Here is a 102696-nt window from a genome sequence, read left to right on the forward strand (position 1 = left end):
ACAGGACCAGCGAGGGAGAAGCTGTCCTTACTGGACACTCAAAGTGTAACCCATGTCCCTGGACAAAAGTGTTACCGATGTCCCTGACTCGTACAGTAAAATTAGAAGATGATGGTACACAGGTAGCCACACTTCGTGTTGCATCTAAAGATGGGGGGGGTTTATTGTAATGGCTAAAACTGTAAGCGCTGATGGGCCAATTCTACGCCCGGGTCAGCTTGTAGGTTGGCAAGCGATCAAGTATATGAAAGAACTTGGCGAGCAAACTGACGACGACCGATTTGGCTGGGTTGGTCTAATTATTGGTACATTAAAGCCCGATTATGAAAATGGTAGTTGGGCAGGGGACAAACGATTCCAGCCCTAATAATTAGGTTTAAATTCGCTCCCTACATTCGCTTAGGCCTCGGGGTCGCTGCGCGCCCCTCGGCCATTTAACCAAAACGTTATGTGTTCAAGGAATAGTAAGAGCAATGGATAACCCATTTTGGTTTAACCTGGTTAAGCAGTGGAAAGAGAAAGGAATGGGTCACTATGGCGTCTGTTTTCCATTTCTGGCTGGTGCGGTATGTCGGGAAAGCGGTGAGGAGGTCACTAAAGAATTCGTGGAGGCTATATTCCGAGAAATCCTTAACAAGCCTGTACAGGGTTACTACTGCGAGGTTCGTTGGTGCGGAAACATTGATGAGCCAGTGGTGTCAATCGAGAAGAACAGCGACATAAAGAATAAGGCGATTCAAGAGAAATACGAAACCCAGGAAAATCAACCCTCGCTAGCATTCACTTCTGATGTGATGAGCATGCTTACCCTTGACTGCTCTACTAAAGAGGAATGTCTGGAGAAGTTGGTATTAATGACATTGGAAAAGGCGCGGAAGGGTATGTTTTCGAAAAACAACGGCGTATTCGGCGACTTTACCGATAATGAAATCGAATTTATCGAAGATGTTGCGGCAAACACAAGCAACACATAACAAGACGCTCGTTCGGACACAAACTACGCTGCACTTCGTTTGCGCCGCACGGCTTGGTCGTTGATGAATGGCCGCTTGTGGCCGTTATGTGACCCAGGTAGAAATTGAGTGATATATAAATGAAAGAGTTTTTAATATATTGTTTAATGAAGCAGTGGTGGAATATTGGTTTTTCATTATTCTTGATTTTTATGGGAATTGTTATTGCTAAAAGGCCTGTTCTGTGGAACATAATATTGCAAGAATATCAAGGTTACTTGGTAGGAGGGACAATTTCTATTACGGGCATTATTTACCTTGTTACTACTTTAGCTTATTCCCGGAGTGTTATTAAAGAGAATAAAAACTATCACACATAACAAGCAGTTCAATGTCGCTCCCTACGGTTGCCGGACCTATCAATAAGCGTCGGTCCCTTATCCTTATTGTTGAATGGCCGCTCCTGGCCGAAAGCGGTAACTGACAGGGTGGAATTCCATGAACAGTATACTTATTTCCCGGTTATCTGCTTTTTATATATTTCCAGAGCCGCTTCCCGAGTGGCCTTGAGATCAATAATCGGTTCCGGATAGTCCTTCCCGATAATGCACTCCGCCTGTTGTTGAACCTCCTCCGGTGCCTTCCACGGCTCATGGATGTATTTGTTCGGCAGTTTGGCCAGTTCCGGCACCCACCGGCGGATATACAGTCCATTTTTATCAAACTTCTGGCTCTGGGTGACGGGGTTGAAGATGCGAAAGTACGGTGCGGCGTCAACGCCGCAGCCGGCGACCCACTGCCAGTTCATGCTATTGGCGGCGAGATCGGCATCCACCAGGGTGTCCCAGAACCATTCGGCGCCTTTTTTCCAGTGAACCATCCCGTTCTTTGTTAAAAACGAGGCGACGATCATGCGTACCCGGTTGTGCATATAACCGGTCTGCCACAGCTCGCGCATACCGGCGTCGACCAGGGGATAGCCGGTGCGGCCCTGTTGCCAGGCCTGTAGCAGTTTCTTCGATGTTTTCCATTTGACGTGGTTGAACCGTTGATCGAACGGTTTGTCGGTGGTGTGCGGAAAGTGGAACAACACGGAATAGGCGAAGTCCCGCCAGATCAGCTCGCGAATGAAACTTGTGCCCTGGCGGCGCCGATCCTGGCGATCCAGTTCCCCCAGGATGGCGCGCACGCTGATCTCGCCGAAGTGCAGATGGGGTGACAGGCGGGAGGTGCCTTGCTGCGAGGGCACATCCCGTGCCTGGTGATAATCCGCCAGATCGTTGCGCAGAAATCGGCTCAGCCGCTTCCAGGCCCCGGCCTCGCCAGGCTGCCAATGGTCGTTAAAGCCGCTGTCCCAGCCGATGGTGGGTAACAGATCCAGATCGGCAATCTTCTTGGATTTGATCCGGGTGGCGACGCCGGGTAACTGTTTTGGCGCAGGGTAGACATGATTGTCCCACCCTTCGCGCAGATAGCATTTGTAAAACGGGGTGAAGACCTTGTAGGGCTGCCCGCTCAGGTTGCGCACGGTGTCCGGTTCGCGCAGCAGGTTGCCCTGGTAGACGCTGAAGGTGATGCCGTTCTCGTTTAACTGCCGGCGCAGTTGTTTGTCCCGTTTGAGCCCGGCCGGTTCATAGACCCGGTTACAATACACGGTATCGGCGCCGGTTTCGTTAATAAGCTGTTGCAGTACCTCGGTGCTTTGTCCATCTCGGATGATCAAACGGCTGCCAAGCTGCTTGAGTTTGTCCGCCAGGGCGGTGAGGCTGTGGTGCAACCACCAGCGGCTGGCGGCACCGGCGACCCAGGCGGTCGTGTCATCGTGTATATATATAGGAATGATCCGACTGGCATCGGTCAGCGCCGCCTGCAGGGCCGGGTTGTCGTGCAGGCGCAGATCCTGCCGGAACCAGAGGATCAGGGGACGGGACACTCGGTGCGGGCCGGGTTCAGCGTTTGAGCGCGAGGGTCAGCCCATCCCCGATCGGCAACAGGCTGATGTCCACCCGCGAGTCGCTGTGCAGGGCGTCGTTGACGTCGCGGATCGCCACGGTATCCTCGTCGTTGACGTCGGGATCGGCGACATGGCCACTCCACAGGGTATTGTCGATGGCAATGATCCCGCCCTTGCGGATCAGCTTGAGACACTGCTCGTAATAGGTCAGATAATGGGTTTTGTCGGCGTCGATGAAGGCAAAGTCAAAACTGTTGGCGTTGCCGTGGTCGATCAGTTTCTGCAGGGTCTTGTCGGCCGGGGCCAGCAGCAGTTCGATCTTCTGGTTAACCCCGGCCTCCCGCCAGTAGCGTTGCGCCATGTCGGTCCATTCCCGGTTGATGTCACAGGCGACCAGGCGACCGTCCGCGGGGAGCGCGTCGGCGATACACAGTGCGCTGTAGCCGGTGAAGACGCCGACCTCGATCGCCTGTCGGGCGCCCAGCAGCTTGATCAGCAGGTTCAGGAACTGTCCCTGCTCCGGCGAGATCTGCATGCGCGCCATCTCCAGGGTGGCGGTCTCCTCGCGCAGCTGTTTTAACAGTGCGCTCTCGCGCAGGGAGTGTGCCAGCAGATAATCGTAAACCGTGTCATTCAGGTTCAGGGTGCGGTTGGACATGTGCTGCCTCGTCATTGGCCACAAAGATGCCGTCGCAAGCCGACGGGGTTTACCGTTATGGTAAACTAGCCGTCGGCAAATGCAATTCATCCGGCAAAGGCGGCATACCGCAGTTATGGCCATTCTCTGGGAAAAGACCTGGCAGGGCTCGAAATATCAGGTGCGTGCCGCGGGGCGGACCCGCCGTCTGTATACCGACGGGGTGTTTCACAGCCAGTATCATCCGCAACGGACCCTCTCGGGCGGCATCTGGGATCTGTTGTGGCTACCGGCGTTCTTTCGCCAACCGCCTGCATTTCGACGGGTACTGATGCTCGGCGTCGGCGGGGGGACGGTGTTTCATCAGTTACAGCGTTATGCCGATGTGACCGGGATGGTCGGCGTGGAACTCAATCCGATCCATGTGCAGGTTGCACAGGACTATTTCGAGATAGCACGTTGTGGCGCGCAACTGCACCAGGCTGAGGCGGGGCAGTGGTTGCGTGATTACCGGGGGCCGAAATTCGACCTGATTATCGAGGACCTGTTCAGCGAACAGGCGGGCGAGCCGGTCAGGGCGATCAAGGCGGATCAAAAATGGTTTGATCTGCTCAATCGTAATCTCTCCCGTGACGGGATTCTGGTGATGAATTTTGTCTCGCGCAAAAGCCTGCGCGACTCTGCCTGGTATCATCAGCCGAAGCTGCGCAAGGCGTTGCCACAGGGCTACCAGTTTACGCTTCCCGCCTTCGAAAATTATATTGCCTGTTTTTTACGTCAGCCCTCATCCAGCCAGTTGTTGCGTGACCAGCTGAACGGGATACCGGAGCTGGCCCAGGAGATCAGCCGGGGAAACTTCAATTTCACTGTACGGCGGTTACTGGCTGGCCGATAATCGGGCAGATGATCAATTTCTGAGAATTATTTGGACTATGGCAGCGAAAAAGAAAGTCAGCAAAAAGAAGAGCGCGGCAAAGAAGAAGACCAAAAAGAAAGCCGTGCGCAAGAAAAAAACCGGCAAGCTGGCACCGCGCAAGGAACAACGCGGCCTGAAGGCCGAGCAGGTCGTTCTGCCGCTGGACGACAACGCCGTGGCGCCGCTGATCGACGAGATTCAGGCCGTCGGCGGGGCCGCCATCGGCGCCTACCGCGAGCCGCTGTCCGGCCGGCCGGTGGTGATGGCGGTGCTCCCTTTCAAGGCGGTACAGCCGACGCCGTTTCAGCGGGATCTCTCCCCGACCCACGTCAAGCGCCTGGCCGAGAAGATCGAGGAGAGCGGCTCGTTTCTGGATCCGCTGATCGTGGTTCGGGGGGATGACGGCAGCCTCTGGACCCCCAACGGTCGGCATCGGCTGGCAGCGGCCAAGATGCTGGGGCTGCGCCAGATCACGGCACTGGTCTCGCCGGACGAAGAGCTGGCCTTTCGGATCCTGGCCCTGAATACCGAGAAGGCGCATAACCTCAAGGATCGCAGCCTGGAAGTGATCCGCATGGCCCACAGCCTGGCCGAGAGCAAGCCGCGCGCCAAGGAAGTGGATTACAGCGCCGAGTTCGAGGCGCCAGAGCTGCTGACCCTGGGGATGATCTATTCGCAAAACAAACGTTTCGCCGGCGGCGCCTACAGCCCGATGCTGAAAAAACTGGATCGCTTCAGCGAGCGAACCCTGCGCGTCAGCCTGCGCGAGCGTGAGGCCCAGGCGGCCCGCTTGCAGGAGATCGATGTGCAGGTGAAAAAGATCATCGAGAAGTTAAAGGCGCGCGGCTTCAAGTCGCCCTACCTGCGCAACTACGTGGTGGCGCGGATCAATCCGGTGCGCTTTCATCGTGCCAAAAAAGGCGATACCACGCCGCCGATGAGTGTGTCGGCGGCGCTGACGCGTATGGCCTCTGCAGCGAAAAAATTCAATCTCGATTCGGTCAAGCCCGGCGAGCTGGCGCTGGTGGCTGCCATGTCGGGGGGAGAAGGGTCGTGACAACGATCGCTCAGTTGAAACAATCCGACCGCATGGCGTGCCGCGCCGGTTGTGGCGCCTGTTGTATTGCACCGTCTATCTCCTCGCCGATCCCCGGCATGCCGCAGGGCAAACCGGCAGGCGTGCGTTGTGTTCAGCTCGATGAGGCCAATCGATGCCGCCTGTTCGGTCAGCCCGAGCGTCCGGCGGTGTGTGAGCAGTTCAGCGCGACGCCGTCGATCTGTGGCGATGATACTGCGCAGGCGCTGGATAATCTGCACTGGCTCGAACGGCAGACAGGCTGAGCGGCATGTCGAGCTGGTTACTTTATTGCCGCGCCGGGTTTGAAAACGAATGCGCCGCCGAAATCCAGGGGGAGGCACTGCAGCGGGGCATCAGCGGGTACTGCAAGGCCCGGGCGGACAGCGGCTATGTCACCTTCACCAGCCATGATCCCGGTGCTGATCTGTTCGCCGTGCTGGCACTGGAAGATCTGATCTTTACCCGCCAGTGGTTTGCCATCTATGCGCTGCTCAATGATCTGCCGCTGGCCGATCGGCTGACGCCGATCCTGAGATTATTGCAGCAACAGCCTCACCAGTATGCCGAATTTTTTATCGAAACCCCGGATACCAATACCGGCAAGGAGCTGCAGAAACTCTGCCGGGCCCTGGCTCGCCCGCTGGAATCGCAACTGGATGCCGGCGGGCTTTACCAGGCAAAGGCGGACGATCGACTGCATCTCTGCTTTCTCTCCACTCACGCCGCCTATGTCGGTTATGCGCCGCTGGCCAACAGCTCGATCTGGCTGATGGGTATTCCGCGTCTGCGTGCCCCGCGCCAGGCGCCGAGCCGGTCGGCCCTCAAACTCGAAGAGGGCATACTGCGATTGATGTTCGAGGACGAGCGCGAACAGTTTCTGCGCCCGGGTATGAAGGCAGTGGATCTGGGTGCTGCGCCCGGCGGCTGGAGCTGGCAACTGATCCAGCGGCATCTGTTTGTGATCGCGGTGGATAACGGTCCCATGCAGGAGGAATTGCTGGAATCGGGACAGCTCGAACAGATCCGCGAAGACGGCTTCCGTTATCAGCCGTCAAAGAACGTTGACTGGATGGTGTGCGACATCGTCGACAAGCCGAAAAAAGTGACCGCCCTGATGGCGCGCTGGCTGGTCAACGGCTGGTGCCGGCATACGATCTTCAATCTCAAACTGCCGATGAAAAAACGCTACCAGGAAGTGCAGCAGTGCCTGACCATGCTACATGATGAGCTGATCGCGGCCGGCATCGATGCGACGATTCGCTGCAAACAGCTCTACCACGATCGCGAAGAAGTTACCGTCTGTGTCCTTACTGCGGACGCCGCTGGAAAATAACGTTTATGCCCGTTGTATGGGTGCAGAGGTCGCGGAGGCGCAGAGAAAATAAAATAATTCTATATAGGTGTGAAGTTCTGTTTTCGTGTAAAGAGTTTTCTTCCTGCCTGGTGTTTGGAAAACCGTATTCCCATTCTAACAAGAATACTATCAATGACTTTTTATAGTCTCCGCGGCTCCGCGACCTCCGCGTTAATCAGGAAGCTTTTCGGTAAGGGGCGGTTTATTTGTCTTCTTCGTCGGACGGGACCGGCAGGGGCTTCTGGCCGGGGTAGGCGAAGTACTGGCGCGGGGCGTTGTCGGACTGGCCGGTGTTGATGTTGAATTTTCCGCGTTTGGGCTTCATCAGAATGATGTCGCTTTTGCGGGTGATGTCGATATCGTGTTCGAGCAATACCCGGCGATGGCGCTCGCAGACCTCTTCGGATTCACGGCGCAACAGGGCCTGGACATCCCGGCCGCGCAGCCAGTTATAGGCGGTGCGCCGGTACGGATAGGGGATCTCCATGATCTCGTTGATCAGGGTTTCAAGCTCGTCTGGTGAGGCGTTGCGATCTTTTTCGCTGCAGAATTGAATAATGTACTGATAGGGACCCTGCTCGTCCAGCTGCTCGATGTGCCGGGCGGCCAGGTCGGCATCCTCAAAACGCAGGGCCGCCTTGATCGGCACCAGCTGGTTGTCGGCCCCGAGAAAGATATCGCGTTTGGCCAGCCGGGACTGTTCGGCACTGATCTGGCGCTCGATGCGAATCACGAAATATTCGTCGATGCGGCTGTCGGGTTGATTCGGGTTCATACGCTGAGAATAGCACGGATGCCGTCACAGCTGCAGGAGACTTGCCGGTTGTGGGGCTATCACATACAGTTAGTGGCAGAAACCAGGACCTTACGGCGATAGCAGTGTTAAATCTGAAGTCCCGCTTTATTCTGCCCGGACAACTGACCTGGCCCGGCTCGCTCAAGAGCAGCGTGCTTGTCCTACTGTTCGGCTTTACCTACTTTCTGCTGGGGGAAGTGGGGCTGGGCATCGACACGGGTTATGCCGGGGTCACCCCGTTCTGGCCGCCTTCCGGACTGGCGCTGCTGGTATTCATCCTGTACGGCCCCCGTTACTGGCCCGGGATCTTTATCGGCATCGGCTTGCTGGCCTACAGTCAGGCGATGCCGCTGGCTGTGGCCTTTCTGGCCGCCTGCGGTCATGTCCTGGAGGCCCTGGCCGGGTGGTATCTGTTGAACCGGTTTTGGGTCAAGCTGGATTTTCGTCGGGTTACGGATGTGCTTCATTTTGCCGCGATCGCCTTCAGTGCGCCGCTGATCTCGAGTCTGTTCGGCAGTACCGCCATGATGGTTTCCAATCTGGTCAGCTGGACGGATTTCATACTTGTATGGAGCATGTGGTGGCTGGGTGATGCGACCGGTATTTTATTACTGGTCCCGTTTGTTCTGATCTGGCGAAACCTGCTCTACTATTGCCGTGACGGTGCGGATGACAGTTTGTTGGGAGCGGAGATTGGCGAAGATTGCCAGTATATTCTCAAGTCCAACAGAATCGGCCAGCTCTCAATCTATGTCGTGTTATTGACGCTGGCCGCGCTATACGGTTTCTCCGGCGCCGAGGTGAATACCACCGGCCGACTGGGACTGTTCTATCTGGTTCTGCCGCTGACGGTGTTTATCGCTATCAGTTTCGAGCAGTTTGGTGCCACGCTGGCATCAATTCTGGTCAGTATTATCCTGCTGTTTTCCTATCACCCCGGTTGGGGGCCCTATCCGGGCTCCAGTGATATTCTCAATCTTCTGATTGTGGTGATCTTTATCTGTATTACCGTGATAACGGCCATGGTCGTGGCCGCCCTGTTCACCGAACGACGACAGTCCGAGAAAGCGTTACGTAAATCACACAAGCGGCTCCAGGAGAGTGAATTACGTTTGCGCCAGTTATCCGAGAATATTCACGAGGTTTTCTGGCTGGTTGATGCAAATGACTCCCATGTGATCTATATCAGCCCTTCCTGCCGGGATACATGGGGACGGGAACCCGGGGCGTTCTACGAGAATCCGGGCGAATGGGGCGCTTCATTGCATCCGGAAGACAGGGAACGGGTTTTTGCTGAGTTCGAGAATTTCAAACACAATGGCAGGTTTGAAATGCAATACCGGATCGTTCGACCGGATGGTGATGTGCGCTGGATACGTGATAAGGGTTTTCCGGTCTATAATGAGGCCGGGTATATTTATCGCCTGGCCGGTATTGCCGAGGATATTACCGAACAGAAGCTGGCTGAAGAACAGAAACTTCAGCAGGAAGAGGAGCGTTCCAGGTTGTCGCGCTATATTTCTGTCGGCGAATTGGGGAACAGCCTGGCACATGAAATTAATCAGCCGCTTACCTCGATCATGTGTTATGCCCAGGGCGGTTTGAACCGTTCAAAAGAGGGCAGGCTCAGCGAGAAAGACATCCAGGATATATTCGGGCGTCTGAGCGGCGAGGCGGAACGCGCCGGACGCATTATTAACAAGTTGCGTGACTTTGTGAAGCGCAAGGATATCAGGTTTTCCCCGGTGGATATCAATGCGCTTCTGCAGGACTCATTACAACTGGTGGACAACAAAATAAAAACCGGTGATGTACGGGTAACTTATGTGCTGGGCGATTCCCTGCCCCTGATTATGACCGACCCGGTACTGACCCAACAGGTGATTTTGAATCTGGTGATTAATGCGGTTGAATCCATGCAGGAGGTCGAGTCTGAACGTGTTCTGACGATTGTCACGGAGCAGGGAGGTGATTATGTCACGATCTCGTTTCGCGATACCGGCATCGGCATACCGCAGGAGCTTCAAAAAGAAATTTTTGCGCCGCTGTTCACCACAAAACAGCAGGGGGTCGGGCTCGGACTGTCGATCGCCAGCAGTATTATAGAAAGCATGGGTGGTGAGCTGCGTGCCTGGCCGGGGGACGGGTCGGGGTATGTGTTTGCGTTCTCCCTGCCCATCCGGCACAAACATGACAGGAGTAGCGATGCGTTATCGAACTGGTAGTGATCCGCAACAGGCGCAGGAACAGGTGGACGGGATGATTGTCGGCTCCGCCATCTTCGGGCTGTTCACCGGCGTGGTCTTTGTGGTTGCCGGTCTCCGGGCGCGTCAGTTGTGGCTGGCTTTCTGGGGTGCCGGGCTGGTTCTGGCCAGCGGCGCCTACCTGATCTACACCTTCTTCAAATAGTCTTATGTCTGACGTCGTTGTTCTGATTCACGGTATCTGGATGACCACGCTGGAGCTGCGGCCGCTCGCCTGGCAGCTGCGACGTTGCGGCTATACCTGTCGTTATTTCTATTATCCCAGTCTGCGCCGATGCCCCGCGGACAATGCCCGCCGCCTGGCGACTTACCTGCAGCAGCTCGATGCCCCGCGAGTGCATCTGGTCGCGCACAGTATGGGGGGGATTGTTCTGTCGCATCTGTTCGAGCAGGGCGAACCGGCCCGGATCGGCCGCGTGGTGATGCTGGGGACACCCCTGCAGGGCAGCGTGGTGGCCCGGCAGCTGTATGCGCGACGGATCTCGCGATTGTTGCTCGGGCGCGCCACCGAGGCGGGATTGCTGGGCGATGCACCTGCCTGGCGAAGCAAGGTTGAATCGGGCATGATCGCCGGAACCCGCTCTTTGGGCATTGGCCAGCTTCTGGCGCCGGGAAAACTCGTCCCGCCGCACGACGGGACCGTGGCCGTGAGTGAAACCCGTTCCCCGGGACTGCATCATCACCAGACGGTTCACAGCAGCCACCTGAGCATGCTGGTCTCCCGTGAAGTGGCCGATCTGGTCTGCCGTTTTCTGCAACAGGGTCGCTTTACATAAACCTCGCCCGGGGTGTTCGTGGCAATTGAACGCTTGGTATACTGGCTACTGTACCGGGATTCGACGACTGCCGGGTCGTCCTTCTCAAGGCAATCAATTCAATCAGGATCCGTCAATCATGTCATTACCCAGAATCAAGCTAATCAGTTTCGCACTCTGTCCCTTTGTTCAGCGCTCGATCATTACATTGCTGGAAAAAGAGGTTCCCTACGAGATCGAATATATCAATCTCGATAATCCGCCGGCCTGGTTTCATGAGGTTTCACCACTGGAGAAAGTGCCGGTCCTGCTGGTAGATGATGAGCCGTTGTTTGAATCCATGGCGATTTGTGAATTTCTGGATGAGATCACGCCCGGCAGCCTGTATCCCGAGGACCCGTTTGCCCGCGCTAAAAATCGTGCCTGGATCGAGTTTGGTAACGAACTTCTTGGCGCGGTCTATAGTTATGCGACCACCGGTGAGGAGACGGGTTATAAACAGAACCTGATGACGGTCAAGGACCGGCTTGAAACCCTGGATGAATTCTTCGCAGGCGGACCCTATTTCAACGGCGAGGAGTTTTCACTGGTCGATGCTGTCTATGCACCGATCTTTCGCATGCTGCGTTGTCTGGAAGGCTTGCAAGAGCAGAATGTCTATGAAGATGCGCCGAAGATCGCGCGCTGGGCAGATACCCTGTTGCAGCGCCCGTCCGTCATCAATGCCGTACCGGCGAGTTATAATGACGATTATTGCGCGCGTATCCAGAGCAGCGGCTCGGTATTTGCGCAAAAAGCCGGTGTTTAGTCCGGTTTAGATCCCCGATGCACACGGTGCCGCTGGAAGTTGCACTCGATTGGGCCAGTCCTCATGCCCGCCATCGCGATCGCTATTACTTTGACCGGGTCGATCTGGCGCGGGATGGTCTTCCGGCCGATCTGGGGGAACAGTTGCAAGAGCTACCTGTCGGAAAGAGCGCACAGGTCGATATTCTGTTCGACAACTGGCAGGAGCCATACCGGCAAAGCCGGATCCGATCCCTGCCCCGGGAACAGTTCCGACGCCGGAGCAAGCACCCGCTGCCTCCGGTGATTCCCCGGACCGGCCGGTTTTATCCGCGTCGCTTTGTCAGCGACGCGATCGGGGCGGATAACGGCGCTAATTGGCCGCTGCGTTGTCTCCAGGCGGGCGAGCAGGCGCTGCGTATCGATCTCAACCATCCACTGGCCGGCCGGCATTTGGCTATGCAGGTGACCCTGCTGGGGGAGCTGCTGCCCGGCAGCGATCAGGACGACACCCCCGGCGATATCCTGGCGACCTGTACCACAAACGGGCCGGGTATGCAGGCCAGTCTCCCGGAGGTCGATACCGACTTTTTTACCGAAGAGGCCTTTCGACGGATCGATGAGGCCGTGGACGGTGAATTCTATGCGAGTCCCCGGCTGGTCCAGCATCTGGATGCCACCTGCCGTGGATACATTCAGGATCTCTACGCTCGCTTTATGCAACCGGGGATGCGGGTACTGGATCTGATGTCGAGCTGGGTCTCCCATCTGCCGGCGCAGCCCGATGATCTTGTGGTCCACGGTCTGGGGATGAACGCGGGGGAACTGCAGGCCAATACGCGCCTGCATGACACTACCGTGCAGGATCTGAATCAGGATGGTCGCCTGCCATTTGATGAGGCGACCTTCGATGCAGTGATCTGTACCGCCTCGATCGAATACCTGATCCGGCCCCGGGAGGTCATTCGGGACGTTGCGCGAATACTGAAACCCGGTGCTCCGCTGGTAATTACCTTCTCCGATCGCTGGTTTCCGACCAAGGCGATCCAGTTGTGGAGCGAGCTGTATGATTTTGAACGTCTGCAACTGGTTACCGATTATCTGCGCCACAGCGATCAGTTTGCAGAGCTGGCGTCCGAATCCCTGCGCGGCTATCCCCGTCCGGTCGATGATCCCTATGTCAGGCAGCTCGATTATTCGGACCCGGTGTTTGCGGTATGGGGTTATCGCATCTGAAGCCGGCGCATGGATAAGCGAACCATGACGAGCGACTCATTTAAACCGACACTGATCCGGGATCGGGAACAGCCGGAGTGGCAAGTCGACGGGCGGGCGCTGTTTATCCGTCCGGCGACGCACATGCCCTGGCAGGCGGACGTCCGGGTAGTGGAGCAGGACAGCTGGTTGGTTCTCGGTGAGTCCTCCGGTCTGCGTGAGGATGAACGACCGGCCTGGGTGCAGGCCAATCAGCTGGAATCCGCCCCTTCCTATCGCCCCGGTAGTGTCATTGCCCGGGCCGGACAGCCACCGCAATTGATGATGATTCTCTATGACCTGGACCAGCAGCCGATCTGTCAACCGCATTGGGTGAAGCAGGCCCTGTCCGCGGTACTGGATCACGCGCATGACCACGATCTGTCGCGGCTGCAAATTCCCTTGCCGGGTTACCAGTACGGCGGCCTGACGGCGGAGGCGGCGTTCACGCTGCTTCTGGGGGAGCTTCGGGCGCATCGCCAGAAAAAGCCTGCCACCATCCTGCTGGCGCTGCCCGATGAGCGCTTGCGCCAGCAGCTGTTATCGCTGCTGTCGGAGATAGAGGGCTGTTAGTCGGGTAAGGAAAGTTGGCAGTCGCAAATCGTAAGTCGTAAGTCGTAAGTCGTTAAGAGGATAGTTGACCGCGAGCGATCCAGATTTAAAATTTCTGCCAACTGCCAACTGCCAACTGCCAACTGCCAACTGCCAACTGCCAACTGCCAACTGCCACATACAGTGCTAGAATAACCTGATACACATCAGGTCTGATCCATGATCAGATTACCGAAAGGCGGGGAGCACAACATGCGTATCGATCTTGATCCCGACAGCGACGTGGTACAGGAACAGTTTGCCGTGGTCTATTGTCCGCGGCGCAAGCGGGATCGCTTTCCCGAAGGCAGTGTCGAGGTGGTGGCCAGCGCCGAGGCGGCACGGGCCGGGGCCAATGCGACGAAAAACCGCTATGCCGCGATGGTGATGGGACCCTCCCGCTCCTCCGAGGGGGCCCGGCTCTATTATCTGATCGAGTGGCTCGATCAGGATGCACCATGAGCCGGGATCCGGACCACAATTTCGATCATTTCCATCAACGTTTCAAACAGAATATCTATGCCTCGCTAAAGGGACGCCTGCGACTGGCGATCCTGTGGCGGGATGTTCAGCAACATATTCCGCCGCTGACGGCGGGGATACCGCTGCGTATCCTGGATGCCGGCTCCGGGATGGGAAACTTCAGTCAACAGCTGCTCGAGCAGGGCCATCAGCTGTTGCTGTGTGATATTTCCGGCAAACAACTGGAAGCAGCCCGGCTGAACTTCTCTGCTGCGCAGGATTCCGGCCGCGTCCGTTTTGTTCAGCAACCGTTTCAGAAACTGGCCGATAACGCTGACGAGCAGTTTGATCTGGTCATGTCCCATGCGGTACTGGAGTGGCTGACGGATCCGCAACAGGGTATTGGCGCACTGCAGCAGTTGATCCGGCCCGGCGGCTGGTTGTCCCTGCTGTTTTTCAACCGCCACAGCCTGATTTACCGGCATCTGCTGAACGGCAACTTCAAACGCGTCCGTAGCGGGGATCTGGCGGGTGAAGGCAAATACCTGACCCCGGATAACCCGCTGATACCGGAGCAGGTCTATGACTGGCTCGACGACAACGGCTTGCAGACAGTGGCCTGTTCCGGCGTACGTACGTTCACGGACTTTATGGATCCCGGCATGCGCGACAAGTTGCCCTTTGAAGAGTTACTGGAGATGGAGTTACGCTACCGTTCTCAGGAGCCGTTTCGATCCCTGGCGCGCTATATTCACGTGATCTGCCATAAACCCTGACAGGATAACACTGATGCAAACGATTCATATCCGGGTCCTGCGCCATTCCGCTTTTTACAGTCCCTTGCTGGCCACCATGAGTGCCGGATTCCTGGAAGCGGAGGGACTGCAGGCCGACTACACGGTGGTCGACGCCGATCATCCGCTGGAGGCGGGGATTCGCGATGGCACGGTACAGGTGGCGCAGGCGGCACCGGCGGTCAGCTTCGCCTATCTGGAGCGAGGCGAGTCGCCGCCGTATCGCCATTTCGCCCCGATCAACGAGCGCGATGGCTTCTTTCTGGCCGCCCGCCACAGCGAGCCCGATTTTAACTGGTCACGGTTGCCGGGCAAGCAGGTCCTGGTGGATCACCTGTTTCAACCTCTTGCCATGTTCCGTTATGCGCTGCACCGGCAGGGGATCGATCCGGCCGGGGTCGGAATCATTGATGCCGGGGATGTGGCGGCGATGGATAACGCCTTTCGCAACGGGGAGGGTGATTATATTCATCAACAGGGGCCGGCCCCCCAGCAACTGGAGCACGAGGGGCTGGCTCACGTGGTCGCCTCGGTCGGCGAGGTGATCGGCCCGGTGGCCTTCAGCAGCCTGTGTGCCAGTGAAACGTGGTTGCAAAGCGATATGGCGCGAGCCTTCATGCGGGCCTATTGCCGTGCCCAGCGCCATGTCATCGACACACCCGCGGCGCAACTGGCCAAAGAGGAACAACACTTCTTTCCCGGTATCGACCCGCAAGTGCTGACCCAAACCATCGCCGCCTACCAGAAGCTGGGCTGCTGGCAGGATTCGCCGCACATTTCCCCGGCCAGCTATGAGACCCTGCTGGATGTGTTCGAAGCCGACGGGCAGATCAGTCGGCGGCATGCCTACGAGACCGTGATCTCGTCACCGCCGGCGTAAGAAAGTTGGCAGTCGCAGTTTGCAGTCGTAAATCGTAAATCGTTAAGAGGATAGTTGACCGCGAGCGATCCAGATTTAAAATTTCTGCCAACTGCCAACTGCCAACTGCCAACTGCCAACTGCCAACTGCCAACTGCCAACTGCCAACTGCCAACTGCCAACTGCCAACTGCCAACTGCCAACTGCCAACTGCCAACTGCCAACTGCCAACTGCCAACTGCCAACTGCCAACTGCCAACTGCCAACTGCCAACTGCCAACTGCCAACTGCCAACTGCCAACTGCCAACTCAGAACCCGTGTAGGCCAGGTTGCGCGCAGCGCTACCTGGCATTTCCCCTATCGACCGGGTGTCACGCAGGCTATCGCCAGCGTGACCTACGCCACTCAGAACTAAGAACTTAGTACTCAGTACTGATCTCTTTCCAGGCTGGGTGGCGTTTAATCGCCTGCAGGGCCTTGTTGAGCAGGGTAATGCCCGGTTCGGTGCGATGCCAGGTGGAGGCACCGGAGGGGTGGGGCAGGGGGATGATGTCTCGCACTTTCCCTTCCACCTCAACCCGGTGACGTTGGCCGATTACCTCGTTCAGTTTGTTGACCGGCATGAACTGGCCGATCGCCAGTTTGCCGACCGGAATCAACAGCTGCGGTTGGATTAGCTCGACTTCCTGTTGCCACCAGCTTTTGCAGTTCGCAATTTCCTTCCTGGCCGGGACCCGGTCACCGCCTTTGGCAAGTTTACCGGGAAAGCAACGACACACCGCGGCCATGTAAACCCGTTGGCGAAAGCTCTCTTCCGCCAGGCCGATACGCTCGAACCAGCCGAACAGGGTTTTACCGGCGGTCCAGGCGAAGGGGCGATGCAGTTCGATCTCGCGATTGCCCGGTGCCTGACCGATTAACATCACCGGCGAGGCGACCGGCTCGCCGGTCACCGGCGGGCCGTGCATCTGGGGACAACGCCGGCAGCGATGCAGACGGCGCTGATGTTGTTGCAAGGTCTCGAAATCGGTCATGGAAATCTCATCAGAATGTCACAAGCCGGACATATTGCCACTCTACAGTTTTGCCGTCATTTCACAACATCGGTAAGGAGAATGCTATGTCCCGGTATACAGTGGTTTCGATTCAAAAAAGTCCGGCGCCGCACGGCCAAAGTGGTGACAACTGGTATCGCTATGAGATTTCCGGTGGTGCCACAACGATTATCGGATACCGGCGGGGAACGCTAGGTGAAGCGCGGGTGTTGGCACGGGAATGTGTCATACACCTGAACACTCAGCTGACGGGTATGCCCGCCGGTGAATTTGTTCGCCGTACTGTCAATCCGGTAGCGGATGTGGATCCGCTGGTAACCGCCTGATCGAGCCTGATCAGACGCCGGTCTGCAGGACGATCTTGCCCCGGGTATGGCCCTGCTCGATGAGCTGATGCGCCTGCGCGGCTTCGGCCAGCGGCAAGGTCTTGCTGACGTGCAGTTTTAACTGTTCGCTGTGCAGATAGCCGGCACAGCGATCCAGAATCTCGCCCTGGTGGGCACGGGCCTGCGGCAGATCCGTCAGCATCGGTGTGAGCATCAATTCAAGACTGATACTGAGGTTACGCTGGCGTGCCACGCTCCAGTCGACTTCCTTGCCGGGATCGAGCAGGGTCACCAGCTGGCCGTAGTGGGTAATGACCGACAGGGTCTGGTTGAATACCGCGGGACCGACTGTATCGAAGGCGACATCGACGCCGTAGCCTTTGCTGAGTTCCATGACCGCCTCGACCAGATTCTCTTTTTGATAGTTAATGACCTTGTCGGCGCCCAGCTGGCGAACAAACTCGGCCTTGTCGTCATCACTGACCGTGGTGATGACCCGGGCGCCGGCCAGTTTGGCGAGCTGGATCGCCACATGTCCGACCCCGCCGGCGCCGGCGTGGATCAACACGCTCTGGCCTTTGTGTAGCCGGGCCCGGTCGTAGAGAGCCTCCCAGGCGGTGATCAACACCAGTGGCCCGGCGGCGGCCGTGGTGAAGTCGATGGCATCGGGCAGCGGTCGGGCGACCGCCTCGGGCAACACGGTGTATTCAGCGTAGTTGCCCGGCTCCCGGCCGAGCCCGCCATGGCAGAACCAGACCCGATCGCCGACCTTGAGGCGCGTGGTTTGCTCGCCGGTTTCGACCACCGTCCCGGTACCGTCACAACCGAGTATCGCCGGCAGCGCATCCTCGAAAAACACGCCCCGCTGACGCAGCTTGGTGTCGACGGGATTGATCCCGGCGGCATGCAATTGCACCTTGATATCGGTGGGCTGCTGCAGCTGCGGCTCACCCTGCTCCACTACCTGCAAAACGGACGGATCTCCCGTCCCGGTCATGACTACAGCCTTCATGCTTGTGGCTCCCGGTCGTCGTTTGAATGAATTACTGGAATGAAGCGTGGCGCTGGTTCGCCGGGCAAATAGTGTCAGTTGCGGTTGTGATGATCAAGTGAAGATGCCCATAATAACCCCGTTGCCGGTTCAGGGTTATCTCGTGGGGCAGGGGGAATAACCACCACAGACACTGAATACGTCGAAAACACCGAAACCGGTACCAAAGAAGAATAAAGCAGGGGATGGGGTTGTCTGAATCAACGATTACCGCGCTGGTCTTTGTCGTTTATTTGTTAATCATGCTCTGGCTGGGCGCACTGGCCTATCGGCAGACCGCAAACCTGTCCGATTATATTCTTGGAGGCCGGCGCCTGGGCCATTGGGTCAGTGCGTTGAGTGCCGGGGCCTCGGATATGAGCGGCTGGTTGTTGCTGGGCTTGCCCGGTTACGCCTATCTGGCCGGTTACGAGGCGGGCTGGATTGCCCTGGGGTTGTTGATCGGCACCTACCTGAACTGGCGCATCATGGCCGTTCGCCTGCGCTGTTATTCCCAGCTGGCCGATAACAGTCTGACCCTGCCCGACTATCTGGAAAAACGCTTTGCCGATCCCTCCCACCTGTTACGTCTGTTGTCGGCGTTTTTCATTCTGCTGTTTTTTTTGTTTTATACCGCTGCCGGACTGGTGGCCGGGGCCAAGTTGTTCACCAGTGTGTTCGGCATCGATTATCACGCCGCATTGGTGCTGGGGGTCGGCGCGATACTGATCTACACCTTTATCGGCGGTTTTCTCGCGGTCTCCTGGACCGATGTGATTCAGGGGTTATTGATGGTGGTGGCGCTGGTGGCCGTTCCGCTGATGGCGATTCTCTCCCTCGGTGGCTGGGAGGCGATGCAGACGGGGATGCAAGCACAGAATCCGGCCCGTCTGTCGGCCTGGAGCGACCGGCAGGGGGAACCGCTGGGCGTGCTGGCAATCCTCTCGCTGCTCGGCTGGGGACTGGGCTATTTCGGCCAGCCGCATATCCTGGCGCGCTTTGCCGCCATGCGCACCCCGGCGGTCGCTGACAAGGCGCGGCGTATTGCCACCGGCTGGAGCGCGCTGGGGCTAATCGGCGCGTTGCTGGTCGGCTTTGCCGGAGCCGGTTATCTGCCCGGGCCGCTGGAAGGTGGTGACTCGGAAAAGGCGTTTATTAATATGGTGCAACAGATGCTGCCGACGGCATTGGCGGCGATCTGTCTGGCGGCGATCCTCGCCGCGATCATGAGTACCGCCGACTCCCAGTTGCTGGTCTCCGCCTCGGTGCTGATCCAGGATTTTTATCAGGGGCTGTGGCGTAAAGACGCCAGTCAGGCGGAACTGGTCTGGGCCGGACGCGGCGCCGTGGTGGCGATCACGCTGATCGCCGCCTGGCTGGCGTGGGAGCCGGGACGCAGTGTGCTCAATCTGGTGGCCTACGCCTGGGCCGGCTTCGGGGCGGCCTTCGGGCCGGTGTTGCTCTTCTCGTTATACTGGCGGCGCATGACCCGCTGGGCGGCGCTGGGCGGTTTGCTGGGTGGCGGCATCACCGTGGTCTGGTGGAAATCCCTGCAAGGCGGTATGTTTGACCTGTATGAAATCGTCCCCGGCGTGCTGGTCGCCTCACTCCTGATTGGGGTGATCACCCTGTTCGGGCGCCCGCCGACGCGGGTCGGTGAGCTGTTCGATCAGATGCGGGCCGAAGTGCGCGCCTATCGCCAGACAATCGATTAAAGAATAGATGCTTACGACTTGGCGATTGGTCCTGCGCTGCTAGACTGAACTGAGACGCCAGGTGATAGCCATGATCCACAACAATAAACAACACGGGCCTTCGCCCGCCTCAGCCAACCAGGAGTTCGCGGATGAATCTTGAGAAAGTCATTTTCGCCTTTTTTATTGTGCTTGCCCTGACCATCAACTTCGGTTTTTTTATCGGCGATATCGACAACCCCGACCATCATAATGTCTACGAGCTGTACGCGGCACTGGTGATCAGCCTGATCGCCACCGTCCTCAAGTTCGGGGATCGTACCCATATCGGTGCGGTACTGCTGGCCACCAGTCTGGTGGCGGATGTGCAGTTGATCATCGCTGCGGTTATCTGGGGGGTGGTTGAGCATGTTACTCAAACCGGGATGACCCCCCACGTCATGGCCGCCATTGTCTCCCTGTCCGGCGGGGCGCTGCTGGCCAACATTACCTCGGTGGTGCTGTTTGTGATCGAGACGTCGATGATGCGCCGCTGACAGGCCGGGTTGATGAATAATATCCTGTTCGTTTTTCTGCGTCGTCTGCACGTTCCACTGATCGTGCTGATCACCGTTTACGCGATTTCCGTTCTCGGCTTTGTGCTGATCCCCGGCGTGGATGATCAGGGCAACCCCTGGCGGATGGATTTTTTCCATGCATTCTATTTTGTCAGCTACATGGGCAGTACTATCGGTTTTGGCGAGATACCTTATGAGTTTACCGGTGCGCAGCGCATGTGGACCACGTTTACTATCTATGCCACGGTTATCAGCTGGCTGTATGCCATCGGCTATATGCTGACTATTGTTCAGGATCCGGCGCTGCGAAACTTGCTGACCGAGCATCGTTTTCGCCGCGGGGTACGCCGCATTAGCGAACCGTTTTACCTGATCTGCGGTTACGGCGATACCGGCAACTTTCTGGTACGGGCGTTGAATGAAGCCGGCATACGCGCGGTGGTGGTCGAGATCGATCAGGACCGGATCAATCAGCTCGAACTGGAGGGCTATAACACCTATGTGCCGGGCCTGTGTGCCGATGCGTCGGTGCCCGACAATCTGATCAAGGCGGGACTGCAGAACCTTGATTGCGCCGGTGTGGTGGCCCTGACCAACCAGGACGCAGTTAATCTCAAGGTCGCCATTACCAGCAAGTTACTCAATCCGGGTCTGCGCACTATTGCCCGGGCCGAAACTCACGATGTGGAAAAAAACATCGCCTCCTTTGGCACGGATCATATTATCAACCCGTTCGATACCTTTGCCGGACGTCTCGCCCTGGCGCTGCATTCACCGGGTATGTATCTGTTGTATGAGTGGATGACCAGCGTGCCGCACGAATCATTGCGCGAGCCGGTGTTTCCACCAAGTGGCCGCTGGATCCTCTGCGGTTACGGCCGGTTCGGCAAGGCTGTCCATGAGCGGCTCAAGGCCGAAGGGGTCTCCTCCACGGTCATCGAAGCCACGCCGGAGATAACCGGTACACCGAGCGACGGGGTGGTCGTGGGACGGGGTACCGAAGCGGAAACGTTGCATGAAGCGGATATTCAGCATGCCGTGGGGCTGGTGGCCGGTACCGATGATGACGCCAACAATTTGTCCATCGTGATGACCGCCAGGAGTCTGAATCCCGATCTGTTTACCGTCTTGCGCCAGAACGGTCGGGCCAATGATGTGATCTTCAATGCCGTGCAAAGCGATCTGATCATGCAGCGCGGCAATATCATCGCACGCAAGATATTTGCCACGATTACAAACCCGGTGCTGACCGACTTTCTGCGTCTGGCCCGACGGCATGATGACGACTGGGCCAACCAGCTGATTAGCCGGATCGGCGGCATCATCGGCAATGAGGCGCCGCATGTCTGGATGTTGACCCTGGATGAAGAAAATGCCCCGGCGGTCAATACCGCGTTGGAATCCGGCGAGACGTTGACAGTACAGAATATTATTACCGACCCGCACGATTTCTCCCGCACTCTGCCGTTGATTGTCTTGCTGATAAAACGCCCCGGTGATGAGGCCGAGCAGGAGATTATCCTGCCCGCGGGACAGGAGCCGTTACAGCCTGGCGATCAGTTGTTGCTGTGCGGCCGTTTTGGTAGTCAGTCGTCTGTGGAATGGCTGGTGGCCAATCTCAATGTCCTTGAATATGTCCTGTACGGTGAAGACCGTCCTGCCGGGACGATCTGGCGTCGCTGGGTGCGACGCAACCACGCCGCCAGGGAACTTCAATGAAAGGAATCAATTCACACCGGCATTGCGCGGATCAGTAATGTTTTAATGAATCGATAAACAGCCGGTTTTGCGGTAAGCGATGCTGGACAAGACGTTCGGTCAGGGCGGCATAGCGATCCGCTGGCCCGTTCATGTACACGTCGTACTCTTCCAGAACGGGATAGTCCATGACTATCTGTTCGGCCAGCTTTTCCACGGTCTCGTCGAAGCCAGGCGGCTCGCTGCTCATATCTTCCTGAAATATCGGGGTATAGACAAAGTTGTCCAGGGCATCCTCCAGGGAGCGGACATAGTTGGCCAGATAATACTCGTCGCGGTTTTTCACCAGCCAGTACAGATGCATCGGTTGCGAGCTTTCCAGTGCGATGCAATGTTCGATCAGGCTTTTCATCGGCGCGATGCCGGTATCGTTGGCGATAAAGATCATGGGTCGCCGGGAATTCTCATCAAGGGTAAAGCTGCCATGCGGGCCGGCGATACGCATCGAAGAACGCGGCGTGATGTTATTGAAAATGTACCGGGCGAAGGGGTCCTCTTGCGAATATCGAACATGAAACTGCAGATACATGCCGTTGCACGGACAACTGGCGACAGACTTGCTGCGTGGCGCCAGGCCGTCAATGTGCAGGGTCACATACTGGCCGGCCAGAAAGCGCAGGGTCTGACTGCGTGGCGTGCGTAGCTGCAAAACCCGCACATTGTCCGCCACCTCATCCACTTTGTAGACTTTGGCGTCGATCTCCTGATGCGGAACATCTTCGGCACTGCCGATGGTACGGCTTTCGATGACCATGTCGGAGCCGGGGGTGGCGGAGCACATCAAAAACAGCCCCTGATCTTTTTCATGTTGCCGGAAGGCATAATCGTGAGGCAAATGTTTTCCAATCTCGCCGCTGATCAGGCGCGCGGCACATTGTCCGCAACTGCCGTTGTTGCAGTTATAGGGTACATTCATGCCGGCGCGCAGGGCAGCTTCCAGCACGGTTTCCCCGCTGGCGGCTTCAAATGTTCGCCCGGAAGGCTCGATACAGATACTGGACACGATTCACCCGCTTCATCATTGTGTTTCAATCGTTACAGCATACTATGTTCTGGCTACTGATCTAAATGGTGGTCGTGTCAGTTAAAACAAGGTGACGTGTGAATCATGGATAACCCCATGGTTTGCAGGCTTGCGTTGTTCTCTGTCGGGTAGCAGACTTTATCCTGTCATCAGGAGGAAGTGCCATGTTTGCCGCCATGAAAAACACCGCCATGCCCAATCCCACGGAAGCCCTGCCGGGACGCGAGGAACCGATGCCGGTTCCCGAGGCACACTTTGTCAACGGTAATCCCCTGTTGCCCCCGTATCCGGAAGGGTTGCAACTGGCATTGTTCGGTATGGGCTGTTTCTGGGGAGTGGAGCGGATTTTCTGGCAACTGCCGGGTGTTTATACCACGGCGGTCGGCTATGCCGGCGGGTATACCCCCAATCCTACTTATCAGGAAGTGTGCAGCGGCATGACCGGGCACAATGAAGTGGTACGTGTGGTATTTGATCCGCGGCGGATCGGTTACGGGGAACTGCTGCAGGCGTTCTGGGAAGGGCACGATCCTACCCAGGGAATGCGCCAGGGTAATGATGTCGGCACCCAGTATCGCTCCGGTATTTACACTTACAACACGGAACAACGTGAGTTGGCCGAAGAGAGCCGGCGTTGTTATCAGGCGTGTTTGCAGGAGGCGGGCCGCCCGGTCATTACGACCGAGATCCGCGAGGCACCGGAATTTTATTACGCCGAGCATTATCACCAGCAATATCTGGCCAAGAATCCCGGCGGTTATTGCGGACTGGGCGGGACGGGGGTGCGCTGTCCGGCGTTGACGTCTGTCTGAAGGCCGTTGCGATGCGGCCTGTGTTAAAAGCCGGTGGCCCGCCGGACGTTATTGCAGTTTTCGATATGCCGGGAGAGAGCCTGCTCGGCCATCTGCCGGGTACTGAACGGGCCGCGATCTATCCCTTCCCGGCAGGCGAAATACCACTGACTGCCGATATTGAAAAAACGTCCGCTGCGAAAGGGGACTGGTCGGGTTTCCCCGTGGCGTGGTTTCGGGGTTTCGCTCATACCTGTCTCCTCCTCGAATGGCGCGTGATGCAATCTGTATAGACACCTATAGCCAACTGTTGATGAAAAATCAAACAAGGGGGAATCGGGCCGGATGGATGGTGGTATTCCGGTTACCAACGGTTAAATACCCGGTTTTTGTCACAGTATGGATACCGGCCTGGCCTCAACCCTGGACCGTCACCGTAATGCGCCGTTGATGCGCGGCGGTGCGGTGTTCCCACAAATAGATTCCCTGCCAGGTGCCAAGCGCACAACGCCCGCCGCTGACCGGCAGGCTGAGATCGGTCTGGGTCAGGATGGTGCGCACATGGGCGGGCATATCATCGGGTCCCTCGTCGCTGTGCTCGAACATCGGATCGCCGTCCGGCACCACATGGGCCATGAAGGTCTCCAGATCCCGGCGCACCGCCGGGTCCGCGTTCTCGCACAGAATGAGCGAGGCGCTGGTGTGGTGCACAAACACGTGGCACAGTCCGGTCTCGATGCCGGTACGCTCGACCACTTTGCGCACACTGGCGGTAATGTCATAAGTCCCGCGGCCACGGGTGGAAACCGAAAACTGCTCCTGTGCCAGCATGAGGTTGTTTATCCGTATGAATGTCGGGCCATTATAAGCGAGCCGGGTGGCGGATTGAACCGGCCCGGCCGGTGAGAGAGCCCCTTTGTCAGGGCCTGATTTTTTGTTTCCCGGCGGCTTGTGGTGTGGCGATCGATTGCCTATACCTTATAAGTAAGAGATGTAGTTAATCGACATTGTCAGGAGAGTGGTATGCGCACCATCCAGATCCATTTTGACGACACATTGGACGATCAACGGCGGGAACAGCTTCGCAGTGAACTGATGGCGCTGCCCCATGTCAGCAACGTCGAAGTCGAGGCGAGCAAGGAGCATGACATGCTGATCGAATTCGAGGAGCGGCACAACATGCCCATGAGCATCATGGATGTGTTGCACAATCAGGGGCTACACCCGGATATTACCGCCTGTTGAATTCAACCCCGCGTCGTGGTCAGAAACGCGCCATCCGGCGCGTTTTTCATTTCGGGGCTGTTTGAAAGGGGACGTCCGGTTTTCTGCGCAGCAAATTCATGCTAAAAAATTGCGAGGGAAACAGGAGCAAGGCAATGAGAACAACGACTTTCCGGCAGGTTTACCATGTCCGATAACCTGATTGTCTATACCGGTGAACAACTGGCCCGTTATCATTTCGGCGCCGATCATCCCTTTGGCCCGAAACGTCATGACGCCTTTGTCGAACGATTCAAACAGAAACAGCTGGATCGCCGAGTGAGTCATGGCGCGCCGGTCGGCGCCAGCGAAGAAGCGATCGAACGGTTCCATCTTCGTGAATACGTGGAGGAGGTCAAGGCCGCCTCCGAAAGCGGCGGCGGGATGCTCGACCCGGACACCCCGGCGGTCAAGGGCATTTATGAGGCCGCCGCTACCGTGGTAGGTACCGGCCTGGCGGCGCTCGAACAACTGATGCAGGGCCACTACAAACGGGCCTTCATCCCTATCGGCGGATTGCACCATGCGTATCGGGATCGCGCCGCCGGCTTTTGCGTGTTCAACGACTGCGGTGTGATTATCGAGACCTTGCGCGAGATCTACGGGATAAAACGGATCGCCTACGTGGATATCGATGCTCATCACGGCGACGGCGTCTTCTACAGCTTTGAATACGATCCGCAACTGTTCATCGTCGATGTGCATGAGGATGGCCGCCATCTTTATCCCGGCAGCGGCGCCTCGGAAGAGACCGGCAAGGGCGAGGCCGCCGGGACCAAGCTTAACATTCCCATGCCCATGCAGGCCGATGACGAGCAGTTTCTGGACATCTGGCCCGAGGCGGAAAACTTCCTGGCGCAGAAAAAGCCCGAGGTGATTCTGCTGCAATGCGGTGCCGACAGCCTCAAGGGCGATCCCATTACTCACCTGCACTACAGCGAGGCCACTCATGCCCATGTGACCCGGCGCCTGTGTGAACTGGCCGATCAGCACAGCCAGGGTCGCCTGCTGGCCCTGGGCGGGGGCGGGTATAACCTGGATAATCTGGCCACAGCCTGGACCACGGTAGTGGAGCAGATGATCACGTATCCAGAGGCGTAATATGCCACAGCTGCAACACTGGAACGAAGCCGAAGACGGTCCGCTCAGCGAAGCGGCCCTGACCGACAAACTCGAACGCCAGGGCTACAGCGTCAATCGTTACGTCTATCCCCCGGGCACCGTCTTCCCGCCCCACACCCACGCGGTGGACAAGATTGACGCCGTGCTCAGCGGCCGCTTCCAGCTCGAAATGGAAGGCGAACGCGTCATCCTCGAACCCGGCGACAGCCTCGCCGTCCCCCGCGGCGTCGTGCATAGCGCTGAAGTGGTCGGCGACGAACCGGTCGTCAGCCTCGATGCCGTGCGAGTATAAAACCCAACGCAGAGGCGTTTATGCCCGTTGTATGGGTGCAAAGACGCAAAGAACGCAGAGGAAATTTTTCAAACAGGTTAAATAAAACACTCCAGGGATACCAATATCCAAAGGGTTGCAAAGTTTTCCTCGCCCCTCGTAACTCGCCCCTCGGCCCTGCGCCTTTCAGGCGCGCATGGTATAATTCACAATCCAACATTCAAAATTCAACATTGCCCTGAGAATTATGGCTGATCTGTTCAGTATTACCGCGCCGCTGATGATTCGTACGCCCGATGGCGAGGAGAAGGTTATCGCCCACCATTTCCCGCATCCCAGGGGATTGCTGTATTTTGACCTCTACTGGCACGAGGGCCAGCCCTGGGAACAGACACACGTCATCGAAGGTGAGATACAAGGTGACGGCCCCTGGAAAATAGGTGACCATGTCATCAATCTGGTGGGTTGCCATGGCACCAATCCCGAGCTGGCTATGCAATTTGAACAGTGGCAGACCTATTTGCAGCGCGCCGATGTGGATTATCCCCCCGAACCCTTAATCACCGCGATAGCCAGAAAAATGGGCGCCAACCTCGAGTAGTATTATTCCCTCACCTGCAAGGGGAGGGTAAGGGCGGGGTGATACAAATTAGCCCCTGCAAACCCACCTCGTCCCTGCCCGAAGGGCCCGGGCAGGGGCCTTGGTCCGGTGACAAACGCGAACCATTTGCATTATCATCAGTCACTGCCTCTTATCATTGAGTAATCACACCGCCATGACCACAAAACTTGTACAAAAACACCTTTTTAAAGGCACCCGGGAATTCGAAATAGTCAATGACGTTATTAATGTGCGCATGAAAACGCCATTTAAAGAGGAGAAAATCACGGTGGGGTTGACAGTCCTGGATCCTGAGCCTGTTATTAATAAACCCTATCTTGAGTTTAATGGTCGTGCCGAGTCCGAGCCTATGCTGTCCCTGTTTCTGGATAAACCAAACACTGAAGAATTTAACGCTTTTGTTGTGGCGTTGCAGAAACAAATACTGGCCGCAGGTAATGCTGTTTCCGGGCTTGATGCGGACTCTTACCCTGCAGGGATCGCTGGAAACGTTTATGAGGAGCCGCCGGAATTCGAGGAGTCTGATCAGAAACGATTTAAATACAACAATAAATCGATTGATGCGGCGAAACTCGAGAGCGCGATTCAGATGCTGGAGAGGTATGTCGAAGACGAAGAAATCAAGCCGTTGCTCTTTGCCATGAACGCCCTGAAAGACGATCCGAAAAATGAATCCTGTATGGAGCAGGTGGTGAATGCATTCAATGAGCTGGGAATTGTGCAGGGTGCGGTATTAACGTACGCACCCTACATCAGTGTATTGCTTATGGATGATCCCTATGGCGATAATTAACCGTTTTGCGACAGGAAGTTGTGTTAGAAACTGAAAGCAGTTTCTTTGCCAGGTGGGTCAGAGCTGGCTTAGAAGGTTTCTCCACCCCCGGCTCTCGTTTTCAGGTGTGAATAACGGTTGTTTGGCAATACAGGCCTGTTCGAGTTTTTCGTGGAAGCTGTTGTCGGTTTCCGCCTTCAGCATAAGATCAGCCAGGGCCTGCTCATTTTCCACCGGATAATAGCCAGGGTAGTCTTCGCCAAGCAGCCCGAGGGATCCTTCAATGTCCGAGGCGATTACCGGGATCCCGGCTACAACGGCTTCGGAAATGACATTGGCTCCGCCCTCCATGCGCGAGGGTAACACCAGCAGATTGGTCCGCTGGTATATCTGTCTGATTCGGTGATGGGCAATTTCATCATGCCAGGTGTAGCGGGGATTGGCCTCCATCTCCATGCGTGCCAGCTTTGCCCACTCGTCGCTGTGCGCTTTGCCGTACTGATGTACCTTGATACGGCTGCTGTCTGGCAGGTGGCGGGCAGCGAGTGCCGGCCGCAGGGGGTCCTTTTCCTCACGCAAATGTCCCATTACCGAGATATGGAAATAACGCTTGTATGGCTGGCGTTTGGCAATGGGCCTGGCCGACTGGTAAATGACGTGCATCTTGTGCCGCGCATCCGGCGGCAGTGTATTGCTGATGAGATCGTGCAAACCGACCAGATGACTGGCCAATCGGATCGATTGCAGGGTGATATCGGGATGAGTATGTATAAAGCGGTAGGCATCGGTACCTGTGATGGCAACAATAAGGGGGCGCCGGGGAAATGCCTCGGCGAATTGCTGAATGGAGCTGGCGCTGCGCCAGGCATGTAACGCGATCATAAGATCCGCGTTCTGCCCGCTGAACCCGGTGGTGATCTCCACCCGATGACCGAACGAGGTCAGGATCGCGGCCCAGCGAGCGGCGGTGGCCCGGTTGCCGGCCCGTGATTTCGGTGGTGCAGGTGTGACCAGAATGATGCGCATAATCGATTAGGTTAATCCGGTAAAAAAATTATTGTTTTCAGAATCACATGTTGTTTCTGAAAGGGCGTTGCGGGTCCGGCTCCACAACTTTATACTGATTCTATCGCACAAGAATCCTGTCATTCATTGATTTGCTTGTTGGGCAGAATACAATAATCCGAGTAACTCAGGCATGTATAAACTTAATCCGGATCAAATTGCAAAGCAAATCGAGGATGCGCACCAGCGCAGCATGGCGCTTGTTGACGGTCTGTCTTCGGAACAATTAATGGGTCCCAGGTTGGCCATCGTCAATCCGTTACGCTGGGAGATCGGCCACGCGGCCTATTTTTACGAGTACTGGGTGTTGCGCCAGCATCTGCACAGGCCTCCGATCCGTGAGGATGCCGATCAGCTGTACGACTCGATTTCGATCGCCCATGATGAACGCTGGGACCTGCCGTTGCCGACGATGCGGCAGACACTGGAATATATCCAGACGGTCAAAGAACGGGTAAAAGCCTGTCTGGCAAACGGCGAGGATGCGCAACGGGATTACCTCGCGCAATACGCGGTCTTTCATCACGACATGCACAACGAGGCCTATACCTATACCCGCCAGACACTGGACTATCCCGCCCCCGATATTGGCAAGCCGGGATACCGTATACTGGATGCCGGCGGACTGGAAGGGGATGTAAAAATACCCGGTGGCGAGTTTATGCTGGGAGCCAGGCCAACAGATGGTTTTGTCTTCGATAACGAAAAATGGGCACATCCTGTCGAACTCGAATCGTTTGATATTGCTAGAGCGGCGGTGAGTAACGGTGATTATCTGCGTTTCGTCGAAGCCGATGGTTATAACAAGCGTGAATACTGGGATGAAGAAGGCTGGGAATGGCGTAACAAGGCCCGGCTCGAACATCCCGTATACTGGCGTCTTGATGCGGATGGCTGGAAGATAAAGCAGTTCGATCAGTGGCAGCCGATGCCTGTGAATGCGGCGTTGATCCACGTCTGCTGGCATGAAGCCCAGGCCTATTGTCGCTGGGCCGGCAGACGCCTGCCGACGGAAGCCGAGTGGGAAGCCGCGGCAGCGGCTGAACCCTCGGCAGATGGCCGTACCTTATCACCGGTCAAACGCCGTTTTCCCTGGGGAGATAATCCGCCACGACCGGATCAGGCCAATCTGGATGGCTACGCGCTGGGCGTAGTGGATGTCGGGGCGCATGCTGCGGGCGACAGTGCTTTTGGTTGCCGGCAAATGATGGGTAACGTCTGGGAATGGACCCAGGACACGTTTATGCCCTTCCCCGGTTTTGAGCCCGATATGTATCAGGACTATTCGCAGCCATTGTTCGGGATAACCCGGGTTCTGCGCGGCGGTGCCTGGCCCACCCGCGGGCGGCTGATTCGCAATACCTGGCGGACCTACTATGGTCCTGAGCGAAATGATGTTTTCGCCGGATTTCGTACCTGCGCCGAACGTTGAGTTGACAGACCGGTTGAGTTGTTATGCATAAGATGGACGTCCCTGTTGTCAAAGATCTGGTCCTCATCGGCGGGGGGCATTCCCACGTTTCGGTTTTAAGGCGACTCGGCATGCGACCGGTCCCGGGGTTGCGGGTTACTGTGGTGACCCGGGATATTCACACGCCGTATTCCGGTATGCTGCCCGGTTTTATCGCCGGTCATTATGACTATGACGAGTGTCATATCGACCTGGGACCGCTGGCCCGCTTTGCGGGCGCACGTCTTTATCATGCCGAAGTCGAATCCTTGGATCTGGACAATAAAATCGTGCATGCCGCCGGGCGCCCACCAATCGGGTATGACATTTTGTCTGTCAACACCGGTTCACGGCCGTCCAGTGTCGATATCCCCGGTGTGGATGACTTCGCATTGTCCGTCAAGCCCATCGACGTTTTCCTGAATAAATGGGATCAACTGATCGAGCAGGTTCGTGCAGGCAAGAGACCTTTTCGCATTGTCGTCGTTGGCGGTGGAGCCGGTGGCGTGGAGCTGGCGTTAGCGACGCAGCTGCGGTTGCAAACAATCCTTAAAGCGGCTGGCAAGGATCCCGAAAACGTGGTTTACACGATTATCAGTGCCAGCGACGACATCATGCACATGCATAACGCCGGAGTGCAGAAACGTTTCGAGCGAATACTGGCGCAACGTAATATCACGGTCAAAACCGCAACACAAGTCACGCAAGTCAAAGCGGACAAGGTGCTTACCGCCGACGGCAAGGCGTATGCGGCGGATGCCGTACTCTGGGTTACCACGGCGTCGGCGCCGGAGTGGCCGGCCAAAGCCGGTCTGGCGGTGGATGAAGCGGGTTTTATCCAGGTGGATGAACACCTGCAATCCCTGTCACACAAAGATGTATTTGCAGCGGGAGATATCGCCTCCTTGACCGATTCCCGTCCCAAGTCCGGCGTCTTTGCTGTTCGACAGGGACCGGTGCTCGCGCACAACCTTCCGGCTGCTGCCACTGGCAGGCGTATGCGTCGCTACCGGCCACAGAAGAACTTCCTGGGGCTGATCAGCACGGGCGATAAATACGCGGTGGCGTCACGCGGTAACTGGTCTTATGAATCGGCCCGGTTGTGGAGTATCAAGGACTGGATCGATCGTCGCTTCATGCAAAAGTATAACGAGCTGCCCGAGATGGATGAGGAAGGCAGTCCCGAGCTGGCTGCCGGGATCGCCGATGCGGCGGCGATAAAGGAACTATCCACCCTGGCGATGCGTTGTGGTGGTTGCGGTGCGAAGGTTGGCGCCACGGTACTGTCCCGCGTTATGCAACGCCTGCCTAACACACAACGTGACGATGTCTTGATCGGCCGGGATTCTCCCGATGACTGCGCCATGTTGACCGTGCCGAAAGACAAGGTCATGGTGCAGAGTGTTGATTATTTTCGTGCTTTCATCGAAGACAGCTATACATTTGGCGCCATTGCCGCCAACCATGCGCTGGGCGATGTGTTTGCCATGGGGGCCGAGCCGCAATCGGCATTGGCCATTGCCACAGTCCCCTACGGTCGTGAACGTATTGTGGAAGAAACGCTGTATGACGTGCTGGCCGGTGCCATGCACATTCTCGAACCTTCCGGCGCCGTGCTGGCCGGAGGCCATTCCAGCGAAGGCGCGGAGCTGGCTTTTGGCCTGACCGTCAACGGCCTGATTGATCCCGATAAAGCCTGGCGCAAGGAGGGTTTGCAGCCGGGCGATGCCCTGGTGCTGACCAAACCCATCGGCACGGGAACGCTGTTTGCGGCAGAGATGCGTGGCAAAGCCCGGGGGCGCTGGGTCGACGCGGCCATCCAGTCGATGCTGGTCTCCAGTCAACAGGCCGCACACTGTTTACAGCGCTACGGGGCTACCTCATGTACCGATCTGACCGGCTTCGGACTGGTGGGTCATTTGATTGAGATGACCCGGGCCTCGGAAGTTGATGCCACCCTGTATATGGATGCCTTGCCGTTACTGGATGGCGCCCTGCAAACCGTTGAGGCAGGTATTCTGTCTTCCCTGCAGCCGCAAAACCTGCGGCTGCGGCGTGCCATCGACGATATCGAACGCGTGTCACGTCATCCGGCATATCCTTTGTTATTCGATCCGCAAACCGCCGGCGGCCTGCTCGCCGGCGTTCCCCGGGATCGGGTGAGTGCCTGTATTGAAGAGCTGCATCAAATGGGCTATCCGGCGGCGGTAACGATCGGCCAGATCGAGCCACGTTCGGACCGGGAAGCGCCCATTCGCATCCAGTAACGCACGAATTGTACGATCCTTCGTAACAGCGCCATGATCTCGCCACGCGCTTGACTTGCACCAGGGACATATTGCAAGACGACCGTTCCGTATAGATTATACGGGGTTTTCAAAAGGCAATAGCGCGATGCGCTTCTTTGGCTTCTATTGAGAATGATCAATTTGCTGTTGTCCCGCATAGATGACGTGGTCTTTCAGGGTTTAAAGTGCCTGTATCGGGCTCCATGTCCTTTTGCAAGATAGAAACTGCAGACTGTTCTGAAGGAGGGCATATGTTTCTGGAAAAAATCAAATCACCCGGATTGGCTCATCTGTCGTATGTGATTGGCGCAGGCGGCCAGGCGGCGGTGATCGATCCGCGTCGCGACATTGAAGTTTATGAGGAAATCGCTGCGGCGAATAACGCACGTATTAGCTGTATATTTGAAACCCACCGCAACGAGGATCTGGTCTCCGGCGCCGGCCTGCTGGCCGAGCGTACCGGGGCGACGGTCTATCACGGTCCCAACGCGGCCGGCGAGGTGCGCTATGCCGAAACCGCGCGCGATGGCCAGGAAGTGCAACTGGGCGATCTGCGTCTGAAGGTCCTGGAGACGCCCGGTCATACGGACGACAGTATTTCCATCGCGGTCTATGACAATGCCAGTGGCAAGGAGGCGGTTGCCGTGTTTACCGGCGATGCCCTGTTCATCGGTGATGTCGGTCGGACCGACTTTTATCCGGAGCGGGCCGAGGAGGTGGCCGGACTGCTGTACGACAGCCTGCAACGGATTCTCGCCCTGGGTGATCAGGCGATCATGCTGCCGGCTCACGGCGCCGGCTCGGTCTGCGGCAGCGGCATGGCGGATCGCGAGTTCTCGACGCTGGGGCACGAACGGCTCAACAATCCCCGCCTGCAGATCACCGGGCGCGACGAATTTATCAAGGTGAAGGTGGCCGAACATCACTATCAGCCGCCGTACTTCCGGCTCATGGAGGCGCTTAACCTCAGTGGCACCGATCCCATGGACCCCAACCCGGCCGCGCTGGGCGTCGAAGATATCAAGAGCCTCGGTGAGCAGGTGCTCCGGGTCGACGTCCGCAGCGCCGAAGCCTATGCCTCGGCGCATCTGCCGGATTCGCTGTGCGTGCCTGAAGAGATGATCCCGGCATTCGCCGGCTGGTTGATCAAACCGGAGCAGCGACTGGTGCTGATCGCCGAGAATGCCGAACATGCCTGGCAGGCTGCCCGTCATCTCGGCCGCATCGGCTTTGATCGGGTCGAGGGTTATCTCGCCGGCATCATGGACTGGGTGACCGCCGGAGAGCCATTTGCCAGCGTCGATTTCGTCGATACGGCTACCGTCGAGCAACGGTTGAACAAACCGTCCGTCGACTGGCAGTTACTGGATGTCCGCGGACTTGAAGAAGTCGAGACGCAGCGCATGCCAGAGGCCATACATGTCTATGTCGGCGAATTGCCTGATAAACTCAAAGAGCTGGACAGCAACAAGGCCTGGACCGTTATGTGCGGCAGCGGCCAGCGTGCCGCCATCGCGGCCAGTGTGCTGGAGCGCGGCGGATATAACAACGTGGATGTGTACCTGGGCTCCATGACAGCCTGGCAACAACAGAAACACGCGGCATGAAATCGTTGCATTGATGATTGAAGCCATTGGGCTGGCCAGATGGATTAATTTTTCAATCTGGCACAGCCCTTTTCCTGCTCACCTTCCTGAACGCGACCACCACGCAGCCAGTACCGATCCCGACAGATTATGCCAGATACTGAACAGTGCGCCCGGCAGCGCCGTTAGTGCGCCGATGGCCGGGAAATATTTCAGTGCCAGGGCCACGGCGAGCCCCGAATTCTGCATGCCGACTTCGATAGCAAGGGTTCGGGCGGTTACGGTGTTGTAACGAAACAGCCGGGCAAACAGATAGCCGCCAGCCAGGCCCAGGGCGTTGTGCAGAATCACGGCAATCAACAACAGTGGACCAATCTGCCAGAGACGTTCGGTATTCAATGCGACGATGATGGCGATGATCAACACAATGGCCACCACCGACAGCCACGGGAAGAGTCCCTGTACCTTGCGAACATACGACCCTGCCAGCGTATTGATGGCCGCGCCAAGTAATACCGGGGCGGCGATGATCTGCAAGACATTCAATAACATATCGAGCACCGGCACGGGCACCTGTTGCCCGACATAGAGCCAGGTCAACAGTGGCGTGAGCAGGACGGCCAACAGGGTCGAACTGAGCGTCAGGCTGATGGATAGCGCGACATTGCCGCGGGCCAGATAGCAGATCACGTTCGAGGCGGTCCCACCAGGGCTGGCCCCGACCAGCACCAGGCCGATGATCAGCGCGCTCTCCAGTTGCAGGCCGTGACCGATCAACCAGGCAGCCAGTGGCATGATAATAAATTGCAATGCCAGGCCCAGCCCGATTACTCCGGGTTGCTGCCAGACTCGCGCGAAGTCACGCAGGGTCAGCGTCATCCCCATGCCGAACATGACGAGCATTAACAGGGGAATGATCCCGCCTTTCAGCGGAGTGAACAAAGTCGGTTGCCACAGGGACAGCGCACTGAGCAGCAGGGCCCAGAGGGGAAACAGGCGAATCACAAAAGCAGGCATGGCGTTGTTGTTTTGGTCAGGCTTCGGTGCGATTGTATACCATTGTCACCGTCATCCTCGAACAGGAGTTACCATGCAGTACTATCGTGTGGGCAAACCGGTGCGCGATCGCCTGCTTGATCTGTCGGTAGAGAGCAATGAATGGGTGGTGGTCGGTGCCGATCATGACACGATGCTGGCGCAGGGTTTTCAGTCGCTGGATGTCAGTGCCGGACTGTACCGTGATCCACAAACGGATGAGCCCTATCAACTGGCCCGGCGCGAAGTGCGAGAGTACAACAGCGGAAGCACGATCCTTGAAATCAGCGCTCGGGCCGATCTGGACTCGGAACTGGCAATCCGCGATCTGACCATTCATGCCATGGCACTGGACGACCAGGATCACCTGATCGATCCCTTCGATGGTGAAGAGGATTTACAAAACGGCCTGTTACGCCATGTTACGCCCCATTTCGCCCGCCATCCCGACTATCTGTTGAATATTGGCGTGGAAGCGGCCTGCCTGGTGAAATGGGGCTTTCATATCGCGCATGGCACCTACGGCTTGCTCAAGCGCATGGTGGCAGAGGGGAGGGTGGAACAGTTACCCCCGGCGTCCTGGGCCGAGGCAATCCGTGCCACGCTTGTCGAGGGGGCCACGCCTTCAGAATGTTTCCGGGTCTGGCAACGCTGCGGCGCGCTGGCAACGATCAGCCCATCGCTCGATCAGTTATATGATAAAGAACAGGCCCATGAGTCAGAACAGCGCTCCCCCGGGGCGTTGGCCTGGCTAGATGAGGCGGTTCGCGCAGGGCGTGGCAGGGAACAGATCCTTGGCGACTGGCACGCGCGACTTGGCAAGGATGCGGAAGTCATTTATCACCAACTGGGAATTTGATTCTCTGGAGTCCTGTTACGCAAGGCCCTTCTGGCAGGGGCAGGTTCCCGATTCTGGTATCCGGCTGTGTAAACCCATCAGGTTGTTCGCGGAAAGCCTCAACCGGCTAACCGGCGGTTTGTAATCCAGGCTGGCATGAGGGTGGTGCCAGTTGTACTCATGCAGCCAGACCGGAAGCTGCCGGGCGTTTTGCGCCGAATTGAGGACGCCCGGGCGCAGGCCACTCGTGCAGCTCGGTTTGAATAAATCGCTCGGCCTTGCCATTGGTTCGAAGGCTGTACGGTTGGTCAGCCGATGCGTCAAACCCAGGCGTCGGCACAGTCGTTGAAAAGGGGCCGCGGGTGTTGTCGGATTGGCGATATTTAAAATAGGGATAACAGCCGACCATCATGGACTGCCGGCGTTGTACGATACGGGGCTTGACAGCTGATCGGCATCGGTGAACACTGCTGAAAGCAGTTGATAATTACGCGAATCAAGCCGGAAAGGGAATGGCGGTTGATCGGAAGTTCGGAATGCCTGGAGCGCTGTTTGGCATTTCTGTGTAGCGAAGCAAATCTCCCTACCCCTCTCCCCTGATTGGTGAATCTCCGGCTATCCAGGTCTGGTTAAACCAGCCAATCACATGATCGAACAGGAGGTCGTACATGTGAGAGCACAGAGCGTTTTATGGATGCTTGGTGAGCAGCTCGGTACCGAGGGTCGTCCGGTCGTGACCCGTATTGAGCCGTTGAAACTTCTGAACCGGCGGTTATCGTTTATCATGTACTGCCGGATAATTACCGATGACGGGCGCGACCGGCTGGCCTGGGCCAAGATTCTCAATCCTTCGGTTAATCCTGAAATCAAACAGCGGCGTGTTGCCCGGGATTTCGATCTCAATAATCATCTCTATGGTGCTATCGACACGACCGGACAATTCCGGGTACCAGAACCTGTTTATCATTCACCTGAACATCGCCTGGTAGTTACAGGGCACATCGCAGGGACCGTTTTACAGACAAAGATCGAGTCTCATGCCCTTGGCTTCACATCCGCCCGGGATATCCGGGGATTGGAGTATGACTGCAGACTGGCGGGCGGGTGGCTGAGATCATTTCAGGCGCTTACCGAGGGATATTGCCCGGGCCAGGAGTCTGGCATCGAACTCATGAAAGTGAAGGGCGCTGGCCGTATCGTTGAGCAAACAATCGACCGCCTGCGTCAACTGGTTGATGAGGATCCCCGGTTGCTGGAACCTGCACTGGTGAGTGAAATAACGTATTTTTTGAATACTAACCTTGCGGATCACCGATCTGGTGAGGAAGCCGTTTGCAGTATTCATGGCGACTTCTTTGCCGGAAATCTGATGGTCGATGGTGAGACAATCGCAGGCCTCGATTTTGAAAGTACTACCTGGGGCTCGCCCCTGTTTGATCCCGGCTATTTTGTTTTTCAGTTGGAAACGCTCCAGGAAAAACTGCGCTACAAAAATTCGATCGTTAGTCACCTTGTTGATGCCTTTCTGAATGGCTATGGCATTGATACGGATCACAAACAGTTCTGGGATTATCGGCCTGAACTCAGAATTATTTTCCTGTCCCTCGCGATATCAAGGTTGCTTTCTCTGTCGGCTAACAGGCGATGGACGTCTGCACGGGGCATATATCGGCATATGATTGCTCGTAATTTAATAAAAAGGTTGAAGTCTCATATTAGATTTCATCAGGGTCCATGACTGATATGGTTGATTCCCTGGGATACCTGTTTTGAAAATTGGTGCCTGACCATGCTGCGAGATAGCCCGGATCAGGACGATGATGAATCCTGGCAGGTTGAGCTGAAGGAACTGACCAATCTGGTCGAGGTACATGCGGACTCGCTCAGGGAGGCTTCCAGGCGAGGCAAGTTTGAACTCGACAGGTTTCAGTTCCGGTTCATCAAACGGGACAAGAATACCGTCTACTATGTGACCGGGGATCATGCCTGGTACCTTAAACTGCCTGTCAGTATCAGAGAGCGTATGATGCAGCGGGAATCCCTTGGTGTCCGGGTGACTTCGGAGAGTCTACCATATGTCCAGGGCTATTATGCCGCCAGAGCCGCCACGGTATCGCTGCTGAAAGGCTATATTCTTGTTGCCGAGGTTCGAGGTCTGCCACTCAACCGGTTTCTCTATATGAGTGCTTTTCGTATGCCGGGTTTTGATCAGTCAGGCCTGTGCCGTGTGTATGAAAATCTGGGCAGGACACTTGGTCAGTTGCATAATCTTCCTGTCCAGGAGGATCTTATTGAAAGCGATCGGAGTGTTCGGAAAACGGCTTCCCGCTGGTCTCCCGAAGACTGCTCAGATCAGAAGCTACGACAAGTTATGGAGTTGGCCCTGAAAAAGGTGCCAAATGCTGCGACAAACTGCCTGGTACATGGTAATCCCCGCATGGATAATATTCTCGTAAAGAATGAGAGTGTCTCCCTGATCGATTTCGAGAACACAGGCATTGGATCGCCTTACGATGATCTGTCCATTGTCTGTAGTCAACTGGAGGTGCTACGCGCGCTGTTGTGGTTTCCTGAAACAGCTCCAGGGAAAGCCCGGAGAACATTCCTGGATGCGTATCGGAACGAACATGATATCGATGAAGCTATACTCCGGGATTGTGTCGCGATCAGGCTTGTGGAATTTTACAGGGAATATGCGCGAAAGGGCGGCAGGATAGCAGGTATCCCTATTATCAGTCGGAAGCTTCATTCACTGGTTATTGAAATGCTTGCGTGAGGAAAAAACGGGCATGGAATGTTGAGAGGGATGGGTATTGTCTTGTTACCGTCGAGTGAGAATACTGCCATTACCTGTTGGCCGCTACCTCTTTCCTGATTGCGTCGCCATATCCTGGATTATGTGGTCCACATCCAGGAACTTTATCAATTCATGTTTCTTGTCCATGGTGTCCTGATAGCCCAGGTCGATCAGCCTGCGGGTATAGGCGCGTTCGAATAGCAGGTAGCTGACCAGGTCGGAGCCATCGGAACGATAGGCACCGATGCCGCGCAGCAGCAGACGCATGCTGCGCGGAAGCTGATCGATGTATTCCTCGGCCAGATCGCCGATATCCTGGCTGGGCGAGATGACCAGGGTGTCGATATGGCGCAGGGGAAAACCGTGCTTGTCACGCTGTTTTTGAGGAATCAAATCCACGGTGTCGTTAATCCGTTCCAGTCGTTCGATATCGGCATCCAGCGAATCGAGAAAGATGCTGTCCAGCACATGTCCGGCGATCTGGCCAATGGTGGGGGGGCGGCTTTCGTGCGTGTGTTGATGTTGGGGGGCCGCGCGTTCCATGTGGTTGCCGATGATCATGACCTTGTCGGCACCCAGATGCAGGGCCGGACTGATCGGCGCCATCTGGCGCATGGAGCCGTCGCCGAAATATTCCCGGTTGATTTTCTGCGGTGGGAATACGAACGGGATTGCCGAGGAAGCCATCAGGTGGTCGACGTTGATTTCGGTGCGGACCCCAATACGCCGGAATCGGTTCCACGGTTCGAGTTCGGGCTGACCATGGAAGAACGATACCGACTGGTGTGAGCTATAGCCGGAGGCGTTGATGCTCAGGGCGTGTAAAAAACCCTTGTCGATGGAGTGCTGGATATCTTCGGTACGGATGTATTGTTCGAGCAGGTTCTGCAGGGGGGTGCGATCCAGCAGGGAAAGTGCACGACTGTGGTGACTCATGCCCAGCGACATCAGTGCCATGAACCAGTTGAAACTGGTACGCAGGATGCCGAGTGCGTCGGTGCGAAACACCTGTTCGGCGTGAAAGTTGGACCAGATGATCGCGATGCGCTGCACTGACTTGCGAAAGTTGTAGGCGTGGGTCGCCAGCGCGCTGGCGTTAATGGCTCCGGCCGAGGTGCCGCAAAGAATCTGGAACGGGCTGCTGGCCCGGCGGGGCAAGATGTCGGCTACCGCCTTGAGTACGCCGACCTGATAGGCGGCACGGGCGCCGCCGCCGGTCATGATCAGGCCGGTTTTCGGTTTATCGGACTGCATGGGTGCTGCCTGTCGGGTTATCGCTGTTATACAATCAGGCTCTCCTGCTCACACTTAATAGCATAGTCAGAGATTGTCATGCAGCCAACTCGTTCGTCTGTTTCTTTGTCAATTATCACGTTTTGGCCGGATTTTTGCGCCGGTGTACTATGAACAGCATGCTGTATCGTCAAAGTCTGGTGCTCGGCAGTCTGTTTATTATTCTGTCTGAATTTATGTTCGCCTCAATGGGCGCGGCGGTCAAGGCCGTCTCCGCCGAGATGCCCAACGAAATGATCGTCTTCATGCGCAACCTGTTTGGCGCGCTGGTGCTGTTGCCGTTGTTGTGGCGATACGGCTGGCGGCATCTGCAAACCCGCATCTGGTATCTGCATGTCATGCGCGGTGGCTTCGGCGTGGCGGCCATGTACTGTTTTTTCTATGCCCTGGCCAATATGCCGCTGGCCAGCGGTATGCTGCTGAAAATGACCTCGCCCCTGTTTATTCCGCTGGTAGCCATTGCCTGGCTGGGCGAAGGGATCACCCGTCGCGCCCTGCTGGCCGTGGTGGTCGGTTTCATTGGGGTGATTCTGGTGCTGCAACCGCAGGGCGGGTTCGAGGCCGTGGCGGTGATCGGGCTGCTGGGTGGCGCGCTGGCGGCGGTGGCCAAGGTGACCGTACGCCGACTCGGTCGCAGCGAACCCACCACCCGTATCGTGTTCTATTTTGCCCTGGTGGCGACCCTGGTCTCGGCCGTGCCGCTGAGCTGGAGCTGGCAAACACCCGATACCGACAGCTGGTTATTACTGCTGTTGATTGGCATAGTGGGCACACTGGGCCAGTTGCTGCTGACCCGCGGCTACAGCATCGCACCGCCGTCGCAGGTGGGGGCCTTTACCTATACCTCGGTGGTGTTCGCGGCGCTGTTCGGCTATCTGTTCTGGGACGAGATGGTCGACTACCTGTTTGTGATCGGGGCGCTGATCATTGCCGTGGCGGGCATGCTGGTCTTGCAGGAGCGCCAGAACGTGAGCCTCAACAGGGCCCGTTTTGATAACGAACCGTTGTGATTTACTATACTGAACAACCTGCAGGAGCAACAACACGATGACGGACAAACAACTGTGGCTGTTACGCCATGCCAGGGCGGATGCCGGTGACAAGGGCATGGACGATACTGATCGTCCGCTAAGCCACGACGGACGAGATCAGGCGACGCGATTGGGCCAGTGGCTGGCGCAGCAGGATTTGCGTCCCGGCCTGATTGTCAGTTCACCGGCCGTTCGTGCCCGGCAGACTACTGAGCTGATCTGCCGGGCCCTGGGCGTTGATCTCAACCATATCCGTTATGATCCCGGTCTGTATCTGGCTTCGCGCAACGAACTGCTGGGGATCATTGAAGGCATGACGCTGCCCAACAGCTCGGTCATGCTGGTCGGGCACAACCCCGGACTGGAGGAATTACTGGGCTGGCTGTGTCCCGAACCGTTGCCCCGCACACAGGAAGGCCAGTTGCTGACTACCGCCAATCTGGCCCGGATCAGGATCGCGGATAACGCTACCCCCGCCGAGGGCAGCGGCCAGTTAATTGATCTGATTCGGGCCGACGAACTGGCATGAGGTGGGACAACAGATGCAAGTCTGCGAATTGTGCAGGCGGCCAGAAAGCGGTCTGACCAAACATCATTTGATCCCACGTACCCGCCATCGCAACAAGCGGGTGAAAAAACTGTTCAGCCGTGAAGAGATGAGCGGCCGGGTATTGTGGCTGTGTCGTCCCTGCCATCACCACATTCACCGGGTTCTGGATGAAAAACAGCTGGCCCTGGAATACAACACCCGTGACAAGCTACTCGCCCATCCCGAGATCGTACAGTTCGTCGACTGGCTGGCCAACAAACCGGCCGGCTTCAAACCGCGCTCATCCCGTTAGTTTTGGCTATGGCACTGAATGTATCAGGACAATCGTTATTCTGCGGGGAGAGGGGACAGCAGTGCCACTGAAAACACCGACTTCACCGAAACCACCGAAACGATACACGCATTATTTTTTTCAGGTGTTATTCGGTGTGTTCACTGTTTTGGTGGTTAGCTTTTACGTGGCATCACCCCTGCCGAGTCGACTAATGGCCTGTTTGGGCTGGGGTCATGGCGGTGGTATTTCGGAGGGGACCTGCTAAAACTCATTCAAGGGCCTGCCGTTACAGACAGGGAAGCATCAACGATGCAGAATATACCCGCAGGGTTTGCGGGGTGACAAAACGGGCGGCGGTTGCGTATGAGCGGGAGGGGTGATGGATTCTACCGGGTTGATTTGCAGGCCAGGTCTGGAGCCGGCCGAACCGCTGTATACCCGGGTGCCGATCCGGGATGAAAGCGGACAATACCTTACAGATTTCATGATGATTATTCCCGGTCTGCGCCAGCGATCCGCGCAGCTACGTCAGGAGGTGCTTGGCCGGATTGATCATGTCCTGCAACTGTACAGGCGCACGGTCGTCTTTGCCGATTTTAATATGAAAACCAGCGTATTGTGGGTCTCGGTCAAACCGGTGCCGGGGATCTGCCTGGAATTGCCGGCAGTCATCAAGTTTCACGTCCCCGAGGCCCTGCTGGTCAGCCATCGTGCACCCGGCTGAGGTGTTAACAATGTGTTGAATGAATAACTCCGCATTTGTCAGGGCAGGGGGCGGGCCTTCATAATAGCTGCCAAATTGATAATCAACGGAGAAGGTCATGGCAGAAGCCCTGAATGCGGAGGCACTCGACACCCTGTTTCGCAAGGCACGCAGTCATAACGGCTGGCAGGATCGGCCCGTCAGTGATGAACTGCTGCAACAGCTTTATGATCTGATGAAATGGGGGCCCACCGGCGCCAACTCCTGTCCCGCCCGTATCGTGTTCGTTAAATCCGACGACGCCAAGGCGCGGATGAAACCGGCGCTGGCTGAAGGCAATGTGGAAAAATCGATGACCGCGCCGGTGGTGGCGATTGTCGGCATGGATCTGGAGTTTTACGAAAAACTGCCCAAGCTGTTTCCGCACACCGATGCCAAATCCTGGTTCGAGGGCAAGTCACAGAAAATTCAGGACAGTGCGCATCGGGATGCTTCCCTGCAGGGGGCCTATATGATGCTGGCGGCACGCAGTCTGGGACTGGATTGCGGCCCGATGTCCGGGTTCGACAATGCCAAGATGGACGAGGCGTTCTTCCCCGACGGTACGATCAAATCCATCTTTCTTTGCGCCATGGGTTATGGGGATGAGTCGAAGCTCTATCCGCGTGGACCGCGGCTCGACTTCGAGGAAGCCTGCCGTATCGAATAGCCCGGGACACGAGCAGACAACAGAGCGGCCACCTTCGGGTGGCCGTTGTGTTTATGCCGTTGAGAAAATTGTAATGCGGGAGGTGGATGCCTGTTTGTCGATGTGACTTTTGCGCAGGGTGCTTCAGGGTTATTCCCTCGTGTGTTCCGTATCCCGTGACGTGTCCCGGCGCGCCCCGGTGACATGTTCGGCCACAAACTTCTCGGCATCCTGCTTATCAATAAACGGCCCCCGGATGCCCTCGCGGGTGAGGGCATACCAGCCTTGATTCATGACATGAAAATAGCGATCGTCGTTGATGCGATCATGCCGTCCGGAGCGAGGAGTACTTCCTCCTAAAGTTCGCACATGATCCATTTTGCTACTCCTCTTCTCTCACCAGAAACGTGCTACAGAGTAAGGGGTCGGGTGTGAACCGTCTGTCAGTTAATGCGGACTTTCAGTGTCAGTTTTATCTGAATGTTATGTAGGAACTGGCTGACAGATTCTGTAGGAAAAGTCTGACAGCCTCTCCCCGGCTCGAGGGTGGGAATGAGGGTGTGATTGCGGGGACCTGCAGGGGGACTGAGCGGGCCACGGCCAAGGCCAAGGCTATTTGCCCTGGATGTACCGTGCGTCGTCAAAGGTCTCGATCCACTCGGGCCGCATGGCGACCAGAATGGTGGTGAACATGCCGGTGATGAAGGCCTCGGGGAACATCATCAGCGGCATATAAGGGAAGTAGTCGTAGGCAAGCTGGTCGGGACTGTAGGCGCCGGCGATCAGCAGCAGGAACGCGGCAAGGCTGGCGGCACCGGCCATGGCCAGGGCCGCGCCGAAAAAGCCGTTGATAAAAATATAGATGAAGACATGGTGGGGCAGTCTGGATTCGGCCAGACGCAGGATCCCGGTGCTGATCAGGATCGGGGTCAGGCCCATCACCAGCACATTGAGCGGATAGGTCTGCCAGTCGCTGCTGCCATTGTAGATAAGGCCAAGCAACACCAGACTGATGACGATCAGCGCCCGCTGCCAGCCGAACATCAGGGTCATCAGGGTGGCGCCCAGATAATGGTATTCCAATCCCGGCAGGCGGGTGGTGGTGATCTGCCACAGCAGGATCAGCGCGACGCTGCTGCCGAGAAAAACGTGGGCCCTGTGCGGTTGTTCCAGGTACTGCTGCCAGGCGATCTGCCGGATGGCAAGCAGCAGAGCCACGGCATAGAGAACTCCGGCGATCCATAGCCAGCTTTGCGGCACCATGTCGGCGGGGTAGTTCACCAGTCAAACTCCACGATCTGAGCGTTGGCAAAATGCAGTTGCGTCATCTGCTGATCGTCCAGGTCGTTTAATAGCGCACTCAGCGCGCGCAGGGTTTCCTCATGGACTACCAACAGAATAGACCGTTCGGGCTGCTGGCGCAGCCAGTCGACAAAGCGCGCGATGCGCTGTTTGTGCTCCAGCAGCGATTCACCACCGGGCGGCCGGGTGTGCAGGGGATCGGCGCCGATGGCGGCAAAGTAGTCGGCGACCGGCCGGCCGTCAAAGCCCGAGCGGATATCGTTGAGGTCGGGGTGTGCGCTGACCGGCACCTGGTGATGGCGATTGACGATATCGGCGCTCTGTCGGGTGCGGGGCAATTCGGAGGTGATAATCCGCTGCAGGGGTTTATCGCGCAGCTCTTCGGCGGCGGCCTCGATCTGGGCAATGCCGGTGTCCGTCAGGTGGACGTCGCGTCCCGGGTCATCGTTGCACAGGCCCTGATCATTGAAATTGGTGCGGCCGTGACGCATGGCGTAAAGTGGCATGAGCTTCACCGTGGCATATCAATCACCGTTTATAATATCATGGCAACACGGCCTTACGGCAGTGATACCCCGATGCTGACAGAGAAGGAGCGCAATTGAGCCAGCCCAATATTCTAACCATTCGCCCCGATGGACCGTTGCAATTCGAAGGCGATCTCACCTTGCAGGATGCCGACGGCAATGTTCTGTTGCAGGGTAACGAAGCCTGGCTCTGCCGTTGCGGCCGGTCACGGGACAAGCCCTATTGCGATGGCGCGCACAAGCATTGCGGGTTTACCGATCCGGCAGTGTTTGAGGATACCCGCGGTGAATCCCTGCAGAGCGATAGTGGCCACCTGACGCTGATCGTCAAACAGAACGCCATGTTGCTCGTAAAGGGTCCGTTGACGCTGGTGAGTCGGGATGGCCAGTCAGGTTCCACCCGCAACCGTACTGCCCTGTGCCGTTGCGGTGAGTCAAAAAACAAGCCATTTTGCGACGCCAGCCATAATGCCTGTGGTTTTCGCGGTTAAAGCATGGCAAACAGCCAGACCCGGCAACTAACCCCGACAGCCAAATCCGGCAACCAAACCGGAGAAAACCTATGGTCACATCGATTATTCTCATCAACGTCGAGCGCACGAAAATCAATGACGTGGCCGAGAAACTGGCTGCGATGGACGAGTTTTCCGAGGTCTACTCGGTCAGCGGCAATTATGATCTGGTGGCGATAGCCCGGGTACCGAATAATGACGCGTTGTCGCAACTGGTGACAGGAAAACTTGTGCAGATTGATTCAATACAACATACCGAGACCATGCTCGCATTCCAGGCCTTCTCCCGGCACGACCTCGAAGCTCTATTCGCTATCGGTTCCTGAGTCCGGCCAGGGGCGGGCATGTACTCCCCGAATGGCCTGCAAGGCGTCCGGTAAATGCTGGAAGGCATGATCACCGCCATCAAACAGTCGGATATCGGCGCAGTTGTCATAGCGCTTGGCGGCCAGTCGATAATCGAGCAGTTCATCGCCCTTATCCAGCAGCAACAGCGTCGGCGGTGAGGCGATACAGGGGTGCGGCACATCCAGCGCCCGCAATGCATCCAGATGGCGGGCGGTCAGCGTATAACGCTCGCCCGTATAGTAATTGACGTTTTCACCCAGACAGGTTTCCAGCGTGGCCAGCGGCATCAGCGCCGGATTGATTAACACCCGTTTGAGGGCGTAACGTTGCCCGAGATACTGGGCGTAATAGCCTCCCAGAGACGCCCCGGCCAGCAACAGATTGGTGTCCAGCCGCAATGATTCCTCGATCAGGTGTTGCAGCATGACGATGGCCCGCGCCGGTTCATAATGGTAAGTTGGTGTCAGCACCGGTATGTCGTCCAGTTGCTCGCGCAGGAACTGGCCCTTGGCCGAGGCGCCGCTGCTGTTGAAACCGTGTAGATAAATAATCATCAGCTGTCGCGATGTTAATGTTTTTATTTGTTGAATCAGGCTTTGCCGGGATATTACGCTACATTAAATAGAGACACCACCTCGGGAATGTCGCACTTCATATGAAAACACCGCAAGAACGCTATCGGTCGGATCTCGAACGCAACGGATTTGTCTATGACCCGCAGCAGGCCGCGGCGGTGGAACAGACCCAGCGACTGTACGAGGAACTGCTCGCGATGGATGAGTGGCGGCCGGGTCTGCTGGCACGGCTGTTCGAACGTCAGCCTGAACCGGTACGGGGAATGTATATCTGGGGTGGCACCGGACGGGGCAAAACCTATCTGATGGACTGTTTTTACGACTGCCTCCCGTTTCGAAACAAGCATCGCGTGCACTATCACCGTTTTATGATCGATATCCATGCACGGCTTCGTGATCTGCCCCGTTCTCCCGATCCGCTGGTGGTCATTGCCAATGAAATTGCCGATCAACTCAAGGTGCTCTGCCTGGACGAATTCCATGTGCACGATATTGCCGATGCCATGTTGCTGGGCGGACTGCTCAGGGCGTTATTCGACAAGGGCGTGACACTGGTGGCAACCTCCAATATACCGATTGACGATCTGTATAAAAACGGCTTACAGCGCGAACGTTTTATGTTTGCCATCGAGTTACTTAAACACTATACCCATGAAGTGGATTTGCGACAGGGAACCGATTACCGGTTTCGGCTTCTGGAAGCCAGCCAGAAATTTTATGTTGCCGGGCCCAAAGAGGGTGACAGGCTGATTGCCGCCGCGATCGAGAAAATGGCACCGGATACCCTCAAACATGATCGTCAGTTAACCGTGAATAAACGGCAAATTGCTTATCGGGCCCTGGCTGACGATGTGATCTGGTTTGATTTCAACGCGCTGTGCAATACGCCGCGTTCGGCCAATGACTATATCCAGATTGCCCAGCAATTTCACACAATCTATATAAGTAATATATTTCGCATGAGTGAAGCGCACGACAGTGTTGCCAAGCGTTTTGTACACTTGATCGACGCGCTGTATGATCATAATGTCAAACTGGTTGCGGCGGCTGAAGTACCTCCCGCTGAACTGTATGCGGGCGGGCGCCTCGCGTTTGCTTTTGAACGGGCAGTCAGCCGGATTGCCGAGATGGGCAGCGCGAATTATCTCGCCTTGCCGCATCGACTGCGGAGCAATCGTCTTAACTGAGGGAGAATCACATGTGGTACCGTATTGGTCTGTTTCTGGTAGTCGGAACGTTAGCCGTGGCCGGTTGCCAGTCGATGTCGCAACCGGAGCACCCGCCGTTTGCCGATATTCACCTGCATTACAACTGGGATCAGGATGAAATCTATACCCCGGAACAGGCGATCAAGGAGCTTGAGGAACACAACGTGGTACTGGCAGTGGTTTCCAGCGTCCCGTCTGATATGGCGCTCGAACTGGCCGATCTGGGCAAGGACTGGATCGTGCCGTTTTACAGCCCGTATTATGATGCCGGCAATCGACTGAACTGGTTTTACGACGAAAAAGTTGTCGACAAGGCTCGCGAGGCCCTGGCCAGTGGGAAATTTTACGGGCTGGGCGAAATGCATCTGGTGGCCGGTGCCGGACCGCGGCGTGACAACCCGGTTTTTCTCGGGCTGCTGGAACTGGCCAAAGAGTATGACGTACCCGTGAATATCCACACCGATTCCTCTCGCTACGAGTACATGTTATCGATTTGTGAACAGCATCCCGAGGTAGTTTTTCAATGGTCCCATGTTGGCGGCATTCTGCAACCGGAGTCGATTACGCCGGTGATGGAGGCCTGCCCCAACGTCTGGGCGGATATGTCGGCCCGCGATCCCTGGCATTATGGTGATTTCGTTAAAACTACCGGGCCGATCCCCGATGAATGGCGTGAATGGCTTATTCGTTTTCAGGACCGGATTATGGTCGGTACCGATCCGGTCTCGGGCGGGCACGAGGTGTATACCTGGTACGAGGCGGATAACGGCTGGGATCATTATGCCCGCCTGTATAACTACCATCGCCACTGGCTGGATCAGTTGCCACCCGAAGTGGAAGAGAAAATCCGGCTGACCAATGCCCAACGGTTTTTTGACTACGCGTTGCAAAAGATGAATCAGTGAATTATTCGTTTACGCCGATCGGCATTGTCCACTCCTGTTTCCCCGACAAGTTCGGTGTACCGCGCCAGCCGCAACTGGCGCCGGCGGCGACCGGCCGTATAGAACTGTTGCCACCCTATAACCGGGAGGAAGCGGTACGGGAACTGAACGGCTTTTCCCATATCTGGGTGGTGTTTGTGTTCCACGAGGCCAAACGGGAAGTCTGGAAGCCGACCGTGCGCCCTCCACGGCTGGGGGGGAATCGGCGAGTCGGGGTTTTCGCCAGCCGTTCCCCGGAACGGCCCAACCCGATCGGCCTCTCCCTGCTGACACTCGATGGTATGCAAACCGGTGAAGGTGGGGTGATACTGCAGGTGAGTAACCTGGATCTGATCGACGGCACGCCGGTACTGGATATCAAACCCTATGTCCCCTATGCCGACAGCGTTCCCGACGCGCGTGCCGGATTTGCCCCGCAGGCGCCGGACAAACGATTGCCGGTTAATTTCTCGGAGACTGCCCGACAGCAACTTCAGGCATTAAGCGCTAACTACCCCGACCTGCCTACCCTGGTCGAACAGGTGTTGCAACAGGATCCGCGTCCGGCCTATCAGGAGAAGGCCGTCGACAGCGAACGGGTGTTTGGTATGTGTTTGTACGATCTGGAGATCAAATGGCAGGTGCAAAACGACGTGGTGCAGGTGATAGAGGTGAGAGCTCAATAGGCGTTTTGAGTAACCGTCCATTTTACTGAGTAGCCTGGAACAAGGAGCAATGCGACGGATCCAGGGGTTTGCCCGTTTATTGATTTACCTGACCAGATCAATCTCTCGCAGAGACGTTTATGCCCGTTGTTTGGGTGCCAAGGCGCAAAGAACCATTATTTTCTACTTTGCGTCTTGGCATCTCTGCGAGAGAAATTGAGTCTGGTATATCCGTCTGCACTGCTCTACAGTGCGGCCGGATATGGGTCAGTGTACAACCGGGGCGGGCTCTTTCTCCTGCGAGAGATCCCGGGGCATGGGCGAGGCGTGGTGCAGGATCATCTTCCAGCCGGCGGGGGTCTGTTCATAGACATTGGTGACGACAAACTGAAACACCTTCTCGGTCTCGTCCTGAACATGAATATTCTCGATCAGGGTATGGATCGCGGTCTGCCGGCCCTGATGGATCGCGATGTCTGACAGCTCGATGATAACGTCGCCGGTGTTTTTCAGGATGGTTTCCCAGCTTTTGATGATCGCCGGGGTGCCGAGCAGGCGATCGCCCATCGGGTGCACACAACTGGTATGCGAGGCGTCCAGCCAGATGCCACGCATGGCCGCCAGATCCCCCCGGCTGAAGGCGGTATAAAAGGCGTTTTCGGCCTCGGTAGAGGTTACAAAATCGGTTGATGACATGGTGTTCCTGCAGGTTTCAATTTCCTGGCGAGTTTAGCGAATATTGCCCGTCGGTGCCTGGATGCACCTGGTGGTGATTGTTGGTCAGTATCCTGTAGCAGGTCAATGGAATATTTTTACTGTGTACTCTGTCTGAATAGTATGGAGGCGGTTTATTTCCCTGTTGATCGCGGGGTCGTTATGGAGCCTGAGAGCGCGGCCTGCTGGAACCCGGTATCGGTTGTTCTGTCGAATATAATAGAATGCGGATGTTGCGTGGCTGTCATTATTAAATTCCAAGGATTATAGCGTTATGTTGTTACGTGTTACTGATTTGTGGCGCCTGCTTGTGTTGTGCCTGGCGTTTGTTCCGGCCCTGGTCGTGGCCGAGAGTCCGTTCAAGGACATGTCCGGTGAGACTCGAACGGTTGAGGAATTCACCGGCGAGGGTAAGTGGACGGTGGTCATGATCTGGGCATCCGATTGTCATGTCTGTAATCGTGAAATCCATAATTATGTGGACTTTCATTTTGTCCATGCGGATAAGGATGCACGGGTGCTCGGGATCTCGATCGACGGCTGGGCGGGGAAAGATGACGCGGCGGATTTCATTGAGCGTCACAAGGTTGATTTTCCCAACCTGATAGGCAATGTCGATGCGGTAGCCGACTGGTTTATGCGACAAAGCGGGGCACGTTGGGCCGGCACGCCGACTTTCCTGCTGTATAACCCCGAGGGTGAGCTCAAGGCCCAGCAGGTGGGCGCCGTACCGGTGGACCTGATTGAAGAGTTTATCAGCGACCCCGCCCGGTCGGCCGCGGCCGCCGACTGACACGGAGGCCGTTGATTCGCTGACCATCCCTCTTCACCGCCCCGATGCCAAGGTGGTGGTGCATTCCGCGGGACGCGGCTATCCCGCCGCTCTGGTCGAAATACCCCGCTGGCCTGGCTGCATGGTGAACAGCCGTACCGTCGGGGGCTGGTCCTGTCATCCGCCCGGCTTTAGAATAGTTGTTTGTTAACCCGAGGGAGTCGAGCATGAGTGACAAGGTCGCCGTGATGGTCAATGGCCAGGCAGAGGTTGAATTTGACCGGAACAAGCCGCTGACCGATCTGCAAAAAACCTATCTGGATAAAATGGATCAGGAAATGGACAAGGGCATTCATCTGTCCGGCGAAGCAATCGCCCAGCCGGATCAGATCCAGCGGGCCAAATTCGTGGCCAATGCCCTGCTGGAGTCGATTCAGAGTGAGGATGAGCCGCGCATTGCCGCGACCTGTTCCTGGCTGGCGGTCCGTTTGCCGGAGCTTAAACAGGTTCGTGCCGATCTCAAGGACGAGAGTTTCAGCATTGATCTGGTCTTTGATCAGGAACACAAGAATCAGGTCCAGGTCGCTTTCGACCCTTCCGCCAGCAAGAGCAGTTTCCACTGAAGGGGAAATCAAGCCGACTCCGGCCTTGCGCGGCGGAAGCCCGGTGGGTGAGGGCGTGCCGGTTTCCCGTTTCGGCTTCAAAGCCGTTTAAGATCGGTAGTCTGCGGGTCGGATGTTTGCCATAGAAGAGCGGGAACAGTTGACCGATCCCCAATTGCCGGTTAATTTCTGGAAACGGATGTCAGCCGTCGATGACGGGCTGGCGCAGCGACAAAACAGAACAATCGGGTCAATCAGAATAATAAAACCGGGCAATATACCATGAAGCAGTTTTTAATCGATCTCAAACCTCTGCGGATAGCACTGATCATCTGCGCTCTGTTGACCATTGTTTTGCAACCGGAACCCGGAACCTCTCCGGTCTATCATGGCCGGGAGATGGTCTCGACCCTGCTGGTGCCGGTTCTGGCGCCGCTGTTTTTTATGCTGATGATGCTGGACTCTCTGATAGCCACGCTCTGGCACAGTCAGACAGCCGGTGAAGAACAGCAACGTTATCGGCGCATTCGTAACACGGATCTTATAATTGGCGGTTTGCTGTTGTTATCCTGGCTGCCTTACTTCATTGCCCTGGTCAACTAAGAGAGATAATAAATGGCGCTTTTGCTACAGAAGACCGATGACGGTGCCGGCATAAAACTGCCAATTGACAAGCAACGAATCACCATCGGCCGGCACAGCAGTAATGATATCAGCCTGGAAGATGAGCTGGTCAGCAAGGAGCATGCGGTCGTCGAGGTGATGCAGGCGCCGGATGAAAGTGGCCGGATCGAATTTATGATCCAGGATATGGAATCCACCAACCGGACCTATGTGAACGATCATGCCATCTCGCTGCATAAACTGCGACATGGTGACATTATCCGTATCGGCATCAACCAGTTTATGTTTGTTGACGAGGCTGACGGCGAGATGGACGAAACCGCCCAGCTCTACAAGACCTGGATCCCGGGCGTGTTCTACACCGGCAAAAAGAAAAAAGCCAAGAAAAAAGCGGCCAAGAAAAAAACGTCAAAAAAGAAACGCTGATCTTCGATATCCAGTTAACCTGCCAGAGAAAAGATCTCAACGCAGAGGCGCTGAGGCGCAAAGGAGCGCAGAGAATAAAATAATGTTGGGTTTTGAATGATGATTAATAATCGTAAGTCGTAAGTCGTAAATCAGAACTCAGCACTCAGCACTCAGCACTCAGAACTCAGAACTCTCCCTTCGCGCCTCTGCGTTGGATTTTGAACTCTAGAATCCGGCGTGTTGTTCGATGAAGTCCCGGATATAGCCGGCGGTTTGCGCACCGCTGAACCGGGCCTGCTCCTCGCCATGACGAAACAGGATGATAGTGGGAAAGCCCCGGACCTGGTAGCGGCCGGCCAGTTTCATGTTCTCGCCGTCATCCACCTCGATCTTGCCCAGCTGTACCCGCCCGGCGTACTCGGCAATGACCTGTTCCAGTACCGGGGCGATGCTGATGCAGGGTGGACACCATTCGGCCCACAGATCGACCAGTACCGGCCGGGCGTGGGAGGCAGCCAGGACTTTTTGATCGAAGTTGTCCAGATCGACGGTAAAGATATCGGGTGGCATGTCAGCTATCTATGAGTTGTGAGAGGTGGCAAAAGGCTGACGATTATAATGAGCCGGGCGGCGCAAGTCACGGGTTGCCCCTCTACCAGGGGCGACGACGGATGTGCAGACGATACAGCCCGCGCGACATCAGCACATTAATCAGCATGAACAACGGCGGGACGAGCAGGATTTCCTGCCAGCCGAGCCCAAGGGGTTGGTAGAGGACCAACAGCGGAAGCAGCGCCTCGGGGAGTTGATCCAGACCAGGTGCCGCCGCACCCGGCGTTAGCTGCCGTCGGCGTTTAATGAAGCTGGCCAGCAGATCCCCGAGCATACTCAGTGCGCCGAACAGGGCACCCAGCCATAACGGCAGATTCAGCAGCCAACCGGCCGCGGCGGTCAACAGCACGGCGGCGATCAGTCCGCGCCAGGTCTTGTGATCCCCGAACAGCTGCCGACCGTCGGCCAGATGGTGATCGGCATCCAGGGGGCGGTGCCAATGGCGTATCCCGGGCAGCCAGCGCACCAGAATCGGCGCGCCATTGGCTACCAGGAGTAAAAACAGGCACAGTAGAATCGTCATAGCAGGCATGTTAGCGGGCAATGCCCTTTCCCACCAGTGGGTTCAATGGATTGCCGGGGCCATTACAAATGACGCGAAACTGACTACGATTACCAGTGAGAGAAATAGTTGCGAGCGTCTCCCCGACGAAAGTTGCCGGGAGAAGGGTCGTGTTGCAAGGGAGGTATTGATTATGTCGGAAAACCGTTGCGCCTTCAGCGCGCCCCAGATCGCCGAGCAATATGTCTGCCGTCTCGGCCAGCAGGTCGTACGTCGTGGCGGAACCGAGGTAGCCTGTTCCGACAACGGGGCCTGTTCCCGTTGCGAAGCGGTACTCGAGTGGCTCAAGCAGGTCAGCTTGCCGGTGTTCGGCGTGGAGGACGATCTGACCAGCATGCCGCACAGTGTGCTGCAGAAGATCCAGTTCGGGAGCTTGTCCGGTTTGCAGGAACTGCTGGATAGCGAACCTGATGAACGTGTGGATATTGATGCCCTGCTGACCCGGGCGGCGGAGCAGTATGGTGGTATAGACAGCTTGCCCTATACCGATTTAGTTGAGACCATCACCCATTACAAACTCAAACGACGACAGCACCGCCGTTGAAGGTGCACGCGCCAGGAGCAAATTGATGTCTTTACCGCAGGAATTACAAGTGATTGATCAAAAAATCGGCGATGGCGAGGAAGCCGTCAAGGGCAAGCTGGCTGCCGTTCATTATCAGGGCTGGTTATATGATGACGAAGCGGAAGAGAACAAGGGCTTTGAGTTTGACAGCTCCCGCACACGCGAACCGCTGACGATTCCGCTGGGTGCCGGGGTCGTGGTCAAAGGGATGGAAGAGGGTGTGATCGGCATGAAGACCGGCGGTCTGCGTACTATCATCATCCCGTCGGAGCTGGCCTATGGCGACAAGGGCGCCGGCAACGTCATTCCGCCCGATGCGGCGTTGATCTTCGAAGTCGAACTGATGGACGTGCGGGGGTAGGGAAGAAAGAGATAATTTTGAATGTTGAGTTCTGAATTTTGAATTGCGGTTCACGATGAATTCAAAATTCATCATTCAGAATTCAACATTATTTCCCGCCCTCTGCGTTAATGCTCTTTATGCAGAAAAAAGGGGAACCCGTGGGCCCCCCTTTTTGTCTGGTGTCACGACAGACGGTCAATCGTCGCTTTTGCGTTCGTTGGCGACGTTGACTTTCAGCTCACGGCCGTAGAATTCCGTGCCATCCAGTGCCCTGATGGCATTCTTGGCATCCTTGCGTTTCATTTCGACAAAGCCGAAGCCGCGCGGGCGGCGGGTGGCCCGGTCGGTCATCAGACGGACGGCGTGGACATCGCCATACTCTTCAAACAGCTTGCGCAGGGCATTGGGCGAGGCCTTGAAGGCCAGATTGCCAACAAATATGGACTCGACCCGGGTGCTGGAAGCCGGGTATATCCGGGTGCTGATCAACAGCATGCCGAGCAGGGCGCCGGCGAGGATGCCGTAGGTGAACAGTCGTTGAGCGGGGACCTGTTCAAGCGCGAACAGCGGAAATGCAAAATAGGCGACCACGGCCAGTATCAGACTGATCAGGATGATTTGTATTATCGTTTTGAGTGTCGGGAATTCGAACTTCATATCACTCCATCGCATGTTGCAGATTGTTAACGGGACTCCGCCGTTGCAGGAGATAGTCACGGTGAGGCGGAGCACGGATCGGCTTTCCCGAGGGAAGCGGAGGGCATTTTACACTTTCCTGGCGTGCGCGTCTCGGAGGATGTCCGCGGGACAGGGGGCGTATTTTCGGGCTATGCTTTGCACAGCCGGTGTTGACTAAAGAGCGGACGGCAATTTCTTTTGCCGCGGGCTTTCGGGGTCGCGCTATAGCGTGGTTGATTGATAACCAAACAGGATAATTCATGTCACAAGGCGATCTGGTCGCTCACCGCGGTTATCCCTTTCGTTATCCCGAGAATAGTGTGGCCGGTGTGCAGGCGGCGCTGGCAGCCGGAGCACGTTATGTCGAAGTGGACGTGCAACTGAGTCGCGATGGTATCCCGCTGCTGTTTCACGATCGCGATCTGCGTCGTCTGTGCCGCCAGCCCGGTGCCGTCCATGATTACGACTGGAATCAGCTGCAGACGTTTACTCTGTATGGGGAGACCGATCAGCCGCTGCAGGTTGCCCGGGCGCCGCTGGCGGCGCTGAGCGATCTGGTGGCGGTGATTAAAACGGCACCGGCAGCGTGTTTTTTTATCGAGCTCAAACGGGTGGCGGTGGAGCAGTTCGGGGCGACGGCGGTGGTGGACGCGGTGCTGCCGATCCTGCAGCCGGTGGCCGGGCAGTGTTGCGTCATCTCCTACAATCTGCCGGCCCTGCAGCAGGTGCGACAGCGTGGTGAGCTGCCGATTGGCGTGGTGGTCGATGAGTGGGCAACACGCCATGATCCGGCCATCGTCGAACTGCAGCCCGAGTTTCTGTTCTGCAATCTCGCTTCATTGCCCGCCGATGAGCCGGTGCAGCTGCCCGGCGCCCGGCTGGTGGTGTTTGAAACCGTGGATCCACAGCAGGCCCGTCAACTCATGGCCCAGGGCGTGGATCTGGTGGAAACCTTCGCCATCGGCGAGATGCGTCAGCAACCGGGACTGGCGGGCGAGTGAGCGCGATGGATTACGATGTGCTGATCGTCGGCGGCGGCATCCAGGGAGTTGGCGTGGCCCAGGCCGCGGCGGCCTGCGGTTACCGGACGCTGCTGCTGGAGCAGTCGGCGCTGGCGGCGGGCACCTCCCGCCGTTCCAGCAAACTCATCCATGGCGGGCTGCGCTATCTGGCGTCGGGGCAATTCGCCCTGGTGCGCAAGTCCCTGCGCGAACGGCGTATTCTGCTGAGCGTCGCCCCGTCGCTGGTGCAGCTGACGCCCTTTTATATTCCCGTCTATCGCCAGAGCCGGCACGGTCCCTGGGCCCTGCGCGCGGGCCTTACCCTCTATGCCCTGCTCGGCGGCCTGGATCGCCAGGCCCGCTTTTCCCGGGTGCCTCGCGCGCAGTGGCCGCAACTGGACGGCCTGCAACAGCAGGATCTGCGCGCGGTTTTTTGCTATCAGGATGCCCAGACCGACGACGCGGCCCTGACCCGCGCGGTGATGGCTTCGGCACAAGCCCTCGGTGCGCAGCTGCAGTGTCCGGCACAGTTTGTAAGCGCTAACATTGATGGCGAGGGGGCGACGCTCCGTTATCGACAGGCCGGGCAGGAACACACCGTGCGCGGCCGGGTGATGGTCAACGCAGCCGGCCCCTGGGTGGCGCATGTCCTGGCCGACGTACAGCCGACGCCTCGCCGCCAGGCGTTTGATCTGGTGCAGGGAACCCACATCGTGGTGGCCGATCCGCCGCCGACAGGGGTGTTCTATGTGCCGGCGCCGCAGGACGGGCGCGCGGTGTTTGTCATGCCCTGGCACGGCCAAACCCTCATCGGCACCACCGAAACCGCCTATGAGGGTGATCCGGCGCAGGTGGTGCCGCTGGATTCGGAGATCGCCTATCTGCAGCAGGTGTATCGTCACCATTTCCCCGCCGCGCAGGCCCGGGTGGTGGAGAGCTTCGCCGGCTTGCGGGTACTGCCGCAGGGTGACTCGAACCTGTTCGACCGCCCACGGGATGTCCTCATCGATACCTCCCTGCCGCGTCTGCTGACCCTCTACGGCGGCAAGCTGACCGGTTACCGGGCCACGGCCCAGGAAGTCATGCGCACGCTGCGACCCTGGCTGCCACCATCGAAGCAATGTCGTGATACGGCAACGTTGCCTCTGGATACTGAGTGCTGAGTCCTGAGTCCCGAGTCCCGAGTCCCGAGTCCCGAGTCCCGAGTCCCGAGGGACAGCGGGGAAATGCCCGATACCGCTTTGCTATATTGGGCCTACCTGATCAGGTTCTAGCTCCTGGCTCCCAGGGGTAGGCCGGACAGAGCAAAGCGGTGTCCGGCAATCCGGGGAAATACCCGATACCGCTTCGCTATATCGGGCCTATGATCAGGTTCTAGCTCCTGGCTCCCAGGGGTAGGCCGGACAGAGCAAAGCGGTGTCCGGCAATCCGGGGAAATGCCCGATACCGCTTTGCTATATCGGGCCTATGATCAGGTTCTAGCTCCTGGCTCCCAGGCGTAGGCCGGACAGAGCAAAGCGGTGTCCGGCAATCCGGGGAAATACCCGATACCGCTTTGCTATATCGGGCCTATGATCAGGTTCTAGCTCCTGGCTCCCAGGGGTAGGCCGGACAGAGCAAAGCGGTGTCCGGCAATCCGGGGAAATGCCCGATGCCGCTTTGCTATATCGGGCCTACCTGATCAGGTCTAGCTCCTAGCCCCTAGCCCCCTCTGCCCAGGGCTTTTTCCATCGCTTCTTGCCAGCTGGTATAGCGTTGCTGCAGGGCCGGGTTCTCTTGCGGTTCGAATTCGCGCCCTGGGCCCGGTTCGGGCCAGTCGGCCGGTTGCCCGGCGAGCAGGAAGGCGCTGCCGCGGGCAGTGGCTTCGCACTCGGCGGGCCGGTAGACCGGGATCCGGCTGAGATCGGCCAGCCGCTGGCAGAGGCCGTCGAGGTTGGCCAGGCCGCCGGTCAGTTGCAGCCGGCGCGCCGGGGCCAGTTGCCGGTGCATGCGCGCCAGATTGATCTGCAGCAAAAACAGGATACTCTCCAGCACCGCAAGCGCCTGTTGATCCGGCTCGCCCTCGCCGATGAAACGGGAGGCAAAATCGGCCCGCCAGTAGGGTGCCCCCAGTCCCGAGACCCCGTTGAGAAACAGCGGCAAGCTTGCCTGCGGTGTGTTCAGCCAGGCGGCCAGTTGCTCCGGCGGGAAGGGATCCCGATCCTGCTGGCGGGCCAGCCAGTCGAGCGCGCTGCCGGCGCCGTTGACCGTCCCTTCGAGCACATACTCGCAGTGTTCGGCCTCCTGCAGAACCAGGCTGCTCAGCAGGCCGGCATCGGGAAGTGGCTGCGCGCCGGTGGCGCGCGAGACGAAGGCGCCGGTGCCCAGGTTGATATAGGCGGTGTCGCGACGCAGCGGCCCATAGGCGTAGAGGGCCGCGGCCTGATCGCCGTTGACCAGCTTCAGCGGCAGGGCCACATCGGCCCCGGCCAGCTGGCCGTATCCGGTGAGATTCGGCACGCAAGGGGGGAGCAGCGGGCGGGGAATCCCGAACAGCGCCAGCAGATCCGGATCCCAGTCGCGCGCCTGCAAAGACCACAGCTGGGTGCGCGAGGCGTTGACCGGATCGGCGCGGGCCTCGGCCTCGCGGGTCAGTTGCCGGGCCAGCCAGGCGGCCATGGGGCCGAGCATCAGGTGTCCGTCGCGTTGTGCCTGCTGGACGGCGGGCAGATTGTCCAGGCACCAGCGCAGTTTGCTGGCGCCGTAGTGGGGCGACAGCGCCAGGCCCGTGCGCTGGTGAATCCAGTCGGCCCGATCCGCGAACTGTTCCAGCCACCGGGCATGGCGGCGATCCTGCCAGCTGATGACGGGACTCAACGGGGTCCCGTCGGCCCGGTTCCAGCAGGCGACATTGGAACGCTGGGTGGCCAGCGCCGCCGCGGCCAGCCGGCGGCGCGCCGTCCCGAGCTGTTGCAGGGCATCCTGCAGACAACGCTGCAGGGAGTCGACCAGTGCGGCGGCGGGGTATTCGGCCCGCGTGTCATCACAGCGGCTCGCAGTCAGGGGCTGGCGGGCCGTCGCGATCTGCCGGCCCTGTCGATCAAACACCAGCGCGCGACTCGAGTGCCCCCCCTGATCCAGACAGAGATAAAGCGGCTCGGCGGTGGGGGTCGTCGCCATCGGTTTTGATCCTCCGGGCTCAGGCGGTTCAGGGGCGCGTCTCCCGCGCGCGTGCTCCGACGGGCCGGGAGGATATGCTAGGCTAGCGGTTTTCAAGAGGGTTGCACAGCGTGGCAAAGAGGGGAACAGAAGACGCAGGTCTGCGCCGGGGCGCTCTGCTGGTTGGCGGCCTCTTGCTGGTCGCCTGTACCCGTACCCCGACACCCCCGGCCGACACTCCGGCCGCGGAGTCAGAGCCGGATTCGGGGCTGGCTGAAGCGGCGCTCATCACGGCCGATCCGCAACTGGGTTTTGCCACCCGCCTGGCCGAAGAGACTTTGAGCCGGATTAGCCGGCAACATGTGACCCCGGTACGGCTCGAGAGCCTCTCCGCACAATTTGTCGAGCAACTCGCCGACGAGCTGGGCGCGGGGCCGTGGCGCGAAGCCCGCCCGACACTGCAGGAGACCACGCTGGCCGGAATCGTGAAAACCCTGCACCAGCATCATCCCGGGCGCCCGATCCTGCCGGCAGTGGAACAGGCCCTGGCCGGGGTGGTGCGACAACTCGACAGCGACAGCATCTACTTTGACCGCCACCAGTTTGCGCTGTTGCGACGTCCCCCGCAGCAGAGCGCCGGTATCGGCGTGTTAACCGCCAGCCGCGATGGCCGGGTGGTGATTGGCGAAGTGATCCGGGGCGGCCCGGCGGAGCAGGCGGGCCTCAAGTCCGGGGATCTCCTGCTCGCCATCGACGGGCAGAGTGTGGCCGGCCAGCCGCAGGATGTGATCCGGACCCGCCTGCACGGGCCGGCCGGTTCCACCGTGGCGTTGCGGGTACGTTTCGATCGGGGCGACATTCGCACTCTCCATCTGCAACGCCAGGCGCTCGAACTGCCCCGGGTCGAAGGCCGCTGGCTGGATCGCGGTATCGCCTATGTGCGCCTGCGGACCCTGTCGCAGACCACGCTGGAGGAGTTCAACGAGATCTTTTTGGGATTGATCCACCGGCAGCAGGCGCCGCGCGGACTGGTGCTGGATTTGCGCAACAATCGCGGTGGGATACTCGACAGCGCGGTCCAGCTTACGGACATGTTTCTGGCCGGGGGGACCATTTTGACAGTGCGGGGGCGTAAGGAATCGGATTCAACCCGTTATGTGGCCCGTCCCCGTTCCGAGATCCTGGAGCAGCGGCTGCCGCTGGCGCTGCTGATCAATGGCGAGACCGCCGCCGGAGCCGAGAGTCTCGCCGCCGCCCTGCAGGATCATCGCCGGGCGGTGATCCTCGGCCAGCGCAGCCGCGGTGAGGGGCGGCTCTATCCGGTCTTTCAGCTGCCGGGCGAGCGGGGACTCAAACTGGCCACCGGACAGCTCTATCGTCCCGCCGAACGGCCGATTGCCGGGCACGGGGTGGTGCCGGATATCTGTTTTGATGACACCCGGGCCCGGCTGATTCCGGATGCGGATGACGCGGCGGCCACCGGCCAATGCGACCGCACGCCGGGGGCGCGGGACGGGGAGGGAGATCCGGTACTCGAGTGGGCGGGCGATCTGCTGGCGGACAAGCGCCTTTACCGGGAACTGCGCGAGGGCCGTCTGGCGACCTTGCCCTCGCCCTGAGCCGAAACCTCAGAGCTGGTGGTTATAGCGCGCCAGCAGTGCCTGGCTGTAATCGCCGGCTGGCAACGCGATACGGACCTGGTAGCCGCCGCCGGGGGCCTCCTGCATCGGTTCGCCCTGGAGGTTCTCCATGTGCTGCAGGGTGAGGGTGCGGTTCCCGTCGGGCGCGATGATCTCCAGCTGCTCGCCGCAGGCAAACTTGTTTTTTACATCCACACTGGCCAGCCCCCGTTCACTGTCGAAGCCGGTGATCTCGCCGACGAAACGCTGCTGCTCGCTGGTCGAATAGCCCGACAGGTAATTCTGATAGGCCTGATCCGGATGGCGCACATAGAAGCCGTCGGTATAACCGCGGTTGGCCAGCCCCTCGAGCTTGCCGTAGAGACTCGGATCGAAGGGGCGCCCGGCAATGGCGTCGTCGATGGCCTGGCGATAGAGCTGGGCGGTGCGCGCCACGTAGTAGTGGGACTTGGTGCGCCCCTCCACCTTGAACGAATCGATGCCGATCTGCGTCAGCCGTTCGATGTGCTGGATGGCGCGCAGATCTTTTGAATTCATGATGTAGGTGCCGTGATCATCCTCGAGGATCGGCATCAGCTCGCCGGGGCGGTTGCCCTCCTCGATCAGATAGGCGCGATCGGCCAGCGGATGGCGCTCGACTTTCTCCTCGGGGAACAGCTCGGGATCGTTGATCGCCGCCATGGCATCGAACTCGATCTTCTGGATATCGCCGCTGACATCCTCCTCGGCATTGTGCATGCCGTAGCTCCAGCGACAGGAGTTGGTGCAGGTGCCCTGGTTGGGATCGCGGTGGTTGAAATAACCGGAGAGCAGGCAGCGCCCGGAATAGGCGATGCACAGCGCGCCGTGGACGAACACTTCCAGCTCCATGTCCGGGCACTGCTGACGGATCTCCTCGATCTCGTTGATCGACAGCTCGCGCGAGAGGATGATGCGCGACAGGCCCAGCGACTGCCAGAACTTCACCGCGGCGTAGTTGACCGTGTTGGCCTGTACAGACAGATGCACCGGCACCTCGGGCCAGCGCTCGCGGACCATCATGATCAGCCCCGGATCGGCCATGATCAGCGCATCGGGTCCCAGCTCGATGACCGGCTCCATGTCCTTGAGATAGGTTTTGATCTTGCTGTTGTGCGGCATCAGGTTGCTGGCCACGAAGAATTTCTTGCCCCGGGCGTGGGCCTCGCCGATGCCGGTGGCCAGGTTCTGCAGGGTGAAGTCGTTGTTGCGCACCCGCAGGCTGTAGCGCGGCTGGCCGGCATAGACGGCATCGGCGCCGTAGGCAAAGGCGTAGCGCATGTTGCGCAGGGTGCCCGCGGGCAGTAACAGTTCCGGATGCGACATAATTGATGGACCAGTCAAGTTGATTAACCGTGTATGGGACTCAATTATAACGGATTTCATCGGGTACAATGACGCGAATATCATGGGGTTGAAGCAGACGCAGCACAATGAATGACGTATCGACATCGACCGCTTTAGATTACCGGGTGCGGATCAACCGGCGTGCCCGGCGGGCGCGGATCACGGTCAACCACACCGGCGAGGTGGTGGTGGTGGTGCCCCGGCCGCTGGCCGAGCGGGCGATCCGCGAGCTGGTGGCGGAACACCACGCCTGGATCGCCGCGCGACAGGCGGAACTGGCCGAACGGCTGGCCGGGTTGCCCCCGCAACAGGGATTGACGCCGCCACAGATCGATCTGCGCGCGCTCGACGAACAGTGGTCCGTGGCGTATGCCGTGGATCTGGGACGTCGACGCTGGCGGGCGTGTCAGTCGTCGAGGCAGCTGCAACTGCGCACGGCGCCCGGGGATCCACAGAGCCGCGCGGGGCTGCAGGCGTGGTTACAGGATCGGGCCCGCACCATCTTGCCGCCCTGGCTTGAGCAGATCAGTGACCGACTGGGTCTGATCTGTACCGGGGTGAGTATCCGTGCCCAGAAAACCCGCTGGGGCAGCTGCTCCTCCAACGGACGGATTAATCTCAATCGCAATCTATTGTTTCTGCCGGCGGAGCTGGTGGAGTACCTGCTGGTCCACGAGCTGTGCCATCTGCGCGAACCCAACCATTCACCGCGTTACTGGCAACAGGTGGAAAACGTCCTGCCCGATTACCGGCAGCGGGATCGGGCATTGCGTGATGCCGTGGTACAGGTGCCGCTATGGGCGCGGCCCGGCGGCTGATTCGTCGGTTCGCCACTTGAACCGGCCGGATGCACAGGGCATATTAGATAACCTGGTATGTCCGGATGAGGGGGAACAGTGAGCGTCGAGCGACTCGAAGAACGCCGACAAACGGTACGCAACAAGTTCCATACCTTGCTGGAGACCCGTACCGAGACCCTGGCCCTGTTCAGCGCCCTGGTGGGGATGCGGCCCTTTAAACCGGAGACCGAAGTCCAGCTGGTGTTGCAGGAATTTTGCGAATCGCTGGTCGACTACTCCGCCAGCGCCCATTTCCAGCTTTACTCCTATATCGAATCCGACAGTGAGCAACGTGTGACGGTGCGCGAGCTGAGCGAACAGGATTATCCCCGTATTGCCGAGATCACCCGACTGATCCTCCGGTTCAGCGAAAAATACGACTGTGAATCGGGTTGCGACGACCTGTCGGAACTGGATCCGGATCTCGCCGAGCTGGGCGAGGCACTGGCGGAGCGCATCCAGTTCGAGGACAAGATCATCCAGGCCATGTCCACCCGCTGACGGAACCCCGGTGGGATCAAAAAAGGCCGCGCAGCATCGCTGCGCGGCCTTTTGCATATTAGGCTGGGACATCCCTGTCCCAAGGGGTAAAAATGTCAGTCGGGCTTCAGGCCACCAGTTCCATGAAGCGTTCCGAGGCCCGGGTATAGACGGTTTGTTCTTTTTCCTGTTCCGACGCCAGCGCCAGAAGGGCTTCTTCCAGACTCAGCTCCTCGACGTCGTATAGCGGGATCGTTTCGTCCTGCATGGCCTTTCCTCCTGAAAGATATCATAGAGATAGTATATATACTTAATGTAAATTATCAAGTATAAATTATAACTAATTGATATTAATGGTGGTTGGACTCGTTGCAGGCTCGCCGACAAGGCCCACACGGTTTGCGTCGTGCGCCTTCCCCGGCGGCTGATTAACGGTATACCTTTGTTGAGAAAAAATATCAAGAGTTTGCTATAACTTTATGAATTAATTGGGTTATTCTTGTGTTGTGTTGTGCAGTAAAAGCGCAGGGCCGCGCCGGGTCAATCAGGCAGGGGGGCAAAGGCGGGTCCGGGGAGCCGGGCAAGGGCGCCGGGAGGCAGGCAGTCCGCCCCTTCGGGGTTGCCGACCGGGGGTCGCCCGGCCCCGATAGCCGCGTTATCTCGAACCGGGTTTTCCTGCCCTTTGGGGAGCCGTCGGCGCCGACGCCGGGGCCTTGAGCCGTAAAATCGAGTGGTTCCCGCTTCCGGCGTATTGAAGGTGAATCAGGAATCGCGATCGGGCGGGGCCGATTCCAGCAGCGTGACATTGGGGTTGAGCGAGACCGGCGGCATGCGTTCGAGCATCGGGGCCGGCTGGCGCCCCAGGCGCTGTTCGTAAATGACGGTGTAAGTGAGTACCCGCTGAAGATAGTTGCGGGTCTCGTTAAAGGGGACGGTTTCGATCCAGACGTCGGCCGGCAACGCCTTGTCCTGCGGCAGCCAGCGGCGCACATTGCTGCCCCCGGCATTGTAGGCGGCGGTGGCCAGCACCGGGTTGCCGTGGAAGCGGTCCTTGACCCGGCGCAGATAGCGCACGCCCAGCTTGATGTTGTTGTCGACATCGAGAATATCCTGCTGACCGTGCATCGACAGGCTGAGCGAGCGGGCAACATGGTGTGCGGTGCGGGGTAATAGCTGCATCAGCCCCAGCGCGCCGGCGTGGGAACGGGCGTCGGTGGTGAAGGCGCTCTCCTGGCGAATGACCGCAAAGGCCCAGGCCGGATCGATCTGCTGATTCCGGGCCTGATTGAGCACGGTCTGTTGATGGGCGAGCGGAAAACGCATCTCCAGATCGTCCCAGTGGCGGGCCCGGGCCAGGGTCATGATGACCCGGTCGTGCCAGCCCCATTCGTCGGCCAGTTTGGCGGCCCGCAGCAGCTGATCCTCGTTCATCCGGGCCAGAGCGTGATTCCATTCGCGCCGGGCATCGGCCACCCGGCCGAGGGTATACAGTTCGGCGGCCCGTTGCAGGGCCGGGATCTGATGGATGCTTTTCAGCGCGTCGTTCTCCAGCAGCAATGGGCGGTGGGCGAAATGGTAGGCGTCGCCGGCTCGATCGGCGGCCAGATAACTGTAATAGCTGCGATCACTGGCGGTCAGTTGATAGAGCGAACGGGCCTCGCTGTCGCGGCCAAGCTGGTCCAGCACCCGGGCGCGCCAGTAGCGCCAGCGCTGGCTGTGGGCGATCTCGGGCGGTAACTGATCCAGCCACGCCAGGGCGGTCTGCCAGTCCCGATCCTCGAGTGCGGAGAGAATGTATTCGGTCTTGAGCTCGGTGCGTTCGTTACCCAGATCCAGCCGCGCCAGCCAGGCTTTGGCCTCGGGCTGTTCGGCGCGGACCAGCGCCAGTGACAGGCGCCGCTCGACCCGCTCCGTTTCCCGGGGGCTGAATTGATACACCGGGTTGAGATTGGCCCAGTAACGGGCGGCCTGGACCGGTTCACGATCCGCGAGTCGGGTCAGCCCATAGACGGTAATCCAGCGCAGTACCGGATGGTCGACATTATCCTGGAAGTGACTCGTCACTTCGCGCAGATAGGTCGGATCGCGGCGGATCTTGGACCAGATATTGACCCAGTAGCGTTCCGATTCGGGCAGGTAGTCGGCCAGGAACAGGGCCAGGCGAATGCGCCCGGCGCGGATCACCAGCTCGATGCGTTGCCAGACCAGTTCGTCGCTCATGCGGCCGGCATCGCGCCAGGCGGCGATGGCCGGATCGCAGCTGTCCGGCAGGGAACGGCCGGTCAGCCACAGATCTTTCATCAGGGTATGTGCCCGGTCCGGTTGCTTGACCTGGTAGAGGGCGTTGGCGTAGTGACATTGCAGGTTTTTGTCACTGGTCATGCGGTAATGGTTCACCAGCGCTTGCCAGCGACCCTGGCGGGCCAGGGTGTGGAGCCAGCGCTGATGCAGCAGGCCGGCGATCGGGGTATCGCCATGGCGTTCCATGAAGTCCCGGATTTCGTCGGCTGGAGCGCGCTCCAGCCGGCGACGCAGATCCCCGTATTCAAGATAGGGATAGAGCGGATAGTCGTGCAGTTTGTCGGCCAGCTTGTGGTAACGCTCCCGGTTGCCCGCCTTGATCGCCTGCAGGGCTTCCTGGAACTGGTATCGTTGCGGGAGCCAGTCGTCATCGGGCAGGGCCATCGCCGGGGCGAGCAGGCCGATGCCCAGGATCAGGCCGGTGGTGATTCGCCAGATTGCCAGCTTGTGGCTCATTAGTGAGTTGTTCCCTGATCGTTAAACCGGTTTGGAAGCTTTTCAAACTAAGTATCTGTAAACCCAGTTTATGGTACTGACGCGGTTTTGGCTATGCCGGGTTGCGTCAGACAAGGATATCGACCCCGGCGCCGCCGGGTTGATGTTTTTTTGTCGGATTTGTGTCCCCGTGCTCACCGATTCGGCGCGGCCGGGCGGATTGTTTTATACTGCGGGCCCCCGGACGTCACTGCGGTCGCGGGAGAGCCACTTGCGGACACACGTTGAGGAGCGCATTGCATGTCAAAGAAGTTGAATAAATACAGTTCCCGTATCACCCAGCCCAAATCCCAGGGGGCGTCCCAGGCCATGCTCTACGGCACCGGGCTGACGCCGGAGGATATGAACAAGGCCGAGGTGGGCATCTCCAGTGTCTGGTGGGAAGGGAATACCTGCAACATGCATCTCAACGATCTGGCTGCCAAGGTCAAAGAAGGGGTCCAGGCCGCCGGCCTGGTTGGCATGCGCTTTAATACGATCGGGGTCAGTGACGGGATATCCATGGGCACCGACGGCATGAGTTATTCGCTGCAATCGCGCGACATCATTGCCGATTCGATCGAAACCGTGATGAGCGCGCAATGGTATGACGCCAATATCTCCCTGCCGGGTTGCGACAAGAACATGCCCGGCGTGCTGATCGCCATGGGGCGCGTCAACCGCCCGTCACTGATGATTTACGGCGGCACCATCAAGCCGGGCCACTCGCATGACAAGACCCTGGATATTGTCTCGGCGTTTCAAAGTTACGGCGAGTTCATCAGCGGCCGTATCAACGAAGCAGAACGCGAAGACGTGGTCGAGCACGCCTGCCCCGGTCCCGGCGCCTGCGGCGGGATGTATACCGCCAACACCATGGCCTCGGCCATCGAAGCGCTGGGTATGAGTCTGCCCTACAGCTCGTCGATTCCCGCGGTGGATCCGGGCAAGCTGGATGAATGCCTGCAGGCCGGCCACGCAATCCGCCACCTGCTGGAAAATGACATCAAGCCGCGGGACATCATGACCCGCGAGGCGTTCGAAAATGCGATCGTGATGGTGATGGCGCTGGGCGGCTCGACCAACGCGGTGCTGCATCTGCTCGCCATGGCGCGTGCGGTGGAGGTGCCGTTGACCATCGACGATTTTCAGACCCTCAGCGATAAGGTACCGTTCCTCGCCGATCTCAAACCCAGCGGCAAATACGTGATGGAAGATCTGCATAACGTCGGCGGCACGCCGGCGGTGATGAAATACCTGCTCGAACAGGATCTGCTCAACGGGGATTGTCTGACCGTGACCGGCAAGACGATGGCCGAGAACCTGGCCGAACTGCCCGGCCTGAAAGCGGAGCAGGACGTTTTCATGCCGGTGGACAAACCGATCAAGGCCAGCGGACATATTCAGATCCTCAAGGGCAATCTGGCGCCGGGCGGCTCGGTGGCCAAGATCACCGGCAAGGAGGGGCTGCGCTTCTCCGGACCGGCCCGGGTCTATGATCGCGAGGAAGCCATGCTCGCCGGGCTGGAGAACAACGAGATCCAGAAGGGCGACGTGGTGGTGATTCGTTACGAAGGCCCCAAGGGCGGACCGGGCATGCCGGAGATGCTGACCCCGACCTCGGCGATCATGGGTGCCGGGCTGGGTGGTGATGTGGCGTTGATTACCGACGGTCGCTTCTCCGGGGGCTCGCACGGCTTTATCATCGGTCACGTGGTGCCCGAGGCGCAGGAAGGCGGCCCGCTGGGACTGATACAAAACGGCGATGTGATTACCATCGACGCCGAAACCCGCCGGCTGGATGTGGACGTCAGCGACGCGGAGATGGAACAACGGCGTCAGGCGTGGGTGATGCCGCCCTATATCGCGCAGCGCGGTACGCTGTTCAAGTATGTCAAGACCGTCAAGGACGCCTCCCACGGTTGCGTCACCGACGAATAGGTATACCCTCTCGGAATAGGGTACTCAACAGCAGACTGAAGCGGCAGCCCGCAGGGATTATCGCGGGGCCGTCAACGAATGGTCACAAGGGGAGAGGCTAATGGCTATTGCCGAAGATCCGGTCGTGGGGAACTGGTACACCAATCGCAACGGCGAGTTGCTCAGACTCCGGCTGGCGGTTTATCGCCATGACTATCTGTCAGCCTTGCTGCTCGAGTATCTGGATGGTCAGCGTGAGATTATCAGTGTCACTGAATGGTACGCGCTCGAGTTACATCGCGATATGATCTCGATCAGCCAGCGTCATGTCTCGACCTGACTGTCGGGTTTGACGTCGTCCCGCGGCGCAACAAACCGCCGCACATACAATCTATCTGGGAACCTGCCATCAATGAGTGATACCGATACCAGCCTGCAGGCGTTGAAGCAACAACTCAAAACCTTTGCCGAAGAGCGCGACTGGGAGCAGTTTCATTCGCCCAAGAATCTGGCCATGGCGCTGATCGTCGAAGCCGCCGAACTGGTGGAGCACTTTCAGTGGCTAAAGCAGAGTGAAAGTGAAAACCTGTCCCCGGAAAAACACCGGGAAGTGGCCTATGAGATGGCCGACATCCTGGTCTATTTGTTACGCCTGGCCGAACGACTGGATATCGATCTGCTGGACGTGGTGCAACAGAAAATGCAAATCAATGCCGACAAGTATCCCGCCGACCAGGTTCGCGGCAGCTACAAAAAATATACCGAATACAAAACCAAATAGTTTCTGTTGAGTGTACTTGCAGGTCTCTCGCAGAGGCGCCAAGACGCAAAGGATAAAATGTTCCTTTGCGTCTTGGCACCCAAACAACGGGCATAAACGCCTCTGCGAGAGTAAAATGAGATTAACTTTTCTTGCCGATCAATTCGATCGGGTAGCCGTCCGGATCTTCGACGAAGGCGATGATGGTGGTGCCGGCGTTCATCGGCCCGGCATCGCGCAGGATGTTGCCGCCGCGCTGGCGAATCTCGTCGGTGGCCTGGTAGACATCATCCACTTCCAGCGCAATGTGACCGTAGCCGTCACCCAGATTATACTTGTCGGTGTCCCAGTTATAGGTCAACTCGATCACCGCGCCGTCCTCTTCCGGTTGATAGCCGACAAAGGCGAGAGTGAATTCCCCCTCGGGATACTCTTTCTGGCGTAGCAGTTTCATCCCCAGCACATTGGTGTAAAAATCGATCGAACGCTGTAAATCGCCGACGCGTAGCATGGTGTGCAGTATGCGCATAAAACTTCTCCGGTACAGGCTTGGGCTATAAAGTGGATTTCAGACAGTGTTGAAAGTATAACATGACCGCCGTCGGGCTATGCCAGAATGGAGCAGGCCGGTCTGCCCGGGAGCGGGACAACAACGGGCCGGTTGGTTGTTGGGGGATGAAATGAAGACGGATCAGCGGGGCAGGTAAAGCGTGGTAGATACCCTTTTTTCAATGATGATTATCATCCTCTGTGGGGCCATCTGGCGCTATCTGTCACCCGGCGGTGTCGATAGCGAAAAGGCGCGCCAGGTGATCACCGGGCTGGTCTACAACCTGCTGTTGCCGGCCTTGATCCTGGCCATACTGTGGCAGGCCCCGCTGGGGATCTCCTCGCTCAAGATCAGTGGCCTGGCCGCGCTGGGTATACTGGTCGGCCTGTTGCTCGGCTGGCTGGCCTGTCGCAGCTGCCGGATGCCCCGGGCGGTGACCGGGGCGGTGATTCTGGCGGCGGCGTTTCCCAATGCCAATTATCTGGGCCTGCCGGTGCTGGTGTCGGTCTTTGGCGAGTGGGCCGCCAGTGTGGCCATTCAATATGATCTGTTCGCCTCCACGCCGCTGCTGTTTACCCTGGGTATTCTGCTGGCCCAGCAGTTTGGTCAGAGCGAGGTGCGCGAGTCGATCGGTCATCGGTTAATGCGCATCCCGCCCTTGTGGGCCGCGCTGCTGGCCGTGGCGTTGAACCTTGGCAATGTCCCCGCACCGGCACTGTTACAAAACACCCTGTCAATGCTGGGTGAGAGTGTGATTCCGCTGATGTTGCTGGTACTGGGCATGAGCCTGCGCTGGGAGGTGTTGCGCTGGGACCGCTTGCCGTCGGTTGCCGTGGTGGTGGTGATCCAGCTGTTATTGATGCCGCTGGTGGTCTGGGGCGGGGCCCTGATGCTGGATCTCGAGCCGCGTCTGCTGGCGCCGGTGGTGCTGGAGGCGGCCATGCCCAGCATGGTGATCGGGGTGGTGATTTGCGATCGCTACGGTCTGGATACCACGGTCTATGCCGCCGCCGTGACCGTGAGCACGCTGCTCAGTCTGATTTCGCTGCCCCTGTGGTATGGCTGGTTGCCGGTTTGATCGGGGTATCGTTGGCGGGACGGATCCCGCGCCAGGCCAGCAGGCTCTGTACATAGATGCCCGGTGCCGTGGGAAGCGGCAGGGCGGTCGCGTTGATCTGCAACAGCTAATAGAACGCCAATCCCTGAACCAGCCAGGCCAGTGCGCCGGGTAACAGCCCCGGATAGAGCCGACGCAGTAACAGCAGGTGACGCAGCTGCTGCAGCAGGTTGGCAGAGGCGTCATCAGTGCGGCCAAACGGGTATCGGCAAAGCGTTGCGCCGGGTGCTGGAATCTCCCGGGGTTTGTTGTGGTACCCTAGGCGCTGTTATTTAGCAGACGAAAGACGAGGGCATACCCATGTCGGCAGAAATCGACGAACTGACGGTGGACTACCATGAAGACGGTAACCTGGTTTCCAAACAGCTGGACAAGGTTATTCTGACCAAGGGCGCCTGGTCGACCATTATTTTCCGTTACCAGGATATGGACCGCAAAACCGGTGAGTTCGGGCCGGACAAGTTTACTATTCGGCGTTATCAAAAGCGTAATGGCCAGTACCAGCAAAAATCCAAATTCAATATCTCCAGCCGCGATCAGGCGCAGAAAATTATCGACGCTCTGGAAAAATGGCTGAAAGAGTCAGAGTGACCCGCTGTCGCTGTAGCCGTTATTCATTCCGAATGATACTCGGTAAACAGTCTCTTCTTTGGCAAACCGCGTGAAGTGAAAGCGTCACGCGCGGTTTGTGCCATCTGTTCCGGCCCACAGAAATAGACCACATAGTCGGACAGGTCCGGGTATTCGTTGCCGATCTGTTTTAATTGCGCCTGCCACTGTTGTTCGCCTGTGCTATCAGGTAGCGATAACGGGGTGTAATGAAAGTGGTCGAAGGCGTCCATCCAGGCACGGCAAAGATTATGCTGATAATGGGTCCGGTGCCCGGTGGCAATCCAGAAAAGATGAACATGATCCGCCAGCTCCAGAGTCAGGGCGTGTTCGATCAGGCTCTTTACCGGTGCAAATCCGGTATCAACGGCGATAAACAGCGTTGGTTTGTCGATATTCCGTTGCAGGATAAAATGGCCCTGCGGGCCGGTTATCTCGATCGGGTCGTTGGTCTTGACCTGGTTGAAGATATACTCACTGAATGGTTCGTTGTCCCGAACAATATGAAATTGCAGACTTCGATCGTCGCAGGGACAACTGGCGATATAGTACGAGCTGTGGTCACCGCTTTCATTGCTGAGCAAAACCTTTTGGCCCGACAGAAAACGCAGACGGTGACTGCGTACGGTGTTCAATGAAACAATAGCCAGCGCATCGGATAGATAGGTCACTTTTTTGACATAGGCCGGGACGTCCTGCTCTTCAATGTCCTCTTCATCGAGCGCTTCTTCCGCTTCCAGCACGACATCGGTGACCGCCGTGTTCGAACAGGCCAGTAAATAACCCTGGTTCTGTTCCGCTTCGCCGAGGGTGTATTCGTGATCCCGAATTTTGCGCACTTCACCGGAAATCAGCCGTGCCTTGCATTTGCCGCAATTGCCGTTACTGCAGCCGTAATTCAGCGCCACGCCGGCACTCAGCGCTGCGTCCAGAATGGAGTTGTTTCCTTCGACAAAAAATTCATGCCCGCTGGGCATGATATGGACCTGGGCGAGAATCACCCGCAGCAGGGTATCCCGGGTCAGCAGCTGATCGGGGCTGGGTGGTTCCCCGGCCTGTTTGAGCGCGGTGTCCAGCCAGCCGGTAAGTTGCTGCAGCTCCTCGCGGGGATCGGTTTGTTCCTGTAACTCGCCCAGGCGCTGGCGGGTCTCGTCGAGAAGCTGTTGCAGATAGTCGGAGGTATAACGGGCCGCGGCCAGCTCCTTGCTGAGTTGAGAGACCCGGGTCGCCAGGGTTCCCAGATCGGGGGTGATCAGTTTGCGCAGTTTGTCGCCCCGGGCGCGCTGCAGGGCATTATCGATAATATGCTCGATCTTCTCGAGCATGCTGTTGTCTTCGACCTCGACGTTCGGATAAGCCTGGTTCAGGTCGTCGAGCCGGACCATGCCCTCGAAGCTGGGCAGCTCCCCGTCCTGAATCTGTTTTTGCAGGGTCCCGCGAGAAACCCCAACCAGTCGCGCCGCGCGAGAAACTGTCAGCAGTCGATCCATCGTCAATTCGCCTGTTGCGCTAGCCGGAGAAACTCACCGGCTGGCCGAATTCATGCCGACCAAACCGGAGTCTTTTGTAATTATGGATCATGATAAGGGTTTTGAGTATTGTCGGCTCGTCAAATAGTGGCACATTTAATGCGACCGTAATCGGAAGCAGTTTACCCTGTGCGGCATGGATATGGATATATTGACGCAATGTTTCGGGTGCCGGTGTCTGCTGCAACAGGGACTGTTCGTATTCGTGGCGCAGGGTGTGCAACCGGGCATCCCAGGTCACCGCGTTGCCTTCGAAGTCTCCCGCAAAGCGGATATGCACCTGTGGCTGATTAATCGGCGAAAGCGCCTCATAGCGCTGTTGCGATGCCTGTCGGCCGGATGAGGTGTGCGAATCAGTCATACTAAAAAGACCTGCCATACTCTAAAAAGGTTCGCGTAAACATTCGGGGTCAGTTGCCCTCCGGCTTTGGTGACTCCCGAACCTATTGCAGTGACACACCCAATGCCACTTTGAATCCTGGCAGCGTGTTTCCTCTGCGCTCTTTTAACCGTATCATCTTTCCGGGATTTGGTTTATCCCCAATGAGCGCGTGGAGAAAATTCATCGCCTGACGGGCGGGTTAATGGAACACTGTTTTTGCGGTTTATTGTATAATAGGGAATGACAAATTAGACTCGATTGTACGCAATCGGTTATCGCGAGCAGGATTATTATGAGTGAAGTTCACACAGGCAAACTGAGTTCTGTTGAGCGGGTACAGCTGACCCGTGTCATCATGTCCATTCTGGACAGTTGGGGCATGACTGCCAAGCAGCAGGTTGATCTGTTGAATTTGCCGCCGAAAACGCCTTCCCGCGCCTTGCGTCGTTATCGAGAAGATACCCCGTTTCCCCAGACCAATGAAGTGGATGAGCGGCTGGAACATATTGTCGGGATTGTTGATGCTCTGCGCACGACCTATCCGCACAATCCGGCCATGGGTGCTCTATGGATGAAACAGCGTAATAAACAGTTTCAGGATCGCTCACCTTTGCGGGTGATGGTCGATGAGGGGCTGGACGGGATGATGCGTATTCGTGCCCATCTCGACTGTGCCTATGACTGGTTCAATGACAGTCGAACCGGCGCCAGCGGTAAATAAGCCCCGATCAGCTTTTGGCGCAGGCTCGCTGGTTGCCCCGACTGACCATGCCGTTGTCCAGTCGGGGTCGTGATAATGCCCGCCGAAACACCGAAAGATACTGAACGCCCCCGGCCTGAATCACTTTTTTCGATAACCTCAAGGGTTTTGAACTGCACTGCACGGATCAGTGAAGCAGAGTCTGCCGGCGTGAAAATGCTCACGGGCTCTTACTGAATCGGGATCAGCGCCGGCGTCGGCGCTTGCTGCGGCCTTCGAAGCGGACGATGGTCTTGACCAGTTCGGTATAGGGAAGTTGTTCAAATTCGCTGTAGCGATCCTGCGCCTCACGCAGTAAGCCCGCGATATTATCCACCTGCCCGGCCTCCGCCTGTTGCGGATGCAACAGACCCTGCAGGCCCAGCAAACCGCCTGTCTGAACCTTTACTTCTTTGGCGTGCGGCAGGGGGCCGTCGATGTGCCGTTGCTGCAGGGCGAAGCTGGCATTACGCCGTATCATGTCGAGAAACACCTGGCAGCGCCGGTTACCGGCTTCGGAACTGCAGGCGACACCCTCACGATCCGCCAGATTAAACCGTCGCCCATGCTCGCAGGTACTGCGGCGTGAGTTGACGCTCTTTTCGAAGACGCAACGTCGATCGTTGATCTCGTGATACGTGGATCTGTATTCGTCTTCTTCCACGGGTCAGCAACGGTAAGGGATTATTTTTCCCATTCCCGCAGGATCGGTTCTTCGCGCTTTTCAGTCAGCATTTCTTCGGCCGCCAGTTGATTGGCCGCGAAGATCACCTTGTAGATGACCTTGTCATCCGGATCCTGTTCCTGACGTTTGGCGCGGGCCTGCTTTTTGGCCTCCTGGAACGACTCGAACTCATCCAGACATTCGAGATTCTTGATCATGGAGCTGACGCCCTCATTCATCTTGTACAGGTAATACGGCATAATCTCCACCTTGTGCTGAGATATGTAGCGGTTTGGTTTAACCGATTGATTAACAAACAGGTTGCTCGCCGGTTGGCGGCGGTGTTGTGAACGACTGACAAGCATACTGCCTGATCTGCGGCAGCTCAATAAGTCGATCGGAATATGCTAGTCTAGGTGCGGTTTATATCCGGGTATTTCAAGGGAGTCCGACCATTTCCACACAGAATCCACGTGAACTGCTGGCGATTGTCGAGCTGGGCGGTTATCCCGACTTCAGTCCGCTCTATCGACAGCACGGCTTTGAGGTCGAAACTATCGATTCGATGCGCAAGGCCGCCAAGTTGTTGAAGAAGCGCCGGCCTCAGGTGATCGTCACCGAGTTCAACTTCCAGTCGGATTTTCGGGATCGCACCAGCAGTCTGGAGACCCTGATGGCGCTGGTCCAGCGCCTGCCAGGTACCCGGGTGATCGTGTTTTACGAAAAAGAGTATTTACATCAGTTCGAACGGGTGGCCCGGCGCTTTCCGATTCATGCGGCCCTGCCGTTTCCCATCGATCAGGGGGAACTGGACGCGGCGTTGCAACAGCTGGATAGCGCCGACGACACCTGAGTCGGGCGCGGATCAGCCGGAGGCGGCGGCCAGGTGATCGAGCCCTTCGCGGGCGATCTCGCGAATCTCCGCTGAATCATCTTCCAGTCGCTTCTCCAGCTGCGGGCGCACCGCCGGATCGCCGCTCAGGGCCAGGTAGTGGGTGGCGTCACCCCGGATCTGGGCGTTGTCATGTTCCGACAGCCGGGCGAATTCGGGTGTCAGTTGTTTCAGGGCGTCACTGCCAGCCAGGGATTCCAGCACTGCATCCAGTCCCAGGCGAACCTGGATCTCCAGATCTTCCTGTTCCAGCAGGGAAATGATCACTTCGAGCCATTCGGGATGCTGATTCAGAAAGTCCTCGATCTGCTGCAACTGCCCGTCCTTGAGATGGCTGCGAATATAATCGGCAATCCCTTCCTCGCTACCGGCCTGCTGGGCCCAGTGGCGCAGCTCTTTCGGCGAATAGTTGCCCGGCAGGGTGAAGGGACCGATGCGGGTCCAGGGCGTGGTGCGCACCCCCAGTTCCTGTGCGCGGGCGGGATCGACCACGATATTGCTGACCCGCAGTTCGCTGATCAGCCCCTCCTTGATCAAATCGGACAGCGCCTGGAGTACGGCGGGACAGTGGGCACAGCCGGTGGCAATCAAAATTTCGGCATCTGGGACAGGTCGGGACATGGTAAAAACGTCGCTTGAGTAGTGAGGTTGACGGGATGGGTTCTCTCTATAAGACTCTTGTGGCCGATCACCGTTCAGGCCTTGAGATCCGGAATCAGTCGGCTGCGCAGCCTGGTAATGAGGTCCTTGAGCAACAGCTTGCGTTGTTTCATGCGCCGCAACTGCAACTGATCCATGGTCGGATCCTCGGCCAGGCGGTTGATAATATCGTCCAGATCGCGATGCTCCGTTTCCAGTAACTGCAACTTGTGATGCAATTGTGCAGCTTCGTGTTCATCCATAGCGCGGAACCTGTTGACGGGAGAACCATTCTAGCCCAAGCAGGTTCGCTGCGGAAGCGTCCCTGTAACGTTGCCGGATACGTTATACTGGGCGCCCTTCAAATCGGTGCTGATGTTCATGCCGCCTATTCTGACTTTTAAAGACGTTTGCCTCAGTTTCGGGGCGCGGCCGCTGCTGGATCACGTCGACCTGCAACTGGAGCGGGGCGAGCGGGTCTGCCTGGTGGGGCGCAACGGCTCGGGCAAGTCGACCCTGATGCACCTGCTCAACGGCGATATCCAGCCCGACGAGGGCGAGATCTGGCATCCGGATACCCTGCGCATCGCCCATCTGCACCAGGAGGTCCCGCACACCTCGGAACAGACCGTGTTCGAGGTGGTGGCCGGGGGCCTGCAGGAGACCGGGGAAGTGCTGGCGGCCTATCATCAGGCCCTGCAGCAGCTGGATGACTCGCCGCAACAGATCGCGCGTCTGACCGAACTGCAACAGCAGCTGGAAGCGGTGGACGGCTGGCGGCTGGAGCAGCGGGTTGCCTCGGCGATCAGCCGTATGGATCTGCCCGAGCAGGCGCCGCTGGTCACCCTCTCCGGGGGTATGAAGCGCCGCGTGCTGCTGGCCCGCGCCCTGGTCAGTGAACCGGATCTGTTACTGCTGGACGAGCCGACCAACCATCTGGATATCGAGGGCATCACCTGGATGGAGCAATTCCTGCTGGGCTATGCGGGCTGTCTGGTGTTCATTACCCATGACCGCAGTTTCCTGCAGAGTCTGGCCACCCGCATCGTCCAGCTGGATCGCGGTCACTTGACGTCCTGGCCCGGCAATTACCAGCACTATCTGGAAAAGAAGGAACAGCTGCTGGATGCCGAGGAGAAAGAGCGGGCGCGGCAGGACAAGAAACTGGCCGAGGAGGAGGCCTGGATCCGCAAGGGGATCAAGGCGCGGCGCACCCGCAACATGGGCCGGGTCCGGGCGCTGAAGGCGATGCGCGAGGATGTCCGCCAGCGACGGGAGCAACAGGGCCAGGTCCGGCTCAATCTGGATGAAGCACAGGGCTCCGGCAAGCTGGTGGCGGATGTGGAGAACGTTTCCTTTGCCTTTGAGGGCAAGCCCATCTTGAAAAACTTTTCCACCCGCATCATGCGCGGCGATCGTATCGGCATTGTCGGCCCCAACGGGGTCGGCAAGAGTACCCTGATCCGGATCCTGCTCGGCGAGTTGACACCCGACAGCGGCAAGGTGCGCCTGGGCACCAAACTGGAAACGGCCTATTTCGATCAGCACCGGGCGATTCTCGATCCGGAAAAATCGGTCCTGAACAACCTCAACGAGGGCAGCGACATGATCGAGGTCCAGGGCCGCAAGCGTCACGCTATCGGTTATCTGCGCGAGTTTCTGTTCCCGGTGCAACAGGTGCACTCCCCGGTCAGGAGTCTCTCCGGCGGCGAACGCAATCGCCTGTTGCTGGCCAGACTGTTTACTCAGCCGGCCAACCTGCTGGTGCTGGACGAGCCGACCAATGATCTGGATGTGGAAACCCTGGAGCTGCTCGAAGATCTGTTAATGAATTACCAGGGCACCCTGCTGGTGGTCAGTCACGATCGGACCTTCCTGGATAATGTCGTCACCAGCGTGCTGGTGTTCGAGGACGAAGGGGTGGTCAACGAATATGTCGGCGGCTATCACGACTGGTATCGCTATCGTCAGCAGCATCCCTATCTGAGCGCTGCGGAAAAAGCCGCTGCCACGGGCGGTGACGCGGCGTCACCGGATCAGAGCCGGGAGAACAGCGAGGTGGCCACCAAACGCAAGCTCGGCTATCGGGAGCAGCAGGAGTTGAAGGCGTTGCCGGGGCGGATCGAACAACTGGAACAGGAACAGCAGCAGTTACAGGCGCAGATCGGCGATCCCGCCTTTTATCAGCAGGACGGCGAGACGATTGCGCAGACTTTGCAGCGGTTCGATGAGATCAATGCGGAACTGGAAACCTGTTTCCAGCGCTGGGAAGAGCTGGAATAGCGTCAGTCGGACTCGGAATCCGGGGACTTTTTCTTCTTCAGGCCGCTGGTATCGATCGGGATGACCGTGGATTTTTGCGGCTCGTCCACATAACGTGGACGCTTCTCGCTGGGGCGGCCGGCTTCATCGGCCAGCTCTTTCTCGCGGGAGGCGATCAGGCCCAGACAATCACGAATGGAAATAATGGTTTCCTCCGAGAGCGGATGTTTGAGCCCCGGCTTGGTATAGGTGTCCTTGGCTACATCGGTCAGGACCTTGCGCATCGTCTGCAGGATCTGCTCTTCTTTGGAATAGTCGTCACGGCTCATTCGTTGGCACCATCATTCATTACTTGTCTGTAGACTGTCGATTCTAGCATTTTGCGGGGCCCGGATCGCCCCGAAAATTCCGGCATACATGAAAATTCATGGGGTTAATCCCCGCCACGGCGCTGGTATACTGGCGCCCTCGCATTTATCGGGGTTGTTGATGTCATCGTCCTTGCCTTCACTGCTGTTGTATCCTCAGGATCCCGACTATCGTCCGGCGGATACCGGGACGCTGATCGCCAGTCTGCAAGACGCCGGTTTGATCGGCGAGTCGGTTGATGACTTGCCGGGGCAGCGCTACGCGGCCGGTCCCAGTTTCCTGCAACACATCAGTTTTCTCGGCTGTTCGCCGGCGGTGGAATTCGAACCGGAGGTCCCCGGTTCCGAGCAGTTCTGTCATGCCGGCATCCTGTACAGCGGACACTTACAGTTTCGCGGTGGTCCGCAGCAGGTGCAGGTCCACTGTCGCCAGTGCCGCCACCGCGAGACGGACTGGGCTGCCCTCATCGACGCCTGGCGGGCCGATCCGCAAAACCACCGTTACATCTGTCCCGAATGCGGCGCCGAAAGTCACGCCACCGACCTCAACTGGCGTAAAACCGGCGCCTTTGCGCACCTGTTCATCGAGCTGTACAACATCTATCCCCACGAAGCCGTGCCCACCGACGGCATCCTCAAGCGCCTGCGCGAGGCGACCGGGGTCGACTGGAAATACATCTACGTCCGCTGACTTCTTCCTTTGTTCGGCGCTCTGGAAATTAACGCGGAGGGTCGCTCTCGGCATCCTGCCTCCCGCGACACTAGTACATCCCTGTACGTCGCGCGGAGGCGCGGAGTCGCAGAGAAGTAAACTGATTTGTTTTTTTCGACTCTTGTCGTCGATAAAGCTCATAGTCAGTTGAAAGGCTGGATACAGCCACGCAGGAAAAATGAAATACCCGGTGACCACTCAGCGAAACAATTGAAATAACCGTGGTAAATCAGAGTTATCAAACTAAATTATTTGTTTTCTCCGCGTCTCTGCGTCCTCCGCGTTATTTCCCAGTGAACATGTACGTGACCGGCGCTTGACACCCGCCGATTCTCAACGCAAACTCAATAGCATGTTTAACACCCTTCATATCACCAAGATGTTTGCCTGCCCGGTACGCCTGCGTGTCTGGGCGATGCGCCGTGGGTGGCCGACGGAGTGGTTGTTGCGCAGTTAAACACAAGCAATACCGCGATTTTCCGAAAAGCCACAGCCTGAAGACTGTGGCTTTTTTCGTTTCGGGCCTAACTATTTAAAGAGAACGGGAGAAAACAATGTCGGTGCCGACTGCCTATATCGGGGTGGTATTGATCTGGTCGACCACACCGCTGGCCATCAAGTGGAGCGGGGAAGGGCCGGGCTTTTTGTTCGGCGTGGCCGCGCGCATGTGGATCGGTGCGCTGGTCTGTGTGCTGCTGTTAACCCTGTTATCCCGGACTCTGCCGCGCGATCGTCAGGCACTGAAGAGTTATCTGGCCGGAGGCATTGGCGTGTTCGGCGCGATGACCTCCGTCTACTGGGGCGCGCAGTATATTCCTTCGGGCCTGATCTCGGTGCTGTTCGGGTTGACCCCGATCGTCACCGGTTTGATGGCGGCATTGTGGCTGAATGAACGGGCCCTGACCCTGCCGAAACTGCTCGGGATACTGCTGGCGCTGGGTGGATTGATCGTGGTGTTTGCCCGGGGACTGCATCTGGGCGAGCAGGCGGGCTACGGCATTGCGGCCGTGGTGCTGGCGGTCTGCCTGCATTCGCTGAGCATGGTACTGGTCAAGAAGATCGATGCGCACCTGTCGGGACTGGATTCCACCAGTGGTGCCTTGCTGGTGGCGGCACCCTGTTACCTGCTGGTCTGGTTGTTGCTGGATGGCCAATGGCCGACGGAGATCGGGGCACGTGCGGCCGGATCGATAGTATATCTCGCCGTATTCGGTTCGGTACTGGGCTTTATTATGTTCTTTTATGTCCTCAAACAGATTGATGCCAGTCGCGTGGCGCTGGTAACCTTGTTGACACCGGTACTGGCCCTGCTGTTTGGGCGGATATTCAACCAGGAACAGATCGGCCTCGAACTCTATCTGGGCGCGGCACTGATCCTGCTGGGGATGGGATTATATCAATGGGGCGAACGGATAATTCGTTATTTGCGCAATCGAACCGCGAGCGCTGCGGTGTAATGAGCGGTGGTTGGTGTGCTGGTGGACTTTTATTGTTGTCAGTCTCGCTGACCGCCTGTGGCGATGACGCGTATATCACGCGTATTCAGGAAGAGGGCAAACTGGTGGTGGTCACCCGCAACGCCCCGACCACCTACTATGTGGGTCGTGATGGCGATACCGGTTTTGAATATGAACTGATCTCCGCTTTTGCCGAGGAGCTGGGCGTGGAGCTGGAATTGGTCATGAGCGATAATCCGGGCAATATTCTGGGTTTGGTCGCCGAGGGGGAAGCCGATATCGCCGCAGCCGGATTGACCCGCACCAAACAGCGTCAGGATCGCGTCCTGTTTTCTGACTCTTACCAGGATGTCACCCAACAGGTAGTGTGCCACCGGCGCGGTGCCCGGCCTTCCGGGCCTGAGGATCTGGTGGGCCTCTCGATCGAAGTCCCCGCCGAAACCAGTTATGTCGAACAATTGAATCGCTTGCAGGAGGAGACCCCCGAGCTGGCCTGGGAAGTTCATCCGGAACACAACACCGAATTTCTGCTTGAGAAGGTCTGGAAACGCAAGCTCGATTGCACCGTCGGCGACTCCAATATCGTCGCGGTCAACCAGCGTTACATGCCCGAACTGTCGGTGCGTTTTGAACTCAGCGATCCCCAGCCCCTGGCCTGGGCAATGCCCGCCAATGCAGATGGACTACAAGACGCGGTGAACGACTGGTTGGATCAGTATGAGGAAGAGGGTCAGCTGCAGGCCCTGATCAATCAGTATTACGGATTCATCGAAGTCTTTGATTATGTCGATACCCGGGCGTTTCGGCGCAAGGTTGAACGTGTACTGCCGCAATACCAGAAGCTGTTTCAGGAAGCCGGGAAACAATACGGTATCGACTGGACCTTGCTGGCCGCCCAGGCCTATCAGGAGTCCCACTGGAACCGCCACGCCCGAAGTCCCACCGGGGTGCGCGGTATCATGATGTTGACCCAAATCACTGCCAAAGAGGTGGGAATTCAGAGCCGGCTGGATCCAAAACAGAGTATTATGGGCGGCGCCAAATACCTGGCGAACCTGCGCGGTCGATTACCGGAGGCCATCACCGAGCCGGATCGCACCTGGATCGCACTGGCGGCGTATAACGTGGGCATGGGTCATATCTATGACGCGCGCAAGCTGGCACGTAACCAGGGCAAGAACCCCAACCTGTGGCACGACTTTCGCGACGTACTGCCGCTGCTCTCGCAGAAAAAATATTACGAGGATCTCAGATACGGTTATGCCCGCGGTAGCGAGCCCGTGCGTTACGTACGGCGTATTCGCAACTACCACGACATGCTGCTGCAGGCCCTCAAGGTCGAATAGCCCTTCGGGCAGGGACGAGGTACGAGTAAAAAAACTCACCACGAAGACTCGAAGACACGAAGAAAAACTTATCAATCTTTGCTTTTCAGCGTTCAGGTGTCTTTTCAAAGCTCGTTGAGCCTGAGAGCGTTATGATTGCGCTACAAGATACAGGAGTACGAAGACACACTATAGAGTTTTTCTTTCTTCGTGTCTTCGAGTCTTCGTGGTGATCACTTCCGGTTCCCGGCGTAGTGGCGCTGGATGTAGTCGTCGATGATCTGCTGGAATTCGCCGGCGATGTTGTCGCCCTTGAGGGTCACGGTTTTCTCGCCGTCCACGTAGACCGGGGCGACCGGTTTTTCGCCGGTGCCGGGCAGGCTGATGCCGATGTTGGCGTGTTTGCTTTCACCCGGCCCGTTGACCACGCAACCCATGACCGCCACGGATAATTCTTCCACGCCCTGATATTGTTCACGCCACGTCGGCATTTGCCGACGCAGGTAACCTTGTATATCCATCGCCAGTTGCTGGAAGTAGGTGCTGGAGGTGCGGCCGCAGCCGGGGCAGGCGATGACCATCGGGGTGAAGGCGCGCAGCCCCATGGATTGCAGGATCTCCTGCGCCACCATCACTTCCTGGCAGCGATCGCCGCCGGGCTCCGGGGTCAGGGAGATACGAATCGTGTCGCCGATCCCCTGTTGCAACAGCACGGAGAGCGCCGCGCTGGAGGCGGCAATGCCCTTGGAGCCCATGCCGGCTTCGGTCAGGCCCAGGTGCAGCGGGTAATCACATTGGGCCGAGAGATCCTGGTAGACCCGGATCAGATCCTGCACCCCGCTCATCTTGCAGGAGAGAATAATCCGGTCATGTGGCAGGCCCAGCTCCTCGGCCTGCCGGGCACTCTCCAGCGCCGAGGTAACCACCGCCGCGTGCATCAGCGCGGTCGGTTCGCGCGGTTCGGGCCGTTTCGCATTCTCGTCCATCATTCGCGCCAGCAGGTTCTGATCCAGCGAGCCCCAGTTGACCCCGATGCGCACTGGCTTGTCGTACTCGATGGCGACCTCGATCAGGCGAGCAAACTGCTCGTCGCGCTTCTTGCCCTTGCCCACGTTGCCGGGATTGATGCGGTATTTGCTCAACGCGGCAGCGCAGTCGGGATAATCGCTCAGCAGCTTGTGGCCGTTGAAGTGAAAGTCACCTACCAGGGGGGTGGTGCAGCCGGTCCTGTCCAGTGCTTCGCGGATACGGGGAACCGCCGCGGCGGCCTCGGCGCTGTTGACGGTAATGCGCACCAGTTCGGAGCCGGCCTGGCTCAGTTCGCGCACCTGCTGGACCGTGGCGGCCACATCGGCGGTGTCGGTATTGGTCATCGACTGCACCACGATCGGGGCGTCACCGCCCACCGTGACGTGGCCGACCTGGACGGGAACCGTGTGCTGGCGTTGAACCGGATTGCTCATGCTATCTGTAAGCCATTGACCGCAAAGGCAGGATCATACCATATCCGTTTTAAATCAGCGGGGCCTGGCGCAAAATTTTGACTGCACCAGGGGCCGCCCGGTTGGCTCCGAATAACCCGCCGTCCAGCGCCATTGCCGGGGAAACAGGCAATTTCCGCGCAATCGCTCATACAAAACCGGTGTAAACCCTATATAATAGCGCCCGAAATACGAATACCAACGCAATCGAAACAGGGGACAGGAAATGGCAAAACAACAGGCAGGCAACAAACCGACCATGGCCGATCAGGCGGACCGGCATGTGTTGTACCAGAAGTCGGTGCAGGCCCCGGAGGCGGAAGTCGCCTTCTTTGACCAGGTGTTCCCGGAATTGCGCGGCCGCAAGGCCCTGACCATGAAAGAAGATTTCTGCGGCACGGCCTACCTGGCCGCCGAGTGGTGCAAATCGGATCCGCAACGTACCGCCATTGGCGTGGATTATGACGAAGAGACCGTCGAGTGGGGCCGCAAGCACAACATCGAGGCCGAAGGCGGCGATCTGGCCGATCGCATCACCCTGCATATCGACGATGTGCGCAATGTCACCGAGCCGAAGGTGGATATCGTCTGCGCCTTCAACTTCAGCTACTGCCTGTTCGAGAAGCGCAATGAGCTGATCGACTACTTTAAAAAGGCCCGCGAAAGCCTGGTGGACGACGGCCTGTTGATCCTGGACCTGTTCGGCGGTACCGAGTGCGAGGACGTGGTCGAAGAAGAGACCGAGATCGAGGACGAGCCGGCCACCTACATCTGGGAGCATGTCGCCTTCAATCCCATCGACCACCACATGAAATGCGCCATCCACTTCGAATTCGACGATGGCTCGCGCATGCAAAACGCCTTCACCTACGAATGGCGCCTTTGGGCCATCCCCGAAGTCCGCGAACTTCTCGAAGAAGCCGGGTTCAGCAAGTCACGGGTCTACTGGGAAAAATACGAAGATAGCGATGACGACGATGACGAGCTGGAAGGCACCGGTGAATACGAAGAAGTCACCGAAGTGGAAAACCAGGAATCCTGGATGATCTACATCGTCGCCGAGAAATAATGCGTTGAACGGCAGGCATGGTCTGCCGTTGGATCATTTCCTAGGGTACTGGAAAACAACGCGGAGGACGCAGAGGCGCAAAGGCGCGGAGCAAAACATGGATGTTTGCCCTGATTGGTATTGTTAGTCAGCCAATTTCATAAGCGAATAACAGATTATCGTGCTTTGTCAAAGCTTCTAGCAGGATAACTTTGTTCGCTGTAGAAGTAGAACGACAAATCAAGTAATTTTTTTATCTCCGCGGCTCCGCGGCTCCGCGTCTCTGCGACCTCCGCGTTAACTCCCACCGAATTATCAATCGTCCGCCGGCTCGGCATGGTAAGGCTCTTCCCGGACGCGGTCGTGGATGTGCATGCGGTAATCGACGAATTTGTCTTTGTCGTGGAAGTGCATGAAGGGATTGCCCTGGACCTGTTCTTCCATGGTTGCGGTGGTCTGATCCGCGTAGTTGTGGCCGGGGAGGGTGACGGTGTTGCCGGGCAGTTTGGCCAGTTTACGCAGGGTGTCGTACATCTGCTCCGGATCGCCGCCGCTCAAATCACACCTTCCGCAGCCCCAGACGAACATGGTATCGCCGGTGATCAGTTGATCGTGAATGTGATAGCAGGCCGAGCCGGGGGTGTGGCCGGGGGTGTGTAATATCTGTATCTCGGTGTCGCCTACCTTGATGCGATCGCCGCCATGATGCAGGGTCGGCAGTGTCAGGTGCTTGCCCCAGAACTCGGCCTCGGGTTTGAGCAGGTGCAGTTGCGCATCGTATTTTTGCAACACCTGTTCGATGCCATTGATATGATCGTGGTGGCTGTGGGTGAGCAGAATGTCGCTGATGCTGATGCCCCGCTGTTCGGCCAGGGCGAGAATTTGGTGGACATCCCAGGCCGGATCCACCACCGCGGCACGCCCGCTGCCATGGTCGGTAAGCACGTAGATGAAATTCTCCATCGGCCCCAGTTCCAGCGCGTCGATACTGTACTGGTCATTGTTCACAATCCGGGTCATGGCCTGCCTCCTGTTCCGTTCATCAGGCCTATCATAGGCCAATCGCCCCGACGGATAAAACCCGTTTTAAAACTTGGTTATCACAGCTGACACGAAGGAGAAGCATCAATTCATCAAAATCTCTGTGACCTTTGTGTCCCCCCGGAGGACATAAATCCTCTGCGGTGAAATTATCCTGACAAGGGTTCGGATCCGGGCCGGGAAAGGGTAAACTGTCGGGCCGTTTGATTTTTGGAGCAGGGCATGGAACCGGATTTCTGGCACGAGCGTTGGGAAAATAACCTGATCGGGTTTCATCTCGATGAGGTGCATCCCCATTTGCGCGAGCACTGGGACAGCCTGGCCGTGAAACCGGGCGGTCGCGTGCTGGTGCCGTTGTCCGGCAAGAGTCTGGATCTTATCTGGCTGGCCGAGCAGGGTTATGAGGTGATCGGAGTGGAGATCAGCCCCGTTGCGGTGAAGAACTTCTTTGCCGAGAATCACCTCAGAACGCAACGGATTGCCAATGCCCGTTGCGATACCTGGAAAAGCGCTTCGATTACCCTGCTGTGCGGCGATCTGTTCGAACTGACAGCCGGGGACATCGGCCCGATCGATGCGGTGTATGATCGGGCATCACTGATCGCCCTGCCGCCGGCCATGCGCCGCGCTTATGTCGAGACTCTGGATCAGCTCGTTCCGACCGTCGCCCCGCACCTGTTGATTACCCTGGATTACGATCCCGCCAGGATGGACGGTCCGCCTTTTGCCGTAAGCGAGGCCGAGATTCAGGCGTTGTACAGCGAACGTTATCAGATCGATTGCCTGCAAACGGATGACGCGCTGGCCCGGAACGAGCGCTTCAAGAAGCGGGGGCTCGACTGGCTCAGGGAGTCGGTATACCGGCTGACCCCGCTCTGAACCGGCTGAAAGTCACTAAAACTGGTTGGCAGCGGGGAGCGATAAGCTCTCTATCGACCTGAAAACAAAGAAAAACAAGCAGGGAACCTCGCAGCATGAAACAGGGTGTGACAGGTATTATGTTGTCATTGGGCCTCCTGTGGGCGACAGGGCCCGCTCAGGCGGCTGAGTATTATCTCTATCAGTTGCCCGATGGCTCGCGCACCATCACCGATCACCCCAAACTTGATAGCGACCACAAACTGGTATGCAAGAGCCGCAATCCGGTGAGTCTGGAACGTTACGCCGCCGGTCACAACAGTTTCAATACCGCGCCGGCGGCCAACTATTTACGTTTCGAGAACATCATTTACACCGTGGCCAATCAGCACCAGATCGACGCCGCTCTGATCAAGGCGGTGATCCATACCGAATCCTTTTTCAACCCCAACGCCACCTCCCACAAGGGCGCCTCCGGGTTGATGCAGCTGATGCCGGCTACCGCCGAGCGCTACGGCGTGACCGACCTCTACAGTCCGCAGCAGAACATCGAAGGCGGGGTGCGCTATCTGCGGGATCTGATGCTGCGCTATCCCGAGCAGATCAAGCTGACTCTGGCCGCCTACAATGCCGGGGAAGAGGCCGTCGACCACTACCAGGGCATCCCGCCGTATCCCGAAACCCGCAAATACGTAAAAAAAGTCCTGGAAAAACGCGCGTTTTACAGTAATTGGCCCTAGATAAATAAAGGGACGAGGTACGAGTAACGAGTGACGAGGAAAAGCGGGGCAAAGACCCTGCTTTTTTATGTCCAGTAATACTGGCGAAAATCGGAGCTCGGGTTGATATAATTAATTTAAAGAACTTCGCGTTCCTCTGCGTCTTTGCGCCTCTGCGTTGAGATCGTTTGTCGAGTTTAGGCGGGTTGCTGCATGGCTATTTTGCACGTAGATATGGATGCGTTCTACGCCTCGGTGGAGGTGCGTGAGAATCCGGCGCTGGCGGGCAGGCCGGTGATCGTCGGCGGTGCGGCCGAGGGGCGCGGGGTGGTGGCGGCGGCCAGTTATGCGGCGCGCAAGTTCGGGGTACACAGCGCCATGCCCATGGCCCGGGCCCTGCGGCTGTGTCCCGATGCGGTGCAACTGCCGCCGCGACTCGCTTTATACAGTGAGATTTCGCAGCAGATTCGGGCCATTTTCGCCCGCTATACCCCCGAGATCGAACCCCTGTCGCTGGATGAGGCGTTTCTCGATGTCACGGCCAGTGAAACCCTGTTCGGCTCGCCGGTGACCATTGCCCGGCGGATCAAGCAGGACATTCGCGACGAGCTGTCGCTGGTCGCCTCGGTCGGCATTGCGCCCAACAAGTTTCTGGCCAAGATCGCCTCGGACCTCGACAAGCCCGACGGCCTGGTCGAGGTGCCGACGGACGGGATTCAGGTCTTTCTGGATCCCTTGCCGGTGACCCGTCTGTGGGGCGTGGGCAAGGTGACCGGCGGGGAGTTTGATCGCCTCGGAATCAAGACCATCGCCCAGGTGCGCGGGTTGAGCCGGGAATTTTTACAGCGCGAGTTTGGCAAGTTCGGCCTCCACCTGTGGGAACTGGCACACGGCCGGGATCCCCGCCCGGTGGTCAGTGATCATCAGGCCAAGTCGATCTCCATGGAAAACACCTTTGCTGTGGATGTCGGTGATAAAGCGATATTGCGCGCCTGGCTGATGGATATGGGCGAGCAGGTCGCCTACCGTCTGCGGCGCCAGGATTTTTACGGGCGTACCGTGCAGATCAAGCTGCGCTTTGCCGATTTTAAAACCCTCACCCGCGCCCACACGCTTGATACAGCTACCCGTTCCACGCGCGAGATCTGCCAGGCGGCACTGACGTTGCTGGATGACGCCCTGTCCGTCACCAGCGCACCGGTGCGGCTGCTCGGCGTCGGCGTCACCGGCCTCTGCGACGAGCCGCCGGTGCAGCAGGGCGATCTGTTTGCCGGTGGGGAGACGGCCCCGGACAAACAACGGGAACTCGACGAACTGGCGGATGCCATCAACAACCGTTTCGGCAAACAGCAGTTGCGCCGGGGTGGCGGATTTCATTAAGTGAAGTTGGCAGTTGGCAGTTGGCAGTCTACAGTCGGCAGTCGTGAGGGGCAGGGGCTGGTTCGTGGAGTCATCTGTTGACGTATTGAACGCTCATGCTTTGGACGCCTCACGCCCGCACGCTTCCTGGGTTACAATAGGACAAAGTAGCACCATATATTTAAGGAGTACTCATGGCCGATCTCGCCGCCAATCAATCCGGACCCGGTGTGGTCTATCTGTCGGATTACACTCCGCCGGCCTATCTGATCGATCAGGTGGATCTCCATTTTGATCTGGATGCGTCGGCTACCCAGGTACGCACCAGCCTGAAGGTCCGGCGCAACCCGCAAAACAGCCAGTCGAATCCGGCGCTGGAACTGGACGGTGATAATCTGGAACTGCTGAGTCTGCGTCTGGAGGGGGAGCCCCTGGATCAGTCACAGTACGAACTCGGCGAAGACAAGCTGATCATTGCCCCGACGGAGTCCCCGTTACCCGAAGCGTTTGAACTGATCGTTGAGACCCGCATCAACCCGGCCGCCAACACCGCGCTGGAAGGCTTGTATGACTCGGGCAGTATGCTTTGCACCCAGTGCGAGGCGCAGGGTTTTCGCCGCATTACCTATTTTCCCGACCGCCCCGATGTGATGTCACGCTATACCGTCACCCTGGTCGGCGACAAGAGCAAATACCCTGTGCTGCTCTCCAACGGCAACCTGGTCGAAGCGGGCGAAACCGACGACAGCCGCCACTGGGCCCGCTGGGTGGATCCCAGTCTCAAACCCAGTTACCTGTTCGCGCTGGTGGCCGGGCAACTGGTCTGTCAGGAAGATGTTTACACCACCATGAGTGGTCGTGAGGTGGTGTTGCGCATTTATGTGGAAGAGGAAAACCGTCACAAATGCGACCACGCTATGACCTCGCTCAAACAGGCCATGCGCTGGGATGAGGAGACTTACGGCCGTGAATACGATCTGGATATTTACATGATCGTGGCGGTCAATGACTTCAACATGGGCGCCATGGAGAACAAGGGATTGAATATCTTCAATTCTTCCTGCGTGCTGGCCAGCCCCGAGACCGCGACCGATCACGACTTCTACAATATTCAGAGTATTGTCGCTCACGAATACTTTCATAACTGGTCGGGCAATCGTGTTACCTGTCGCGACTGGTTCCAGTTGAGTCTCAAGGAAGGCTTTACCGTCTTTCGCGATCAGGAGTTCTCCGCCGATCTCAACTCGCGGGCGGTCAAGCGTATCGATGATGTAAACATCCTGCGCACCCATCAGTTTGCCCAGGATGCCGGCCCCATGGCCCACCCGGTGCGCCCGGACCGTTACATGGAGATCAGCAACTTCTATACGGTTACCGTCTATAACAAGGGCGCCGAAGTCGTGCACATGATTATGAACCTGGTCGGCCGCGAGGGTTTCCGCAAGGGGACCGATCTCTACTTCGCTCGCCACGACGGTCAGGCGGTCACCATCGAGGATTTTGTCAGGGCGATGGAAGAGGCTAACCATATTGATTTGGCTCAGTTTATGCGCTGGTACAATCAGGCGGGGACACCGGTACTCAAGGTCGACGAGGAATACGACGAACAGGCGCAGACCTATACCCTGCACATTGAGCAAAGCTGTCCGCCCACGCCGGGCCAGACAGAGAAGGCACCGTTTCATATTCCCCTGGCGGTCGGCTTGCTGGATATGCAGGGCGACGATCTGTTACTGCAACTGGCAGGGGAAAACGCCCCGGGCGAAGCCCGCACCCGGGTGTTGTCGATCACCGAAGCCAGACAGTCCTTCACCTTCACCGGTGTCAATCACAGGCCGGTCGCCTCGCTGGGTCGCGGTTTCTCGGCGCCAGTCAAAATCCAGACCGGTTATGACGATGAACAACTGGCCTTTCTGTTCGCTCACGATAGCGATGAATTCAACCGCTGGGATGCCGGCCAGAAACTGGCGATGAATATCCTGCTGCGGTTGATCGAACAGTTCCAGCAGAAAAAACCGTTAATACTGGATGACACATTCATCCATGCATTTCGCAAGACCCTGCTCAATCCCCGGCTCGACAAGGCTCTGATCGCCCAGGCCCTGAGCCTACCCTCGGAAGGCTATATCGCCGACCAGTGCGAGGTCGTGGATGTCGAGGCGATCTTCGAGGTGCGTCACTTCATGCGCCAGACGCTGGCGTTTGAACTCAAGGATGAATGGCTGCAGATCTATGAGGCCAACAGCAGCGATAACCCCTATGCCTTCAGTGCCGAGGAGATGGCGCGTCGTTCCCTGCGCAACCTCTGCCTGGGTTATCTGCTGGAAACCGAGGAGCAGGCCATGTTCGATCGGGCCATGCAGCAATTCAGTCGGGCCAATAACATGACCGACACCCTGGCGGCCCTGTCGATGCTGGCCAACTATGCCATTCCCGAACGCCACCAGGCGCTGGAGGATTTCTATCAAAAATGGCAGCACGATCAGCAGGTAGTGGAAAAGTGGCTTGCCATCCAGGCCGGGTCGCGCCTGCCACGTACGCTGCGACATGTTAAAAAACTGATGCAGCACGAGGCGTTCAGTATCAAAAACCCCAACAAGGTCCGTGCCCTGATCGGACGCTTCTGCGCCGGCAATCCGATCAACTTCCATGCCGCCGATGGCAGCGGTTATCAGTTCCTTGGCGATCAGGTACTGGAACTCGACAGCCTCAATCCCCAGATTGCCGCGCGACTGGTGCAGAGTCTCAGCCGCTGGAAGCGCTATGATGAAAAACGCCAGGGACTGATGAAGCAGCAACTGGAGCGAATTCTGGACAAAGAGGAGCTGTCCAAAGATGTCTATGAGATTGCCTCCAAGAGCCTGGAATAACAAAAAAGCCTCGTTTTCTAAGTGCTCATACTTTATTAAGGTTATCTAATCATTAAAATTAAAGGGTGAGCGTATTGAGCCAGATAATCCTGTTGTCATAGAGTTGATCGAAGACTTTGCTTTTTCTGTATAGACAAAAGGTATGCGTTGGGAGGCTTTATTTACGTTAAGAAGTCCAGAGGAAACTGCTAGTAGATATGTGAATGAGATGTAGCTATAAAATGCCGGGTTCCTGGTGGAGCCACTTCGCCTGTTCCACCTTGCAGTGGGTGAACGGGTATTGGGAACTTTTATTCTGGCATGCATCAATCATGTGTTCTCTTGTTGTGGTCTTTTTTCAATCCCCAGTCGTTTGATGCGCGAGGCCAGGGTGGTCGGTTTCATGTTGAGCCGCTCGGCGGCGCCGTCGCGACCGAAAATCCGGCCGTTACTGTGTTGCAGGGCGAGGCAGATATTACTGATCTCCAGTGCGCGCAGCTCCTCGCAGGTCATCAGGGTGCTTGCATCGATCTCTTCGCTGGCCTGTGATGAATTGTTTAACGGAACCGGTGCTGTACTTGTGACCGGCAGGTCGAAACTCAAACGTTCGCCCCGTGAGAGAATCACGGCCCGTTCGATGACATTTTCCAGTTCACGGATATTCCCCGGCCAGTGATAGTCGGACAGGCGCCGGATGTCGCCTCGCGTCAGCCGTACCTGCGGTTTGTTGAGTTTCTGCCGGGCATGGTAAAGGAAGTGCGTGGCAAGCAGGGGAATGTCATCCCGGCGTTCGCGCAGGGCGGCTGATTCAACCGGGAAAACGTTGAGTCGGAAATAGAGATCCTCGCGGAACTGTTTTTTACGCACTTCCTGCAGCAGATCGCGGTTGGTCGCGGCGATCAGGCGCACATCCACCTTGCGGGTACGGCTGTCGCCGACCCGTTCAAACTGGCCTTCCTGCAATACCCGTAACAGTTTGCCCTGCAGTTCAATGGGGATCTCGCCAACCTCGTCAAGAAACAGCGTGCCGCCATCGGCCAGCTCGAAGCGGCCGGCGCGATCGCCGGTGGCGCCGGTAAACGCGCCTTTCACATGTCCGAAGAACTCGCTTTCGAACAGTTCACGCGGGATTGCCGCGCAGTTGACCCGGATCAGCGGGCGCTCGCTGCGCCCGCTGGATTCATGAATGGCCCGCGCAATCAATTCCTTGCCCGTGCCGGATTCGCCGCTGATCAGTACGTTCGCTTCGGTCGGCGCCACCAGCTGAACCTGGTGAATAGTGCGCTGGATGGCAGTGCTCTTGCCGACGATCTCCTTGTAGTTGTATTCGCTGCGGATTTCTTCCTGCAGGTAAGCGTTTTCCTGTTCCAGTCGTTGCTTGAGCCGGTTGACCTCTTCCAGCGCCGAGTGCAGATTGTGTTCGGTTTCCTTGCGCTCGGTAATGTCGCGAAAGATCACCACGGCACCTACCAGCCGGCCATGATCGGTTACCGGCGTGCTGGTGTACTCGACCGGAAAGGCGGTACCGTCCTTGCGCCAGAAAATTTCATTGTCGACCCGGTGTACCGCGCCATCATGAAACGCGGCATAGATCGGGCAGTCTTCCACATGATAGTGACCGCCATCGGCATGGGTGTGATGGATCAGGGTATGAATATCCTCGCCGACCACTTCATCGGCCTGCCAGCCGAGCATCTGTTCGGCGGCCGGATTAAGAAAGGTCGTCTGGCCGCTGGCATTGACACCATATATACCGTCCCCCACAGCCTGCAGCAATAACTGGTTCTCGCGTTCAATCTCCTGGAAAATTTCCTCGATCTGTTGCCACTCACCCAGTCCCCGACGAATGTAGTCATCGGCGCGGGCTTTTTTCTCCTGTTTGTGTAGCTGCTGGCGATCGCGGATCAGCATGGCAAGCAAGGGTTTCTCGTTGATGTTGATCGCACACGCGGATATTTCGATCGCCAGGGGGTAGCCGTCACGGTGGCAACAACACAGATCCAGGCTCCAGCCGCGTTGCTGTGTCAGAACCTGTTCGCTGAAGTTAATCAGATCGGCGAGGCAATGTTTGAACAATTGACTGGCAGGCAGACGGATAAGATCGGAGGCACTGTAACCCAGTTGCTGTTGTGCAGTGGCATTGCTCATGAGCAGTCGATCGGCATAGGGATCGATGACCAGCAGGGATTCCTGAATAGTTTGCAGGGTCTGCAATGCCAGCATGTGCTGAAGATCGGTGTTGCCTGTCATAATTTTTTCCTGCTTATGAGTAGCGAACCTTGTTGGTTATCGCCAGAGATAATTCTTTTCATCGGCGTTGCAGGAAGTATTCCAGGTTACGTTATTTCGTAATTACGATTCGTCAATTTCGTAATCTACGAAATTTCGTGATATCCGGAACTGGATGCTTGCGTCGATTTTGTTCGGTATTTCAGCTATTTACTCCCGGTTTTCAAAACTGGTACGGCAATTGCTCTGTGTAACACCAGACATCGCCTGCGCGCCGCAATTGGACAATTGATGTGGCTGGCTTGATTGAGCTTTGCATCAGGATAGCGCGCATGCACCAGCGTAGTGCGTATGAGTCATTTTTTAATCTAGACGAACCGACGAGGTAGAGAACCATGAGCAACAAGAGTCTCGACAATCCATTTGATCCCCATAGCGATCTGAGCCACGGTGCCGCCTGTACCTGCTCGGCCTGTAGCCAGTCAACTGTCAGTGAGGACAAACAGTCAACCCGGCAAGCCAGGCAGGCTGATGACGTTCCCGAGCAAAACACGTCCGCGTTTGAGAGTCCCGAGGATCTGATGGATCGTGCGGTGGAAAGCGCCGTGGTTCGCGCAGTATTCGGTCATAATGAAGTTTCACGTCGTTCGTTCATGAAACTGGTGGGCGCAGGCACCGCGGCCGCGGCGCTGGCCAGTATCTTCCCCATGGAGGCGGCCAAGGCGGCGGTCAAGGACAGTCTGGGTCCCCTGGAAAAGAAAAAACTCAAGGTGGGCTTTGTGCCGATCACCTGTGCCACGCCGATCATCATGGCACACCCGATGGGCTTCTATGAGAAATACGGTCTCGATGTGGATGTGATCAAGACCGCCGGCTGGGCCGTCTCCCGGGATAAATCCCTGAACATGGAATATGACGCCGCGCATATGCTGACCCCGATGCCGCTGGGCATATCCATGGGCGCCGGTTCCACGGCCAAACCGTTTTTGATGCCGGCGGTGGAAAACATCAACGGCCAGGCGATTACCCTGCATAACAAGCACAAGGACAAGCGCGATCCCAAACAGTGGAAAGGCTTCAAGTTCGGTGTGCCGTTCGAATATTCGATGCACAACTTCCTGTTGCGCTATTACGTCGCCGAACACGGCCTGGATCCGGACAAGGACATTCAGATCCGGGTCGTTCCACCACCGGAAATGGTGGCCAACCTGCGTGCCGGCAACCTGGACGGTTATCTGTCACCGGATCCCTTCAATCAGCGTGCAGTCTGGGAGAAGATCGGCTTCATTCATCTGTTGACCAAGGAGATCTGGCAGGGCCATCCCTGTTGCGCCTTTGCCACCAGTGCCGAGTTTGCCCAGGAAAATCCCAACACCTATGGCGCACTGTTCAAGTCTATCGTGGATGCCACGCATTTCTCGGCCAAACAGGAGAACCGCAAGGATATCGCCCAGGCCATTTCCGCCAAGGGCTATCTCAACCAGCCGGTTCCGGTTGTCGAACAGGTGCTGACCGGACGCTTCGCCGACGGGCTGGGTAACGTGCGTAACGAACCGGATCGCATCGACTTTGATCCTTTCCCCTGGCATTCCATGGCTGTCTGGATACTGACCCAGATGAAACGCTGGGGCTACATCAAGGGCGACGTGAATTACCAGGGGATTGCCGAAGAGGTCTACCTGGCCTCCGAGTGTGGTGATCTGATGAAAGAGCTGGGTTACGAGCCGCCGAAGGAAACCTATGAAAACTACACCATCATGGGGAAAGAGTTCGACTACACGAAACCCGACGAATATGCCAAGAGCTTCGCGATCACGAGGGCCTGAAGCATGGATGCGTTTAAGAACCTCAATGTTCGGGCGGCACTCCTGTCGCTGGTCATTCTTGTCCTGTTCCTGACTGTCTGGGAACAGGGCAACAAGGCCCCGCAATCGGATCAGCCGATGACCGAGTATGAACAGCTGATGGGGGGCTCAGAACCCCAGGCCCGGGTCCCCAACCCGAGTGACATCGGTGCCCTGGCGGTCGAGGAATTGAGTGATCCGTTCTATGACAAGGGGCCCAATGACAAGGGTATCGGCCTGCAGCTGCTTTATTCCCTCAAGCGGGTCATGCTGGGTTATTTACTGGCGGCCCTGGTGGCTATTCCGGTGGGTTTTTTGATCGGCATGTCACCCCTGATGTACAAGGCGCTGGATCCGTTTATCCAGGTGTTAAAACCGATCTCGCCACTGGCCTGGATGCCGCTGGCGCTGTTTATTCTCAAGGATTCGGAGATTTCATCTGTGTTCGTGATATTCATCTGCTCGATCTGGCCCATGCTGGTGAATACCGCCTTTGGCGTCAGCGCGGTGAAGAAGGATTATCTCAACGTTGCCCGTACGCATGAGCTGAATCCCTTGCGCACCGCGTTTCTGGTGGTCTTGCCCGCCGCGGCGCCGACCATCCTGACCGGTATGCGGATTTCCATCGGCATTGCTTGGCTGGTAATCGTCGCCGCCGAAATGCTGGTGGGCGGTACCGGTATCGGTTACTACGTGTGGAACGAATGGAACAACCTGGATCTGACCAGCGTGGTGTTTTCCATCCTGATGATCGGTGTGGTGGGTATGTTACTGGATCTCATGCTGGCCAAAGCCACACGCGTGGTCCAATACGTGGAGTAAAACAATGAACAGAAAAAAATACTTTCTTGACGCCCAGGGGCTGGTCAAACAATTTCCCGCCCCGAAGGGCGGCGAGTCGCTGACCGTGTTCGAAAATCTCAACTTCGGTATCAACAAGGGTGAGTTTGTCTGCATCATCGGCCATTCGGGCTGTGGCAAGTCGACCATTATGAATATCCTGGCCGGTCTGGATCAGGCCAGTGGTGGCGTGGTGTTGATGGATAACAAAGAAGTGGCCGGACCGAGCCTGGATCGCGGCGTGGTGTTTCAGAATTACAGCCTGCTGCCGTGGATGAGTTGTCTTCGCAATATCACCTTTGCGGTCAAGTCCCGCTGGCCCAACTGGAGTCGCGAGCAGGTTTATGAACACAGTATGAAGTATATAGAGATGGTCGGCCTCAAGGGCGCCGAGCTGCGCAAACCCTCGCAATTGTCCGGCGGCATGCGCCAGCGCGTGAGTATTGCCCGGGCTTTTGCTATCGAACCGAAACTGTTGCTGCTGGATGAACCCTTCGGTGCACTGGATGCCCTGACTCGCGGCATGATTCAGGAGGAGCTGATCAAAATCTGTGAACAGACCGGGCAGACTGTCTTTATGATCACTCATGACGTGGATGAGGCAATATTGCTGGCCGATCGTATCTTTTTGATGAGCAACGGTCCCAACGCTACCATTGCCGAGTCGGTGGTGATCGATATTCCCCGACATCGCGATCGGGAACAGATTATCCATAACCCCCACTATTACCCGATTCGCAACCACCTGGTGGATTTTCTGGTGAAACGTTCCAAGGAACTCAATGATCCGGACACTCCCCGTGTGCCACACAGCGATAACGCCAGACCGGCCTACCCCCCGGAAGTGAACCCGGCAACCGGTCAGATCAGTAAATTGATCGAAACCGAAACGACCGAAGGCAACGAATTGACCCGCCAGGTCGTGAACCTGCAATAACCCAAGGAGAACTCTATGAGTGCAACCGCAGAAAATCTCGTCACCCCCTCCAGTTCCCTGGCCAAAGGGCGACTCAGCAAGGAAGAAATGACCGAGGCAATCATTGCCGCGAAAATCGATCAGGCCACAACCTGGCAGGCGATCGCCGATCAGGTTGGCGTCGGGATCATCTGGCTGACCTCGGTCTGTTTCGGAAAGAACAGCGCCAGTAAAGACATTGCCGACAAGTTGTGCGGCGTACTGGATCTGGGCCCTGAAGTCAGTACGGCCCTGCAGGCCTTTCCCCATAAATCCTGGGACTGGAGTGTGCCCCAGGACCCGGTGATCTACCGATTTTATGAATTGGTCGGCGTGTACGGCGATACCCTCAAGGAAGTCATCCATGAAAAATTCGGCGACGGCATCATGAGCGCTATCGATTTCAGTATGGATATCGACAAGGAAGAAAATCCGGCCGGCGATCGGGTTGTTTTGACACTGAACGGGAAATTTCTGCCGTACAGGTCCTGGTGAATGCCGTTGAGAGCACGCTAAACCGGTTATTTCGTAAACAATGCCCCATCCGTCAGTCAGTCGGGTGGGGCGTTCCACTTTAAGGTTTTCGTTACCGAATCGCCTCAGTCGGGAGTCGAAGTGAATAAAGATCCTGTAAACTGTCTGTTTGAAACAGATTACGGGATACGCACATGCAAATCTGGGTCGATGCCGACGCCTGTCCGGTGGTGATCAAGGAGATTCTGTTCCGCGCGGCACAGCGCACGGGGACGCTGACGACGCTGGTGGCGAACCAGTACGTGCAGGTGCCCAAATCCCGGCATATCAAGTCGCTGCGGGTCGAGCACGGGTTTGACGTGGCAGACAACGAGATTGTGCGGCGCGTCGAACCGGGGGATCTGGTCATCACCAGCGACATCCCCCTGGCGGCCGAAGTGATCGAAAAAGGCGGGCAGGCACTGAGTTTTCGCGGCGAGTTGTTTACCCTCGAAAATATCCGCTCGCGGCTGAACATGCGTGATTTCATGGACACATTGCGGGCCAGCGGGGTGGACACCGGCGGGCAGGCGGCGATGAGCCAGACCGAGCGTCAGGCGTTTGCCAATCATCTGGACAGGATCCTCACCCAAAGCAACCCCGGGTCTGAATCGCCATGCTGAAACTGCTGCATACTATCGAGCAACGCGATCCCGATGCCCTGATCCGAACCCTGAAACGGGAGCTGGAGTCAGGGGGTGGGGCGAACCTGCCGCTGGATCAGGGCACCAGCGAGGGCGGATACAGTGATGCGAGCGATTTGCAGGTGACCGTGCTGGGTATCGAGCAGAGTGAGATGACGTTGCAGGCCCGCATCGGGGTTTTTTTCACCGAGATCGTGGCCAACTGCAGTTGCGGGGACGAGCCGGTGCATAAACCGGCCTATTGCCGGATGCAACTGAGTATCAACCGGGCTACCGGTACGGCCACGGCCGTTGTAATGGCGGACTGAACTTTTATGCTACGTATCTCACAGAATGTGGTGATTCCCGATAACGAGATCGAGATGCAGGCGATCCGCGCCCAGGGGGCGGGTGGGCAGAATGTCAACAAGGTCGCCTCGGCCATTCATCTGCGTTTTGATATCAATGCTTCCTCCCTGCCGGACTTCTACAAGCAGCGCCTGCTGGCGTTGTCCGATCAGCGCATCTCCTCGGACGGGGTGATCGTCATCAAGGCGCAGCGTTATCGCAGCCAGGAGAAAAACCGCGAAGAGGCGCTGGAGCGCCTGCACGAGCTCATCCGATCGGTACTGGTGACCCGCAAGAAGCGCAAGCCGACCCGGCCGAGCCGCGCGGCGGTCAGGCGTCGCCTGGATGCCAAGCAAAAGCGCGGTAAAATCAAGCATAATCGCGGCAAGGTTCGTCCCGACGAGTAGTTATGTCGGTTGTACCGGGATCGACAGATTCATATACTGACCCCCTGGTTTTTCAATGACGGAAGCTGCTGCGCGTATGGCAAACAAACCGGTTATCGCCGACAACCAACCTGCCAAGGTCAATCTTTCCGCCGATCAGGAATACTACTTTTGCGTCTGCGGCCGGTCGCAGAACCAGCCGTTTTGCGATGGCTCGCATGCCGGTACCGGCTTCGAGCCGCTGGCCTTTACACCGCAAAAGGACGGGCAGGCCTTTTTGTGCAATTGCAAATACAGCGGCAATCTGCCCTATTGCGACGGCAGCCATAACCGGTTTGGCGAGGGCCAGGTGGGCAAGGAAGGTCCCGGTGCGAATAGCGATACCGATGATGGCAAGCAAGGCGATCATAAAAAGGGTAAACAACCCGCTCCGAAAGTCACCGAGGAAGAACCGACTATCGAACTGATTCATCAGCTGGCCAGGGAGGGCCTGGAGACATTGGGTAAACACGGCCCGGTGGCGGCGATGGGTGTCCCCCGCCACAGCTTGCCGGACTGGAACGATATCCAGATCATGGTGGCGCAGTTGCATGACAAGCCGCTGGCGGATGAGGCCACGGTCGACACCGAACTGGTGATCGGCCCGCAAAGCCAGAAACCGCTCTGCCTGAAAACGCCGTTGCTGGTCGCCGACATGAGTTTCGGCTCGCTCTCCGAAGAAGCCCGGATGGCGCTGGCCAAAGGGGCCGAGCAGGTGGGCACCGGTATCTGTTCTGGCGAGGGCGGCATGCTGCCCGAAGAGCAGCAGGCCAACAGCCGTTATCTGTTCGAACTGGGCAGTGCCTGTTTCGGGTATGACGAGACGATTCCCGAAAAGGTACAGGCATTTCATTTCAAGGGCGGGCAGGCGGCCAAGACCGGCACCGGCGGGCACCTGCCCGGCACCAAGGTCAGCAAAAAGATTGCCGGGGTGCGTGGTATTCCCGAAGGCGAGTCGGCCTATTCGCCGTCGACCTTTGCCGATCTGCGCGAGCCGGCCGACTTCCAACGTTTTGCCGATCGGGTGCGTGAGATCAGCGGCGGCATTCCCGTCGGCTTCAAGCTGAGTGCCAACCATATCGAGCGGGATGTCGAGTTCGCCCTGCAGGCCGGCGCTGATTACCTGATCCTCGACGGGCGCGGTGGTGGCACCGGTGCCTCGCCGTTATTGTTTCGCGATCACATCAGCGTGCCGACCATTCCGGCGCTGGCCCGGGCACGGCGTTATCTGGATCAACAGGGTGTCAGTGGCAAGGTGACCCTGATCATCACCGGCGGCCTGCGCACGCCGGCCGACTTTATCAAGGCGCTGGCGCTGGGCGCCGACGGCATCGCGCTGGGCAACAGTGCGATCCAGGCGATCGGTTGCGTGGCGGCGCGTATCTGTCACACCAATCAGTGTCCTTCGGGGGTGGCCACGCAGGACCCCGAGCTGCGTAAACGGCTGGACGTGGACGACGGCGCTCATCGGCTGGCCCGCTTTCTGCAATCCTCCACCCATCTGATGCAGGTGATGGCACGGGCCTGTGGCCATGAGCGTCTTGATCAGTTCAATCAAAAAGATCTGGCCACCTTCGATTACGAGATGGCGCGGCTGTCAGGCATTGTTTATGCCGGTATGGCCGCTCAACCCTGATGCCCTGACGCGGACGACTATCAAAGTGTGCACCGATTGACGTGAGACAACCGCCAGACACCTGCGCATCGTCCTTTACGCCGGCCCCCGGGCTGGGCAATCCCCATCTGCAGACCCTGTTGCCGCGGTTTATCAACCGCCGCGCACTGGAAGTCAGCTGGGAGGAGCTGCTGCTGCCCGATGGTGACTTTGTCGATCTCGCCTGGCGTACCCAATCCGCTTCCGACAGGACGACGCCGATCGTGGCCGTGTTCCACGGGCTGGAAGGTTCGCTCTGTTCCCCCTATGCACGCGACATCCTGCGTGCCATTGAGCTGCGCGGCTGGCATGGGGTATTGATGCACTTTCGCGGCTGCTCCGGGCGGGTCAATCGCCTGCCACGTTCCTATCACAGCGGCGAGACCGGCGATGCGCGCTACTTTTTAAGCTGGCTGCGCGAGCAGTATCCCCATGCCCCGCTGGCCGCCGTGGGCTATTCACTGGGTGGCAACATGCTGCTCAAGCTGCAGGCCGAGTGGGGCAGCGAGTCGCCATTGCGCGCGACAGTGTCGGTCTCGGCACCGTTGAAGCTGGATATCTGCGCCGATCGCATCAATCAGGGATTTTCGAAAGTGTACGAGCGGCATCTGGTCGAGAGTCTGGTGAGAAAAGTGTTGGCGAAATTTGCCGACCACGATTACGAACAACTGATCGGGGTGACGCCGCAACAGATCGAACAGGCACGAACCTTTCGCGAGTTTGATAACCGGTTTACCGCGCCGATCCACGGCTTTGCCGATGCCGACGATTATTACCAACAATCGAGTGCTTATCACTATCTTGGTGCGATCCGGCAACCGGCGTTGATCGTTCAGGCATACGATGATCCGTTCATGACCCCGGCAATATTGCCCGACCCGCAACAATTGCCCGACAACGTCCAGCTGGCGGTGAGTCAACGGGGCGGGCATGTCGGCTTTGTCAGCGGTTCCGTATTGCGGCCGCATTACTGGTTGACGGACGCGGTGCCCGATTATCTGGCCCGGTTTCTCTGATCAGGGTTGATGATCCGGCGATACATGCGTGATATCGGATGTTTATAAAAGCGTTACCACGAAGGCACGAAGACACGAAGAAAAAAATGAATATACTTCGAGACTTCGTGTCTTCGTGGTAAAAAAGTCACGCTGCCGAGGGCTGGCGTGACATCCGTTAGATTCGGGCAGTCAGGTAGCGCATCCGCGCAACCTGACCTACACCTTGCCGGGTCGAAAGAGCCATTCTCCAACGAAGCATACGGGGACGGCAACGCCTGTTTGTGTCTCATTGCCTGAGACGGTGGTTTACCAATGTTTCATTAATACACTTCGAGACTTCGTGTCTTCGTGGTAAAAAAGTCACGCTGCCGAGGGCTGGCGTGACATCCGTTAGATTCGGGCAGTCAGGTAGCGCATCCGCGCAACCTGACCTGCACCTTGCCGGGTCGAAAGAGCCATTCTCCAACGAAGT

The 102696-nt window shown here is 57.7% G+C and carries 112 protein-coding genes and 1 pseudogene; 78 read left to right on the top strand and 35 right to left on the bottom strand.

The window, feature by feature from the left end:
- The first annotated feature begins 169 nt into the window (after positions 1-169).
- From EDC23_RS08165 to EDC23_RS08175, 3 genes are all read left to right on the top strand, one after another.
- Positions 170-367: a hypothetical protein gene (locus EDC23_RS08165; protein ID WP_134083337.1), complete on the top strand. Its 198-nt coding sequence runs from the start codon at positions 170-172 to the stop codon at positions 365-367.
- Positions 368-473: 106 nt separating this feature from the next.
- Positions 474-974 (top strand): hypothetical protein, encoded by a 501-nt coding sequence (locus EDC23_RS08170; protein WP_134083340.1) that lies wholly within the window; start codon positions 474-476, stop codon positions 972-974.
- Between the two features lie 119 nt (positions 975-1093).
- On the top strand, positions 1094-1333 hold the full coding sequence (locus tag EDC23_RS08175; RefSeq protein ID WP_134083343.1) for a hypothetical protein: 240 nt from the start codon (positions 1094-1096) through the stop codon (positions 1331-1333).
- 131 nt (positions 1334-1464) lie between these two features.
- Here EDC23_RS08175 and EDC23_RS08180 read toward each other — a convergent pair whose 3' ends face one another.
- Both EDC23_RS08180 and EDC23_RS08185 read right to left on the bottom strand, forming a co-directional pair.
- The gene (locus EDC23_RS08180) at positions 1465-2886 is read right to left on the bottom strand and encodes a cryptochrome/photolyase family protein (RefSeq protein WP_134083345.1); all 1422 of its coding nucleotides are present in this window, start codon (positions 2884-2886) and stop codon (positions 1465-1467) included.
- Between the two features lie 16 nt (positions 2887-2902).
- Entirely contained in the window at positions 2903-3565 is a 663-nt protein-coding gene (locus EDC23_RS08185) for a class I SAM-dependent methyltransferase (protein ID WP_134083347.1), read from the bottom strand.
- Between the two features lie 115 nt (positions 3566-3680).
- Here EDC23_RS08185 and EDC23_RS08190 point away from each other — a divergent pair, with 115 nt between their 5' ends.
- Genes EDC23_RS08190 through rlmM form a run of 4 tightly spaced genes read left to right on the top strand, consistent with a single transcriptional unit; the run spans position 3681 to position 6871 of the window.
- Positions 3681-4439, top strand: coding sequence for a spermidine synthase (locus tag EDC23_RS08190; RefSeq protein ID WP_166668811.1), 759 nt, complete (start codon positions 3681-3683; stop codon positions 4437-4439).
- A gap of 37 nt (positions 4440-4476) precedes the next feature.
- Positions 4477-5517: a ParB/RepB/Spo0J family partition protein gene (locus EDC23_RS08195; protein ID WP_134083352.1), complete on the top strand. Its 1041-nt coding sequence runs from the start codon at positions 4477-4479 to the stop codon at positions 5515-5517.
- Between the two features lie 32 nt (positions 5518-5549).
- Entirely contained in the window at positions 5550-5801 is a 252-nt protein-coding gene (locus tag EDC23_RS08200; protein WP_134083904.1) for a YkgJ family cysteine cluster protein, read from the top strand.
- 5 nt (positions 5802-5806) lie between these two features.
- On the top strand, positions 5807-6871 hold the full coding sequence (gene rlmM, locus EDC23_RS08205; protein WP_134083355.1) for a 23S rRNA (cytidine(2498)-2'-O)-methyltransferase RlmM: 1065 nt from the start codon (positions 5807-5809) through the stop codon (positions 6869-6871).
- 223 nt (positions 6872-7094) lie between these two features.
- On the opposite strand, the gene EDC23_RS08210 is transcribed toward rlmM, so the two are convergent.
- Positions 7095-7667 (bottom strand): hypothetical protein, encoded by a 573-nt coding sequence (locus EDC23_RS08210; RefSeq protein ID WP_134083358.1) that lies wholly within the window; start codon positions 7665-7667, stop codon positions 7095-7097.
- A 104-nt stretch (positions 7668-7771) separates the two neighbouring features.
- Here EDC23_RS08210 and EDC23_RS08215 point away from each other — a divergent pair, with 104 nt between their 5' ends.
- The 9 genes from EDC23_RS08215 (at position 7772) to EDC23_RS08255 (ending at position 15474) form a co-directional block, all read left to right on the top strand.
- A complete protein-coding gene (locus EDC23_RS08215; protein WP_134083361.1) occupies positions 7772-9913 on the top strand; it encodes an MASE1 domain-containing protein in 2142 nt (713 codons plus the stop codon).
- Positions 9894-10097, top strand: coding sequence for a hypothetical protein (locus tag EDC23_RS08220; RefSeq protein ID WP_134083364.1), 204 nt, complete (start codon positions 9894-9896; stop codon positions 10095-10097). The genes EDC23_RS08215 and EDC23_RS08220 overlap by 20 nt, the downstream gene beginning before the upstream one ends.
- 4 nt (positions 10098-10101) lie before the next feature.
- Positions 10102-10728, top strand: a complete 627-nt coding sequence (locus EDC23_RS08225; protein WP_134083367.1) for an alpha/beta fold hydrolase — start codon at positions 10102-10104, stop codon at positions 10726-10728.
- 118 nt (positions 10729-10846) lie between these two features.
- Positions 10847-11515, top strand: a complete 669-nt coding sequence (locus EDC23_RS08230) for a glutathione S-transferase family protein (RefSeq protein WP_134083370.1) — start codon at positions 10847-10849, stop codon at positions 11513-11515.
- 17 nt (positions 11516-11532) lie between these two features.
- Positions 11533-12729 (top strand): methyltransferase domain-containing protein, encoded by a 1197-nt coding sequence (locus EDC23_RS08235; protein ID WP_134083373.1) that lies wholly within the window; start codon positions 11533-11535, stop codon positions 12727-12729.
- Between the two features lie 24 nt (positions 12730-12753).
- Positions 12754-13320 carry a hypothetical protein gene (locus tag EDC23_RS08240; RefSeq protein ID WP_134083376.1) on the top strand — a complete coding sequence of 189 codons (567 nt, stop codon included), beginning with the start codon at positions 12754-12756 and terminating at the stop codon, positions 13318-13320.
- Positions 13321-13518: 198 nt separating this feature from the next.
- Positions 13519-13800 (top strand): hypothetical protein, encoded by a 282-nt coding sequence (locus tag EDC23_RS08245; RefSeq protein WP_243830747.1) that lies wholly within the window; start codon positions 13519-13521, stop codon positions 13798-13800.
- The gene (locus EDC23_RS08250; protein WP_134083379.1) at positions 13797-14576 is read left to right on the top strand and encodes a methyltransferase domain-containing protein; all 780 of its coding nucleotides are present in this window, start codon (positions 13797-13799) and stop codon (positions 14574-14576) included. The genes EDC23_RS08245 and EDC23_RS08250 overlap by 4 nt, the downstream gene beginning before the upstream one ends.
- Before the next feature lie 13 nt (positions 14577-14589).
- Positions 14590-15474 (top strand): ABC transporter substrate-binding protein, encoded by an 885-nt coding sequence (locus EDC23_RS08255; protein ID WP_134083382.1) that lies wholly within the window; start codon positions 14590-14592, stop codon positions 15472-15474.
- A 399-nt stretch (positions 15475-15873) separates the two neighbouring features.
- Here EDC23_RS08255 and EDC23_RS08265 read toward each other — a convergent pair whose 3' ends face one another.
- On the bottom strand, positions 15874-16488 hold the full coding sequence (locus tag EDC23_RS08265) for a uracil-DNA glycosylase family protein (RefSeq protein ID WP_134083385.1): 615 nt from the start codon (positions 16486-16488) through the stop codon (positions 15874-15876).
- Between the two features lie 86 nt (positions 16489-16574).
- Between EDC23_RS08265 and EDC23_RS08270 the strand changes: the two genes are divergently transcribed.
- Positions 16575-16835 (top strand): hypothetical protein, encoded by a 261-nt coding sequence (locus tag EDC23_RS08270; RefSeq protein WP_134083388.1) that lies wholly within the window; start codon positions 16575-16577, stop codon positions 16833-16835.
- A gap of 10 nt (positions 16836-16845) precedes the next feature.
- Here EDC23_RS08270 and EDC23_RS08275 read toward each other — a convergent pair whose 3' ends face one another.
- Positions 16846-17847 carry a zinc-dependent alcohol dehydrogenase family protein gene (locus EDC23_RS08275; protein WP_134083391.1) on the bottom strand — a complete coding sequence of 334 codons (1002 nt, stop codon included), beginning with the start codon at positions 17845-17847 and terminating at the stop codon, positions 16846-16848.
- A gap of 224 nt (positions 17848-18071) precedes the next feature.
- Between EDC23_RS08275 and putP the strand changes: the two genes are divergently transcribed.
- The 3 genes from putP (at position 18072) to EDC23_RS08290 (ending at position 21835) form a co-directional block, all read left to right on the top strand.
- A complete protein-coding gene (gene putP / locus EDC23_RS08280; RefSeq protein ID WP_134083394.1) occupies positions 18072-19580 on the top strand; it encodes a sodium/proline symporter PutP in 1509 nt (502 codons plus the stop codon).
- Positions 19581-19711: 131 nt separating this feature from the next.
- Positions 19712-20095, top strand: coding sequence for a DUF6394 family protein (locus EDC23_RS08285; RefSeq protein ID WP_134083397.1), 384 nt, complete (start codon positions 19712-19714; stop codon positions 20093-20095).
- 12 nt (positions 20096-20107) lie between these two features.
- The gene (locus EDC23_RS08290) at positions 20108-21835 is read left to right on the top strand and encodes a potassium channel family protein (protein WP_134083400.1); all 1728 of its coding nucleotides are present in this window, start codon (positions 20108-20110) and stop codon (positions 21833-21835) included.
- Positions 21836-21866: 31 nt separating this feature from the next.
- Here the strand turns inward: EDC23_RS08290 and EDC23_RS08295 are convergent, their stop codons facing one another.
- Entirely contained in the window at positions 21867-22877 is a 1011-nt protein-coding gene (locus EDC23_RS08295) for a 2Fe-2S iron-sulfur cluster-binding protein (RefSeq protein ID WP_134083403.1), read from the bottom strand.
- 185 nt (positions 22878-23062) lie between these two features.
- Here EDC23_RS08295 and msrA point away from each other — a divergent pair, with 185 nt between their 5' ends.
- Entirely contained in the window at positions 23063-23710 is a 648-nt protein-coding gene (gene msrA / locus EDC23_RS08300) for a peptide-methionine (S)-S-oxide reductase MsrA (protein WP_134083406.1), read from the top strand.
- Between the two features lie 23 nt (positions 23711-23733).
- Here msrA and EDC23_RS08305 read toward each other — a convergent pair whose 3' ends face one another.
- A complete protein-coding gene (locus EDC23_RS08305) occupies positions 23734-23940 on the bottom strand; it encodes a DUF6316 family protein (RefSeq protein WP_134083409.1) in 207 nt (68 codons plus the stop codon).
- A gap of 166 nt (positions 23941-24106) precedes the next feature.
- Complete coding sequence (locus tag EDC23_RS08310) at positions 24107-24520, bottom strand: secondary thiamine-phosphate synthase enzyme YjbQ (protein ID WP_134083412.1); 414 nt, start codon at positions 24518-24520, stop codon at positions 24107-24109.
- A 192-nt stretch (positions 24521-24712) separates the two neighbouring features.
- Here EDC23_RS08310 and EDC23_RS08315 point away from each other — a divergent pair, with 192 nt between their 5' ends.
- The 5 genes from EDC23_RS08315 (at position 24713) to EDC23_RS08335 (ending at position 27760) form a co-directional block, all read left to right on the top strand.
- Positions 24713-24934, top strand: coding sequence for a hypothetical protein (locus tag EDC23_RS08315; RefSeq protein ID WP_134083415.1), 222 nt, complete (start codon positions 24713-24715; stop codon positions 24932-24934).
- Positions 24935-25099: 165 nt separating this feature from the next.
- The gene (locus tag EDC23_RS08320) at positions 25100-26053 is read left to right on the top strand and encodes an arginase family protein (RefSeq protein WP_134083418.1); all 954 of its coding nucleotides are present in this window, start codon (positions 25100-25102) and stop codon (positions 26051-26053) included.
- A 1-nt stretch (position 26054) separates the two neighbouring features.
- Positions 26055-26366: a cupin domain-containing protein gene (locus tag EDC23_RS08325; RefSeq protein WP_134083422.1), complete on the top strand. Its 312-nt coding sequence runs from the start codon at positions 26055-26057 to the stop codon at positions 26364-26366.
- A 226-nt stretch (positions 26367-26592) separates the two neighbouring features.
- Positions 26593-26946 (top strand): hypothetical protein, encoded by a 354-nt coding sequence (locus tag EDC23_RS08330; RefSeq protein ID WP_134083425.1) that lies wholly within the window; start codon positions 26593-26595, stop codon positions 26944-26946.
- A gap of 175 nt (positions 26947-27121) precedes the next feature.
- Complete coding sequence (locus tag EDC23_RS08335) at positions 27122-27760, top strand: hypothetical protein (protein WP_134083428.1); 639 nt, start codon at positions 27122-27124, stop codon at positions 27758-27760.
- Between the two features lie 57 nt (positions 27761-27817).
- On the opposite strand, the gene senB is transcribed toward EDC23_RS08335, so the two are convergent.
- On the bottom strand, positions 27818-28765 hold the full coding sequence (gene senB, locus EDC23_RS08340) for a selenoneine biosynthesis selenosugar synthase SenB (RefSeq protein WP_134083431.1): 948 nt from the start codon (positions 28763-28765) through the stop codon (positions 27818-27820).
- Between the two features lie 172 nt (positions 28766-28937).
- On the opposite strand from senB, the gene senA reads away from it, so the two are divergent.
- The 3 genes from senA to EDC23_RS08355 all read left to right on the top strand — a co-directional run bounded on the left by senA (position 28938) and on the right by EDC23_RS08355 (position 34149).
- Entirely contained in the window at positions 28938-30236 is a 1299-nt protein-coding gene (gene senA, locus EDC23_RS08345) for a selenoneine synthase SenA (RefSeq protein WP_134083434.1), read from the top strand.
- A gap of 23 nt (positions 30237-30259) precedes the next feature.
- On the top strand, positions 30260-32521 hold the full coding sequence (selD, locus tag EDC23_RS08350; RefSeq protein WP_134083437.1) for a selenide, water dikinase SelD: 2262 nt from the start codon (positions 30260-30262) through the stop codon (positions 32519-32521).
- A 272-nt stretch (positions 32522-32793) separates the two neighbouring features.
- Complete coding sequence (locus EDC23_RS08355) at positions 32794-34149, top strand: MBL fold metallo-hydrolase (RefSeq protein WP_134083440.1); 1356 nt, start codon at positions 32794-32796, stop codon at positions 34147-34149.
- A gap of 78 nt (positions 34150-34227) precedes the next feature.
- Here the strand turns inward: EDC23_RS08355 and EDC23_RS08360 are convergent, their stop codons facing one another.
- Complete coding sequence (locus EDC23_RS08360; RefSeq protein ID WP_134083443.1) at positions 34228-35145, bottom strand: bile acid:sodium symporter family protein; 918 nt, start codon at positions 35143-35145, stop codon at positions 34228-34230.
- 73 nt (positions 35146-35218) lie between these two features.
- Here EDC23_RS08360 and EDC23_RS08365 point away from each other — a divergent pair, with 73 nt between their 5' ends.
- On the top strand, positions 35219-36022 hold the full coding sequence (locus tag EDC23_RS08365) for a hypothetical protein (protein ID WP_166668812.1): 804 nt from the start codon (positions 35219-35221) through the stop codon (positions 36020-36022).
- 15 nt (positions 36023-36037) lie between these two features.
- Here EDC23_RS08365 and EDC23_RS08370 read toward each other — a convergent pair.
- Positions 36038-36352 (bottom strand): annotated as a pseudogene (locus tag EDC23_RS08370) (integrase core domain-containing protein); the annotation flags it as partial.
- A 295-nt stretch (positions 36353-36647) separates the two neighbouring features.
- Here EDC23_RS08370 and EDC23_RS08375 point away from each other — a divergent pair.
- Positions 36648-37739, top strand: coding sequence for a phosphotransferase family protein (locus tag EDC23_RS08375; RefSeq protein WP_134083452.1), 1092 nt, complete (start codon positions 36648-36650; stop codon positions 37737-37739).
- A 51-nt stretch (positions 37740-37790) separates the two neighbouring features.
- Positions 37791-38777 (top strand): phosphotransferase family protein, encoded by a 987-nt coding sequence (locus EDC23_RS08380; protein ID WP_166668813.1) that lies wholly within the window; start codon positions 37791-37793, stop codon positions 38775-38777.
- 84 nt (positions 38778-38861) lie between these two features.
- Here the strand turns inward: EDC23_RS08380 and EDC23_RS08385 are convergent, their stop codons facing one another.
- Positions 38862-40052, bottom strand: a complete 1191-nt coding sequence (locus EDC23_RS08385) for a patatin-like phospholipase family protein (protein WP_134083459.1) — start codon at positions 40050-40052, stop codon at positions 38862-38864.
- A 149-nt stretch (positions 40053-40201) separates the two neighbouring features.
- Between EDC23_RS08385 and EDC23_RS08390 the strand changes: the two genes are divergently transcribed.
- The 5 genes from EDC23_RS08390 to EDC23_RS08410 all read left to right on the top strand — a co-directional run bounded on the left by EDC23_RS08390 (position 40202) and on the right by EDC23_RS08410 (position 43358).
- Positions 40202-41101, top strand: a complete 900-nt coding sequence (locus tag EDC23_RS08390) for a DMT family transporter (protein WP_208321328.1) — start codon at positions 40202-40204, stop codon at positions 41099-41101.
- Between the two features lie 37 nt (positions 41102-41138).
- On the top strand, positions 41139-41651 hold the full coding sequence (locus tag EDC23_RS08395) for a SixA phosphatase family protein (protein WP_134083462.1): 513 nt from the start codon (positions 41139-41141) through the stop codon (positions 41649-41651).
- A gap of 13 nt (positions 41652-41664) precedes the next feature.
- Positions 41665-41964 (top strand): hypothetical protein, encoded by a 300-nt coding sequence (locus tag EDC23_RS08400; protein WP_134083465.1) that lies wholly within the window; start codon positions 41665-41667, stop codon positions 41962-41964.
- 361 nt (positions 41965-42325) lie between these two features.
- Positions 42326-42670 (top strand): hypothetical protein, encoded by a 345-nt coding sequence (locus EDC23_RS08405; protein ID WP_134083468.1) that lies wholly within the window; start codon positions 42326-42328, stop codon positions 42668-42670.
- Positions 42671-42767: 97 nt separating this feature from the next.
- Complete coding sequence (locus tag EDC23_RS08410; RefSeq protein WP_134083471.1) at positions 42768-43358, top strand: malonic semialdehyde reductase; 591 nt, start codon at positions 42768-42770, stop codon at positions 43356-43358.
- A 129-nt stretch (positions 43359-43487) separates the two neighbouring features.
- Here the strand turns inward: EDC23_RS08410 and EDC23_RS08415 are convergent, their stop codons facing one another.
- The 3 genes from EDC23_RS08415 to EDC23_RS08425 form a co-directional block, all read right to left on the bottom strand.
- A complete protein-coding gene (locus EDC23_RS08415; RefSeq protein WP_134083474.1) occupies positions 43488-43715 on the bottom strand; it encodes a hypothetical protein in 228 nt (75 codons plus the stop codon).
- 234 nt (positions 43716-43949) lie between these two features.
- The gene (locus EDC23_RS08420) at positions 43950-44618 is read right to left on the bottom strand and encodes an energy-coupling factor ABC transporter permease (RefSeq protein WP_134083477.1); all 669 of its coding nucleotides are present in this window, start codon (positions 44616-44618) and stop codon (positions 43950-43952) included.
- The gene (locus EDC23_RS08425) at positions 44615-45145 is read right to left on the bottom strand and encodes a histidine phosphatase family protein (protein ID WP_134083480.1); all 531 of its coding nucleotides are present in this window, start codon (positions 45143-45145) and stop codon (positions 44615-44617) included. Before EDC23_RS08425 ends, EDC23_RS08420 begins: the two co-directional genes overlap by 4 nt.
- A gap of 95 nt (positions 45146-45240) precedes the next feature.
- Here EDC23_RS08425 and EDC23_RS08430 point away from each other — a divergent pair, with 95 nt between their 5' ends.
- Together EDC23_RS08430 and EDC23_RS08435 are read left to right on the top strand one after the other, a co-directional pair.
- The gene (locus EDC23_RS08430; protein ID WP_134083483.1) at positions 45241-45657 is read left to right on the top strand and encodes a CDGSH iron-sulfur domain-containing protein; all 417 of its coding nucleotides are present in this window, start codon (positions 45241-45243) and stop codon (positions 45655-45657) included.
- 71 nt (positions 45658-45728) lie between these two features.
- Positions 45729-46004 carry an Lrp/AsnC family transcriptional regulator gene (locus tag EDC23_RS08435; RefSeq protein ID WP_134083486.1) on the top strand — a complete coding sequence of 92 codons (276 nt, stop codon included), beginning with the start codon at positions 45729-45731 and terminating at the stop codon, positions 46002-46004.
- Here the strand turns inward: EDC23_RS08435 and EDC23_RS08440 are convergent.
- A complete protein-coding gene (locus EDC23_RS08440) occupies positions 45984-46580 on the bottom strand; it encodes a YqiA/YcfP family alpha/beta fold hydrolase (protein WP_134083489.1) in 597 nt (198 codons plus the stop codon). The genes EDC23_RS08435 and EDC23_RS08440 overlap by 21 nt on opposite strands.
- Before the next feature lie 101 nt (positions 46581-46681).
- Here EDC23_RS08440 and zapE point away from each other — a divergent pair, with 101 nt between their 5' ends.
- Genes zapE through tsaA form a run of 3 tightly spaced genes read left to right on the top strand, consistent with a single transcriptional unit; the run spans position 46682 to position 49418 of the window.
- Positions 46682-47788 (top strand): cell division protein ZapE, encoded by a 1107-nt coding sequence (gene zapE / locus EDC23_RS08445; protein ID WP_134083492.1) that lies wholly within the window; start codon positions 46682-46684, stop codon positions 47786-47788.
- Between the two features lie 11 nt (positions 47789-47799).
- Entirely contained in the window at positions 47800-48714 is a 915-nt protein-coding gene (locus EDC23_RS08450; protein WP_134083495.1) for an amidohydrolase family protein, read from the top strand.
- Complete coding sequence (gene tsaA / locus EDC23_RS08455; protein ID WP_134083498.1) at positions 48711-49418, top strand: tRNA (N6-threonylcarbamoyladenosine(37)-N6)-methyltransferase TrmO; 708 nt, start codon at positions 48711-48713, stop codon at positions 49416-49418. The genes EDC23_RS08450 and tsaA overlap by 4 nt, the downstream gene beginning before the upstream one ends.
- Before the next feature lie 246 nt (positions 49419-49664).
- Here tsaA and EDC23_RS08460 read toward each other — a convergent pair whose 3' ends face one another.
- Positions 49665-50093, bottom strand: coding sequence for a nuclear transport factor 2 family protein (locus EDC23_RS08460; RefSeq protein ID WP_134083500.1), 429 nt, complete (start codon positions 50091-50093; stop codon positions 49665-49667).
- Between the two features lie 292 nt (positions 50094-50385).
- On the opposite strand from EDC23_RS08460, the gene EDC23_RS08465 reads away from it, so the two are divergent.
- From EDC23_RS08465 to EDC23_RS08480, 4 genes are all read left to right on the top strand, one after another.
- Positions 50386-50904 (top strand): peroxiredoxin family protein, encoded by a 519-nt coding sequence (locus EDC23_RS08465; RefSeq protein ID WP_134083502.1) that lies wholly within the window; start codon positions 50386-50388, stop codon positions 50902-50904.
- A gap of 206 nt (positions 50905-51110) precedes the next feature.
- Positions 51111-51506, top strand: a complete 396-nt coding sequence (locus EDC23_RS08470) for a hypothetical protein (RefSeq protein ID WP_134083505.1) — start codon at positions 51111-51113, stop codon at positions 51504-51506.
- A gap of 261 nt (positions 51507-51767) precedes the next feature.
- Positions 51768-52088 (top strand): hypothetical protein, encoded by a 321-nt coding sequence (locus EDC23_RS08475; RefSeq protein ID WP_134083508.1) that lies wholly within the window; start codon positions 51768-51770, stop codon positions 52086-52088.
- 12 nt (positions 52089-52100) lie between these two features.
- Positions 52101-52535 carry an FHA domain-containing protein gene (locus tag EDC23_RS08480; RefSeq protein WP_134083511.1) on the top strand — a complete coding sequence of 145 codons (435 nt, stop codon included), beginning with the start codon at positions 52101-52103 and terminating at the stop codon, positions 52533-52535.
- A 207-nt stretch (positions 52536-52742) separates the two neighbouring features.
- Here the strand turns inward: EDC23_RS08480 and EDC23_RS08485 are convergent, their stop codons facing one another.
- Both EDC23_RS08485 and EDC23_RS08490 read right to left on the bottom strand, forming a co-directional pair.
- Positions 52743-53087, bottom strand: coding sequence for a thioredoxin family protein (locus tag EDC23_RS08485; RefSeq protein ID WP_134083514.1), 345 nt, complete (start codon positions 53085-53087; stop codon positions 52743-52745).
- Positions 53088-53169: 82 nt separating this feature from the next.
- On the bottom strand, positions 53170-53652 hold the full coding sequence (locus tag EDC23_RS08490; protein WP_134083516.1) for a CDP-archaeol synthase: 483 nt from the start codon (positions 53650-53652) through the stop codon (positions 53170-53172).
- 172 nt (positions 53653-53824) lie between these two features.
- On the opposite strand from EDC23_RS08490, the gene EDC23_RS08495 reads away from it, so the two are divergent.
- Both EDC23_RS08495 and EDC23_RS08500 read left to right on the top strand, forming a co-directional pair.
- A complete protein-coding gene (locus EDC23_RS08495; protein WP_134083519.1) occupies positions 53825-54235 on the top strand; it encodes a hypothetical protein in 411 nt (136 codons plus the stop codon).
- Between the two features lie 49 nt (positions 54236-54284).
- The gene (locus EDC23_RS08500; RefSeq protein WP_243830749.1) at positions 54285-54617 is read left to right on the top strand and encodes an FKBP-type peptidyl-prolyl cis-trans isomerase; all 333 of its coding nucleotides are present in this window, start codon (positions 54285-54287) and stop codon (positions 54615-54617) included.
- A 177-nt stretch (positions 54618-54794) separates the two neighbouring features.
- On the opposite strand, the gene EDC23_RS14250 is transcribed toward EDC23_RS08500, so the two are convergent.
- Positions 54795-55256, bottom strand: coding sequence for an RNA recognition motif domain-containing protein (locus EDC23_RS14250; protein ID WP_243830750.1), 462 nt, complete (start codon positions 55254-55256; stop codon positions 54795-54797).
- 281 nt (positions 55257-55537) lie between these two features.
- Between EDC23_RS14250 and EDC23_RS08510 the strand changes: the two genes are divergently transcribed.
- Both EDC23_RS08510 and EDC23_RS08515 read left to right on the top strand, forming a co-directional pair.
- Positions 55538-56278 (top strand): glycerophosphodiester phosphodiesterase family protein, encoded by a 741-nt coding sequence (locus EDC23_RS08510; RefSeq protein WP_134083523.1) that lies wholly within the window; start codon positions 55538-55540, stop codon positions 56276-56278.
- 5 nt (positions 56279-56283) lie between these two features.
- The gene (locus tag EDC23_RS08515) at positions 56284-57441 is read left to right on the top strand and encodes a glycerol-3-phosphate dehydrogenase/oxidase (protein WP_134083912.1); all 1158 of its coding nucleotides are present in this window, start codon (positions 56284-56286) and stop codon (positions 57439-57441) included.
- Positions 57442-57979: 538 nt separating this feature from the next.
- On the opposite strand, the gene EDC23_RS08520 is transcribed toward EDC23_RS08515, so the two are convergent.
- Positions 57980-59437 carry an FGGY family carbohydrate kinase gene (locus EDC23_RS08520; protein WP_134083525.1) on the bottom strand — a complete coding sequence of 486 codons (1458 nt, stop codon included), beginning with the start codon at positions 59435-59437 and terminating at the stop codon, positions 57980-57982.
- Positions 59438-59547: 110 nt separating this feature from the next.
- Here EDC23_RS08520 and EDC23_RS08525 point away from each other — a divergent pair, with 110 nt between their 5' ends.
- Positions 59548-61035 (top strand): S41 family peptidase, encoded by a 1488-nt coding sequence (locus tag EDC23_RS08525; protein WP_166668814.1) that lies wholly within the window; start codon positions 59548-59550, stop codon positions 61033-61035.
- Positions 61036-61044: 9 nt separating this feature from the next.
- Here EDC23_RS08525 and trhP read toward each other — a convergent pair whose 3' ends face one another.
- Entirely contained in the window at positions 61045-62400 is a 1356-nt protein-coding gene (trhP, locus tag EDC23_RS08530; RefSeq protein ID WP_208321330.1) for a prephenate-dependent tRNA uridine(34) hydroxylase TrhP, read from the bottom strand.
- A 107-nt stretch (positions 62401-62507) separates the two neighbouring features.
- Between trhP and EDC23_RS08535 the strand changes: the two genes are divergently transcribed.
- Together EDC23_RS08535 and EDC23_RS08540 are read left to right on the top strand one after the other, a co-directional pair.
- The gene (locus tag EDC23_RS08535) at positions 62508-63239 is read left to right on the top strand and encodes a M48 family metallopeptidase (RefSeq protein ID WP_134083529.1); all 732 of its coding nucleotides are present in this window, start codon (positions 62508-62510) and stop codon (positions 63237-63239) included.
- Positions 63240-63317: 78 nt separating this feature from the next.
- A complete protein-coding gene (locus tag EDC23_RS08540) occupies positions 63318-63761 on the top strand; it encodes an Rsd/AlgQ family anti-sigma factor (protein ID WP_134083532.1) in 444 nt (147 codons plus the stop codon).
- A gap of 106 nt (positions 63762-63867) precedes the next feature.
- On the opposite strand, the gene EDC23_RS14130 is transcribed toward EDC23_RS08540, so the two are convergent.
- On the bottom strand, positions 63868-64008 hold the full coding sequence (locus EDC23_RS14130; RefSeq protein ID WP_166668815.1) for a hypothetical protein: 141 nt from the start codon (positions 64006-64008) through the stop codon (positions 63868-63870).
- A 494-nt stretch (positions 64009-64502) separates the two neighbouring features.
- Positions 64503-66497, bottom strand: coding sequence for a transglycosylase SLT domain-containing protein (locus EDC23_RS08545; RefSeq protein WP_134083535.1), 1995 nt, complete (start codon positions 66495-66497; stop codon positions 64503-64505).
- A gap of 279 nt (positions 66498-66776) precedes the next feature.
- Here EDC23_RS08545 and ilvD point away from each other — a divergent pair, with 279 nt between their 5' ends.
- The 3 genes from ilvD to EDC23_RS08560 all read left to right on the top strand — a co-directional run bounded on the left by ilvD (position 66777) and on the right by EDC23_RS08560 (position 69216).
- Positions 66777-68456: a dihydroxy-acid dehydratase gene (gene ilvD, locus EDC23_RS08550; protein ID WP_134083538.1), complete on the top strand. Its 1680-nt coding sequence runs from the start codon at positions 66777-66779 to the stop codon at positions 68454-68456.
- Between the two features lie 100 nt (positions 68457-68556).
- A complete protein-coding gene (locus EDC23_RS08555) occupies positions 68557-68775 on the top strand; it encodes a hypothetical protein (RefSeq protein ID WP_134083541.1) in 219 nt (72 codons plus the stop codon).
- 72 nt (positions 68776-68847) lie between these two features.
- Positions 68848-69216: a nucleotide pyrophosphohydrolase gene (locus EDC23_RS08560; protein ID WP_134083544.1), complete on the top strand. Its 369-nt coding sequence runs from the start codon at positions 68848-68850 to the stop codon at positions 69214-69216.
- A gap of 121 nt (positions 69217-69337) precedes the next feature.
- On the opposite strand, the gene gloA is transcribed toward EDC23_RS08560, so the two are convergent.
- Positions 69338-69724 (bottom strand): lactoylglutathione lyase, encoded by a 387-nt coding sequence (gloA, locus tag EDC23_RS08565; protein ID WP_134083547.1) that lies wholly within the window; start codon positions 69722-69724, stop codon positions 69338-69340.
- 202 nt (positions 69725-69926) lie between these two features.
- On the opposite strand from gloA, the gene EDC23_RS08570 reads away from it, so the two are divergent.
- The gene (locus EDC23_RS08570) at positions 69927-70823 is read left to right on the top strand and encodes an AEC family transporter (protein ID WP_134083552.1); all 897 of its coding nucleotides are present in this window, start codon (positions 69927-69929) and stop codon (positions 70821-70823) included.
- Between the two features lie 339 nt (positions 70824-71162).
- On the top strand, positions 71163-71453 hold the full coding sequence (locus EDC23_RS08575; RefSeq protein WP_134083555.1) for a hypothetical protein: 291 nt from the start codon (positions 71163-71165) through the stop codon (positions 71451-71453).
- 23 nt (positions 71454-71476) lie between these two features.
- Here the strand turns inward: EDC23_RS08575 and EDC23_RS08580 are convergent, their stop codons facing one another.
- On the bottom strand, positions 71477-72961 hold the full coding sequence (locus EDC23_RS08580; RefSeq protein ID WP_134083558.1) for a 2Fe-2S iron-sulfur cluster-binding protein: 1485 nt from the start codon (positions 72959-72961) through the stop codon (positions 71477-71479).
- 19 nt (positions 72962-72980) lie between these two features.
- On the bottom strand, positions 72981-73361 hold the full coding sequence (locus EDC23_RS08585; RefSeq protein WP_134083560.1) for a hypothetical protein: 381 nt from the start codon (positions 73359-73361) through the stop codon (positions 72981-72983).
- A 313-nt stretch (positions 73362-73674) separates the two neighbouring features.
- Here EDC23_RS08585 and EDC23_RS08590 point away from each other — a divergent pair, with 313 nt between their 5' ends.
- Positions 73675-74103 (top strand): DUF2384 domain-containing protein, encoded by a 429-nt coding sequence (locus EDC23_RS08590; protein WP_134083563.1) that lies wholly within the window; start codon positions 73675-73677, stop codon positions 74101-74103.
- A gap of 223 nt (positions 74104-74326) precedes the next feature.
- Here EDC23_RS08590 and EDC23_RS08595 read toward each other — a convergent pair whose 3' ends face one another.
- On the bottom strand, positions 74327-74785 hold the full coding sequence (locus tag EDC23_RS08595; protein WP_134083566.1) for a hypothetical protein: 459 nt from the start codon (positions 74783-74785) through the stop codon (positions 74327-74329).
- Between the two features lie 20 nt (positions 74786-74805).
- The gene (locus EDC23_RS08600) at positions 74806-75045 is read right to left on the bottom strand and encodes a hypothetical protein (RefSeq protein ID WP_134083569.1); all 240 of its coding nucleotides are present in this window, start codon (positions 75043-75045) and stop codon (positions 74806-74808) included.
- A gap of 305 nt (positions 75046-75350) precedes the next feature.
- Here EDC23_RS08600 and EDC23_RS08605 point away from each other — a divergent pair, with 305 nt between their 5' ends.
- On the top strand, positions 75351-75638 hold the full coding sequence (locus EDC23_RS08605) for a hypothetical protein (protein ID WP_243830751.1): 288 nt from the start codon (positions 75351-75353) through the stop codon (positions 75636-75638).
- A 12-nt stretch (positions 75639-75650) separates the two neighbouring features.
- On the opposite strand, the gene EDC23_RS08610 is transcribed toward EDC23_RS08605, so the two are convergent.
- Complete coding sequence (locus EDC23_RS08610) at positions 75651-76298, bottom strand: thioredoxin family protein (protein ID WP_134083575.1); 648 nt, start codon at positions 76296-76298, stop codon at positions 75651-75653.
- 74 nt (positions 76299-76372) lie between these two features.
- Positions 76373-76579, bottom strand: a complete 207-nt coding sequence (locus tag EDC23_RS08615) for a YdcH family protein (RefSeq protein WP_134083578.1) — start codon at positions 76577-76579, stop codon at positions 76373-76375.
- Positions 76580-76697: 118 nt separating this feature from the next.
- Here EDC23_RS08615 and EDC23_RS08620 point away from each other — a divergent pair, with 118 nt between their 5' ends.
- Entirely contained in the window at positions 76698-78599 is a 1902-nt protein-coding gene (locus EDC23_RS08620; RefSeq protein WP_134083581.1) for an ATP-binding cassette domain-containing protein, read from the top strand.
- 2 nt (positions 78600-78601) lie between these two features.
- Here the strand turns inward: EDC23_RS08620 and EDC23_RS08625 are convergent, their stop codons facing one another.
- Positions 78602-78907 (bottom strand): segregation and condensation protein A, encoded by a 306-nt coding sequence (locus tag EDC23_RS08625; protein ID WP_134083584.1) that lies wholly within the window; start codon positions 78905-78907, stop codon positions 78602-78604.
- Between the two features lie 160 nt (positions 78908-79067).
- Here EDC23_RS08625 and EDC23_RS08630 point away from each other — a divergent pair, with 160 nt between their 5' ends.
- From EDC23_RS08630 to mltF, 3 genes are all read left to right on the top strand, one after another.
- Positions 79068-79637 (top strand): hypothetical protein, encoded by a 570-nt coding sequence (locus EDC23_RS08630; RefSeq protein WP_134083586.1) that lies wholly within the window; start codon positions 79068-79070, stop codon positions 79635-79637.
- A gap of 575 nt (positions 79638-80212) precedes the next feature.
- Positions 80213-81115, top strand: a complete 903-nt coding sequence (locus tag EDC23_RS08635) for a DMT family transporter (RefSeq protein ID WP_134083588.1) — start codon at positions 80213-80215, stop codon at positions 81113-81115.
- A gap of 35 nt (positions 81116-81150) precedes the next feature.
- On the top strand, positions 81151-82461 hold the full coding sequence (gene mltF / locus EDC23_RS08640) for a membrane-bound lytic murein transglycosylase MltF (protein WP_166668816.1): 1311 nt from the start codon (positions 81151-81153) through the stop codon (positions 82459-82461).
- A gap of 212 nt (positions 82462-82673) precedes the next feature.
- On the opposite strand, the gene ispG is transcribed toward mltF, so the two are convergent.
- Positions 82674-83903: a flavodoxin-dependent (E)-4-hydroxy-3-methylbut-2-enyl-diphosphate synthase gene (gene ispG / locus EDC23_RS08645; protein ID WP_134083592.1), complete on the bottom strand. Its 1230-nt coding sequence runs from the start codon at positions 83901-83903 to the stop codon at positions 82674-82676.
- Positions 83904-84147: 244 nt separating this feature from the next.
- On the opposite strand from ispG, the gene EDC23_RS08650 reads away from it, so the two are divergent.
- Positions 84148-84990, top strand: coding sequence for a class I SAM-dependent methyltransferase (locus tag EDC23_RS08650; protein ID WP_134083594.1), 843 nt, complete (start codon positions 84148-84150; stop codon positions 84988-84990).
- A 294-nt stretch (positions 84991-85284) separates the two neighbouring features.
- Here EDC23_RS08650 and EDC23_RS08655 read toward each other — a convergent pair whose 3' ends face one another.
- Positions 85285-85989: an MBL fold metallo-hydrolase gene (locus tag EDC23_RS08655; RefSeq protein ID WP_134083596.1), complete on the bottom strand. Its 705-nt coding sequence runs from the start codon at positions 85987-85989 to the stop codon at positions 85285-85287.
- 243 nt (positions 85990-86232) lie between these two features.
- Here EDC23_RS08655 and EDC23_RS08660 point away from each other — a divergent pair, with 243 nt between their 5' ends.
- The 4 genes from EDC23_RS08660 (at position 86233) to pepN (ending at position 91816) form a co-directional block, all read left to right on the top strand.
- Positions 86233-86889, top strand: a complete 657-nt coding sequence (locus tag EDC23_RS08660; RefSeq protein ID WP_134083598.1) for a thiopurine S-methyltransferase — start codon at positions 86233-86235, stop codon at positions 86887-86889.
- Positions 86890-86984: 95 nt separating this feature from the next.
- Entirely contained in the window at positions 86985-87608 is a 624-nt protein-coding gene (locus EDC23_RS08665; RefSeq protein WP_134083600.1) for a lytic transglycosylase domain-containing protein, read from the top strand.
- Between the two features lie 192 nt (positions 87609-87800).
- Positions 87801-88967, top strand: coding sequence for a DNA polymerase IV (dinB, locus tag EDC23_RS08670; protein WP_134083602.1), 1167 nt, complete (start codon positions 87801-87803; stop codon positions 88965-88967).
- A 173-nt stretch (positions 88968-89140) separates the two neighbouring features.
- Positions 89141-91816, top strand: a complete 2676-nt coding sequence (gene pepN / locus EDC23_RS08675) for an aminopeptidase N (protein WP_134083604.1) — start codon at positions 89141-89143, stop codon at positions 91814-91816.
- Between the two features lie 309 nt (positions 91817-92125).
- Here the strand turns inward: pepN and EDC23_RS08680 are convergent, their stop codons facing one another.
- Complete coding sequence (locus EDC23_RS08680) at positions 92126-94045, bottom strand: sigma 54-interacting transcriptional regulator (RefSeq protein ID WP_134083606.1); 1920 nt, start codon at positions 94043-94045, stop codon at positions 92126-92128.
- A 374-nt stretch (positions 94046-94419) separates the two neighbouring features.
- Between EDC23_RS08680 and EDC23_RS08685 the strand changes: the two genes are divergently transcribed.
- The 9 genes from EDC23_RS08685 (at position 94420) to EDC23_RS08725 (ending at position 102242) form a co-directional block, all read left to right on the top strand.
- Entirely contained in the window at positions 94420-95850 is a 1431-nt protein-coding gene (locus tag EDC23_RS08685; RefSeq protein WP_134083608.1) for a CmpA/NrtA family ABC transporter substrate-binding protein, read from the top strand.
- A gap of 3 nt (positions 95851-95853) precedes the next feature.
- On the top strand, positions 95854-96690 hold the full coding sequence (ntrB, locus tag EDC23_RS08690; RefSeq protein WP_134083610.1) for a nitrate ABC transporter permease: 837 nt from the start codon (positions 95854-95856) through the stop codon (positions 96688-96690).
- A gap of 4 nt (positions 96691-96694) precedes the next feature.
- Entirely contained in the window at positions 96695-97645 is a 951-nt protein-coding gene (locus EDC23_RS08695; protein WP_134083612.1) for an ABC transporter ATP-binding protein, read from the top strand.
- 15 nt (positions 97646-97660) lie between these two features.
- Positions 97661-98158, top strand: coding sequence for a cyanase (cynS, locus tag EDC23_RS08700; protein ID WP_134083614.1), 498 nt, complete (start codon positions 97661-97663; stop codon positions 98156-98158).
- A 173-nt stretch (positions 98159-98331) separates the two neighbouring features.
- On the top strand, positions 98332-98799 hold the full coding sequence (locus EDC23_RS08705; RefSeq protein WP_134083616.1) for a YaiI/YqxD family protein: 468 nt from the start codon (positions 98332-98334) through the stop codon (positions 98797-98799).
- Entirely contained in the window at positions 98793-99128 is a 336-nt protein-coding gene (locus tag EDC23_RS08710; protein ID WP_134083618.1) for a glucosamine--fructose-6-phosphate aminotransferase, read from the top strand. The genes EDC23_RS08705 and EDC23_RS08710 overlap by 7 nt, the downstream gene beginning before the upstream one ends.
- 6 nt (positions 99129-99134) lie before the next feature.
- A complete protein-coding gene (arfB, locus tag EDC23_RS08715; protein ID WP_134083620.1) occupies positions 99135-99554 on the top strand; it encodes an alternative ribosome rescue aminoacyl-tRNA hydrolase ArfB in 420 nt (139 codons plus the stop codon).
- 76 nt (positions 99555-99630) lie between these two features.
- Complete coding sequence (locus EDC23_RS08720) at positions 99631-101208, top strand: glutamate synthase-related protein (RefSeq protein ID WP_134083622.1); 1578 nt, start codon at positions 99631-99633, stop codon at positions 101206-101208.
- Positions 101209-101249: 41 nt separating this feature from the next.
- Positions 101250-102242 (top strand): hydrolase, encoded by a 993-nt coding sequence (locus tag EDC23_RS08725; protein ID WP_134083624.1) that lies wholly within the window; start codon positions 101250-101252, stop codon positions 102240-102242.
- Positions 102243-102696: the final 454 nt, after the last annotated feature.

The organism is Thiohalophilus thiocyanatoxydans (assembly GCF_004366735.1).
In the GTDB taxonomy this organism is placed as follows: Bacteria; Pseudomonadota; Gammaproteobacteria; order UBA6429; family Thiohalophilaceae; genus Thiohalophilus; species Thiohalophilus thiocyanatoxydans.

What these genes read in the sequence shown, in the direction of transcription:
- EDC23_RS08165 (WP_134083337.1), top strand. Translation starts at nt 170, where the DNA reads ATGGCTAAAACTGTAAGCGCTGATGGGCCAATTCTACGCCCGGGTCAG.
- EDC23_RS08170 (WP_134083340.1), top strand. Translation starts at nt 474, where the DNA reads ATGGATAACCCATTTTGGTTTAACCTGGTTAAGCAGTGGAAAGAGAAA.
- EDC23_RS08175 (WP_134083343.1), top strand. Translation starts at nt 1,094, where the DNA reads ATGAAAGAGTTTTTAATATATTGTTTAATGAAGCAGTGGTGGAATATT.
- EDC23_RS08185 (WP_134083347.1), bottom strand. Translation starts at nt 3,565, where the DNA reads ATGTCCAACCGCACCCTGAACCTGAATGACACGGTTTACGATTATCTG.
- EDC23_RS08190 (WP_166668811.1), top strand. Translation starts at nt 3,681, where the DNA reads ATGGCCATTCTCTGGGAAAAGACCTGGCAGGGCTCGAAATATCAGGTG.
- EDC23_RS08195 (WP_134083352.1), top strand. Translation starts at nt 4,477, where the DNA reads ATGGCAGCGAAAAAGAAAGTCAGCAAAAAGAAGAGCGCGGCAAAGAAG.
- EDC23_RS08200 (WP_134083904.1), top strand. Translation starts at nt 5,550, where the DNA reads ATGGCGTGCCGCGCCGGTTGTGGCGCCTGTTGTATTGCACCGTCTATC.
- rlmM (WP_134083355.1), top strand. Translation starts at nt 5,807, where the DNA reads ATGTCGAGCTGGTTACTTTATTGCCGCGCCGGGTTTGAAAACGAATGC.
- EDC23_RS08210 (WP_134083358.1), bottom strand. Translation starts at nt 7,667, where the DNA reads ATGAACCCGAATCAACCCGACAGCCGCATCGACGAATATTTCGTGATT.
- EDC23_RS08220 (WP_134083364.1), top strand. Translation starts at nt 9,894, where the DNA reads ATGCGTTATCGAACTGGTAGTGATCCGCAACAGGCGCAGGAACAGGTG.
- EDC23_RS08225 (WP_134083367.1), top strand. Translation starts at nt 10,102, where the DNA reads ATGTCTGACGTCGTTGTTCTGATTCACGGTATCTGGATGACCACGCTG.
- EDC23_RS08230 (WP_134083370.1), top strand. Translation starts at nt 10,847, where the DNA reads ATGTCATTACCCAGAATCAAGCTAATCAGTTTCGCACTCTGTCCCTTT.
- EDC23_RS08235 (WP_134083373.1), top strand. Translation starts at nt 11,533, where the DNA reads ATGCACACGGTGCCGCTGGAAGTTGCACTCGATTGGGCCAGTCCTCAT.
- EDC23_RS08240 (WP_134083376.1), top strand. Translation starts at nt 12,754, where the DNA reads ATGACGAGCGACTCATTTAAACCGACACTGATCCGGGATCGGGAACAG.
- EDC23_RS08245 (WP_243830747.1), top strand. Translation starts at nt 13,519, where the DNA reads ATGATCAGATTACCGAAAGGCGGGGAGCACAACATGCGTATCGATCTT.
- EDC23_RS08250 (WP_134083379.1), top strand. Translation starts at nt 13,797, where the DNA reads ATGAGCCGGGATCCGGACCACAATTTCGATCATTTCCATCAACGTTTC.
- EDC23_RS08255 (WP_134083382.1), top strand. Translation starts at nt 14,590, where the DNA reads ATGCAAACGATTCATATCCGGGTCCTGCGCCATTCCGCTTTTTACAGT.
- EDC23_RS08265 (WP_134083385.1), bottom strand. Translation starts at nt 16,488, where the DNA reads ATGACCGATTTCGAGACCTTGCAACAACATCAGCGCCGTCTGCATCGC.
- EDC23_RS08270 (WP_134083388.1), top strand. Translation starts at nt 16,575, where the DNA reads ATGTCCCGGTATACAGTGGTTTCGATTCAAAAAAGTCCGGCGCCGCAC.
- EDC23_RS08275 (WP_134083391.1), bottom strand. Translation starts at nt 17,847, where the DNA reads ATGAAGGCTGTAGTCATGACCGGGACGGGAGATCCGTCCGTTTTGCAG.
- putP (WP_134083394.1), top strand. Translation starts at nt 18,072, where the DNA reads ATGGGGTTGTCTGAATCAACGATTACCGCGCTGGTCTTTGTCGTTTAT.
- EDC23_RS08285 (WP_134083397.1), top strand. Translation starts at nt 19,712, where the DNA reads ATGAATCTTGAGAAAGTCATTTTCGCCTTTTTTATTGTGCTTGCCCTG.
- EDC23_RS08290 (WP_134083400.1), top strand. Translation starts at nt 20,108, where the DNA reads ATGAATAATATCCTGTTCGTTTTTCTGCGTCGTCTGCACGTTCCACTG.
- msrA (WP_134083406.1), top strand. Translation starts at nt 23,063, where the DNA reads ATGTTTGCCGCCATGAAAAACACCGCCATGCCCAATCCCACGGAAGCC.
- EDC23_RS08305 (WP_134083409.1), bottom strand. Translation starts at nt 23,940, where the DNA reads ATGAGCGAAACCCCGAAACCACGCCACGGGGAAACCCGACCAGTCCCC.
- EDC23_RS08310 (WP_134083412.1), bottom strand. Translation starts at nt 24,520, where the DNA reads ATGCTGGCACAGGAGCAGTTTTCGGTTTCCACCCGTGGCCGCGGGACT.
- EDC23_RS08315 (WP_134083415.1), top strand. Translation starts at nt 24,713, where the DNA reads ATGCGCACCATCCAGATCCATTTTGACGACACATTGGACGATCAACGG.
- EDC23_RS08320 (WP_134083418.1), top strand. Translation starts at nt 25,100, where the DNA reads ATGTCCGATAACCTGATTGTCTATACCGGTGAACAACTGGCCCGTTAT.
- EDC23_RS08325 (WP_134083422.1), top strand. Translation starts at nt 26,055, where the DNA reads ATGCCACAGCTGCAACACTGGAACGAAGCCGAAGACGGTCCGCTCAGC.
- EDC23_RS08330 (WP_134083425.1), top strand. Translation starts at nt 26,593, where the DNA reads ATGGCTGATCTGTTCAGTATTACCGCGCCGCTGATGATTCGTACGCCC.
- EDC23_RS08335 (WP_134083428.1), top strand. Translation starts at nt 27,122, where the DNA reads ATGACCACAAAACTTGTACAAAAACACCTTTTTAAAGGCACCCGGGAA.
- senB (WP_134083431.1), bottom strand. Translation starts at nt 28,765, where the DNA reads ATGCGCATCATTCTGGTCACACCTGCACCACCGAAATCACGGGCCGGC.
- senA (WP_134083434.1), top strand. Translation starts at nt 28,938, where the DNA reads ATGTATAAACTTAATCCGGATCAAATTGCAAAGCAAATCGAGGATGCG.
- selD (WP_134083437.1), top strand. Translation starts at nt 30,260, where the DNA reads ATGCATAAGATGGACGTCCCTGTTGTCAAAGATCTGGTCCTCATCGGC.
- EDC23_RS08355 (WP_134083440.1), top strand. Translation starts at nt 32,794, where the DNA reads ATGTTTCTGGAAAAAATCAAATCACCCGGATTGGCTCATCTGTCGTAT.
- EDC23_RS08360 (WP_134083443.1), bottom strand. Translation starts at nt 35,145, where the DNA reads ATGCCTGCTTTTGTGATTCGCCTGTTTCCCCTCTGGGCCCTGCTGCTC.
- EDC23_RS08365 (WP_166668812.1), top strand. Translation starts at nt 35,219, where the DNA reads ATGCAGTACTATCGTGTGGGCAAACCGGTGCGCGATCGCCTGCTTGAT.
- EDC23_RS08375 (WP_134083452.1), top strand. Translation starts at nt 36,648, where the DNA reads ATGATCGAACAGGAGGTCGTACATGTGAGAGCACAGAGCGTTTTATGG.
- EDC23_RS08380 (WP_166668813.1), top strand. Translation starts at nt 37,791, where the DNA reads ATGCTGCGAGATAGCCCGGATCAGGACGATGATGAATCCTGGCAGGTT.
- EDC23_RS08385 (WP_134083459.1), bottom strand. Translation starts at nt 40,052, where the DNA reads ATGCAGTCCGATAAACCGAAAACCGGCCTGATCATGACCGGCGGCGGC.
- EDC23_RS08390 (WP_208321328.1), top strand. Translation starts at nt 40,202, where the DNA reads ATGAACAGCATGCTGTATCGTCAAAGTCTGGTGCTCGGCAGTCTGTTT.
- EDC23_RS08395 (WP_134083462.1), top strand. Translation starts at nt 41,139, where the DNA reads ATGACGGACAAACAACTGTGGCTGTTACGCCATGCCAGGGCGGATGCC.
- EDC23_RS08400 (WP_134083465.1), top strand. Translation starts at nt 41,665, where the DNA reads ATGCAAGTCTGCGAATTGTGCAGGCGGCCAGAAAGCGGTCTGACCAAA.
- EDC23_RS08405 (WP_134083468.1), top strand. Translation starts at nt 42,326, where the DNA reads ATGGATTCTACCGGGTTGATTTGCAGGCCAGGTCTGGAGCCGGCCGAA.
- EDC23_RS08410 (WP_134083471.1), top strand. Translation starts at nt 42,768, where the DNA reads ATGGCAGAAGCCCTGAATGCGGAGGCACTCGACACCCTGTTTCGCAAG.
- EDC23_RS08415 (WP_134083474.1), bottom strand. Translation starts at nt 43,715, where the DNA reads ATGGATCATGTGCGAACTTTAGGAGGAAGTACTCCTCGCTCCGGACGG.
- EDC23_RS08425 (WP_134083480.1), bottom strand. Translation starts at nt 45,145, where the DNA reads ATGCCACTTTACGCCATGCGTCACGGCCGCACCAATTTCAATGATCAG.
- EDC23_RS08435 (WP_134083486.1), top strand. Translation starts at nt 45,729, where the DNA reads ATGGTCACATCGATTATTCTCATCAACGTCGAGCGCACGAAAATCAAT.
- EDC23_RS08440 (WP_134083489.1), bottom strand. Translation starts at nt 46,580, where the DNA reads ATGATTATTTATCTACACGGTTTCAACAGCAGCGGCGCCTCGGCCAAG.
- zapE (WP_134083492.1), top strand. Translation starts at nt 46,682, where the DNA reads ATGAAAACACCGCAAGAACGCTATCGGTCGGATCTCGAACGCAACGGA.
- EDC23_RS08450 (WP_134083495.1), top strand. Translation starts at nt 47,800, where the DNA reads ATGTGGTACCGTATTGGTCTGTTTCTGGTAGTCGGAACGTTAGCCGTG.
- EDC23_RS08460 (WP_134083500.1), bottom strand. Translation starts at nt 50,093, where the DNA reads ATGTCATCAACCGATTTTGTAACCTCTACCGAGGCCGAAAACGCCTTT.
- EDC23_RS08465 (WP_134083502.1), top strand. Translation starts at nt 50,386, where the DNA reads ATGTTGTTACGTGTTACTGATTTGTGGCGCCTGCTTGTGTTGTGCCTG.
- EDC23_RS08470 (WP_134083505.1), top strand. Translation starts at nt 51,111, where the DNA reads ATGAGTGACAAGGTCGCCGTGATGGTCAATGGCCAGGCAGAGGTTGAA.
- EDC23_RS08475 (WP_134083508.1), top strand. Translation starts at nt 51,768, where the DNA reads ATGAAGCAGTTTTTAATCGATCTCAAACCTCTGCGGATAGCACTGATC.
- EDC23_RS08480 (WP_134083511.1), top strand. Translation starts at nt 52,101, where the DNA reads ATGGCGCTTTTGCTACAGAAGACCGATGACGGTGCCGGCATAAAACTG.
- EDC23_RS08485 (WP_134083514.1), bottom strand. Translation starts at nt 53,087, where the DNA reads ATGCCACCCGATATCTTTACCGTCGATCTGGACAACTTCGATCAAAAA.
- EDC23_RS08490 (WP_134083516.1), bottom strand. Translation starts at nt 53,652, where the DNA reads ATGACGATTCTACTGTGCCTGTTTTTACTCCTGGTAGCCAATGGCGCG.
- EDC23_RS08495 (WP_134083519.1), top strand. Translation starts at nt 53,825, where the DNA reads ATGTCGGAAAACCGTTGCGCCTTCAGCGCGCCCCAGATCGCCGAGCAA.
- EDC23_RS14250 (WP_243830750.1), bottom strand. Translation starts at nt 55,256, where the DNA reads ATGAAGTTCGAATTCCCGACACTCAAAACGATAATACAAATCATCCTG.
- EDC23_RS08510 (WP_134083523.1), top strand. Translation starts at nt 55,538, where the DNA reads ATGTCACAAGGCGATCTGGTCGCTCACCGCGGTTATCCCTTTCGTTAT.
- EDC23_RS08515 (WP_134083912.1), top strand. Translation starts at nt 56,284, where the DNA reads ATGGATTACGATGTGCTGATCGTCGGCGGCGGCATCCAGGGAGTTGGC.
- EDC23_RS08520 (WP_134083525.1), bottom strand. Translation starts at nt 59,437, where the DNA reads ATGGCGACGACCCCCACCGCCGAGCCGCTTTATCTCTGTCTGGATCAG.
- trhP (WP_208321330.1), bottom strand. Translation starts at nt 62,400, where the DNA reads ATGTCGCATCCGGAACTGTTACTGCCCGCGGGCACCCTGCGCAACATG.
- EDC23_RS08535 (WP_134083529.1), top strand. Translation starts at nt 62,508, where the DNA reads ATGAATGACGTATCGACATCGACCGCTTTAGATTACCGGGTGCGGATC.
- EDC23_RS14130 (WP_166668815.1), bottom strand. Translation starts at nt 64,008, where the DNA reads ATGCAGGACGAAACGATCCCGCTATACGACGTCGAGGAGCTGAGTCTG.
- EDC23_RS08545 (WP_134083535.1), bottom strand. Translation starts at nt 66,497, where the DNA reads ATGAGCCACAAGCTGGCAATCTGGCGAATCACCACCGGCCTGATCCTG.
- ilvD (WP_134083538.1), top strand. Translation starts at nt 66,777, where the DNA reads ATGTCAAAGAAGTTGAATAAATACAGTTCCCGTATCACCCAGCCCAAA.
- EDC23_RS08555 (WP_134083541.1), top strand. Translation starts at nt 68,557, where the DNA reads ATGGCTATTGCCGAAGATCCGGTCGTGGGGAACTGGTACACCAATCGC.
- EDC23_RS08560 (WP_134083544.1), top strand. Translation starts at nt 68,848, where the DNA reads ATGAGTGATACCGATACCAGCCTGCAGGCGTTGAAGCAACAACTCAAA.
- gloA (WP_134083547.1), bottom strand. Translation starts at nt 69,724, where the DNA reads ATGCGCATACTGCACACCATGCTACGCGTCGGCGATTTACAGCGTTCG.
- EDC23_RS08570 (WP_134083552.1), top strand. Translation starts at nt 69,927, where the DNA reads ATGATGATTATCATCCTCTGTGGGGCCATCTGGCGCTATCTGTCACCC.
- EDC23_RS08575 (WP_134083555.1), top strand. Translation starts at nt 71,163, where the DNA reads ATGTCGGCAGAAATCGACGAACTGACGGTGGACTACCATGAAGACGGT.
- EDC23_RS08580 (WP_134083558.1), bottom strand. Translation starts at nt 72,961, where the DNA reads ATGGATCGACTGCTGACAGTTTCTCGCGCGGCGCGACTGGTTGGGGTT.
- EDC23_RS08585 (WP_134083560.1), bottom strand. Translation starts at nt 73,361, where the DNA reads ATGACTGATTCGCACACCTCATCCGGCCGACAGGCATCGCAACAGCGC.
- EDC23_RS08590 (WP_134083563.1), top strand. Translation starts at nt 73,675, where the DNA reads ATGAGTGAAGTTCACACAGGCAAACTGAGTTCTGTTGAGCGGGTACAG.
- EDC23_RS08600 (WP_134083569.1), bottom strand. Translation starts at nt 75,045, where the DNA reads ATGCCGTATTACCTGTACAAGATGAATGAGGGCGTCAGCTCCATGATC.
- EDC23_RS08605 (WP_243830751.1), top strand. Translation starts at nt 75,351, where the DNA reads ATGCGCAAGGCCGCCAAGTTGTTGAAGAAGCGCCGGCCTCAGGTGATC.
- EDC23_RS08610 (WP_134083575.1), bottom strand. Translation starts at nt 76,298, where the DNA reads ATGTCCCGACCTGTCCCAGATGCCGAAATTTTGATTGCCACCGGCTGT.
- EDC23_RS08615 (WP_134083578.1), bottom strand. Translation starts at nt 76,579, where the DNA reads ATGGATGAACACGAAGCTGCACAATTGCATCACAAGTTGCAGTTACTG.
- EDC23_RS08620 (WP_134083581.1), top strand. Translation starts at nt 76,698, where the DNA reads ATGCCGCCTATTCTGACTTTTAAAGACGTTTGCCTCAGTTTCGGGGCG.
- EDC23_RS08625 (WP_134083584.1), bottom strand. Translation starts at nt 78,907, where the DNA reads ATGAGCCGTGACGACTATTCCAAAGAAGAGCAGATCCTGCAGACGATG.
- EDC23_RS08630 (WP_134083586.1), top strand. Translation starts at nt 79,068, where the DNA reads ATGTCATCGTCCTTGCCTTCACTGCTGTTGTATCCTCAGGATCCCGAC.
- EDC23_RS08635 (WP_134083588.1), top strand. Translation starts at nt 80,213, where the DNA reads ATGTCGGTGCCGACTGCCTATATCGGGGTGGTATTGATCTGGTCGACC.
- ispG (WP_134083592.1), bottom strand. Translation starts at nt 83,903, where the DNA reads ATGAGCAATCCGGTTCAACGCCAGCACACGGTTCCCGTCCAGGTCGGC.
- EDC23_RS08650 (WP_134083594.1), top strand. Translation starts at nt 84,148, where the DNA reads ATGGCAAAACAACAGGCAGGCAACAAACCGACCATGGCCGATCAGGCG.
- EDC23_RS08655 (WP_134083596.1), bottom strand. Translation starts at nt 85,989, where the DNA reads ATGACCCGGATTGTGAACAATGACCAGTACAGTATCGACGCGCTGGAA.
- EDC23_RS08660 (WP_134083598.1), top strand. Translation starts at nt 86,233, where the DNA reads ATGGAACCGGATTTCTGGCACGAGCGTTGGGAAAATAACCTGATCGGG.
- EDC23_RS08665 (WP_134083600.1), top strand. Translation starts at nt 86,985, where the DNA reads ATGAAACAGGGTGTGACAGGTATTATGTTGTCATTGGGCCTCCTGTGG.
- dinB (WP_134083602.1), top strand. Translation starts at nt 87,801, where the DNA reads ATGGCTATTTTGCACGTAGATATGGATGCGTTCTACGCCTCGGTGGAG.
- pepN (WP_134083604.1), top strand. Translation starts at nt 89,141, where the DNA reads ATGGCCGATCTCGCCGCCAATCAATCCGGACCCGGTGTGGTCTATCTG.
- EDC23_RS08680 (WP_134083606.1), bottom strand. Translation starts at nt 94,045, where the DNA reads ATGACAGGCAACACCGATCTTCAGCACATGCTGGCATTGCAGACCCTG.
- EDC23_RS08685 (WP_134083608.1), top strand. Translation starts at nt 94,420, where the DNA reads ATGAGCAACAAGAGTCTCGACAATCCATTTGATCCCCATAGCGATCTG.
- ntrB (WP_134083610.1), top strand. Translation starts at nt 95,854, where the DNA reads ATGGATGCGTTTAAGAACCTCAATGTTCGGGCGGCACTCCTGTCGCTG.
- EDC23_RS08695 (WP_134083612.1), top strand. Translation starts at nt 96,695, where the DNA reads ATGAACAGAAAAAAATACTTTCTTGACGCCCAGGGGCTGGTCAAACAA.
- cynS (WP_134083614.1), top strand. Translation starts at nt 97,661, where the DNA reads ATGAGTGCAACCGCAGAAAATCTCGTCACCCCCTCCAGTTCCCTGGCC.
- EDC23_RS08705 (WP_134083616.1), top strand. Translation starts at nt 98,332, where the DNA reads ATGCAAATCTGGGTCGATGCCGACGCCTGTCCGGTGGTGATCAAGGAG.
- EDC23_RS08710 (WP_134083618.1), top strand. Translation starts at nt 98,793, where the DNA reads ATGCTGAAACTGCTGCATACTATCGAGCAACGCGATCCCGATGCCCTG.
- arfB (WP_134083620.1), top strand. Translation starts at nt 99,135, where the DNA reads ATGCTACGTATCTCACAGAATGTGGTGATTCCCGATAACGAGATCGAG.
- EDC23_RS08720 (WP_134083622.1), top strand. Translation starts at nt 99,631, where the DNA reads ATGGCAAACAAACCGGTTATCGCCGACAACCAACCTGCCAAGGTCAAT.